The sequence below is a fragment of the Streptomyces sp. NPDC090994 genome, assembly GCF_044768905.1.
Taxonomy (GTDB): Bacteria; Actinomycetota; Actinomycetes; order Streptomycetales; family Streptomycetaceae; genus Streptomyces.
In genome coordinates this window covers 467536-580113 of sequence record NZ_JBIVWS010000001.1, presented here as the reverse complement: position 1 = coordinate 580113, position 112578 = coordinate 467536, and the positions used below count along the sequence as shown (strand labels likewise).

Below are 112578 nucleotides of genomic sequence, written 5' to 3'. Positions count from 1 at the left end.
CGTGTCGTTGGGAGCATGACCGGCGTGATCCCCACGACCGTTCGCCGACCGCTGCTGTTCCTCCTGCTCGCCCGCTGGCACGTCCGCTGGCGTGACCGTTCGCCGGGCCTCGCCGCCGGTCTGCTGGGCGGAGCGGTCGCGGCGGGGCTCGGACTCGCCTCCCTCGCCGTCCTCGTGACGGTGCTGTGGATCAGCTCGCCGTACCCCGACAGCGGGGCCGGCGGCGCCCTGCACGCCGCCGCGACCCTGTGGCTGCTCGCCCACGGCGTCGAACTGGTCCGCACCGACACCCTCTCCGGCGTCCCCGCACCCGTCGGGATCACCCCGCTGCTCCTCACCCTGTTGCCCGTCTGGCTGCTGCACCGCGCCGCCCGGGACGTGACCGACCCCGGGGACGGCGCGGGCGTGACCGTGGGGGCGGGGCCCGGGGTCCATGTCCGGGACCTCTCGGGGCCGCCGCCGGTCTCCGCGCGCAACGCCTGGGCGGGCGTGGTCCTCGGCTACCTGGCCGTCGCCCTGCCGGTGACGCTGCACGCGGACAGCGCGGACGGCGGTGTGCTGCGTCCGTCCTGGGCGGAGGTGGTGATCTGGCTGCCGCTGGTCGTCATGGCCGCGGCGGGCGCGGGAGCGTGGACGGCGTTCGGCCGCCCGGGCGGCCCGGTGGGCAGGGTGCTGCGGCTGCTGCCCCGGACCCCGCGCGAACTGATCGTGGAGCCGGACGCGCGGGTGGGGGCCTCGGCGCGGGCGGCGGGCGCCGGGGCGGCGGTGCTCGTCGGCGGCGGGGCCCTGCTGTTCCTGGTGTCGCTGGTGGGGCACGGCGGGGCGGCCCGAAGGTCGTTCCTGCTGCTGGCGGACGGATGGGTGGGCCTGCTCTCCGTCCTGCTGCTGTGTCTCGCGCTGGTGCCGAACGCGGCCGTCTGGGCGGCGGCGTACTCCCTCGGTCCGGGCTTCGCGCTCAGCACCGGTCATGCCGTCGGCCCGTCCGCCTCCGCCCCCGCCGCCCTGCTGCCGCCGTTGCCGCTGCTGGCGGCGGTGCCGGACACCGGGCCGGGGACGTCGCTGCACTGGGCGGTGGGCGTGGTGCCGCTGGCCGCCGGTGCGACGGTGGGGTGGTGCACCGCCCGGTCGGCCGTCGCGCCCGCCCGCGCCCCGGTCCCCACGATGACCTCGACGCCCTCGGACGACCCGGCGGGCGGTGAGGGCCGGTCCGACCCCTGGCCGAGCGGACGTACGGCCGTCGCCGCGTCCCTCGCGGCCCTGCTCTGCGCGCTGCTGGTCGCGTTGCTCGCCGCGCTGGCCGGAGGGCCGCTGGGCAACGGGGCCCTCGCCCGCTTCGGGCCGGTGTGGTGGCAGGCCGGGGGCGCGGCGCTGGCGTGGATCTGGCCGGTGGCCGTGCCGACGGCCTTGGTCGCGCGGGTCTTGCTGCGGCGGGCCGCCGCAGCGGGCGGGCGCCGGTGGAGGTGGGTGCCGCTGCGGTTGCCGTTGTCGCTGCGGTTGCCGCTGCCGCTGCCGTTCAGGAGGCGGCGCGGGCAGACGAGGGCAGGGGCGGGCGGCCTCGGGGCGGTGTCGCGACGAGGACGCCGTGCCGTTCGGGCCGTACGCCGGGGATGGCGGGGATGGCGGGGATGGCGGGAACGGCGAGGCCGGCAGAGATGACCGGGGCGGCCGACGCCCACCGTCGCCTCAGCCCTCCGTCCCCAGCACCCCCCGCAGCTCCTCCGGCAGATGCCGGCTGCACGACTGCCTGGCCTCGTTGGTGAGGGCGTCGCTCCGGCAGGTGTAGTAGTCGCTGTAGACGAGCTGCGCGGCGAAGGACGCGGCGACCAGCAGGATGCCCAGCGACGCCGTGACCAGGCCACTGACCGCGGCGGTGGTCTGCGGGCGGCCGGGCGGCTGCGCGGGCGCCGGGGTGTCCGGGTCGGTCGCGGCGCGGGGCTTGGCGCGCAGGGCGCTGATGCCCCAGTACAGGGCCAGGGCACCCAGCAGCAGCGCCACGTACCCCCAGCTGAACAGCGCGAAGAACAGGGCCCACATGCCGCTCAGCAGCGCGTACCGGGCGCGGCGCTGGGCGGGGTCGGTGGGGTCCCAGCGCGGGCCGGGGGCGCCGGACGGCTGCTCGGGGCCGTTGCCCGGGCCGCCGGGGCGCTCGCCGAAGCCGCCGGGGGAACGGCCGGGCTGCCGGTCGCTCCACTGACCGCCCCACGGCCGGTTGCCGTCGCCCCGGCCCGAGGAGCCCCGCGAGCCGTCGCCGCCGGACCCGTGCCGCGGCTGCCAGGGCTGGTCCGGGGAGCCCTCGGGCGGCGGGGCGAAGGGGTTGTCGTCCTGCCGGGCGCCCTCCCGGCGACCCTGCTGGTCACCGTCCCGGGAACCCTGGTCACCGTCCCGGGAACCCTGGGCGCCGCTGCGGGAATCCTTCCCGGTCCCGCCCCGCCCCTCGCCGGACCCGTGGCCGCCCGGCGCGTCGGGCGGCGAGGACGGGCGCTCCCGCAGCAGCACGACGGCGCTGTGCTCCCTTCCCTGCGCCGACTGCTGGGGGAGCGTGAGCAGTCGCGGGCTGCGGTCCGGCATCAAGTGAGCGTCTTCCCCTTGGCTGTGCGGATCGGGCGGTTACGAGTGGTGAACGCGCGGTGCGCGGACAGCGTTCCCGGCGCGCCCTCGACCCGACGCTACCTTCCGGCCACGCCCCCGTCCCGAGGGGGCCGCCCGGAGTGCCGGTATCGTTGCTGCCGGTCGGCTGCTTCGTAGGCTTCCCCGTATCCGGGGGCGTGAAGCATTCGTATGACCGCACAAACGCGGTGGTACGAGCCGCCCGTACGCACCCGTTTCCCCGAGAAAGGGCCCCACCGTGGCCGCCAAGCCCGTGGCCGAGGGCGTCGCACGCCTCGTCGTCCTGGTCTCCGGATCCGGCACCAACCTCCAGGCGCTCCTCGACGAGATCGACGCCACCGGCACCGCGGCCTACGGCGCCGAGATCGTGGCCGTGGGCGCCGACCGCGACGGCATCGAGGGGCTCGCCCGCGCCGAGCGCGCCGGGCTGCCGACCTTCGTCACGAAGGTCAGGGACTACGCCACCCGCGAGGAGTGGGACGTCGCGCTCGCCGAGGCCGTCGCCGCGTACGAGCCCGACCTCGTCATCTCGGCCGGGTTCATGAAGATCGTGGGCAAGGAGTTCCTCGCACGGTTCGGCGGACGGCTGATCAACACCCACCCCGCCCTCCTGCCCAGCTTCCCGGGCACCCACGGCGTGCGCGACGCGCTCGCGTACGGCGCGAAGGTCACCGGCTGCACCGTCCACTTCGTCGACGACGGCGTCGACACCGGGCCGATCATCGCGCAGGGCGTGGTGGAGATCCGGGACGAGGACGACGAGAGCGCTCTGCACGAGCGCATCAAGGAAGTCGAACGAAAGCTGCTCGTCGACGTCGTGGGGCGGATCGCCCGCAACGGCTGTTCGATCGAGGGACGAAAGGTAGTTATCCCGTGACCGCCGAGAGCAACAAGCGGGCCATCCGCCGCGCACTGGTCAGCGTCTACGACAAGACCGGTCTTGAGGACCTCGCCCGCGGCCTGCACGAGGCGGGCGTCGAACTCGTCTCCACCGGGTCCACGGCCGGCCGGATCGCCGCCGCCGGGGTCCCGGTCACCAAGGTCGAGGACCTCACCGGCTTCCCCGAGTGCCTGGACGGCCGGGTCAAGACCCTGCACCCCAAGGTGCACGCCGGCATCCTCGCCGACCTGCGCCTGGAGAGCCACCGGCAGCAGCTCGACGAGCTGGGCGTGGCCCCGTTCGACCTGGTCGTGGTCAACCTCTACCCGTTCCGCGAGACCGTCGCCTCGGGCGCCACCCCCGACGAGTGCGTCGAGCAGATCGACATCGGCGGCCCCTCGATGGTCCGCGCCGCCGCCAAGAACCACCCCTCGGTCGCCGTGGTCACCAGCCCCGGGCGCTACGCCGACGTCCTGTCGGCCGTGCGGGACGGCGGCTTCGACCTGGCCACCCGCAAGCGGCTGGCCGCCGAGGCGTTCCGGCACACCGCCGAGTACGACATCGCGGTCTCCTCCTGGTTCGCCTCCTCCTACGCCCCGGCCGACGACTCGCAGTTCCCCGAGTTCCTCGCCACCAGCCTGGAGCGCTCGCACACCCTGCGCTACGGCGAGAACCCGCACCAGCCCGCCGCCCTCTACACCGCGGGCACCGGCGGTCTCGCCGAGGCCGAGCAGCTGCACGGCAAGGAGATGTCGTACAACAACTACACGGACACGGACGCCGCCCGCCGTGCCGCGTACGACCACGCCGAGCCCTGCGTCGCGATCATCAAGCACGCCAACCCGTGCGGCATCGCGACCGGCGCGGACGTCGCCGAGGCGCACCGCAAGGCGCACGCCTGCGACCCGCTGTCGGCCTTCGGCGGGGTCATCGCCGTCAACCGGCCCGTCTCCAAGGAGATGGCCGAGCAGGTCGCGGAGATCTTCACCGAGGTCATCGTCGCGCCGGACTACGAGGACGGTGCCCTCGAAGCCCTCACCAAGAAGAAGAACATCCGCGTCCTGCGCTGCCCCGAGACCCCGGCCCACCCGGTCGAGGTCAAGCCGATCGACGGCGGCGCCCTGCTCCAGGTCACCGACCGGCTCCAGGCCGAGGGCGACGACCCGGCCACCTGGACCCTCGCCACCGGCGAGGCGCTGTCGGAGGCCGAGCTGGCCGAGCTGGCCTTCGCCTGGAAGGCGTGCCGGGCGGTCAAGTCCAACGCCGTCCTGCTCGCCAAGGACGGCGCCTCGGTCGGCGTCGGCATGGGCCAGGTCAACCGGGTCGACTCCGCGAAGCTCGCCGTGGAGCGGGCGGGCGCCGAGCGCGCGCGGGGGGCGTACGCCGCGTCCGACGCGTTCTTCCCCTTCCCCGACGGCCTGGAGATCCTCACCGAGGCCGGCGTGAAGGCGGTCGTCCAGCCGGGCGGCTCGGTCCGCGACGAGCTGGTGGTCGAGGCCGCGAAGAAGGCCGGCGTGACCATGTACTTCACCGGGACGCGGCACTTCTTCCACTGACGTGGCCGCCGGTGCCGGACGGGACCCGGACCTCAGCAGGACGGGTACCCGTGGCCACCCGGCCGTGGCGGCGCGGCCGGGCGGCGGCTCTGCTCCGGGTACGGGAGACGCCCCCGGAAGCCCTGAGAAGTCTCAGGGTCACATCCGGCCCGGAGGCGTGTATTCCTTGAGGTAGTGAGCGACGCGGTCGGCGTAGTCGCGGTACTTCGGGGGAACACCGGCCGCGTCGTTCACCGTGTCGTACGACGTCCGGTAGGCGGCGGCGATCAGGACGCGGCGGTCGCCGGGCAGGTCGTCGGCCAGGCGGGGGGCGATCCAGCACAGGTAGCGGCCCATCGCCGGGATGGACTCGGCCGGGGGGAACGGGGGTTCGGGCACCGTCTCGGCGGGGGTGCCGTCGTCGTTCATCCACCAGCGCAGCACCTTCGGTGTCCACCGGGCGATGCCGTACTCGTTGAGTTCGTAGTCGGCCAGGTCCGGGTCGAAGTCGCTCTCCACCTTCAGCATGGCGGCGATCAGCGCCGGGGTGACGTCCTCGTCCGCGCAGTCGTGGGCCGTCTCCACGATCAGCAGCCGGTAGGCGGACGGGACGCCCCGGTCGGTGCGCAGCTCGGCGGCGCCGTAGGAGGCGGCGGCCACGGCCGGGGCACCGGCCGTTCCCGTGCCGCCCCCGCGCTGCCGGTCCGGCCCGGCGGCGGTCAGGCCGACGACGCCGTACGCCAGTGCCGCGACGGCCGCCGTGGCGGCGGCCGCGGCGGCGAGGACGCGCCGGCGGCGTGGTCCGGGCAGGTCCCGGCGGGCGAACGGGCGAGCCGGCCGGCGGAAGCGCCGGCCGGCCGGTGCCGTGGCCGTGGCGTCCGCGACCCGGCGCAGCAGCGCCTCGGTGCCGACCCGGTCGGCGTGCGTACGGGTCAGACAGGCGCGGACGATCTCCCGCCACGCGTCGGGCAGCGCGGGCGACAGGCGCAGCTCGTCGGTGCCGCGGGCGTAGGCGACGGCCGCGTCGCGGCGGGCCGTCGGGGTGCCGCCGGGCAGCGGGAAGGAACCGGTGAGCACCAGGTGGGCGAGGACCCCGAAGGCCCAGACGTCGGCGGACGGGCGGGTCTGCCGGCCCCGCTCCCCGATCTCGGACCACAGCAGCTCGGGCGGGGTGTAGTCCGGGGTCGAGAAGGCGGGCGTGTAGGCGTGGGTGCCCTCCAGCTCCGCGGCCATGTTGAAGTCGGCCAGGCGCACCGAACCGTCCGCCATCAGCAGCACGTTGCCCGGCTTCAGGTCGCCGTGCACCCAGCCCGCCCGGTGCAGCTGGGCCAGGCCCTCGCAGACCTGGGCGAGCAGGACGGGACCGGACGGCGGGCGCGGGGTGGCGGCCAGCAGGCCGGACAGGGAGCCCTCGGCCCGTTCCAGTACGAGGACGGTGGCGCCGTCGAGGCGGGGCGCGCCGGGGTCGTCCACGGTGAGGGTCTCGTACATCCGCACCAGCCGGGGCTGCCGCAGCCGGCCGAGCAACCGCACCTCACGGTCGATCAGTTCGCGCAGGTGGGCGAGTTGGCGGGGTGTCCCCGTGCCGGTGGGCAGGAACTTCAGGGCGACCGAGTCCGGCGCCTCCGGCCCGCCCACGCCGGCACCGGCCCGGCGGGCCGCGTACACGCTGCCGAAGGCGCCGGTCGCGATCGGCTCGCGCACCTCCCAGCCGCCCACCCGGTACCCCCGGGGCACCGGCACGGCGTACGGCTCGGTCACCGCGGCGCCCGTCGGGACGGCGCCGAGAGGACCACCAGGTCGTCCTCGCGGACCAGGTCGAAGCGGAGCGCCAGGGACACCAGCGACTCCTTCTTGCCGTTCAGCCGTGTGCCCGGCTCGGCCGTCTCCGGGCCGGGCTTGAGGCGGAGCTTGACGGCCAGGTAGTCGATGTTCCACTGCACCGAGGTGCGGGACGCGGCCGGCCAGGTGGGGCGCAGCCGCTCCACGACCTGGTCGACGGTGGGCAGCGGGGCGTGCGGCGCGCCCCGCAGGCGCGGCTCGCACAGCGCGGCCAGGACCGCGAAGTACCGCTTGGTGCGGTCCACGGAGAAGGCGGGCGCGGTCGGGTCGCCGTCGCATCCGCCCTCGGCGCGCAGGCCGTCGGCTCCGTCCTCGGCGCGCAGGTAGTCGTGGCGCGGCGCCCACACCTCCACGGGGAGCAGGTCGCCCGCCGCGGGCAGCACGATCCGCGAGAACTCGAACGGCACCGGCGCGTCCAGCCGGCCGGGCGCCACCTTGATGTGCTCGCCCGCGCCCTCCGGGTTCTCCACCACGTACGTCTGGTGGCCGGAGAGGTTGCTCAGGGTCCAGAAGGCGCCCTGGGCGGTGATCTCACCGGCTCTGCGGGACACCCCGTCGTGCGGGATCAGCAGGCCGTCCGCGCCCACCGCCCGCCCGAAGGCGAGCCGCTCGCCGGGAGCGAGCCGGACCTGGGCGCGGTCGACGGGGCCGGCCGGTCCCCGTCCGTCCTCCGAGGTCGGCGGAGGTACCACGATGATGCTGTACAAGGTGCGTCTCCCCGTGCCTGACGGCTGCCTCGGCCAGCCTAGGGGGACACGTGAGGGCCGTGTCCCCCTCGAAAGGGTGGAACACGGCCCTCACGGTTGAATGGCGAGAACGGGACCCCGGACGGGTACGGGGGTCAGTTCTGGATGACCATCGTGCCGGCGGCCTTGTCGTGCCAGCCCTGCTGGCGGCCGGACTTGTCCCAGAACGGGGACAGGTAGACGAGCAGCTGGCCGATGCCGCAGGCGAAGCCGCCGACCACCGGGATGATGTAGCGGATGAACGACGACCCCAGGCCCGGCTTCTGGCCGGTGTCGACCTTCACCACGCGGATGCCGACGCAGAGCTTGCCGAGGGTGGCGCCCACCAGGCCGGTCATCAGCCACTCGTAGAGCACGCCGATGAGCAGGAACACGCCGAAGATCGCGCCGAACGAGCTGACGAAGTCCGAGCTGGCGTCGTTCATGCAGCTGTCGTAGTTGACGGAGGCCGGGTCGCAGTCCTGCATGTCCCCGATCGAGCCGGCCACCCCGATGAAGCCGAGGACGGCGTAGATGATGACGAAGGCCACGCTGTCGATCAGGCGGGCGCTGAAGCGGCGGCCCATGGAGGCGACGCGCGGTCCGCCCGGGTAACCGCCCTGCTGCGGGTAGCCGTACCCCTGCTGCGGCGGGACGCCCGGCGCCTGCGGGTAGCCGTAGCCGGCCTGAGCCTGCTGGGGGTACTGGGGGTAGCCGTAGCCGGGCTGCCCCGGCTGACCGGGCTGCTCCTGCGGCGCGCCGTAACCCGGCTGGCCCGGCTGCCCCGGCTGACCGGGCTGGCCCTCCTGGGGAGCGCCGTACCCGGGCGGGGGGTTCTGCGGCTGACCGTACGGATTGTTGGGCGAGCCGAAACTCATGGTGGATTTCCTCCGTTGCGCAAGCGGGGACGGTGCGGACGCCGCGGAGGAACGTCAGGACGTGAGCGGTTCGCCCCCCGAGCTTGACCGCGGTACTGCGCCGTTCATCGTCGTCGGCGGGCCGATCCCTTGTCCAGCCGATAGCCGCACTGTTGTGCAAGTGCAACATCCCTGATCAAGGAGGGATACGGCAGGACAAGCCGTCCGCGGCCGCCCGGGGCTGCCCGGATGGTGGCCGGATTGGAACAGGAGGGCGGTCATCCGCGAGGATGGAGGCATGACCGCCCAGATTCTCGATGGCAAGGCCACCGCAGCCGCGATCAAGTCCGAACTGACCGCCCGCGTGGCGGCCCTGAAGGAGAAGGGGGTCACGCCGGGGCTCGGCACGATCCTCGTCGGGGAGGACCCCGGCAGCCAGAAGTACGTCGCCGGCAAGCACCGGGACTGCGCCCAGGTCGGCATCGCCTCCATCCAGCGTGAGCTGCCCGCGACCGCGACGCAGGAGGAGATCGAGGCGGTCGTCCGCGAGCTGAACGAGGACCCGGCCTGCACCGGCTACATCGTCCAGCTGCCGCTGCCCAAGGGCATCGACGAGAACCGCATCCTGGAGCTGATGGACCCGGAGAAGGACGCGGACGGCCTGCACCCGATGAACCTCGGCCGCCTCGTCCTCAACGAGCCGGCGCCGCTGCCCTGCACCCCCAACGGCATCCTCACCCTGCTGCGCCGCCACGGCGTGGAGATCAAGGGCGCCGAGGTCGTGGTCGTCGGCCGCGGGGTCACCATCGGCCGGCCGATGCCGCTGCTGCTCACCCGGCGCAGCGAGAACGCCACCGTGACCCAGTGCCACACGGGTACGCGCGACCTGGCCGCCCACCTCAAGCGCGCGGACATCGTCGTCGCCGCGGCCGGCTCCCCGCACCTGATCCGCGGCGAGGACGTCAAGCCGGGCGCCGCCGTCCTGGACGTCGGTGTCTCGCGCAACGCCGAGGGCAAGATCGTCGGCGATGTCCACCCGGACGTCGCCGAGGTCGCCGCCTGGATCTCCCCCAACCCCGGCGGCGTCGGTCCGATGACCCGGGCCCAGCTGCTGGTCAACGTGGTCGAGGCGGCGGAGCGCAGTGCCGGCCGATGAGAAGGCCGCGGACACGGTCGACGAGGAACGGGGCGCGGACGCGGTGACGGAGGCCGGGGTGGCGCGGGAGGCGACCGAGGACGCGGCCGGGGCGGGGGACGCTCGTCGGGACGGTGACGCCGATGCTCGTCAGGGCGGTGCCGGTGACGCCGACGTTCGTCGGGACGGTGCCGGTGACGCCGACGGCCGTGTGAACGGCTTCGGGGACGGTGCCGACGAGCTCACCGTGCGGGACCCCGTCAGTGCCCCCGACGCCCAGGGCCGGCCGCGTCGCGTCACCCGCCGCTTCCCCCTGTTCACCAGGGACACCGCGCGGCCCGAGGGCGGTGGCCGGGCCGCCCCCGGTGACGCCCCGGCGCCCGCCCGGCAGTGGCCGGTGCTCACCGTGGCGGGACTGGTCGGGCTCGGCCTGCTGCTGACCGCGCTGGACGTGTTCCGGTACGGGACGCTGCTCATCGGCCTCGCGCTGCTGGGCGGCGCCGTGCTGCGCTGGTTCCTGCCCGACGTCGGCATGCTCGCCGTACGGTCCCGGTTCACGGACATCGCCACGTACGGCTTCCTGGGCCTGGTCATCGTGCTGCTGGCGTTGATGGCACAGCCGCGGCCGTTGCTGGAGATCCCGTTCCTGAAGGACACGCTCCACTTCACCGTCAGCAACGAGTGAACGCACGCGCCCGCCCGCGTCACGGAACGGCCGTCACGGAACGGCTGGCACGGAACGGCGGCCCGTCCTCTCGCCCACCGGCGTGAGGGCGGGCCGCCGTGCGCTGTCCGGGTCCGCGCCCCGCGCCGTTCGTCTACCAAGACACCCGCCGAACCCGTGACCGGAGAGAGCCGTGCGCCGGGCGTGACAGGGTGTGCGCGGGCGTGTGCATTCGGTGTGATGATGTGACGACAAGTTCGCGGATGTGTGGTCAACTCGTCCTAGAACCGCTTCACTTGGTCAATCGGGACGGTCCGGGGCGTCCCGACGGAAGAATGGGTCTCCGTGATTGGGACCACGGGGGCCTCGGTGGGAGACTGGTCCGCGATCCAGCGGGCGTGCGACGGTGCTCGCCCGCGGTTGCTGTGCTTCTGTGCGCCCCCACCCCGGGAAACCGAGTTCCACGCCGGGCGCATCCCTGTGGGTAGCCAGAACGGGACTCGGCGGAGAGCACGCGCACGGGGGAACGACCAGCACGACCCAGCAAGACATCCGGGGGGAAGAGGGGGAAGCAATGCCTCGTTGGAAGGCCTTGCCCGACGAACTCGATCCGCAGATCAAGGAGTTCGCCGGCCAGTTGCGCAGGCTCGTCGACCGCAGTGAACTGAGCATCGCGGCGGTGGCTGACGCCACGGGCTACAGCAAGACGTCCTGGGAGAGGTATCTCAACGGCCGGCTGCTCGCGCCCAAGGGGGCCATCGTGGCCCTGGCCGAGGTCACGGGGACCAATCCGGTCCATCTGACCACCATGTGGGAGCTGGCCGAGCGGGCGTGGAGCCGCTCGGAGATGCGGCACGACATGACGATGGAGGCCATCCGGATCTCCCAGGCGCGCGCGGCGCTGGGCGAGTTGACCGCGCCCCAGCAGCAGGCCAGGAGCGGCCGGGGCGCCACGGAAGCCACGGGGGCCAAGGCGGCCAAAGCGGCCAAGGCGGCCGCGGAAACCAAGGGCGCCGCGGGGGCCAAGGGCGGCAGGGCGGTCGGCCGTGGGGTGCTCACGCCCGGGATCGCCGGGCCGGCCGGGGTGGCGCCCACCGTGCCGCCGGTCCCGGCGCAGCCGACGGCCGCCGACAGCCAGGACTGGGCCGGTGACCGGGGTGGTGACCGGGGTGGTGACCGGGGTGGTGTCCGGGGCGGTGCGGCCCGGGGGAGCGTGGCCCGGGACGCCGGGGTCCGGGACGGCGAGGAGGCCGCCGAGGTCTCCGGCGCGTCCTCCGGTGTCTCCTCGGGCGCGTCCTCGGGGGGCAACTCCTGGGGCATGGCCGGTTACCGCGGACCGGCGCCCTCCGGCAACCGGAGAGCCACGCCGCCCGGCGCGTCCGTGCCGGACGCCACCGTGGCGCTGGGCACCTTCGGGAGCCCCCGGCCCGCGGGCACGCAGCCGCAGGGCGGACCGCCGCCCGGCGACCACGGGCCGGGGCAGGGCTCCGGGAGCGGCGGCAAGCGGCTGACGACCTTCGTCGCGGGCGTGGTCGGCGTCCTCGTCGTGGTCGCCGGCGCCTTCTTCCTGCTGAACGACGGCGGCGAGAAGGAGGCGGACGCCCGTCCGTCCCCGTCGCCCACCGTGTCCGCCGACCCGGAGCTGCCGGCCGGCGTGAAGTGCAGCGGCGACCAGTGCACCGGCAAGGACGCCGAGACCATGGGGTGCGGCGGGGACCTGGTGACCACCGAGCGGACGGCGACCGTCGGCACGGCCGTCGTCGAGGTCCGGTACAGCGAGACCTGCGGTACGGCATGGGGCCGGGTCACCCAGGCCGGCCAGGGCGACGAGGTCGAGGTGAGCGCCGGCGGGGCCGAGCAGACCGGGTCGATCACGGTGGCCGGCGACACCATCGCGTACACGCCGATGGTGGCCGTCGACAGCGCGGCGGACGCCAAGGCGTGCGTGACGCTGGCGTCGGGGGAGAAGGGCTGCACGGAGTAACGGGCGGACCCAGCGGCGAGAAGACCGGGCAACCGGAAAACGGAACAGCGGGAAACGGAACACCGGAAACGGAACAGCCGGAAACGGAACAGCCGGAAATCGTTCCGTCCGGCAGGCATGGCCGGCGGGATCTCGGGCACGCGAACAGTACCCCCACGGGATCCGGCAACGGGTGTCCCATACGGCGGCCGCTCACGTCCCCCCTCTCCCGGACGGGCGGCCGCCTCTTCGTCGCAGGTCGGGGGGTTGCGGGCCGGGGCCCTGTGGGACGGGCCACACGCACCCGGAGGTCCGGGATGCCGGATGCGCGATAGCCTGACCGCTGTGTCGATCTCTTGACGCCAAGAGATCGATCAAACGTAGCGGGGCAGGGACGCCGCCCCACCGCCAGCTGTCATACGGAGAACGCCATGACCCGCACTCCCGTGAACGTCACCGTCACCGGCGCGGCCGGCCAGATCGGTTACGCCCTCCTCTTCCGCATCGCCTCCGGCCAGCTGCTCGGCGCGGACGTGCCGGTGAAGCTGCGCCTGCTGGAGATCACCCCGGCGCTGAAGGCCGCCGAGGGCACGGCGATGGAGCTGGACGACTGTGCGTTCCCCCTCCTCCAGGGCATCGACATCACCGACGACCCGAACGTCGCCTTCGACGGCACCAACGTCGCCCTCCTCGTCGGCGCCCGCCCGCGCACCAAGGGCATGGAGCGCGGTGACCTCCTGGAGGCCAACGGCGGCATCTTCAAGCCGCAGGGCAAGGCCATCAACGACCACGCGGCGGACGACATCAAGGTCCTGGTCGTCGGCAACCCGGCCAACACCAACGCGCTGATCGCCCAGGCCGCCGCGCCCGACGTACCGGCCGAGCGGTTCACCGCGATGACCCGCCTGGACCACAACCGCGCGCTGACCCAGCTCGCGAAGAAGACGGGCTCGACCGTCTCCGACATCAAGCGGCTGACCATCTGGGGCAACCACTCCGCCACCCAGTACCCGGACATCTTCCACGCCACCATCGCCGGCAAGAACGCCGCCGAGGTCGTCGACGACGAGAAGTGGCTCGCGGACGAGTTCATCCCGACCGTGGCCAAGCGCGGCGCCGCGATCATCGAGGCCCGGGGCGCGTCCTCCGCAGCCTCCGCCGCCAACGCCGCCATCGACCACGTCCACACCTGGGTCAACGGCACCGCCGACGGCGACTGGGTCTCCATGGGCATCCCGTCGGACGGCTCCTACGGTGTCCCCGAGGGCCTCATCTCCTCCTTCCCGGTGACCTGCGAGAACGGCACGTACGAGATCGTCCAGGGCCTGGAGATCAACGACTTCTCGCGCGCCCGCATCGACGCCTCCGTCAAGGAGCTGGCCGAGGAGCGCGACGCGGTCCGCGGTCTCGGCCTCATCTGAGCCGCCCCGCCCACGACGTCCGACGGGCCCCCTTCCGGTACTGACCGGAAGGGGGCCCGCGGCGTCCGCAGTGACATACCGCACTTTCAGCCATCGATTCGGCATGCGAACGGGCGACCGGGGCAGGGCTCCCGGTCGCCCGGACGGGACGCCCGGGATCGCGACACCCCGCCGTGCCGCCCACGTGGCACACGGGCGCTGAACAGGAACGAAAGGCGGACATCAGGCATGGCGGCAGGTACGGCGGCAGACATGGCGGACAGAGCGGAACCGTCGGCGGAGCGCACGCGGCGCAGCATCCACGCGGGAGGCGAGTGGCGGGAGGCCTCCTCCGGGGCCACCCGGGAGGTCGTCGACCCCGCGGACGCCCTGCCGTTCGCCGTCGTCGCGGAGGGCGACGCGCAGGACGCCGACCTCGCGGTGGCCGCCGCGCGCCGCGCCTTCGACGAGGGCCCGTGGCCGCACACCCCGGTCGCCGAACGCGCCGCCCTGCTGCGCCGCGTCGCGGATCTCCTGGTCCGCGACCGGGAGCGGATCGGCCTGCTGGAGAGCCGGGACGCCGGCAAGACCGTCGAGGAGGGCCGCGTCGACGTCGACTGCGTCGCGGACGCCTTCCGCTACTTCGCGGACCTGGTCGCCGCCGAGGCCCCCGGCCGGGTCGTCGACGCGGGCACCCCGGACGTGCACAGCGTCGTCGTCCACGAACCCGTCGGCGTCTGCGCGCTGATCACGCCCTGGAACTACCCGCTGCTCCAGGCCAGTTGGAAGGTCGCCCCGGCACTCGCGGCCGGCAACACCTTCGTGCTCAAGCCGAGCGAGATCACCCCGCTGACCACCATCGCCCTGATCGAGCTGCTCGTCGAGGCGGGGCTGCCGGCCGGTGTCGCCAACCTCGTCACCGGCCCCGGCGACACCGTCGGCGCCCGGCTCGCCGAGCACCCCGACGTCGACCTGGTCTCCTTCACCGGCGGCCTGGTCAGCGGCGTCAAGGTCGCCCGGGCCGCCGCCGTCACCGTCAAGAAGACCGCCCTCGAACTCGGCGGCAAGAACCCCAACGTGGTCTTCGCCGACGCCTGCGCCACCGCCGAGGGCTTCGACACCGCCGTCGACCAGGCCCTCAACGCCGCCTTCATGCACAGCGGCCAGGTCTGCTCGGCGGGCTCCCGCCTGATCGTCGAGGAGTCCGTCCGCGACCGCTTCGTGGCCGAACTCGCCCGCCGCGCCGAGAAGATCCGCCTCGGCCGCGGCACCGAGGAGGGCGTCGAGTGCGGCCCCCTGGTCTCCGAGCGGCAGCGCGCCCGCACCGAGGAGTACGTCGCCTCCGCGCTCGCCGAGGGCGCGGTCCTGCGCTGCGGCGGCAAGCGCCCCGCCCCCAGCGCCATCCGCCCCGAGGCCGGCTGGTTCTACGAGCCGACCGTCCTCGACCACTGCCACCGCGAGATGCGCGTCGTCCGCGAGGAGGTCTTCGGCCCGGTCCTCACCGTGGAGACCTTCCGCACCGAGGACGAGGCGGTCGCCCTCGCCAACGACACCGAGTACGGGCTCGCGGGCGCCGTGTGGACCGCCGACGCGGGCCGTGCGCGCCGGGTCGCGGGCCGGCTGCGCCACGGCACCGTCTGGATCAACGACTTCCACCCCTACCTGCCGCAGGCGGAGTGGGGCGGCTTCGGCAAGAGCGGCACCGGCCGCGAACTGGGCCCCGCGGGCCTTGCCGAGTACCGCGAAGCGAAGCACGTTTATCAGAACCTCGCGCCCGCGCCCGTCCGCTGGTTCGCCGGCTGACACCGCAGCCCGCCACCCCCTCCACCCGCCCCGCTCCCCGCAAGCCCCCCTTCCCCACCCCAGCCCCACCTGGAGTACCCCCATGCCCGAGACCCCCCATGTCTACGACTACGTCGTCATCGGCGGCGGTACCGCCGGCTCGGTCATCGCCGCCCGCCTGACCGAGAACCCCGACACCACCGTCGCCGTCATCGAGGGCGGACCCAGCGACGTCGGCCGCGACGACGTGCTGACCCTGCGCCGCTGGATGGGCCTGCTCGGCGGCGAACTGGACTACGACTACCCCACCACCGAGCAGCCGCGCGGCAATTCGCACATCCGGCACAGCCGCGCCCGCGTCCTCGGCGGCTGCTCCTCGCACAACACCCTCATCGCCTTCAAGCCGCTGCCGTCCGACTGGGACGAGTGGGAGGCGGCCGGCGCCAAGGGCTGGGGTTCGGTGCCGATGGAGGCGTACTGGGCCCGGCTGCTCAACAATATCGTCCCGGTCGACGAGAAGGACCGGAACGCCATCGCCCGCGACTTCGTCGACGCCGCCCAGAAGGCGCTCGAAGTCCCCCGGATCGAGGGCTTCAACAAGAAGCCGTTCACCGAGGGCGTCGGCTTCTTCGACCTCGCCTACCACCCCGAAAACAACAAGCGCTCGTCGGCGTCGGTGGCGTACCTCCACCCGGTGATGGACGAACGCCCCAACCTCACGATCATGCTGGAGACCTGGGCGTACCGGCTGGAGCTGGACGGCACCCGCGCCCAGGGCGTGCACGTGCGCACCAAGGACGGCGAGGAGATCCTCGTCCGCGCCCGGAGCGAGGTCGTCCTCTGCGCCGGCGCCGTCGACTCCCCCCGGCTGCTGCTGCACTCCGGCATCGGCCCGCGCGCCGACCTCGAAGGGCTCGGCATACCCGTGGCGCACGACCTGCCCGGCGTCGGCGAGAACCTCCTCGACCACCCCGAGTCGGTGATCGTCTGGGAGACCAACGGCCCCATCCCGGAGAACTCCGCGATGGACTCCGACGCCGGCCTGTTCGTGCGCCGCGACCCCGAACGCCAGGGCCCCGACCTGATGTTCCACTTCTACCAGATCCCGTTCACGGACAACCCCGAGCGACTGGGCTACGAGCGCCCGGAGTTCGGCGTCTCCATGACCCCGAACATCCCCAAGCCGCGCAGCCGCGGCCGGCTCTGCCTGACCAGCGCCGACCCGTCCGTCAAGCCCGCCCTGGACTTCCGCTACTTCACCGACGAGGACGACTACGACGGCCGCACCCTCGTCGACGGCATCCGGATCGCCCGCGAGATCGCGCAGACCGAGCCGCTGGCCGGGTGGCTCAAGCGCGAGGTGTGCCCCGGCCCGAACGTGCTGGGCGACGCCGAGCTGAGCGAGTACGCCCGCAAGGTCGCGCACACCGTCTACCACCCGGCGGGCACCTGCCGGATGGGCGCCCCCGACGACCCGCTCGCCGTCGTCGGCCCCGACCTGCGGGTGCGCGGCCTGGAGGGCCTGCGGATCGCCGATGCCTCCGTCTTCCCGACGATGCCCGCCGTCAACCCGATGATCGGCGTGCTGATGGTGGGGGAGAAGGCCGTCGAGCTGATCGGCGGTGACGCCCGATGAGCACCGTCACCCGGACCCCGGCCGAGCGTCCCCCCGTCTTCTCCGTGGACGGCCTGTGGAAGGTCTTCGGCCCGAAGGCCGACCGCGTCCCCGGCGACCCCGCCCTCACCTCCCTCAGCCCGGCCGAGCTGCGCTCCCGCACCGGCTGCACGGCCGCCGTCCGGGACGTCGGCTTCGAGGTGCGCAAGGGCGAGGTCTTCGTCGTCATGGGCCTGTCCGGCTCCGGCAAGTCCACCCTGGTGCGCTGTCTGACCCGGCTGATCGAACCGACGGCCGGCACCATCGCCATCGACGGCGACGACGTACGCGCCATGGACCGCGCCCGGCTGCGCGCCCTGCGCCGGCACCGCACCGCGATGGTCTTCCAGCACTTCGGCCTGCTCCCGCACCGCACCGTGCTCGACAACGTCGCCTACGGCCTGGAGATCCAGGGCATGGGCCGCGCCGAGCGGCGCGAGCGGGCCGCCGCCGTCATCGCCAAGGTCGGCCTGGAAGGCATGGAACGGCGCCGGCCGGCCCAGCTCTCCGGCGGCCAGCGCCAGCGCGTCGGCCTCGCCCGCGCGCTCGCCGTCGACCCCGAGGTGCTCCTGTTCGACGAGCCGTTCAGCGCGCTCGACCCGCTCATCCGGCGGGACATGCAGGAGGAGGTCGTCCGGCTGCACCGCGAGGAGGGCCGCACGATGGTCTTCATCACCCACGACCTCCAGGAAGCCCTGAAGCTGGGTGACCGCATCGCCCTGATGCGGGACGGCCGGGTGGTGCAACTGGGCACGCCGGAGGAGATCGTGGGCGCGCCCGCCGACGACTACGTACGGGAGTTCGTGCGGGACGTGCCGCGCGAGCAGGTCCTGACGGTCCGTACGGCGATGCGGCCCGCCGCCGACGCCGCCGAGGCGGGCCACGGCCCGGCGCTGCGCCCCGACGCCACCGTCTCCGAGGCCATCGAGGCCGTCGCCCGCGCCGGAACGGCGGCCCGGGTGATGGCCGACGGCCGCTGCCTGGGGGTGGTCGACGCGGGCGCGCTGCTCGGCGTCGTCGCCGGGACCGGCGCCGGCTCCGGCGCCGGCCCCGGCCCCGGCCAGCTCATGGACCCCGAGGACCCCGACGATCCCGAGGACCCCGAGGAGACGGAACGGCCGAAGGAGGCGGTCTGATGGCGACCGCCACGGCGTCCACCGCCCCGCGCCCCGCCCTGCCGGCCCTCCTGCGCCGCCGCCCCGTCGGCAAGCTGCTGCTCCTCGCCGTCGCCGCCGCCGTCCTCGGCCCCCTCGCCCACGCCCAGTGGGCCGGCGGAACCTGGCCGGCCGCCCTCACCGTCGACGTCTCCGCCCCGCTCGGCGACGTCAGCGACTGGATCATCGACAACCGCGACAGCCACCCGCTCTTCCTCTACTTCTTCGGCCACGTCAGCAACGCCGTCGTCCTCTCCGTACGCGCCGTCTACCTCGCCCTGCTCGCCGTCGGCTGGGCGGGCGTCACCGCGATCGGCGCCCTGGCCGCCTGGCGGGTGGCGGGCGCCCGGCTCGCGCTCGGCACGGCGGCGGCGTTCCTCGCCTGCGGCCTGCTCGGCATGTGGGTGCCGACGATGCAGACCCTCGCCCTGATGGCCGTAGCCGTCCTGGCCTCGGTGGTCGTGGGCGCCCTGCTGGGGCTGGCCGGCGGGCTGTCCGGCCGGATGGACCGGCTGCTGCGCCCGGTCCTGGACACCATGCAGGTGCTCCCCGCCTTCGCCTACCTCCTCCCGGTCGTCCTGGTCTTCGGCATCGGCGTCCCCGCCGCCGTCCTGGCCACCGTCGTCTACGCCGCCCCGCCCATGGCCCGGCTCACCGCCCTCGGCCTGCGCGGCGCCGACAAGGAGGTCCTCGAAGCCGTCGAGTCCCTCGGCACCACCGCCCGTCAGCGGCTGCTGACCGCCCGCGTCCCGCTGGCCCGCGCGGAACTCCTGCTCGGCCTCAACCAGACGATCATGATGGCGCTGTCCATGGCCGTCATCGCCTCCGTCATCGGCGCCGGCGGCCTCGGCGACCGCGTCTACCAGGCGCTCGCCTCGGTCGACGTCGGCGCGGCCCTCGCCGCCGGCATCCCCATCGTGCTGCTCGCGGTCGTCCTGGACCGGGTGACCGGCGCGGCGGGGGAGCGGACGGGCCAGGAACCGACGTCCCCGGCGGGATGGCCGTACGCGCTCGCCGCCGCCGTGGCCGCCGTGGCCGTCGCGGTCGCCGGACGCCTCGCCGGCCGCCTGGAGTGGCCGGAGTCCTGGGAGCTGGGCATCGCCGAACCGGTCAACCGCGCCGTCGACTGGATGACCGCCCACCTCTACTCCGGCGTCCCCGTCGTCGGCGGCACCGCCGACTGGGCGGGCCGCTTCACCACCTGGGTCCTCGACCCGCTCCGCGACGGCCTGCTCTGGCTGCCCTGGTGGTCCGTGCTCCTCCTCGTCGCCGCCCTGGCCTGGCTGCTCGGCACCTGGCGCACCGCGCTCACCGCCGTCCTGGCCATGGCCGCGATCGGCGTCCTCGGGGTGTGGGAACCGTCCCTGGACACCCTCTCCCAGGTCCTGGCGGCCGTCGCCGTCACCCTGGTCATCGGCGTCGCCACCGGCATCGCGGCGGCCCGCAGCGACCGCTTCGAACGGCTGCTCCGCCCGGTCCTGGACGTCTGCCAGACGATGCCGCAGTTCGTGTACCTGATCCCGGTCGTCGCCCTGTTCGGCGTCGGCCGCGCCCCCGCCGTGGCCGCCGCCGTCGTCTACGCCCTCCCCGCCGTCGTCCGGATCACGGCCCAGGGCCTGCGCGGCGTCGACCCGGGCGCCCTGGAGTCGGCCCGCTCGCTCGGCGCCACCAGCGGGCAGCAACTGCGGCAGGTCCAGCTCCCGCTGGCCCGCCCGGCGCTGCTGCTCGCCGTCAACCAGGGCGTCGTCCTGGTCCTCGCCGTCGTCATCATCGGCGGCCTGGTCGGCGGCGGCGCCCTCGGCTACAGCGTCGTCTTCGGCCTCGCCCAGGGCGACCTGGCGACCGGCCTGGTGGCCGGCGCGGCCATCGTCTGCCTGGGCCTGATGCTCGACCGGGTGACCCAGCCCACCGAACGCCGCGCGCGGAAGGGAGCCTGACATGCGCCGTCGCGTCATCGCCCTGGCGGGTTCGCTGCTGCTGCTGACCGGCTGCGGCGCCGCCGACATGACCAAGCAGGCGTCACCGTTCGCGAACGCGCAGGGCGCGAAGACGGTGACGCTGTCCGTGCAGTCCTGGGTCGGCGCCCAGGCCAACGTGGCCGTCGCCCGGTACCTCCTGGAGCACGAACTGGGCTACCGCGTCGACACCGTCCAGGTCGACGAGGTCCCCGCCTGGGACGCGCTCAGCCAGGGCCGCGTCGACGCCATCCTGGAGGACTGGGGCCACCCCGAGCAGGAACAGCGCTACGTCGAGGACAAGCGCACCATCGTGAACGGCGGCGACCTCGGCGTCACCGGCCACATCGGCTGGTTCGTCCCGACGTACTTCGCGAAGGCGCACCCCGACGTCACGGACTGGAAGAACCTGAACAAGTACGCCGACCGGCTCCGCACCCCGGAGAGCGGCGGCAAGGGCCAGCTCCTGGACGGCTCCCCGTCCTACGTCACCAACGACAAGGCGCTGGTGGCCAACCTGGACCTGGACTACCAGGTGGTGTTCGCCGGCTCCGAGGCCGCGCAGATCACCCAGATCCAACAGTTCGCGAAGGAGAAGAAACCTTTCCTGACGTACTGGTACAGCCCGCAGTGGCTGTTCGAGAAGGTCCCGATGACCGAGGTGAAGCTGCCCGCCCGCGAGGACGGCTGCGACGCCGACCCCGCGAAGGTCGACTGCGCCTACCCGGTCACGCCCCTCCAGAAGTACCTCAACGCCGACTTCGCCCGGGATGGCGGCAAGGCGGCCCAACTGCTGAGGAACTTCAAGTGGACCACCGAGGACCAGAACGAGGTCTCCCTGATGATCGCGGAGCAGAAGCTGTCGCCGGAGGAGGCCGCGGAGAAGTGGGCGGACAGCCACGAGTCGGTGTGGCGGGCGTGGCTGCCCTGACCCGTGGCCCTCAGTCCCGTGGCCCTCAGCCCCGCAGCGGCTTCTGACCCGTGGCTCTCAACCCCGCAGCGGCCCTGACCCGAGGCCCTCAGCCCCGCGGCGGCTTCTGGCCCGTGGCCCTCAGCCCCGCAGCGGCCCTGACCCGAGGCCCTCAGCCCAGTAGCCGCGCGGCCGTCTCCCGCAGCGCCTCGGCCGCCCGCCGCTGGAACCCCGGTCCGAAGGTGACCCGGGTGGCCCCGAGTCCGCCCAGCTCGGCGGGCGAGGGGCCGTCCCCGACCAGGGCGCCGACGTTCAGCGGCCCCTCGATCCCGGCCCGCAGCAGCGGCAGTACGGCCACGGGGGCCATGATCGGGTAGACGCAGTCGGCGCCGGCGGCCACGTACAGCGCCGCCCGTTCCACGGCCCGGCCGGGATCGGTGACCCCGCGGACGAACGTGTCGACCCGCGCGTTGACGAAGAGCCGGTCGCCGGCCGCCTCCCGGACCCCGGCCAGCCACTCCGCGTGCTCCCGGGGGTCCTTGAGGACGCCGTCCACGGAGTCCTCCAGGTTGCAGCCCACGACTCCGGCTTCCAGCAGCCGCTCCACCAGCTCCTTCGGCGCCAGCCCGTACCCGTCCTCGACGTCCGCCGAGACCGGCACGTCCACCGACCGGACGATCCTGGCCACCGCCGCGAACATCTCGTCGGCCGGGGTGTGCCCGTCCTCGTACCCGAGGGACGCCGCGACCCCCGCGCTGGGCGTCGCCAGCGCCGGGAACCCGGCGGCCTCGAACACCCGGGCGCTCGCCGCGTCCCACGGTCCGGGCAGCACGAGGGGGTCCTCCGGGGCGCGGCGGCGGTGCAGGGCGCGGAACCGCTCGGCCCTGGTCACCACGGGCTGCCCCCTGCCGGGACGCGCCGGGCGACCATCAGCCGGTTCCAGCTGTTGATGGCGGTGATCAGGGCGAGGAGGTGGGCGAGCCGGTCCTCGTCGAAGTGCGCGGCGGCCCGCGCGTACACCTCGTCGGGCACGAACCCTCCCCCAGAGCCGAAAGCCCGGGAGGGACCCCCAGTCAGCACGGTCACCGCCTCGGTCAGCTCCAGCGCCGCCCGTTCCCGGCCGTCGAAGACGTCGTCCCCCGCCTCCTCCCAGGCGGCCAGCAGATCCAGCTGCCGCTGCCCGACCCCGTGCTTCCGGGCGATCTCCAGATGCATGTCGAGGCAGAACGCGCAGTGGTTGAGCTGCGAGGCGCGGATCTGCACGAGTTCGGCGAGGGCGGCGTCACCGAACCCCCGCTTGGCGGCGGCGCTCACCGCCTGGAGCGCGGACCGCACCCCGGCGTCCAGACGCGACGTACGAGCCACAGGAGCCGTAGGAGCCGCAGGAGCCGCAGGAGCCGTACGAGCCATATCGGTCATATCAGCTGTATCGGTCGTCGTCACGCGTACTGCCCCGGCGTGTAGTGCCCCGGCGTCATCCGGCAGGTCACGCCGAACCGGTTCCAGGCGTTGATCACCGTGATGGCGGCGATCAGCTGGCTCAGCTCCGCCTCGTCGGGGAAGTGCGCGGCGGCCCGCGCGTACACCTCGTCGGGCACGAACCCGTCCGTCAGCACGGTCACCGCCTCGGTCAGCTCGATCGCCGCCAGCTCCTTCTCCGTGTAGAAGTGCCGCGACTCCTCCCAGGCGCTGAGCTGCACGATCCGCTCCACGCTCTCGCCCGCCGCGAGCGCGTCCTTGGTGTGCATGTCGAGGCAGAGGGCGCAGTGGTTGAGCTGCGAGGCACGGATCTTGACCAGCTCGAACAGCTTCGGGTCCAGGCCCTTCTTGGCGGCGGCGTCGAGCCGGACCATCGCCTTGTAGACCTCGGGGGCGTGCTTGGCCCACTGGAGCCGGGGCCGGTGTTCGTCGGCGTACGCGGTGGTGTTCTCGTTGTCCGTCATGCCTCGACCCTAGGGAGCAAGCAGCCCACGGGTATGGTCCACTTCCGTGACGGAAACGCGGGCCAATCTCGGCATCGACCTGCACCTGGAACCGGCCGGTCCCGGCCTGCGCCGCGGCCTGACCGACGCCCTGCGCGAAGCCGCCCGCACCGGCCGCCTCGCCCCCGGCACCCGGCTGCCGTCCTCCCGCGTCCTCGCCGCCGACCTGGGCATCGCCCGCAACACCGTCGCCGACGCCTACGCCGACCTGGTCGCCGAGGGCTGGCTCACCGCCCGGCAGGGCTCCGGCACCCGTGTCGCCGACCGTCCCGTCACCGCCCCGCCCGCCGACCCCGTACCCCAGGGCCGCGCCCCCGCCCGCCCCGCCTACGACCTGCGTCCCGGCACCCCCGACCTGGCCTCCTTCCCCCGCGCCGAGTGGCTCAAGGCCGCCCGCCGCGCCCTGCACAGGGCCCCGCACGACGCCCTCGGCTACGGCGACCCCCGAGGCCGCCCCGAACTCCGGCTCGCCCTCGCCGGCTACCTCTCCCGCGCCCGCGGCGTGCACGCGGACCCGGCCCGCGTCCTGGTCTGCAACGGCTTCGTGCACGCCCTGTCCCTGCTCGCCTCGGTGCTGCGGGCCCGCGGCGTCCACACCGTCGCCGTCGAGTCGTACGGCCTCCACATCCACCGCGACCTGCTGACCGCCGCCGGCCTGCGCACCGTCCCGCTGCCCTTCGACGACCAGGGCACCGACCCGAGCGCCCCCGCCGACGGTGCCGGGGCCGTCCTCCTCACCCCCGCCCACCAGTTCCCGATGGGCATGCCGCTGCGCCCCGACCGCCGGGCCGCCGTCGTCGACTGGGCCCGGCGCACCGGCGCCCTGGTCCTGGAGGACGACTACGACGGCGAGTTCCGCTACGACCGCCAGCCCGTCGGCGCCCTCCAGGGCCTCGACCCCGACCGCGTCGTCCACCTCGGCACCACCAGCAAGGCCCTCGCCCCCGGCCTCCGCCTGGCCTGGGCCGTCCTCCCGCCGCCGCTCGCCGACGAGGTCCTGGAGGCCAAGAACAACCTCCCCACCTGCTCCGCCCTGGACCAGCTCACCCTCGCCGAGTTCCTCACCTCCGGCGCCTACGACCGCCACGTCCGCGCCTCCCGCCTGCGCTACCGGCGCCGCCGCGACGCCCTGGTCGCGGCCCTCGCCGCCCGCGCCCCCGGCGTCCACGCCACCGGCATCGCCGCCGGCCTGCACGCCGTACTCCTGCTCCCACCCGGCACCGAACAGTCCGTCGTCCAGGCCGCGACCTGGCAGAACCTGGCCCTCTACGGCCTCTCCCTCTTCCGCCACCCCACCGCCACGACACCCCCCACCGACGCCCTCGTCGTCGGCTACGGCACCCCACCGGACCACGCCTGGGCGGGGGCACTGGACGCGTTGTGCCGGGTGCTGCCGTAGGGGAGCAGGAGAGGGACGAGAGGGAACGGGCGTTCCCCAGGGGTGCAGCCGTATGGGCATGTGGGCGTGCGCCCACTAAGGTGACCGCATGCCCACTCCTACGCGAGAGCAACCGGAGCCGGTGCGCCCGCATCAGGCTCGCCTGACCGCCGAGTCGTTCGGCGCCGACGCGCGACGCTACGACCGGGCCCGCCCCCGCTACCCCGATGACCTGGTGGCGCGCGTCATCGCCGGAAGCCCGGGGTCCGGCGCGTCCGGCGCCCCCGACGTGCTGGACGTCGGCTGCGGCACCGGCACGGCCGCCCGCCAGTTCCAGGCCGCCGGCTGCGCCGTGCTCGGTGTGGAGCCGGACGTGCGGATGGCCGACGTCGCGCGCGCCCGCGGCCTGCGGGTCGAGGTGGCGACCTTCGAGGCCTGGGAGCCGGCCGGCCGGACGTTCGACGCGGTGACCGCCGCCCAGTCGTGGCACTGGGTCGACCCGGCCGTCGGCGCCGCGAAGGCGGCCCGCGTGCTGCGCCCGCACGGGCGTCTGGCGGTCTTCGGGCATGTCTTCGAGCCCCCGGCCGAGGTGGCCGAGGCGTTCGCCGCCGCCTGCCGTCGGGTGGCGCCCGACTCCCCGTTCAGCGGTCAGCCGGCGCGACGTCCGCTGGAGACGTACCGGGCGGGGTACGCGCAGATCGCCGGCACGATCCGCGAGACCGGGCGGTTCGACGAGCCGGAACAGTGGCAGTTCGACTGGGAGCGGCCCTACACCCGCGACCAGTGGCTGGACCTGCTCCCCACGACCGGCGCCGTCACCCGGCTCCCCGCCGACCGGCTCGCCGAGGTCCTGGGCGCGGTGGGCGACGCCATCGACGCGCTGGGCGGCGGCTTCACCATGCGGTACACCACCCTGGCGACCACCGCCGTGCGCGCCCCGACTCCCTGATCCGCCACCACCGTGCGCGCCCCGGCCCACTGATTCGCCACCGCACGCCCGTGCGCGTTGCCACCCGCACGGGCTCCTGCCGTAGCATCCACCTCCGACGGAGGCCGTACATCTGAGCGACCAAACGGCCGTTCGTCCGGACGGACATCGGCAACAGCAGCGGGGGATGGGGACATGGCAGAGACTCGGCGACGGCTGCGGTCGAGCACCGTCGTGCTCGGCGGCATGGGGGTCCTCGCGGCGGCCCTGACCTCCTGCGGCTCGGAGCCCGACCGGCGCTGTGTGGACCGCGACAACCACACCCTCGCCGACGGCTACAAGGTCGTCGCCGACAAGAACTGCACGTCCTCCACCGGCCTGTCGAGTTCGGACTGGTACTACGACTCCGAGGTCACCCGCGGCCGGGCCGACTACGGCACCTTCGACCGCGACGAGGCCGTCGACCGGGGCGGCTTCGGCTGCTCCTCCGGCAGCGGCGGCGGCTGAGCCGGCGTGGAGCGCCGCACCACCGAGCCCCGCCCCGGCTGGCAGCAGACCGTCGAGGAGCAGGGGCTCGTCTACCCCCTCACCCGCTACCCCGACGGCTCCCTGCGCCCCTACTGGGACGAGAGCGCCTACTACGTGTTCTCCCTCCCCGAGGTCGAGGCACTGGAGGAAGTCGTCGAGGAACTGCACCGCATGTGCCTGGCCGCCGCCGAGCACATCGTCACCGCCGGCCGCTTCGCCGACCTCGGCATCACCGACCCCCGCGTGGCCGGAGCCGTCGCCGAAGCCTGGCGGCGCCGCGCCGAACTCCCCTCCGTCTACGCCCGCTTCGACCTCCGCTACGACGGCACGGGACCGGCGAAGCTCCTGGAGTACAACGCCGACACCCCGACCTCCCTCGTCGAGGCGGCCTCCCCGCAGTGGTTCTGGATGGAGGAACGCTTCCCCGGCGCCGACCAGTGGAACTCCCTCCACGAGCGCCTGATCGACGCCTGGAGGAAACAGGCCGCCCTGCTGCCGCCCGGCAGCCCCCTGTACTTCGCGCACTCCACCGCCGACGAACTCGGCGAGGACCTGATGACGGTCGCCTACCTCCAGGAGACCGCCGAACAGGCCGGCCTGAAGACCGAGTCGATCTCCATGGAGGAGATCGGCTGGGACCGCCTCTCCGGCCGCTTCGTCGACACCAGGCTCCGCTTCATCCGCAGCTGCTTCAAGCTGTACCCCTGGGAGTGGCTCACCACCGACCGCTTCGCCGGCCACGTCCTCGACACCCTCGACAACGGCGGCGGCACCGGCTCCACCCTGTGGATCGAGCCCGCCTGGAAGATGCTGCTCAGCAACAAGGCGCTGCTCGCCGTCCTCTGGGAGCTGTACCCCGGCCACCCCAACCTCCTCCCGGCCTACCTCGACGGCCCCCGCGAGCTGGCCCAGGGCCCCGGCTGGGTCGCCAAGCCCCTCCTCGGCCGCGAGGGCGCCGGCGTCACGGTCCACGAGCCCGGCAGCCCGGCCGCCGTCCGCGACGAGCCCTGCTGTTACCAGGCCCTCGCCCCGCTCCCCGACTTCGACGGCAACCACGTCGTGCTCGGCGCCTGGGTGGTCGAGGACGAGTCGGCAGGGCTCGGCATCCGGGAGTCGTCGGGCCTGGTGACGGACGAGTACGCCCGCTTCCTGCCCCACGTGATCCTCTGAGCCTTCGGACAAATCCGCCAGGGCCGTCCGCCAGGGCCGTCCGTCAGGGCCGTCCTCAGGGCCGTCCTCAGGGCCGTCCGTCAGGTCTGCGGGGCCGGGAAGGCGACGCCCGTCAGCCGTTCGCTCTCACGCCACAGCCAGGCCCCCAGGCCGGGGTCGTCGGCCCCGGCGGGCAGCCGCACCGGCCTCGGCGTGCCGGAGGTCTGGTCGCGTCCGGCGGGGCCGAGGTAGGCCCCGTTGGCGGCCTCGGGGTGGGTCGCGGCGTACAGGGACGGCCAGGCCGCGCCGTCGGGTGAGCCCATCAGGGTGCGCGAGGCGAGGGCCACGAGCAGGCGCCCCGTCCGGCTGGCGGAGGTGTGGCGCTGCAGGTTGGTGACGGCCGAGCCCGGATGGACGGCCACGGCGCGGTGCGCACCGCCGGCGAGGCGGCGGGCGAGTTCCCGGGTGAAGACGACGTTGGCGCGCTTGGACTTCGCGTACGCGCTCATCGGCCGGTAGCCGCGCTCGCTCATCAGATCCGCGAGATCACCGGAGCGCCAGGCGGCGGCGACGGCGCTGACGGTGACGACCCGGGCCGCCGCGGAGCGCCGCAGGGCGGGCATCAGGTACGCGGTCAGCGCGAAATGGCCGAGGTGGTTGGTGCCCACCGTGAGTTCCAGTCCGTCGCGGGTCAGCCGGCGCTCCGGTACGTCCATCACACCGGCGTTGTTGACGAGCAGGTCGAGGGTCTCGGCCGCGGCGAGCGGGGCGGCGGCCTCGCGGATCGCAGCGAGGCTGCCGAGGTCGAGTTCCACCGTCTGCGGGCGGGCACCGGGCACCTCGGCGCGCAGGCGGCGGGCGGCATCCGCCAGGGAGTCGGGGCGCCGGCCCGCGAGCAGGACACGGGCCCCGCGCTCCGCCAGCACCCGGGCGGTGCGGAAGCCGATGCCGCTGTTGGCGCCGGTGATCAGTGCGGTACGGCCGCTGAGGTCGGGGATGTCGGCCGGGGTCCAGTGGGAATCCACCATGTCACTTCCTAAATGAATGTTCATTTACTTCCGCTCAGTATGCGGAAGCCGGTCCGAGTTGTAAAATGAACGTTCAGTAAGCAAGGTTGACGGCATGGCAACACGTGACCCCGACCGCAAGCGCCGGCAGCTCATGGAGGCCGCCCTCGCCGAGTTCGCCGAGTTCGGCGCGGCCGGCGCCCGCGTGGACCGGCTCGCCAAGCGCGCGGGGATCAGCCCCGGCCTGGTGTACTCCTTCGCCGCCGGCAAGGAGGGCCTGTTCGAGGCCGTCTACGAGGCGATCGCCGAGCAGACCGTGAACGCGGTCCCCCTCGACGCCGACGACCTGCCCGAATACGCCGGCCGCCTGCACGACGCGGGACAGCGCCACCCCCAGGTCATGCGCTTCCTGACCTGGTACGCGCTGGAGCGCGCCGAACGGCCGGCGTCCGACCTCGTGGCCCGCTCGATGCGGGACAAGATCGCCGCGGTCGAGGCCGCCCAGCGGCGCGGCACCGTCCGGCGGGACAAGCCGGCCGCGGAGATCCTGGCGCTCGTCCTGACGCTCGCCAACATGTGGCAGCACCACACCGAGGACGTCAACTCCCTGGTCCCGCCCGCACAGCGGCGCACCGTGATCACCGACGCCGTACGCCGCCTCGTCGCCCCGCCCGCATGATGGACGCCTTACCTCCGCGCTTCCGTCCCCCGGGTACCCTTGCCCCGGGCCGTGACTGGCGCGCTGGGATGGGACCGACCATCGGGAAGCGGCCCGTACGGGAACGAGTGCCGTGCGCCTGGGCCGTACCGTGAACGCTGGAAGTCGACGTCCGGAGGTCCCCATGTCAGCCGAGCAGCCGCCCCTGTCCACCGAGTCCACCGCCTACCGCGCCGCCCTCGACGTGATCCGCGCCGTCGAGCCGCGCGTCGCCGACGCCATCGGCCAGGAGGTGGCCGACCAGCGCGAGATGCTCAAGCTGATCGCCTCGGAGAACTACGCCTCCCCGGCCACGCTCCTCGCGATGGGCAACTGGTTCAGCGACAAGTACGCCGAGGGCACCGTCGGCCGCCGCTTCTACGCCGGCTGCCGCAACGTCGACACCGTCGAGTCGCTCGCCGCCGAGCACGCCCGCGAGCTGTTCGGCGCCCGGCACGCCTACGTCCAGCCGCACTCCGGCATCGACGCCAACCTGGTCGCCTTCTGGGCCGTCCTCGGCGCCCGCGTCGAGGTGCCCTTCCTGGAGCAGACCGGCGTCCGCCAGATCAACGACCTCACCGACGAGGACTGGGCCGAGCTGCGCCGCGCCTTCGGCAACCAGCGGATGCTCGGCATGTCCCTGGACGCCGGCGGCCACCTCACCCACGGCTTCCGCCCGAACATCTCCGGCAAGATGTTCGACCAGCGCTCGTACGGCACCGACCCCGCCACCGGCCTCATCGACTACGAGGCCCTGCGCGCCTCCGCCCGCGAGTTCAAGCCGCTGATCATCGTCGCCGGCTACTCGGCGTACCCGCGCCTGGTGAACTTCCGGATCATGCGCGAGATCGCCGACGAGGTCGGCGCGACCCTGATGGTCGACATGGCGCACTTCGCCGGTCTGGTCGCGGGCAAGGTCCTCACCGGCGACTTCGACCCGGTCCCGCACGCCCAGATCGTGACGACGACCACCCACAAGTCGCTGCGCGGCCCGCGCGGCGGCATGGTGCTGTGCGACGACTCCCTCAAGGACCAGGTCGACCGGGGCTGCCCGATGGTCCTCGGCGGCCCGCTCCCGCACGTCATGGCCGCCAAGGCCGTCGCCCTCGCCGAGGCCCGGCAGCCCGCCTTCCAGGACTACGCCCAGCGCATCGTCGACAACTCCCGCGCGCTCGCCGAGGGCCTGATGAAGCGCGGCGCCACCCTGGTCACCGGCGGCACCGACAACCACCTCAACCTGATCGACGTCGCCTCCTCCTACGGCCTCACCGGCCGCCAGGCCGAGGCCGCCCTGCTCGACTCCGGCATCGTCACCAACCGCAACGCCATCCCCGCCGACCCCAACGGCGCCTGGTACACCTCCGGCATCCGCATCGGCACCCCGGCGCTGACCACCCGTGGCCTGGGCACCGCCGAGATGGACGAGGTGGCCGGTCTCATCGACCGCGTCCTGACCGCCGCCGAGCCCGGCACCACCAAGTCGGGCGCCCCCTCCAAGGCCTCCCACGTCCTGGACGGCAAGATCTCCGACGAGATCTCCCGCCGCGCCACCGACCTGGTCGCCGGGTTCCCCCTGTACCCGGAGATCGACCTCGGCTGAGGCGCCCCGAAGGGGCGTGGGGACCCGCGCGACCGGCCACGACGGCCGCGCGGTTCCCCACCCGCCGAAACCATCCATGACCCTCTGAGACAATGGTGGGCATGGCGAATGACCGACCTCGTGTGCTCTCCGGAATCCAGCCCACCGCAGGCTCGTTCCACCTCGGCAACTACCTCGGCGCCGTGCGCCAGTGGGTGGCCCTCCAGGAGACCCACGACGCGTTCTACATGGTCGTCGACCTGCACGCGATCACGGTCCCGCAGGACCCGAGGGAGCTGCGGGCCAACACCCGCCTGGCCGCCGCCCAGCTCCTCGCGGCCGGCCTCGACCCGGACCGCTGCACGCTCTTCGTGCAGAGCCACGTCCCCGAGCACGCCCAGCTCGCCTGGGTGATGAACTGCCTCACCGGCTTCGGCGAGGCGTCCCGGATGACCCAGTTCAAGGACAAGTCCGCCAAGCAGGGCGCCGACCGCGCCTCCGTCGGCCTGTTCACCTACCCGGTCCTCCAGGTCGCCGACATCCTCCTCTACCAGGCGCACGAGGTCCCGGTCGGCGAGGACCAGCGCCAGCACATCGAGCTGACCCGCGACCTCGCCGAGCGCTTCAACGGCCGCTTCGGCGAGACCTTCACCGTCCCCAAGCCGTACATCCTCAAGGAGACGGCGAAGATCTACGACCTCCAGGACCCGACGGTCAAGATGAGCAAGTCCGCGTCCACGCCCAAGGGCCTGGTCAACCTGCTGGACGAGCCGAAGACCACCGCCAAGAAGGTCAAGAGCGCCGTCACCGACACCGACACCGTCATCGTTTACGACGCCGAGAACAAGCCCGGCGTCAGCAACCTCCTCACCATCTACTCCACCCTCACCGGCGCGGGCATCGGCGAGCTGGAGGAGAAGTACGCGGGCAAGGGCTACGGCGCGCTCAAGACCGACCTCGCCGAGATCATGGTCGACTTCGTGACGCCGTTCCGGGAGCGCACCCAGCAGTACCTGGACGACCCGGAGACGCTGGACTCGGTGCTGGCCAAGGGCGCGGAGAAGGCGCGGGCGGTCGCGGCGGAGACCCTCTCCCAGGCGTACGACCGCGTGGGCTTCCTGCCCGCCAAGCACTGAGCGCCACCCCGAGCGCCGCACATCACTCCGGTTTCGCCTGCCCGCTGCCGGGCCGTGGCCGTACAGTCGATGAACAGGTGGCCGCACCGGCGGCCGCTTCCGCCGGAACGACGACAGCTCAGAACAGGAGACGACGTGGGGACCGTAACGATCGGCGTGTCGATCGCGGTCCCGGAGCCTCACGGCAGCCGGCTGCAACAGCTGCGCGCGGGCTTCGGCGACGCCGCTGCTCACGGCATCCCCACGCACGTCACCCTGCTGCCGCCGACGGAGGTCGACGCCGCTGCGCTGCCCGCGATCGAGGCGCACCTCGCGGAGGTCGCCGCCGCCGGGCGGCCCTTCCCGATGCGGCTGTCCGGCACCGGCACCTTCCGCCCCCTCTCCCCGGTCGTCTACGTCCAGGTGGTCGAGGGCGCCGAGGCCTGCTCCTGGCTCCAGAAGCAGGTCCGTGACGCGTCCGGGCCGGTCGCCCGCGAGCTGCAGTTCCCGTACCACCCGCACGTCACCGTGGCGCACGGCATCGAGGAGGCGGCCATGGACCGCGCCTTCGAGGAGCTGGCCGACTACGCGGCCGAGTGGCCCTGCACCGGGTTCGCCCTCTACGAGCAGGGCGCCGACGGCGTCTGGCGCAAGCTGCACGAGTACGCGTTCGGCGGTACCGTCGTACCCCCACAGCCCGGTGCCCCGCGCGCCCGGGGCGGCCTGCCCGCCCGCTGACCGACGCGGCCCGGGCGCACAGGCACGCACGGGGGAGGGCGCGAGGGTGGGGGTCACGGGGCTCAGATCCGAGGACCCGGCCACGGTGGGGGACTTCCGGCTGCTGGGCCGGCTCGGCGCGGGCGGCTTCGGCACGGTCTACCTGGGGCTCACCGCGGGCGGCCGCAGGGTCGCGGTGAAGACGGTGCACCGGCACATCGCCGACCACGACGGCTTCCGGGCCCGGTTCCGCCGCGAGGTGGAGGCGCTGCGCCGGGCCGGGGGGTTCTTCACCGCCTCGCTCGTGGACGCGGACCCCGCCGCGCCGCTGCCCTGGCTCGCCACCGAGTACGTGGCCGGGCCCGACCTCGGCACGGTCGTCGCCCGCGGCGGCCCGCTCGCCCCCGACGCCGTCTGGCGGCTCGGGGCCGGGCTCTGCGAGGCACTGGCCACCCTGCACGGCGCCGGGCTCGTGCACCGCGACCTCAAGCCGTCCAACGTGCTCCTGGCCGAGGACGGCCCCCGGGTCATCGACTTCGGCATCGCCTCCCTCGCCGACGCCACCCGCCTCACCGTCACCCACGAGGCGGCGGGCACCCCGGGCTACGCCGCCCCCGAGCAGTTGCGGGGCATGCGCGACGTCGGCCCGGCGGCGGACGTGTTCGCGCTGACCTGCCTCCTGGTGTACGCGGCCGGCGGCCGCAGCCCGTTCCGCGGCGGCACGCTGGTCGAGTACATCGCCCACGTCCTGCACGAACCGCCCGACCTCCCGGACGGCCTCGACGCGGCCTTCGCGGCCCTGGCCGAGGCCGGGCTCGCCCTCGACCCCGCCGCCCGCCCCGCCCTGTCCGACCTGGCGGCGCTGTGCGCCGAGCGGGTCGGCCGGGCCGGGCCGCCGCGCTCCTTCGCCGACCTGCTGGCACCCGCCGTCCGGGACCTGCTCACGGGCGCCGAGTCGCAGGCGGCGACGGCGGTGGCGGTGGCTTCGGCGGCGGTGGCGTCCGCCGGGCGGACAGGGAAGGCAGCGGCCGTACGGCCCCGGCCGTGGGAGTGGACGGCGCCCGAGCGCGCGGGCACGGAGTGGGTCCCGCTGCGCGGCCCGGCCCTCGCGCACACCGGGGACGGGACCGGCGTGGTGTGCGTCGCGGCCGGCGGCCGGCTGTACGGGCTGGACGCGGTCGCCGGCACCGTGCGCTGGAGCGTCCCGACGGGCCGGCCGCGCCTGGCCGCGGGCCCCGTGGCGGCCGGGGACGTCTTCGTGGTCGCCGACGACGAAGGCCGGATCAGCGGCTACCGGGCGGCGGACGGGGCGTGCCGGTGGACCCGCCAGGAGAAAGAGGCGTCCGGTGTGTTCGAGAGCGCCCGGCTGTTCGTCACCGACACACCGCGGCACTGGGTCGCGCTGCGCCACACCGTGCGCGACCCGGCCCCCGACACGCCCGACCACGCGGTGGCGACCTGGGAGCACGTCTGCCTGCTGGACCCGGCCACCGGTGAGCCGGTCATGACGCCCCTGACGAGCAACGACCCGGGCGTCACACTCTGGGGGACGACCCTCTGGGCGGCCCACCACCGGCTCTTCGTCCAGGGCTACCGGTTCCTGGAGGCCGTGGGGCTGGACACCGACGCGGGCGCCCGCTGGCGGGAGCGGGCGGAGGCCTCCGCCTCCCTCGGCGAGCGCGTCTTCACCTGGCGGCGCCGCTGGGGGCTGGCCTGCCGGGACGGCGCCACCGGCACCGTCCTGTGGCGCAGCCGAAGACCCCGGGGGGCCAACGGCGCGGTGAGCGTCGATCCCGAGCGGGACGTGGCCGCCGTGGTGACGACCAAGGGCACGTGGGCCTTCGCCGCGCGCACCGGCCGGCTGCTGTGGTCGGCGCCGGCGTACGGCGACCGCGACACGCTGTCGGGCACGTACACCGGAGCCGTGGACGGCGTGCTGTGGGCCGTGGCCGGCGGGGTGGCGTTCGCCCGCGACACGGCCCGCGGCGAGCTGCTGTGGCGGGCGGAGGCCGGGCAGGACGTGGGCACCCCGCGGTTCGCACCGGAGCGGCACGGCGGTCTGCTGTTCCTGTACGACGGGCTGCGGCTGCGCGCGGTGCGGCCGGCGGACGGTCACGAGGTGTGGTCCGCCGAGTCGGTCCACGAGCCCGCGGCCTGTGACACCCAGCCGCACTGGACCTACGGCGACCTGCTCTACCTGCGCGGCCCCGGCGGCGTACGGGCCTGCCACGTCCCCGGCCTGTCACCGGACGGCCCGTAACGGCACAGCGGGGTCCTAGAGCGGCAGCCGCCGGAACACCGTGCGGGGCAGGTGGCGCAGGGCCGACATCACGACCCGGAGCGCGCCGGGCACCCACACCGTCTCCGAGCGCCGCCTCAGGCCCAGCTCGATGGCGGTGGCGACGGCCTCCGGCGTCGTCGCCAGCGGCGCCTCCTCCAGACCGGCGGTCATCTTCGACCGCACGAACCCGGGGCGTACGACCATGACGTGCACGCCGGTGCCGTGCAGCGCGTCGCCCAGGCCCTGCGCGAAGGCGTCCAGGCCGGCCTTGCTGGAGCCGTAGATGAAGTTGGCGCGGCGGGCCCGCTCCCCGGCGACGGAGGAGAGGACGACCAGGGAGCCGTGGCCCTGGTCCTGGAGCGCGGCGGCGCACACCAGGCCGGCACAGACGGCGCCCGTGTAGTTGGTCTGCGCGACCCGCACGGCGCTCACCGGCTCCCGCTCGTCGTGCGCCTGGTCGCCCAGGACGCCGAAGGCGAGCAGCACCAGGTCGATGTCGCCCTCCGCGAAGACCTTCCCGAGCACCTCCTCGTGCGACGCGGGGTCGAGGGCGTCGAAGGCGACCGTGCGCACCTCGGCGCCGAGCCCGCGCAGCCCCTCGGCGGCCTCGTCCAGGGCGGGGGAGGGGCGCCCCGCCAGCCAGACCGTACGGGTGCGGCGGGCCACCAGGCGGCGGGCGGCGGCCAGCGCGATCTCGGACGTACCGCCGAGGACGAGCAGGGACTGGGGCAGGCCGAAGGCGTCCTTCATGGCGGTCTCCTAGAGGTCGAGGCGGCGGGAGAGGTCGGAGACGAACACCCCGCGCGGGTCCAGCTCCGCGCGCAGCGCCCGGAAGTCGTCGAGGCGCGGGTACATCGCGGCGAGCAGCTCGGGCCGCAGCCGGGAGTCCTTGGCGAGGTAGACCCGGCCGCCCGCCCCCGCCACCTCCTCGTCCAGCGCGTCGAGGAGGGCGCCGAGGCCGGGCAGATGGGCCGGGATGTCCAGGGCCAGCGTCCAGCCGGGCACCGGGAAGGACAGCCAGCCCGGGTCGGCCTCCCCGAACCGCTTGAGGACGGCCAGGAACGACGGGCAGCGGTGCGCGCGGATGCGGTGCACGATGCGGCGCAGGGCCTCCTCCTGGCCGTGGCCGACGGCGAACTGGTACTGGACGAAGCCGCCGCGGCCGTAGATCCGGTTCCAGTGCGGGACGCCGTCCAGGGGGTGGAAGAAGGACGGGATGCGCTGGAGCCGGCCGGTGCGGGCGCGGGGAGCCTTGCGGAACCAGGCTTCGTTGAAGAGGCCGACCGTGGACCGGGTCAGCAGGCCCTCCGGGACGTACGCCGGGGCGGCCGGGAGGCGGGCGGTGCGGAACGCGAGCGGGTCCCGGCGGGCGCGGCGCGGCAGGGCGTGGGGCGGGGCGTGGTCGCCGCGGGTGAGGACCGCGCGGCCGGTCGCGGCACCGCGGGCGAGCAGGTCGATCCAGGCGACGGAGTACCGGTAGCGGTGGTCGGTCGCGGTCAGCCGGGCCAGCAGGTCGTCCAGGTCGGCGGCGCGCTCGGTGTCGACCGACATCCACGAGGAGCCGACGCGGTGCAGGCGGACCGTCGCGGTGAGGATGACGCCGGTCAGGCCCATGCCGCCGGCGGTCGCGTCGAACAGCGGCGTGCCCGGCGTGACGGTCCGCACCCGCCCGTCGGCGGTGAGCAGCTCCAGCGACCGTACGTGCCGGGAGAAGGAGCCGCTGACGTGGTGGTTCTTGCCGTGGATGTCGGCGCCGATCGCCCCGCCGACGGTGACGTAGCGGGTCCCCGGCGTCACCGGCACGAACCAGCCGAGCGGCAGCAGCACCTCCATCAGCCGGTGCAGGGAGACGCCCGCGTCGCACAGTACGGTGCCGCCCTCGACGTCGATGGCGTGGATCTTGTCCAGGCCGGTCATGTCCAGCACGGCCCCGCCCGCGTTCTGCGCCGCGTCGCCGTACGCCCGGCCCAGGCCCCGGGCGACGGCACCGCGCCGGCCGCAGGCGCGGACGGCGAGCGCCGCCTCCTCGTACGTCCGGGGGCGGACCAGGAGGGCGACGGTGGGGGCGGTGCGGCCCCAGCCGGTGACGGGGCCCCAGTCGGTGTCGGCAGACATGCCGGTGACCGTATCGCCCCTTTATCCAACATCAATTCTGAAACCTCCGGTTTATCCCCGAAATGGGTGATTAATGGGATGTCGCTCAATAGTTCCGGAGTTTTGCCGGAGTTCCGCCGCCACCGGCATGAACAGTGAGTCCGTATGGACCACCACCTCGACCACCGCGACGGCATGGACCACCGGATCGTCTCCGCCCTCAGAGCGTGCGGCGGCGACCCGCGCGTGGCGGGCGCCGCCCGCGCCCTGTCCTTCGTGGGGGAGCACGGGGCGCTGTGGCTGGCGGCGGGCCTCGCCGGGGCCGCCGTGGACGGCGCCCGGCGCGGCGCCTGGCTGCGCGGCACCGCGCTCACCGCGGGCGCGCACCTGGCCAGCATGGGCGTGAAACGGGTCGTGCGCCGCCCGCGCCCCGCGCATGTGCGGCCCCTGGTGCCCACCGCGGGCCGGCACTCCTTCCCCAGTTCGCACGCCACCTCCGCGGTGGCCGCCGCCGTCGCCTTCGGCACCCTCGGGGCCCGCGCCGCCTGGCCGGTGGCCGTCGCGGTGTGCCTTTCCCGGCTGGTCACCGGCGTCCACTACCCCTCGGACGTGGCGGCCGGTGCCGCCCTGGGCGCCCTCACGGCCCGGCTCGGCGCCGACTGGATGCGAGGGGGCGCCGCCCGTGGCTGACACCACCGCCGTCCTGCGCCGGCGCACCCCCGAGCGTCCCCCGGCGCCACCGCCCGGCGCGGGTGGCCTGCTGACCGGCCTGCTGCGCACCGCACGCCCCAAGCAGTGGGTCAAGAACGTCCTGGTCGTCGCCGCCCCGGCCGCCGCCGGCGAACTGTTCACCACGCCCGCCCTGACCCGGCTCCCCCTGACCTTCCTCCTGTTCACGGCCTGCGCCGCCGCCGTCTACCTGGTCAACGACGCCCGCGACGCCGACGCCGACCGCGCCCACCCGGTCAAACGGCACCGCCCGGTCGCCGCCGGGCAGGTCCCCGTCCCCGTCGCCTACGCCGCCGGCGGCGCCCTCGCCCTCCTCGCGCCCGCCACCGCGCTCTGGCTCTGCCCGCCCGCCGTCGCCGCCCTGCTGACCGCCTACCTCGCCATGCAACTGGCGTACTGCGTCACCCTCAAGCACGTCCTCGTCGTCGACCTCGTCGTCGTCACCACGGGCTTCCTGATGCGGGCGGTGACCGGTGGACTGGCGCTCGGCCTCCCGCTCTCCCGCTGGTTCCTGATCACCACCGGCTTCGGAGCGCTGTTCATGGTCTCCGCCAAGCGCTACTCCGAGGCCGTGCAGATGGCCGGGGCGGCGGGCGCCACCCGCGCGCTGCTCACCGAGTACACCGTCGGCTACCTGCGGTTCGTCTGGCAGCTCGCGGCCGGTGTCGCCGTCCTCGGCTACTGCCTGTGGGCCCTGGAGGAGGGCGGCGTCCCGCACGCCGGCCTGCTGCCCTGGCGCCAGCTCTCCGTGGTCGCCTTCGTCCTCGCCGTGCTGCGCTACGCCGTCTTCGCCGACCGGGGCACGGCCGGCGAACCCGAGGACGTGGTGCTGCGCGACCGCGCGCTCGCCGTCATCGGGGTGGTCTGGGCCGCGATGTACGGGGCCGCGGTGGCCAACTGGTGAGCACGGCGGGCGGCACCGGCGGGACGGCGGGCACGGCGGGCGGCGCGGCGGGCGGACCGGGCGGTACGGCGAGCGCGCCCGGTCCCCGCCGGGAACTCGTCGGCTTCGCCTCCGTCGGCCTGCTCGCCTACGCCGTCGACCTCGCCCTCTTCACCTGCCTGCGCGGACCGGCCGGACTCGGCCCGCTCACCGCCAAGGCGCTGGCGTTCGTCGCCGGCTGCTCGGTGGCCTACGCCGGCAACGCGCTCTTCACCTACCGGCACACCCGCCCCCGGGGCCCGCACCCCTACGCCGTCTTCTTCGCGGTCAACCTCGCCGGGGCCGCCGTACAACTCCTCTGCCTCGCCGTCAGCCACTACGGCCTCGGCCTCACCTCGCAGCGCGCCGACACCGTCTCCGGCGCGGGAATCGGCATGGCGCTGGCCACGCTGCTGCGTTTCTGGGGCACAAGGACACTGGTTTTCCCGACCGGGGGCAGAGACGGACCATGGACTGGCTGAAAAAGCTTCCCGTAGTGGGCCCGTGGGCGGCGCGGCTGATGGCCACGCACGCGTGGCGGTCGTACGAGCGCCTGGACCGGGTGAAGTGGACGCGGCTGGCCGCCGCCATGACCTTCAGCAGCTTCGTCGCGCTGTTCCCGCTGCTCTCGCTGGGCGCCGCGATCACCGCCGCCACGCTCAGCGAGCGGCAGCAGAAGGAGGTCCAGGACGCGATCGCCGATCAGTTCCCCGGACTCGGCGACCAGCTGGACATCGAGGGGCTGGTGGCGAACGCCGGCACCGTCGGGCTGATCGCCGCCGCCCTGCTGCTGTTCACCGGCATGAACTGGGTCGACTCGACCCGGGGCTGTCTGCGGGCGGTGTGGGAACTGCCCGACGAGGACGACAACCCCCTCCTGCGCCGGGCCAAGGACGGCGGCATCCTGATCGGCTTCGGCGGCGCGCTGCTGGTCACCCTCGCCTTCTCCACCGTCGCCTCCGCGCTGGCCGGCCGGCTCGTCCGGCACCTGGGCATGGACGACGGCGGCGTCGGCGGGGTGCTGCTGTACGTCGCCGCGTTCGCCGTCGCCGTACTCGCCGACTTCCTGGTCCTGCTCTACGTCCTGACCCTGCTGCCCGGCGCCGAGCCCGAGCGCCGCCGGCTGCTGGTGGCGGCGCTGATCGGCGCGGTCGGCTTCGAACTGCTCAAGCTGCTGCTGAGCAGCTACGTGCGGGGCGTGGCCGCGAAGAGCATGTACGGCGCGTTCGGCGTCCCCGTCGCCCTGCTGCTGTGGATCAACTTCACCTCGAAGCTGGTCCTGTTCTGCGCCGCCTGGACGGCGACCGGCGGCAAGGAGACCGAACCCGCCGACGTCACGGACGGGTCCGGCGACGCACCAGGTCCGGCAGCGGCCACCGGCGGTTGACCAGGAACGCGGCGCCCGCGAGCAGCACCAGCACCCCGCCGGTGATCGCCAGCGCCGTCCCGGCGCCGCCGGAGCCGCCCGCCGCGGCGGCGCCGACGGTCTTCGTGCCGGTGGCCGCGTCACCGCTGCCGCCGGCCTCACCCCCGGCCTGGCCCTCGCCCGTCGCCGGGGAGGCGCTCGCCCCGGCGCCCTTCGGGGCCACCAGCTCGCCCACCGGCTCGACCTTGCCGGCCGCCTTGAACCCCCAGTCGAAGAGCTCGGCGGTCTCCTTGTAGACCTCGTTGTGGTCGTTCTTCTCCGGGTTCATGACCGTGACCAGGAGCACCTTGCCGTCGCGCTCGGCGACCCCGGTGAAGGTGGCGCCCGCGTTGGTGGTGTTGCCGTTCTTGACGCCGGCGATGCCCTCGTACTGCTCTATGTCGTAGTCGCCGGTCAGCAGCCGGTTGGTGTTCTGTATCTCGAAGGACCCGCGGACCTTCTTGCCCTTCTTGTTCTTCGTCGTCTCGCCCGGGAACTTCGCGCTGACCGTCGAGCAGTACTCGCGGAAGTCCGCCTTCTGCAGCCCGGAGCGGGCGAACAGGGTCAGGTCGTACGCGGACGAGACCTGGCCGGGGGCGTCGTACCCGTCGGGGCTGACCACGTGGGTGTCGAGGGCCTGGAGCTCCTCGGCGTGCTCGTTCATGTCGGCGACCGTCTTGTCCACGCCGCCGTTCATCGCGGACAGCACGTGCACGGCGTCGTTGCCGGAGCGCAGGAAGACACCGAGCCACAGGTCGTGGACGGTGTACGTCTCGTTCTCCTTGATCCCGACCATGCTGGACCCGGAACCGATGCCCTCCAGGTCGGAGGGGGCGACCTTGTGCTCGGTCGTCTTCGGGAACCGCGGCAGCAGCGTGTCGGCGAACAGCATCTTCAGGGTGGACGCCGGGGCCAGCTGCCAGTGGGCGTTGTGCGAGGCCAGGACCTCGCCGGACTCGGCGTCGGAGACGATCCAGGAGCGGGCGGTGATGTCCTTGGGCAGCACGGGCACACCGTCGGCGAGATTGGCCTGCGTCCCCGGCTGCCCGAGGCGGGCGCCGCCCACGGACGACATGTTCGCCGGGGGCGTGGCGGAGGGGCTCGCCGAGGAATCCGGGCTCGGCGCGGCGTACGCGGCCGGTGAGGCCAGCGCGAGGGCCGAGACGGTGGTCAGGACGGCGGGAGTGACCAGCAACGATCGCCGGACGGTCTTCTTGGGTGCGGGCACGGTCGAGAACGTACCGCCCGTTCCCCGCGCCGTCCCACCCGCCTCCCCACCCCGGACACGGAACCGGACACGCGGCGGCGATACTGGCTGCATGAAGCTCAGCCGTCCCGTCTCCTGGTTCCTGCTCGCCTTCGGGGTGTGGTCCTGGATCATCTGGATCACTTTCGTCAAGAATCTCGCCAAGGACAGCAGCGGGCTCGCGTTCGAGAACGGCGACCCCACGGCGTACTTCTGGGTCCACCTGCTGCTGGCGGTGGTCTCCTTCCTACTGGGGACGGTCGTCGGGGTCATCGGGTTGCGCGGCCTGCGCGCACTGCGCCGCACGTCATAGTCGCGGCTTCACAAGGGGTGGGGTAGGAACACGATGGTGATCGTCATGGCGCTGGTCGCGCTGCTGGTGGTGGGCGTCCTGGTGGCGGCCAACTGGTATGTGTGGCGGCGCCTGTTCCGCGACACGACCCGGCGCGCGGGCGGCGTGCGCCGGGCGGGCGCGGTCCTGGTCGCCGGCGGCTGGCTGCTGGCCGTCGGCGCGCTGGTCGCCGAGCGCTCGGGCGCGCCCTTCTGGCTCCAGCGGGTCCTGGGGTGGCCGGGCTTCCTGTGGATGGCCCTCTCGGTCTACCTGCTGCTGGCGCTGCTGGTGGGGGAGGCGGTACGGCCGCTGCTGCGGCTCCTGCTGGAACGGCGGGCCGCGGGGCGGGCGCCCGCCCCGGCGCCGGCCCCGGAGTCCGGCGCCGACGTGCCGACGGAGCGCGTGGCGGCGGGGGCCGCGGCCCCGTCTCCGGGCGGTGACGGCACGGCCGCCACGGCCGCCACGTCTGGTGCGTCCGGTCCGTCCGGTGCGGCGGCCGGGGAGGCCGCGCCCGCCGCGTCTCCCGGGGCCGGAACCACTGCCACCACCGCCCCCACGCCCACCTCCGCCACCCCCCTCGCCGTCCCCTCCCGCCGCCTCTTCGTCTCCCGGGTCGTCGGCGGGGCCGCCGCCGCGGTGGCCGTGGGGACGGTCGGCTACGGCACGTACGGCGTGCTGAACGGGCCGACCGTGAAGCGCGTCACCGTGCCCCTGGCCAAGCTGCCGCGCGCCGCGCACGGGTTCCGGATCACCGTGGTCAGCGACATCCACCTCGGCCCGGTCCTGGGCCGGGGCTTCGCGCAGAAGGTCGTCGACACGGTCAACGGCACCCAGCCCGACCTGATAGCGGTCGTCGGCGACCTGGTCGACGGCAGCGTCAAGGACCTCGGTCCGGCCGCCGCGCCGCTCGCGCAGCTCAGCGCCCGGCACGGCGCGTACTTCGTCACCGGCAACCACGAGTACTTCTCCGGCGCCGAGCAGTGGGTGGAGGAGGTGCGGCGCCTGGGGCTGCTGCCCCTGGAGAACGCCCGTACCGAACTGCCCCACTTCGACCTGGCCGGCGTCAACGACATCAGCGGCGAGGACGAGGGCCAGGGCCCCGACTACGAGCGCGCCCTCGGCGACCGCGACCGCAGCCGCGCCTGTGTGCTCCTCGCCCACCAGCCGGTGATGATCCACGACGCCGTCGACCACGGCGTCGACCTCCAGCTCTCCGGCCACACCCACGGCGGCCAGCTCTGGCCCGGCCCGCTCCTGGCCGCCGCCGCCAACCCGACCGTGGCCGGCCTGGAGCGCTACGGCGACACCCAGCTCTACGTCAGCCGCGGCGCGGGTGCCTGGGGCCCGCCCACGCGCGTGGGCGCCGAGTCCGACATCACCGTCATCGAACTGGCCTCCCGCCAGGCCTGACGGCCCCCTCCGGGCGGACGGGCCTCCTCACCCCGTCTCCGCCCCCGCCCCCTCCGCCCGGTCGGGCAGCACCACCGTCACCGCGAGCCCCTCGCCCGGCGCGGTCCGCACGTCGACCTCACCGCCGTGCGCGTGCACCGCGCCCTGCACGATGGCCAGCCCCAGGCCGCTGCCCGCGCCGCCGCCCGCCCGGAAGAACCGGTCGAAGACCCGGGCCGCGTCCTCCGCCGTCAGCCCCGGCCCCCTGTCCTCGACCGACAGCCGCACGACCCCTTCGACGCGCTCCGCGCAGAGCCGCACCGGCACGTCCGCCGGGGTGTGCACCCGTACGTTCGCCACCAGGTTGCCGACCACCTGCCGCAGCCCCGACTCGTCGGCGCACACCGTCAGCTCCCCCTCGGCGTCCACGGTGACCGGCCGCTCGGGCTGCTGGACACGCAGGTCCTCGGCCGCGTCCCGCAGCAGGCGGCCGACGTCGACGGGGCGCAGCCGCAGCTCGGGGCGCTGGTCGAGGCGGGCGAGGGTGAGCAGCTCGTCCACCAGCCGGCCCATCCGGTCGGCCTCCGCGAGGACCCGTTCCCAGGCCCGCTTCCGCTCGGCCGGCTCGCGCAGCATGCCCTTGTCGTAGAGCTGGAGGTACCCGCGTATCGCGGCCAGCGGGGTGCGCAGTTCGTGCGAGGCGTCGGCGACGAAGCGGCGCAGCTGGGCCGTGCTGCGCTCGCGCGTGCGGTACGCCGACTCCACCTGGTGGAGCATGGAGTTCAGCGCGAGCCGCAGTTGCTCCACCTCCGCGGTGGCCTCCCGGCTGGAGGGCACCCGCCGGGTCAGGTCGCCCTCGGCGATCGCCGACGAGGTCTCCACCATGTCCTCCAGGGGCCGCATCCGGCGCCGCACGCTCATCATCGTCAGCCAGGCCAGCGTCGCCAACAGCAGCGTGCCGACGCCCAGGTCGAGCCGGAGGGCCTTGGCGACGCCGGTGTGCAGGGCGTCGGTGGAGGCGGCGACCAGGACGAACCTGCCGTCGGAGAGCCGGGTGGCGGTGACCCGGTAGGCGGTGTCGCGCACGCTGACGTCGTGCGGCTCGGGGTCGGCGGCCAGCGGCGCCGGGTCGGCCACCGCGGCGGCCAGGGCCCGCTGGCCGTCGGTCGGCTCGTACCCGGCGAGGGCGAGCGCCCGGCCCCGCCGGTCGGTGGCGGCGATGAGGCTGTCCGGCGCCCGGTCGTCCGCGTCGCCGTTCAGGAACCGGTCCCGGACCAGCGTCACCGCGCCCAGCGCGTCGAGCTGCTCCATGGTGAGCGGCGCGGTGCCCAGCGACTGGCGGGTGCGCAGCAGCTCGGCGTCGATCTGGTCGATCAGATAGTGCCGCATGCCCACCAGGCTGACCGCGGTCGCCACGACGACGCCGACGGCCAGCAGCGCCATGTTCGCCACCGCCAGCTTGGCGCGCAGCGAGGGGATGCCCCGCCCGCGCCGGAACAGGACACGCCGCAGGGCCCTCACGCGAGCCCGTACCCGACGCCCCGCCGCGTGGTGATCAGCGGCGGTCCCAGCGCGTCCAGCTTGCGCCGCAGATAGCTGACGTAGGTCTCCACGACGGTCGACTCGGACGGCGCGTGCTCGTACTGCCAGACGTGGCGCAGCAGTTGGTCCTTGGGCACGATCCGCCCGCCGTTGCGCACCAGGAAGCGCAGGAGCGCGTACTCGGTCGGGGTCAGCTCGACCGAGCGGTCGCCGCGCCGGGCCGTGTACGTCGTCTCGTCCAGCTCCAGGTCGCCGTAGGTGAGCGGGGGCCGTTCGGGCAGCACGTCGGCGGGGCGGACCCGGCGCAGCACCGCCTGGACGCGGGCGACCACCTCGTCGATGTTGAACGGCTTGGTGATGTAGTCGTCGCCGAAGCCGAGCGCGCCGACGATCTCGGCGGGCGCGTCCCGCGCCGTGACGAAGACCAGCGCCAACTCCGGGCACCGGGCCCGCAGTTCCTTGCCGAGCGCGCGGCCGTCGCCGTCGGGCAGCATCACGTCGAGCAGCGCCGCGTCCGGCCGGGTGGTCCCGGCGAGCGCGAGGGCGTCGCGGACGGTGGCCGCGCACATCACCTCGAAGCCGTGGAAGCGCAGGGCGATGGCGAGGACGTCCGCGATGCTCGGTTCGTCCTCCACCACCAGCACGGTGCCGGGACCCGTCGTCATGCCCCCAGTATCGGCGCGGGCCGTGGCCGCGGGGGCGGTTCCCGCTTTGGAGTTCCTTGAGAGTCGGGCCCGGCCGGTGTCCACGCCCGTGCCGCGCCCCCGATTCTGAGGCGCAGGACCTGGGGGGACCGACCGACTTTTCCTGGAATGAAGGAGTTTGGGCGTGACGGCATTGGCGCGATGGTGCTACCGGCACCGGCTGGTGGTCCTGGTGTTGTGGGCGGGGGCGGTGTTCGGGCTCGTGGCGGGGGGTTCGGCCGCGGGGACGAGCTACTCGAACGTCTTCTCGCTGCCGGACACGGACTCCAGCGAGGCCTTCGACCTGATGGAGAAGGCGTTCCCGGAGAGTTCCGGCGACACCGACACGGTGGTGTGGAAGGTCGACGAGGGCTCCGTGCGGGACGCCTCCGTACGGTCCCGGATCGAACCCGCGCTGGAGGAGATCGGCCGGATGGCGGGCGTCGGCGCGGTCAGCAGCCCCTACGGCGCCGACGGCGCGGCCCAGGTGAGCCGGGACGGGACGATCGCGTACGCCCAGGTCACCTTCACCGAGCAGGCCAACTCCGTGGAACTGGCGGTGATCGAGGACGTCATGGACACGGCGCGGGGCGCCGAACGCGCCGGTCTGACGGTGGAGCTGGGCGGGCAGGCCATCGCCCGTACCCAGGAGCTGCCGATGGGCACCGCCGAACTGGTCGGCATCGGGGCGGCGGCCATCGTCCTGTTCCTGACCTTCGGGTCGCTGTTCGCGATGCTGCTGCCGCTGGTCACCGCGATCGCCGGCGTGGCCAGCGGCCTGATGTCCACGACCCTGCTCAGCCACGTCACCGACGTGCCCGAGGTGGCCCCGCTGCTGGCCACGCTCATCGGCCTCGGCGTCGGCATCGACTACGCCCTGTTCATCGTCACCCGGCACCGGCGCGGCATCCTGCGCGGCATGGAACCGGAGGAGGCGGCCGTGACCGCCCTCAACACCTCCGGACGGGCGGTGCTGTTCGCGGGCGGCACGGTGTGCATCGCGCTCGCCGGGATGCTGGTGATGAACATGGACTTCCTGAACGGCGTGGTCGTCGCCACCTCGCTGACCGTCGTCCTCAGCGTGCTCGCCGCCGTCACCCTGCTGCCCGCGCTGCTCGGCGTGCTCGGCATGCGGGTGCTCAGCCGGCGGCAGCGGCGGCGGCTGGCCGCGACGGGACCGGAGCCGAAGGAGTCGGCCGGTCTCGCGGCGCGCTGGGCGGCGTTCGTGCAGCGGCGCCCGCGCGGTACCGCCGCGGTGGCCGTCGTGGTGATGGCGGTGCTCGCCATCCCCGTCTTCTCGCTGCGGCTCGGCGCCAGCGACCAGGGCAACCTGCCGGAGTCCACCACCACCCGGCAGGCGTACGACCTGCTCGCCGAGGGCTTCGGCCCGGGCTTCAACGGCCCGCTCCAGGTGGTCGTGGAAGGCGCTGCCCCCACCGGCCTGGTCCGGGCGATCGAGTCCACCGAGGGCGTCGCCCAGGTGGCCGCCGTACCGCCCGCGAACGGGATCTCCGTCATCCAGGTGGTGCCGACGACCTCACCGCAGTCCGTGGAGACGGACCGGCTGATCGACCGGCTGCGCGACGACGTGATCCCCCAGGCGGGCGTGGACGCGCACGTGGGCGGGGTGACGGCCGTCTTCAAGGACTTCGCGACCGTCACCGGGGACCGGCTGCCGTACTTCGTCGCCACCATCATCGCGCTGGGCTTCCTGCTGCTCCTGGTCGCGTTCCGGTCCCTGGTGGTGCCGCTGACGGCCGCGGTGATGAACCTGGTGGCCGCCGCCGCGTCGTTCGGCGTGCTGGTGGCGGTCTTCCAGTGGGGCTGGGGCTCGGAGGCCCTCGGCTTCGGCGCGGAGGGGCCGATCACCTCCTTCCTGCCGGTCATCATGCTGTCGCTGCTGTTCGGCCTGTCGATGGACTACCAGGTCTTCCTGGTGAGCCGGATGCACGAGGAGTGGGTGCACACCAAGGACAACGCCCGCGCGGTGCGGGTCGGCCTCGCCGAGACCAGCCGGGTCATCAACTCCGCCGCCCTGATCATGGTCAGCGTGTTCGCCGCGTTCGTGCTCAGCGGCGACACGGAGGGCGCGATGGCGGGCATCGGCCTGGCGGCGGCGGTCGCGCTGGACGCGTTCATCCTGCGTACGGCGCTGGTCCCGGCGGCGATGTACCTGCTGGGCCGGTCCAACTGGTGGCTGCCCAAGAGCCTGGACAAGCGGCTGCCGCACCTGGCGGTGGAGCCGGCCGAGGAGCCGGCGGCTCCGGAGGGACCCGCCTCGGTCGTGCACGGCTTCGTCCGCACCGCCGACGGCGGCCCCGTCGAGGGCGCGTCCGTCACCCTGCTGTCGTCCGGCGGCCGGCAACTCGACCACGTCACGGCCCTCGCCGACGGCTCGTACATCCTCGCCGTCCCCGCGCCGGGCACCTACCTGCTGGCGACGACCGCCCCCGGGTACGGCTCCCGGGCCGCGCACGTCACCGTGGCCGACGGCCCGCTCACGCACGACGTGGAACTGGCCGGGCACGAGGTCGACGCGGTCAACTGACCCCGTCCGGCGGGCGCTGCCTCTTCCTGCCGGGATCGGGCAGCGCCGCCGTCATGCCCGGCAGGAAGTCCCTGAACAGCTCGTGCACCTCGCGCACCAGCGGGCGCAGCACCCGGAACCGGGCCAGCACGACGCCCCGCGCGGTCAGCCGGGCGCCGCGCTCGGCCAGCCGGTAGCTGCGCTCGCGCCCCTCGGTCCGGTCGAAGATCCAGTACAGGACGAGCCCCATCTGCGACAGCCACATCAGCTCCGGCAGGATGTCCCGCAGCTCCTCCGGCACCTTCGTCTTCGTCCCGGCCAGCACCGCCCGGTGGACGCTGATGGCCTCCACGCGCGCGTGCTCCGACTCCGGGGAGAACGGGCTGAGCGGGCTGTCCGGGTCGGCGGCGTTCTTGAAGAACTGCACCGCGAACTCGTGGTACGGCGTCGCGATGTCCAGCCACACCTTCAGCACGCCCGCCAGCCGGGCCTCCAGGTCGGTCTCCCGCGCCAGCACGTCCCGGACCGCCACCTGGTGCTCGGCGGCGATCCGGTCGTAGAAGCCCTGGATGAGGTGTTCCTTGCCGGCGAAGTAGTAGTAGGCGTTGCCGACGGAGACCCCGGCCTCCTGGGCGATGGCCCGCATGGTCGTCTTGTCGTACCCCCGCTCCTGGAACAGCCGCATCGCCGTCTCCAGGATCAGGGCGCGGGTCTGCTCGGACTTGCTGAGGTGGGCTCCGTCACCGGGGCCGTCGTTCTTCGCGGGCACGTCCAGAGCCTAGCCAGTGCGGCAGGAGCCGTCGGCACAGCCCGGCGCGGTGTACGTCCAGCCGGCGCTCGGATGGTACGTCCAGCCGTCGGCCCGGCGGTACGCCTGGCCGCCCCACCGGGTGCCCCGCCACTTGGCGGCGGCCAGCACCGCGCCCTTGGCCAGCTTCGCCCCCGAGGGGGTGCTGAGCCGGTGGGCGAGCGGCCGGTGCTCGCGCAGTGCCCACAGCACGACGATCCAGGCGGCGGCACCCCGGTAGACCTGCCCGCCGTCCCCGACGACGGTGATCTCGTCGAGGGTGGCGGCGTGGTCGAGGCCGGGGAACCGGCGGCGGGCCTCGGCGGACCCGGCGGGGACCGGCTCCAGCTCCACCAGGTGCGGCTGGCGCGTCAGCCAGTCCCGTACGAAGGCGCACAGCGCGCACTCGGCGTCGTAGAGGACGGTGAGCCGCCGTACGGGTACGGCGGCCGTCTCGGCCGGCACCGGCTCAGCGCCCGACCGTCGGAGCCACCCAGCCCTGCGGCGGCACGGGCGGCGTCTGCTCCCGCTCCATCACCCCGCGCCGCCGGATGCGGTTGAGCACGTACACGTTGCCCAGGTGCATCACGCCGAGGACCAGCAGCACCACCCCGAGCTTGGTCGACAGGGCCTCGAAGATGCCACGGGTGTCGGTGATGGTCTCGTCGCCGCTGAGGTAGAGGGCGACGAAGCCGAGGTTGACGAGGTAGAAGCCGACCACCAGGAGGTGGTTGACCGCGTCGGCGAGCTTCTCGTTGCCGTGCAGTACGTCGGCGAGGAAGACCCGCCCGTTGCGGCTGAGCGTACGGGCCACCCAGATGGTCAGCCCGATGCTGACGGCCAGGTAGATGACGTAGGCGATGACGGTGCGGTCCATGCCCCACCCCTTCTTGAACGCGTTCAAAACGCTGACAGGAGAGACTCTAGACCTGCTTTTGAACGTGTTCAACTCAAGGGGCGGGTGGCCCGCGTCACGCGCGGCGGGCGAGCTGGGGCCGCTTGCGGTAGTCGGTCAGGCCGATCACGTTGCCCCAGGGATCGGCGAACTCCACCGTCCACCCGGTGGCACTGGAGAACGGCCCGTCGTACGGCTCGACCCCGGCGTCCGTCAGTGCCCGCGCGGCGGCCTTGGCGTCCGGCACCTCCAGCCAGACCCGGGGGGACGGCCAGGGCGGCGGCCGGTGCCCGAACCCCTCCTCGTACCGCAGCGCGATCCCCGGCGTCTCCTTGCCGGCCTTCAGCAGCGCGATCCCGCCCTCGTCGAACCGGAATCCGACCTCGAACCCGGCCCGCTCGTAGAACTCCACCGCCTCGCCGAGATCCCCGACCGGCAGCAGCACGTTGTCGAACCCGAGCAGCTCGTACGACTCGTCATCTGACATGGCGTCAGGGTAGGTCGATGATCACCCGGGGAGGCTGATTGTCAGCCCTGCCCGGGCGCGCTCTTCGCCCGTCCGGCGGCAAGGATCTCGCCGACGTCGAGGGTCACCTCGGCGCCGAGCGAGCCGGGGAGGGTGACCGTATCGCCGGAGGTGTGGACGCGGTGGGTGGTGTAGTCGGCGCCGTCGGGGTCGGTGAGGACGTGGAGGCGGTTGTGCTTGCGGTCGACGATGACGTACAGAGGGATCTTGGCGGAGGCGTAGGCGGTGACTTTGGCGCGCAGGTCGGTTCGGTAGTTGCTGGAGGTGACCTCCAGGACCAGGCGGAAGCAGACGGGGTCGTAGCAGTTGTTTTCGATGAGGTGGTCACGGTAATCCGCGTCCACGAGGGCGAGGTCCGGGATCGCGTAGTCCTCGGCGCCGGTCGGCAGCCACAGACCGATGCCCTGGATCAATCGTGAGTCCCCCCTGTGGAGGTTGGCTGCCAGGAAGGGCAGAGTCAGGTCGGTCAGGACTTCGCCATGCGGGCCGTCCGGCGGCGGGGACACGAGGAGCTGGTCTCCGATGATCTCGACGCGGTAGCCCGGAAGGCGGTCCATGAGAAGGTTCGCCTGCGTGATCAGTGGACGCTCGTAGGCGGGCCGCTCGACGGATGCTGCGGACATCACATGCCTCCCGTGGGCTGGTGTCGAGAGCATCATCGTAGGCCGGGGGACACCCTGGAGGCAGGGCGAGCGCCGTTCACCCGAACGCGTGGCGCACGCCGAAGGGCCCCGTCTCCACCGGAAACGGGGCCCTCACCGGCAGGAAACCGACGGACGTCAGAAGCGGCGCGTGATCAGCGCCCGCTTCACCTCCGCGATCGCCTTGGTGACCTCGATGCCGCGCGGGCAGGCGTCCGTGCAGTTGAAGGTCGTGCGGCAGCGCCAGACGCCGTCGCGGTCGTTGAGGATCTCCAGCCGCTGCTCGCCGGCCTCGTCACGCGAGTCGAAGATGAAGCGGTGGGCGTTGACGATGGCGGCCGGGCCGAAGTACTGGCCGTCGTTCCAGAACACCGGGCAGGACGACGTGCACGCGGCGCACAGGATGCACTTGGTCGTGTCGTCGAACCGCTCGCGGTCCTCGGCCGACTGGAGCCGCTCGCGCGTCGGCTCGTTGGTGTCCTTCGTGATCAGGAAGGGCATCACGTCGCGGTACGCCTGGAAGAACGGCTCCATGTCGACGACCAGGTCCTTGAGGACCGTCAGGCCCTTGATGGGCTCGACCGTGATCGGCTTCTCGGGGCTGATGTCCTTGATCAGCGTCTTGCAGGCGAGGCGGTTCTTGCCGTTGATCCGCATCGCGTCGGACCCGCAGATGCCGTGGGCGCAGGAGCGGCGGAAGGTGAGCGTGCCGTCCAGTTCCCACTTGATCTTGTGGAGGGCGTCCAGGACGCGCTCCTTGGGGTCCATCTCCAGCTGGAAGTCTTCCCAGGTCGCCTCGGCCGAGACCTCCGGGTTGAACCGGCGCACGCGGACCGTGACCGTGATGTAGGGGGAGTCGGCGAAACCGGGCTCGGGGGCTCCGGCCGCGTCCGCCTTGTCCAGAACAGGGGTAGCCATCAGTACTTACGCTCCATCGGCTGGTAGCGGGTCTGGACGACCGGCTTGTAGTCGAGACGGATGGACTCGGTGCCGTCGTCGCCGACCTCGCGGTACGCCATGGTGTGGCGCATGAAGTTCACGTCGTCGCGGTTGGGGTAGTCCTCGCGGTAGTGACCGCCGCGCGACTCCTTGCGGGCCAGCGCGGAGACGGCCATGACCTCGGCCAGGTCGAGCAGGTTGCCCAGCTCGACGGCCTCCAGGAGGTCGGTGTTGAACCGCTTGCCCTTGTCCTGGATCGAGACGTTCTTGTAGCGGGCGCGCAGCTCGCCGATCTTCTCGACCGCCGTCTTGATCGTCTGCTCGGTGCGGAACACCATGACGTTGGCGTCCATGGTCTCCTGCAGCTCGCGGCGCAGCTCCGAGACCCGCTCGTTGCCGGTGGAGGTGCGCAGCCGCTCGATCTGCTCGACGACCAGGGACTCGGGGGAGTCCGGCAGCTCGACGAAGTCGGCCGAGTGCGCGTACCGGGCCGCCGCGATGCCCGCCCGCTTGCCGAAGACGTTGATGTCCAGCAGCGAGTTGGTGCCCAGGCGGTTGGCGCCGTGCACCGACACGCAGGCGACCTCGCCGGCCGCGTACAGCCCCGGCACGACGGTGGTGTTGTCCGCCAGGACCTCACCCTCGACGTTGGTCGGGATGCCGCCCATCGCGTAGTGCGCGGTGGGCTGGATCGGGATCGGGTCCGTGTACGGCTCGATGCCGAGGTACGTACGGGCGAACTCGGTGATGTCGGGCAGCTTGGCGTCCAGCTGCTCCGGCGGGAGGTGGGTGAGGTCCAGGTAGACGTGGTCGCCCTCGGGACCGCAGCCGCGGCCCTCCCGGATCTCCGTGTAGATGGACCGGGACACGACGTCGCGGGAGGCCAGGTCCTTCATGACGGGCGCGTACTTCTCCATGAAGCGCTCGCCGTCCTTGTTGCGCAGGATGCCGCCCTCACCGCGGGCGCCCTCGGTGAGCAGGATGCCCATGCGCCAGATGCCGGTCGGGTGGAACTGGAAGAACTCCATGTCCTCCAGCGGCAGCCCGCGCCGGTAGCAGGCCGCCTGGCCGTCACCGGTGAGGGTGTGCGCGTTGGACGTCACCTTGAAGAACTTGCCGGTGCCGCCGGACGCGTAGATCACGGACTTGGCGTGGAAGACGTGGATCTCGCCGGTGGCCAGCTCGTAGGCGACCACACCGGCGGACTTCTTGACGCCGTCCACCTCGGTCATGATCTGGTCCAGGACGTAGAACTCGTTGAAGAACTCCACGCCCTCCTTGACGCAGTTCTGGTACAGCGTCTGGAGGATCATGTGACCGGTGCGGTCCGCGGCGTAGCAGGACCGGCGGACCGGGGCCTCGCCGTGGTTGCGGGAGTGACCGCCGAAGCGGCGCTGGTCGATGGTGCCGTTCGGGGTCCGGTTGAACGGCAGGCCCATCTTCTCCAGGTCGAGGACGGAGTCGATGGCCTCCTTCGCCAGGATCTCGGCGGCGTCCTGGTCGACCAGGTAGTCACCGCCCTTGACCGTGTCGAAGGTGTGCCACTCCCAGTTGTCCTCCTCCACGTTGGCCAGCGCGGCGGCCATGCCGCCCTGCGCGGCGCCCGTGTGGGAGCGGGTGGGGTAGAGCTTCGTCAGGACGGCCGTGCGGCTGCGCTTGGTCGCCTCGATGGCGGCCCGCATACCGGCGCCACCGGCGCCGACGATGACGGTGTCGTACTTGTGTACCTTCATGATTCGCAGCCCCGTGCCTAGCGGATGTTCGGGTCGAAGGTGAAGATCACCAGCGTGCCCAGCAGAATGGTGAACACCGTGGCGGTGTAGAGCAGGCCCTTCAGCCACAGGCGCGTGTTCGGGCGCTCGGCGTAGTCGTTGATGACCGTGCGCAGGCCGTTGGCGCCGTGCAGCATCGCCAGCCACAGCATCAGCAGATCCCAGACCTGCCAGAACGGGGACGCCCAGCGGCCCGCCACGAAGGCGAAGCCGATCTTGGAGACGCCGCCGTCGAGGACCAGCTGGATCAGCAGGTGGCCGAGGACCAGGACGACCAGCACCACGCCGGACAGCCGCATGAACAGCCAGCCGTACATCTCGAAGTTGCCCCGGGTGGACTTCGGGGACTTCTTGGTGCGCTTGCGCGGGGGCTCGATGAGCGGCGCGGGGTTGTCGACCGTGTAGACGGAGGAACCCTCGACGGGGCCGACCCCGGAGGCGGTTTCAGTCGTGGACATCTGCGTCAGCTCCCGAACAGTTCACGAGCGGCGTGGCCGAGGACCGGGTACAGGGCCCCGATCATCAGCACCAGCCACACGGCGACGACGGACCAGAGCATCTGCTTCTGGTAGCGAGCGCCCTTGACCCAGAAGTCGACGGCGATGACGCGCAGACCGTTGAGCGCGTGGAAGAGGATGGCGGCGACGAGGCCGTACTCCAGCAGCGCGACGATCGGCGACTTGTACGTGGCCACGACCTTGTCGTAGGCCTCGGGGGAGACACGCACGAGAGCGGTGTCCAGCACGTGTACGAACAGGAAGAAGAAGATGAGGACGCCGGTGACTCGGTGAGCCACCCAGGACCACATTCCTTCCCGGCCGCGGTACAGCGTTCCAGCCGGCACGGAAGTTTCCTCCGGGAGCGGGGGTTGGGGCCGCGCCGGCTTCTCTGTCGGTGGGCCCGGCCGGGTACGGTCCACCGGCCCCCAGCATCGTAGCCAGCGCTCGCTGTCGTTCTTACAGCGGGCCTACCGGTGTGATCAAAGTTGCACGCAACGGAGTACCGGCGGCGCTACCGGGGTGGGGGGCTTGTCCGGTTTGCGGGGTGCGGGGCGTCGGTGGCTGGCCGCGCCCCGCGGCGGAGCCGCCCTGTCACAGCCTCGCGCCCCTGGCGACGCTCCTCAGCCGTTGCCTCGCCAGGCGCCGGAGTTCGTCCGCCGCGACCACTCGTTCGTCCTCGGGATCGTTCGCCAATCGTGATCGGATGGCGGTCAGGACGTGGTTCAGGGACTCGTCTTCGGGGATCCCGTCGAGACAGATGACGAACGCGTGTCCGAATCGGGACTCATAGGCGGCGTGGGCCGCCCGCAAGGCCGTGCCGGCCGCCGCGTAGGTGCTCTCGGGCAGGGCCGGCAGGGATTCCGCCGCCAGGGCCTCCGTCAGCTCCTCGGCGCTCAGGTCGTACGCCGCCTCGTCGGCCGCCGCCAGCAGGGCGGGGAGGTCGGGGTAGGGGCGGTGGGCGGCGAGGCGGTGGGCCCAGGGGGTGCTGTTCAGGCAGGTGAGGAGGGTGCTGACGGTGTGCTCGGGGCTCGCGGTGTTGAAGAAATGCAGGGGGGTCGGAGTGGTACGGGTTTGGGCCGGTACGGGTATGGCCACCCGGCCGGGGAGATCTGGAAGACGGTGCGCAGGCAGCGTGGGTCCTTGTGCGTCACGTGTGTGTCGGCAGGGGCTCGTGTGAGTTGTGTGGCGTCACGTTAGCGAGTGAGGGCATGACATGTCCGAGCGATACCTGAATTTCACCCGAACGGGAGAGTTTCAGAACGGGTGCTGGACGTTTCCTGTCGGTACCGGCCGTAGGTTGACGCCGTGAGTCAGCACGGACGCCGTGGACCGGCGAGGCAGAGGGCGGGGCGGCGGGCGGTGGCCGCCGGTACGGCGGTCGTCGCGCTCGGCGCGGGGCTGTGGGCCTGCGACGGGGGGTCATCGGGGTCGGCGGGCCGCTCCGCCGAGGGGCTCTCCGCGGCCTCGCCCTCGGACAGCCCGTCGCCGACCCGGTCCTACGCCCTGTCCGGCGAACCCCGCACCATACCCGCCGTACGCGACCACACCCCGGCGCGCGGACCGGGCTGGAAGCCTGCCGACGACCACCGGGTCGTCGTCTCCGACGCCGCCCTCGCCGACGAGGGCAGGCTCATAGCGAGCGAGCTGGGGCTGACGTACGCGGGCGAGAAGGACGACGAGAAGTCCGGGGACCTGCGGCTGGAGACCGCGGACGCGGGCGGCGCCGGCAGCGAGTCGTACACCATGACCGTGCGCGACGGGCGGGTCACCGTCAGCGCGCCCGGGGAGAGCGGCGTCTTCTACGGCACCCGGACCCTGAAGCAGGCGGTCCGGGCGGACGGCGCGGCGCCCGAGGGGGTCGTGAAGGACGAGCCCGCCAAGGAGCGGCGCGGGTTCATGCTGGACATCGCCCGCAAGCACTACTCGGCCGACTGGATCAAGGACCGGATACGGGAGCTGGGCGACCTGAAGTACAACGAGCTGGGGCTGCACTTCTCCGACGACCAGGGCTTCCGCATCGAGTCCTCCTCGCACCCGGAGATCGTCTCGGCCGACCACCTCACCAAGGCACAGGTCGAGGAGATCGTCGCGCTGGCCGAGGAGCGGCACATCACCGTCGTCCCCGAGATCGACTCGCCCGGCCACCTCGGCGCCGTCATCGCCGCCCACCCCGACCTCCAGCTGCGCAACGCGCAGGGCACGGCGACCAAGGGCGCGATCGACATCTCCGAGCCCGGGGCCGCCGAGATCGTCGACGACCTGATCGACGAGTACTCCGACGTCTTCCCCGGCGGCCAGTGGCACCTGGGCGGCGACGAGTACCAGGCGCTGACCGTCTCCGACCCGGAGGCGTCCTACCCGCAGCTCGCCGCCGCGGCCCGCGAGAAGTACGGCTCCGGCGCCACCGTCGAGGACCTCACCGCGGGCTGGCTCAACGACCGCGCCGCCACCGTCCAGAAGAACGACCGCACCCCGCGCGCCTGGAACGACGGCTTCTTCAAGGACAGCGACCCGGCGGCGGCCGACGACATCCTGGTCGCCTACTGGACAGGCAAGGAGATCGGCGCCCGGCAGCCCGCCGAGTACCTCGCCGAGGGCCGTGAGGTCATCAACTACAACGACGAGTTCCTCTACTACGTGCTCGGCCAGCCGCAGACCTTCGTCTACCCGACCGGCGAGCGGATCTACGAGCAGTGGACCCCGCGCGTGATCCGCGGCACCGAGCCGGTCGACGCCAAGTACGACGATCAGATCCTCGGCGGCAGCTTCGCCGTCTGGGGCGACTACCCGAGCGCCCAGACCGAGGACCAGGTCGCGGCCGGCATCCGGCTGCCGCTGGCGGCAACGGTCCAGAAACTCTGGGACCCGGACGACCCGGAACTGTCCTGGACAGAGTTCCGCGAGCTGTCCGGCCGACTGGACTGACCCGCGTACGCCCGCGCGTCTGTGGCGATTCCCGCGCCGTTCCGGACCGGAACGACGCGGGAATTGCCCGGGAGTTGCTGCGAACTCCCCTGGACTGTGGTGGTCTGTGGACGAGCCAACGGAACACGGGGGAGCCGGACATGGGCTACTGGGGGTATCTCGTCGTGGGCCGCGCCGAGCGGCCGCTCGCCGCGCTGGACGCGCTGCCCGGTGCCGAGGACGGCATGAGCCTGCGCGCGTCCGCGCCGGGCGGCTGGCAGGTGTGGGAGTACCCGGGCGAGTCGGGCGTCGGCAACATGAACGACCTGGCCGCGCAGACCGGCGCGCCCGCGCTGTTCGGGTACGTCATGGACGGCGCCTGCGTGGTGGTGGAGGCGGCGGCACCCGAGAGCGGGGCGTGGACGACCTGCCTGGGGCGGGCGGCGATGGCCGGGTACCTGGGCGCCGAGCAGAACGGCCTGACCCTGGAGGACTACTTCCTCGAGCCGCCGGACGCCGCGGCACGGGCCGTCACCTGGGCCGCCGAGGCCGGGCACCCGGTCCGGCCCGGCGACCTGCTCGGCGTACTGACGGCCGAGCCGCCGGCCGGGAACGCCGAGGACCTCTTCTTCCGTCTCCTGGACCGGCTGGGCGTCGTGGCGCGTTCGTGACCGTCGGGGCCGAGATGTGGCGGTTCTGCGTCGATTGCGGGCAGCCGCCCCGATCCGCGTGACGAAAGGTCACCGGGCGACGCTGCTGCCGGTGTGACGACTTGGATCAGCACGACAGCGACAGCGACGGCGGCACCGGGGGCCCGGCCCTCCGCCGCCGCCCGGCCGGTGCGGTGGGCGGCGGACGCGGTGACGGCCCTGCGCGAGGGCGCCCGGCTGCGCCTCGACTACTCGGCGCGGAGCCTGTGGCGCGTCGACCGGACGATCGAGGGCATCCGCCGCGAGGAGGCGCCGTACGCGGCGGTGGAGACCGTGCTGCGCGGCTTCGGCGCCTACGCCGGTGAGGTGATCGTCCGCGAGACCGGCGGCGAGTGGTGGGCGGGCGGCGGCGACCACTGGGTGCGCACCCCGGACGGCCGCCTGTGGGACCCGATCGACGAGGCCCGCCGCTGCTACGCCGGCGACGGCTCGCTGCGGCTGCTGTGCCGGGAGGCGACGACCTCCCCGTGACCCGCACGGCACCCCCACGCCTGTGACGTCGGGGAAGCCGGACGCTGACGACCGTGGAGGCGGGGGCACGGCCGGGACCGGCCGCGCCGCACCGGGCGGGCCCAGTGGGGCACGCCCGCCACTCGGCACGGACGAGGACGGTTCTTGGGCCAGGGCCAGGGAGGGGAACGGCGCCGGACGCCCGCGTACGACGAGGAACTGGGCGCGGCCGTGGCGCGGACCCAGGCGGGCGACGAGGCCGCCTTCGCGGTCGCGTACCGGATCGTGCAGCACCGTCTCTTCGGTTATGTGCGCGCGCTGCCTCGTGACCAGGCGGAGGCGGTGCTGCTGCTGGTTGTCGTCGGCCTGGACGGCCCGGCCGCCGGCCGCGTCCTCGGCGAACGCCCCGGCGCGGTGCGCATCGCCGCCTACCGGGGGCTGGGGCGACTGGCCCGGCAGCTCGGTGCCGAGGGTGTGTGCGGCGTGGGCGGGCCGACATGACCGGGGCGGGGACGGAGGGCGGGAGCGGGAAAGCACATGAGCGGACCGCACGGCGGTCGCGGAGAGCGGCGACGAGCTACGGGCCGTGGCCGCCTTCCGCGCCGCCCGCGACACCGGACCCCTCCGTACCGTCCGCACCCGGCACCGGAACGACTGGCGGGGCGGGGAGCGGTGGGGTGATCCGGCCTCTGGATGTGGGCGTCCGCCGCTCGTGGCGCGGATGGCAAGCGGCGGTCGGCGGGGAAGCCGTATTCTGTCGGGTTTGTCGAGAGCTGTACGGCTGCCTGCTGTGGCCCGCTACGAGTGGTTTGCGGCTGCCATGACGCGGGAGCGCAGCGGCTCGGCGGTCAGCATGTCGGCGAACTGCCAGGAGTAGTTCGTGACCTCTTCCTCCTGCAGCTCGACGGCGTCGGCGGTGGTCCGGAACAGGAACCGGAAGTCGAAGTGCAGGTGTTCCGGCTCGCCCTTGCGGTCGTTCGCCGGGATCGAGTGAACGTCGATGTGAAGGGGTGCGTCGCCGGCCGGTTCGACCTGGTCACCGCTGATGCCGGTTTCTTCGGCCAGTTCCCGCAGAGCGGCCTCCCGAAGCGTCGTGTCGCTGTCCTCGACGTGCCCGCCGGGCAGCAGCCACTTGCGCAGGGCCCGGTGCTCGATGGTGAGGACGCGGCCGTCAGGGCGGACAAGAGCGGCACCGGCGGTGACGTGTCCGCGGAACTCTTCGCGGGAGGCGACCGAATCGCCGGCCTGCTCCACTGCCTCGACCACGGCGTAGAGAGCGTCCTTCTCCTCCGGGTGGTCGGCGAGGTAGGCAGCGACGGTGTCGCGTACGTGCTGTGCGGTGATCGGCATAGGGTTTGCGTCTCCTAGCGGTTGAAGTAGTTCAGCCACGTTCCGGCGATGGCCGCTCGGTCGGCGGCGTCGACCTCGTGCATACCGGGCCGGAGGTCGCCGCGGGCCAGATTCCGGACGCCCGCGAGGATCTCCGCCTGAACGAGGTAGATGAACGGGCCCACGCTGGCGCCGTGCAGGAAGTTGACGGCGTTGCCGCCGTTGAGGAGGTAGAAGTAGTGCCCGGTGGTCTGGTAACGGGTGATGTGCTCCCCGTTCGGGGTGCGCTGGTACACGTCGGGGAGACCGGCCAGGTCGAGTTCGTCTTCGCTGCTGGTGACCGTGGCGACGTACGCGCCGTTCCGCAGGGCCGAGAAGTCCTCGCCCTGCAGGGAGACGGCACCCGTCGCGCACAGGACCAGCCCGGCGCCGTGCAGAGCGGTGTCGCGGTCCCTGGTGACGGTGAAGCCCTGCGAGAGCGCTTGTGTGCGACGGATGGGGTCGAGGTCGTACACCGTGACCTGTACGCCCTTGGCGTGCAGCAGCCGAGCGATGCTGGAACCGAGCTTGCCGAAACCGATCACGAGGGCCGTGCGGCCGTGCAGGATGTCTCCCCGGCTGCGCATCAGGGCCTCGGCCGAGAAGACGACCGACTGACCCACGAGGAAGTCTTCGGGGTCCTTCAGCGGGGAACGGGCGACCGAGACGACCGGACAGGGCAGCTTCTCGGCGTTCGCGTACCGCTTGTGCCCGTTCTCTGTGTCCTCGACGACGCCCAGGACGCGGCCCGAGAACCGCTCGCACAGGGCGATGAGCGTGGACGCGAAGTACCCGCCGACGTCGAGCAGTACGACAGGTTCACCGCTGGCCCGCGACTCGACATAGTCGACTGCGCCGGCCGGGTCTTCGAACAGCTCCCGCGAGAGGGTGTCGCACTGTGTCGTCTTCTCGATCTCGCGGCGGGCGGTGAGGTCGATGGACTTGGGCTTGGGCAGCACGGCCCGCAGGTTGGTGTTGATGCCCACGGCTCGCACGAACGCGGGTCGCTCGGACAGCAGGTGTGTGATCAGGAGGGCTGACGGCTTCTCCTCCGGGGCGAAGGTCCCCGCGATACGAGCGAAGTACGAATCGAGACGCGCACGCTCGAACTGTTCCATTGCTCACTTCCCTTGGTTGGGCGGTAAGGCTCAGGACAGGTGCTGGACCCGTCCGAGCACCGGGTGATGGGAGACGCGGAGGCGGGGATCATCGGGTGGCGCGCCGCCCGCGAGGGCTGCGGTGGCGGGGGAGCGAGGTGACCATCCGAGGCGGGGGCCGGGGCTTGCGGGGGCGCCTGGCGCCTGGCGGACAGCGGATGCACCCGGAGGGAGTACCGGGCGTCGTAGTCCGTCACGGTGAACACGAAGCCTCGGCCGGCGGCAAGGGTGAGCAGGGCGTGCTCGTACGCGTGATCGTTGCTCACCCAGGCGCGCAACTCGGCGTCAGGGCGGGCGACGTCCGTGCCTGTGGTAGTGAGGGGAGCGCCCCGTAGGGATGTGGCGCAGGGGTCCGGAGCCAACAGCCGAGCGAGGTGGTGTGCCTCAGTGCGTAACCAGCGGGCGGCGAGGCGGGCGGAACGGCCGCAGTAGGCGGCGAGCGGAATCTCGCGGGTGCCGCTGAGGTCGTATGCGGTGGCTTCACAGTGGAAGGCGGTGGGAGGCCGCGCAGCGCCGCCCAAAGAGGCCGGCGGCGGAAACGTCAGCACGGCCGAGCTCACCGCGACGGCTCCCGTGCCGTGTCTCCCACCTCGATGATGCGCCCGAACTGGATGGAGTACAGCTCGACTTGTGCCGACGTGAGAACCAGCACGGTCTCGCAGACACCGCCGTCCTCGTAGTGGACGGTCACCGGCAGCGCCGCTTGCCGAGCGCGGTGGTCATAGACGGCATCTCGCCGGATGGGTGTCACGTGCGTGACCGGTACCGGTACGGGGCGCAGTGTGGCTCCGTCCGACCGGGCGCGCCAGTCCTCACCACCACCGGGCGGGCGAAGTTGGTATGACGCCGAGGTGCCACCAGGGAGAGCGACGACCACCCCGATTCGTCCCGCCTTGGCGAGGTCAAGGGCAAGTTCACCAAGGCGGGGATGAAAAGGGGCACCGGCGCCTAACTCTGCGCTTGGTTCTGGTGATTGTTTCACGCTTCGATCGGCCATACCCCGAAGCTAGGAATATCTCCGGGGCCCAATATGAACCGCAGGAATACGACCCTCAGCCGTCGAGGTGGAAGCGGTCTGACATGCGACGAAGCTTCTCGCGTGTGCTCGCTCGCTCGGCGTACACGATGCTGCGCAGGGTTGACCGGGCGATGGGGTGGTTGCGGATGAGTTGGGGCGCGATGCGCTCGGCCTTCTCCAGTTCCTTCAGTGCCTTGTCCCGGTTTCCGTCCCACAACCAAGCGCGTGCCACGTCCATGCTGTAGTGGCCACGACGAGAGTTGGGAAGCGACTCGATCACCTCCGGACGCATGCGCCGGTTTATCGACAATGCCCGACCTTGCTCGCGCATCTCCAACGCGACGCTGATCGCGTGAATCTGCACGTTGCCGGGCGAGAACGTCAGGCTGTGGCGGTCGTACACGGGAGGGCCCCCGTACTCTGCCATCCGGCCCGACGCGGCCCAGGCGTGCTTGATGCGGTCCCGAGCTTCGGCACGACGGCCGGCCCGTGCAGCGGAGACAGCCGCACGCAGTTGCAGCGAGCCCCAAGCCCGCACGGCAAGCGGTTCGCCCTGGTCGTACTCGTGCTGCACGCTTCGAAGAGCCTTGTCCGACAGAGCGATGGCGTCGTCCCAATCGGCCGTGGCCCACATGTCCCAGACACGCATCCAGTCGGCGACGGCCGGCATGACCGGATCGGCGGATCGCCGCGCGGACCAGGCAGCCCGCTCACAGGCCATAGCGACCAGTTCGGGATGTCCGAGAGCGTGCGCCGCAGTGTGAGCGAACTTGCAGCACACCGCGTAGATGGCGTACGCCTCCTCCTGTTCGTGGCCGGTGGAGACCTCGACCAGAGCGCGTGTCTCGCGGAACAGGTCCGGAAGTACCTCCATGATCGCCACGTTGGCGGCGGCATCGCGGAGGCGGTGCAGGCGGGTGGTCTCCTGCCAGAGCTGTTGGGCCGGCCGGGGGGTGCCGTCGAAGACGGGGGCGAGATCGTGGCGGCGGAGTTCGCGCATGATCGAGGCGGCGGCGACCTGCCACTGATTCTCGGCCGGGGAGCTGTTGTACGGACGCCCGATGAGGTCGTTGGGGTGGACGTGCAGTTCCGAGGCGAGCAGGTTCAGCAGACCGACGCGGTCGAGTTCGATGTGCCCGCGCTCCATCTTGGACACCCACCCCTGGGTCTTGCCCAGGGCAGCGGCGAGGTCGGCCTGAGGCATGCCGAGGCGGAGCCGTGCGCGGCGTACACGACGGCCGATCTCTTCGGCTTCTTCCAGCATCAGTACGCCCCCCTGGAGGTGAGGCGCCGGCTTTCCAACGGGCGGCGAGGCATCGATGCTCCATCCGTAGCGGCTTCTACGACGAAGGTACCGAGGGCGCGTGCCGGGTGTGGAGGGCTGCAAGTCAAGATGCGCCCAGAACGGCAGCCGACGGTCTCGAAGCACTTCCAACTTTCCTGAGGTCGGCGCCCGCGGCACCGGCTTCAGGGCTTCCAGGTGTACCTGACCGTCCTTGATCGCTACTGATCACGTGTGGTCGAGGTCGCCGACCAGGCGGCCCGCGCGAAGCACCAGGTCGACGTCATCCCCCTGGTCGCGGCGAGCGTCCCCAGCCCCCGCGTGAGGATCGCGCTGCTGGGCGAGGCCAAGGCGACCGCCACGCCGGGGGAGCGGTGACCTGGAGCATCTGGAATGGATCCGGGCCTTGCCCTCGGATCAGGGATACGGCACTGCTGCCGCCGCCCTGGCCCTGTACTCCCTGCACGACTTCTGCCCCGACTTGGTCGACCCGCCCACCCTCTACGGTGGCTGAACCTCTCCGCTGCTGGGATCGGGGCGGCGTGCGTCAGTCGGTGGACTCGTCACTCCGAGCTGCGCCGAGGTGGGCGCCGGGTGTGCTGGCGCCCGGTTCCGGCAGGCGTCGGGCCGGTACGGGCAACGCCGGTACGCCGCCGGAGCCGGGTGAGTCCCGCAAAACTCGGCTTCCGGATCCACCACCAGGTGGATCCGTTCGTTTGCCAGCTGCCCGTGCCCAGGTCCCCTCTTCAGCGGACGACTTGGAGGGCCTGGCGGGCGTGCGGGTAGTCGAGGTGGGCGAACGCGGCCGTCTTGAGATGACGGATCTCGTCGCGGTGGTGGCCGCGTCCGCGTTCGTAGTGGTCCAGGCGGATGTTTCGCCAGGGCAGGCGCCGGGCCTTCTCGTGGAGCCCGGGGTGGTTCCGCTTCACCACGGCAAGGTAGTGGGCTCCGCGTTCGATCAGGTAGGCGGCGTGGTCGTGCTGGGTACGGAGGGCATCGGCGGTAACGACGGCGCCGGTCAGGTCGATGTTGTCCAGGAGCGGGGCGAAGGCGGGGATCTCGTTGCTTTTGCCGTCGACCTGCCGTTGGGCAAGGACCTGGCCGCTGTGAGTCATCGCGGAGATCAGGGCGGTGGCCGGCCGCCCGGCGGTGCAGGAGCCGCGGAGTGTCTTGCCGTCGACGGCGATGACTCGTCGTCCCGGGACCGAGGTCTGGCGTTGTTGGAGAAAGCCGCCGAGGGCGCGGTCGAGGGCGTCGCCGTCCGCGGCGGTCAGGACGAGACGGATGGGGCGCGCTGCGGGGCGTCGGCGACGCACTCTCCGATCGCCGTGACCGAGGCGGCGCTGGTCGCAACGGCGGCGGCCGCGGCGCTGAGCAGGGCCGTCCACGTGGCGGATGCCGCGACGGGACCGTGGGTCAGGCACTGCGGCCAGATGAATCCTCAGGTCAGCGACTATTTCGTGCGGGACAGGGCCCGCTTCCCGCGTCCCCGACTGGAGGCACAGCAAAGTCACTGACGATCTGGATGCGAGCGTGAACCCGGTGGGGGTTTCCGCGAACGTGAGGCACCACTCGCCGGGATACACGATGGCCCAGTACGGGAAGCGCCGAGTCGAAGGCGCCCGCAAGCTAGCGGCGGGGACAGCTCGGCGCATCGGTGTGGAGGGCATCGCGTGGAGTGCCGGACGCGCTGGTCACGCTACTGGTCACGGCGATGGGCAACGCCTTGCATCACCGCAGGTCAGAGGGGTAGAAGTCACGCAGACGGCCGGGGCCGCCACCCCCCACAGGAGAGGCCCCGGCCGTCGCGCGGCACGGGCCGCGCGGCGGCCCGTACTTCCTACTGCGCCGGGCTCGCGATTTGTGTCACACCCCGTGTGTCACGGCTTAGTTGCGTCTTGTACGGCCTGTCCTCCGGGCATGGACGGGGACCGGTTTCACGACGTAACGTGCCTTTCGCGCCGGAGTGCGGAGGGCGGTGCCCCCGTCCCGAGCTGCGGTGGACCACCGCAACCACCCACGGAGAGTCAGGCGCAAAGAGAGGCGCGCGCGGTGCTGGGGGACGACGCGGAGCTGACCGCCGCCGTACACGCGGCACAGGACGGGGACGAGACCGCGTTCCGGACCGTGTACCGCGCGGTGCACCCACGGCTGCTCGGCTACGTCCGCACGCTCGTCGGCGAATCCGACGCCGAGGACGTGGCCTCCGAGGCGTGGCTGCAGATAGCCCGCGACCTGCACCGGTTCGCCGGCGACGCGGACCGGTTCCGCGGCTGGGCCGCCACGATCGCCCGCAACCGCGCGCTGGACCACGTCCGGATGCGCGGGCGCCGCCCCCTGATCGGCGGCGACGAGACGGAGCTGACCGGCCGGGCCGCCCCGTCGGACACCGCCGGCGAGGCCATCGAGGCGCTCACCACCGGCACCACCCTCTCCCTGATCGCCGCGCTGCCCCAGGACCAGGCCGAGGCCGTCGTCCTGCGGGTCGTGGTGGGCCTGGACGCCAAGACGGCCGCGAAGACGCTGGGCAAACGCCCGGGGGCCGTCCGTACCGCCGCGCACCGCGGCCTGAAGCGGCTGGCCGAACTGCTCGGCGACGATCCGGAATCGGCCGCCGGGCTCCGCGTGCTGCCGACGCGGCGAGAACCGCGCGGCCGTGCGGTGACGTCCGCGACTGTGACGCCAAGCGGCGCGCGGACGCAGAAGGACATGTGATGGCCGACAAGCAGGGCGGGTGGCTGGACCGCGAAACGGCGGAGCGGGTGCTGCGCGGAGATCCGCCGACCGGCGACCCGGTGGCCCGGGCGCGCGCCGAACGGCTCGCCGCCTCCCTCGCCGCGCTGGCCGCCTCGGCCCCGCCGGCCGGTGCGGAACTCCCCGGCGAGGCCGCCGCGCTGGCCGCCTTCCGCGCCGCGCACGCCGAACGGGCGGGTGCGGCGGGAGCGCCGGCCCCGACCGGCGGCCGGGACACGTCCGGCGCCCCGCTGGTACGCATCGGCGGCCGTGACGGCGACGCCCGGCGCGCTCGCAGGCCCCGCCCGCTGCGGCTGGGCCTGGCCGCGATGCTGGCCGCCGGCGCGGTCGGCGGGGTCGCGGTGGCGGCCGGGACCGGAGCGCTGGTCCCGTTCGGCGGTGACCCCGAGCCCGCCTCCTCCGCCTCCGCCGCGGTCACCCCCGACCGCCCGCTGATGTCGCCCTCCCCGCCCGGCGTCCCGCAGCGCGAGGACACCGACGGCTCCGCCACCGCCCCGGCCGGGGAGGGCCCCTCGGCGCGGCAGGACGGCGGGGCGACGGGGCAGGACCCCGGCACGGGTGCGGACGGGGACACGGGTACGGACACGGACCTCGGGTCGTCCGGCGCCGACGACCCGGCGGACGACGGCACCGCGGCACGCGAGGGCCTCGCCGGGTCCTGCCGCGACCTGCGCACGGGCCAGCAACTCGACCGCGCCCGCCGACGGGCCCTGACGGAGGCGGCCGGGGGGTCCGCCCGGGTCCGCGCGTACTGCGCGAGGCTCCTCGCCGGCTCCGGGGAGAAGGCCGGGGAGAACGCCGGGGGAGCCGGGGACGGCATCGGGGAGGGCGTCGAGGACGGCGACGGGGAGAAGACCGGGAAGGGCGACGACGGGTACACCAAGGGCGCCGACGGCGACGACGGCGACGACCGCGACGATGAGGACAGGGACGACCGCGCGCACGGCGGGGACCCCCGGCCGACGCGGAACGCCAACGTCCTGATCGGCGACGACACCGACAGCGGCAACGCCACCGGTACTCGCCCCGGCACCGGCCCCGGCAAGGACTGCCGCAAGGACTGCGGCACGGACGGGGCCGACCGGAGGAAGAACCGGGGCGACCGGGCGGGCGACGGCCGCGCCGGCCACCGCGCGGACGCCCGGCGGTCCGTGTCCCGTCCGGACCCCGTCGCGCGCCCGGCGACGGGCTCGGCGACGGGCTCGGGCCGGGAGTCCGCCCAGGTCGCGGACGCCGTCACGGCGCCGGTGTGACACTTTCGGACGCCCCGACGCAGTAGGAAGTGAGCCGACTGGTCATCGGCTTCCGCACAGAGCCGGGGTTCCCCCCGTACCCGTGGCTCGTGCACCCGCGCGGACGGGACTCGTTCCCCCGGTCCCGTCCGCGCCCCCTCACTTGCTCCCCTCACTTGCTCCCCTCACTCACTCCCGTCAGCGGTACACGACGACCTTGTCGCCGTCGCGGACCTCCGCGTACAGCTGCTCGATCGCCGCCTCGTCCCGGACGTTGACGCACCCGTGCGAGGCGCCGGCGTAGCCGCGGGCCGCGAAGTCGGAGGAGTAGTGCACGGCCTGGCCGCCGCTGAAGAACATCGCGTACGGCATGGACGAGTCGTACAGCGTCGACCAGTGGTTGCGGGACTTCCAGTAGACGGAGAACACGCCCTCCCGGGTCGGGGTGCCCCGGGAACCGAAGCGGACCGCCATCGTCGACACGGTCCGGCCGTCGATCATCCAGCGCAGCGTCCGGCTCTCCTTGCTGACGCACAGCACCCGGCCGGTCAGGCAGCGCGGGTCGGGCGCGGCGGCGGGCTGGCCGCCCATCAGGTACAGGTCCCAGTGGCCCGGCTCGCGGGTCATGCCGCGCAGCCGTTCCCAGGTGACCGTGTCCGTCCGGCCCGTCACCGGCAGGCCGCGCTTGCGCTGGAAGCCGCGGACCGCCTTCTCCGTCAACTCGTCGTAGGTGCCGGTCGGTCCGTCGTACAGCCAGCCGATCTGGCGCAGCCGGGCCTGGACCTCGCGGACGTCCCGGCCGGTGGCGCCGGGTCCCCAGAGCACGGGGGCGGGCACCACCGGGGGCGGCGGGTCGCTGCTCCGCCGCGTGGGAGCCGTGGGGGCCTTGGGAGCTGTGCCGGCCCCGGGGGCCGTGGGGGTCACGGGAGCGGCGGGTGCCGTGGCCGCCGGGCCGCCGCTGCCCGGCAGCTCGATGTGCACCGGCGAGCGGCCCTTCCCGTCGCCGTCGACCGGCTGCACCGTGCAGCCGCCGACACCCCCGACGGCCAGCGCCAGCAGCGCGGCCAACCCCGTCCCCGTACGCGCCCCACGCATCGACGTCACCCCGGATGTCTCCCCGCCCGGAGCGGCTCCGATACCTGGACGGGAGGAGGACACCATGGCCGTACCGGAGCGGGAGACGGCCCTGGGCGAGGCCGCCGGCCGGCCCCGCGCGGGCATCACCGTTCTCGACGGCTGAAACGGCGCCGCGCGTTGTCGTACCCCCGTGCGACACTCCTCCCATGTTCGGCGTCATCGATCTGCCCACCTACCTGGCGGGCCTCGTCCTCATCATCCTGCTGCCCGGGCCCAACTCCCTCTACGTGCTCTCCGTAGCCGCCCGCCGCGGCGTACGCGCCGGGTACCGGGCCGCCGCCGGGGTCTGGTGCGGGGACGCCGTGCTGATGACCCTCTCGGCCGCCGGGGTCGCCTCCCTGCTCCAGGGCAACGCCGTACTGTTCGCGATAGTGAAGTACGCCGGTGCCGGGTATCTGACCTGGCTCGCCGTCGGGATGCTGCGGGCGGCCTGGGCGATGTGGCGGACGCGGCGCGAGCGGACCGCGGCGCAGGCGCCGGACGCGCCCGCCGGTGACGAGCGGCCGTTCCGCCGGGCCCTGGTCGTCAGCCTGGTCAACCCGAAGGCGATCCTGTTCTTCATCGCTTTCTTCGTGCAGTTCGTCGACCCGGGGTACGCCTACCCCGCCCTCTCGTTCGTCGTCCTCGGCGCCTTCGCCCAGCTGTTCAGCTTCCTGTACCTGAGCGCCCTGATATTCAGCGGCACCCGGCTCGCCGCCGCCTTCCGCCGCCGCAGGCGCCTGTCGGCGACGGCCACGTCGGCGGCCGGGGCGCTGTTCCTGGGCTTCGCGGTGAAGCTGTCGCTGGCCAGTGCCTGACCGGCACGGCGCGTCAACTCGGTACTAGGCTCCCGTCCGTGGCGGAAGCGACTGTGGCGGCATGGGTCAGAAGCGGGCGGGACGCCGTGGCCCGCTGGAACGCGCTCGGCGTCGTGACCCGGGACGCGGTGGGCACCGTACTGCTCGCGCCCGTGGTGTTCGCGCCGGTGACGGCGTCGATCGGTGCCCAGTTCGGGGACCTGCCGCAGCGGCCGTACGACCTGCCCGGCGTGCTGCTCACCGCGGCGCTGTGGCTGCCGCTGGCGGTGCGGCGGCGGTGGCCCGGGGCCTGCCTGGCGCTGGTGGCGCTCGCCTTCGGGGCGCGCGAACTGAGCGGGTACCCGCCGGTGTTCGCGAGCGTCGGGCTGTACGCCGCCCTCTACGGCGCGGGCGCCCACGGCGGCCGCACGGCGGACCGGGTGCTGCCGGGCCTGGGCACCGCGCTGTACGTGGCGTTCGCGCTCGGGCTGCACGCCCGGGGCGCCCCGCACGACGGCGCCGCGTACGCCCTGATGTACCTGGTGCTGGCCGCGTTCTGGGGCGCGGGCCGCACCGTCCGGGCCCGCCGGGCCGCCGAGGCGGACCGGCGGCGGCTCGCGGCCGAGGCCGCCGTCGTCCGCGAACGGGCCGGGATCGCCCGGGAGTTGCACGACGTCGTCACCCACCACGTCACCGCGATGGTGGTGCAGGCCGACGCCGCGCAGTACATGCTCGACGCCGCCCCGGACAAGGTCGCCACCGGGCTCGGCGCGATCAGCGACGCGGGCCGGCACGCGCTGACCGACCTCCAGTACCTGCTGGGCGTGCTCAAGGCGGCCGACGGGCCACCGGACCACGGGACGCCCGCCGCTCCCGTACCGGGCAGCCTGGCGGACCTGGTGGCGCAGACCCGGGCGGCGGGCCAGCCCGTGGAACTGACCGAGCGCGGCGAGCGGCGGCCGATGGCGTCGGCGGTGGAACTGGCCGCCTACCGGGTGGTCCAGGAGGCGCTGACCAACGCCCTCAAGCACGCCCCGGGGCGGCCCACGCGGGTCCGGGTGGAGTACGGGGCCGAGCGGCTGGAGGTCGAGGTGGTCACCGAGGCGACGGAGGCCGCGGGTCCGGTGGGCTCCGCGGGACCCCGGCCGCTCGGCCGGGGCGGCGGCCACGGACTGATCGGGCTGCGCGAACGGGTGAGCGTGTGCGGCGGCGAACTGGAGGCCGGCCCGCGGCCGGACGGCGGGTTCGGCGTCCACGCCCGGATACCACTGACGGAGGCGGCATGACCCTGCGGGTGATGATCTGTGAGGACCAGGAGCTGGTGCGGGCCGGCTACGCGATGATCTTCTCCGCCCAGCCGGACCTGGAGGTCGTGGGCGAGGCCGCCGACGGCCGGTCGGGCGTCGCGGAAGCGCGGCGGCTGCGGCCGGACGTGGTGGTGATGGACATCCGGCTGCCCGTCCTCGACGGCATCGAGGCGACCCGGCTGCTGGCCGGGCCCGAGGTCACCGACCCGGTGAAGGTCCTGGTCGTGACCACCTTCAACCTCGACGAGTACGTGTACGAGGCACTGCGGGCCGGCGCCAGCGGGTTCCTGCTGAAGAACGCGCCGCCGCGCGAACTGATCGACGGCATCCGGACCGTCGCCGCCGGCGAGTCGCTGCTGGCGCCCGCCGTCACCCGGCACCTCGTCGGCCGCTTCGCCGACCGCATCCGCCCGGCCGGCGGACGCCGCCAGGCAGCCCTGCCGGAGGAGGTGGCGGCGCTCGCCCCGCGCGAGACCGAGGTACTGCGGCTGATCGCCGAGGGGCTGTCGAACACGGAGATCGCCGACCGGATGGTGCTCAGCCGCGAGACGGTGAAGACGTACGTCTCCCGCATCCTGACCAAGCTCGATCTGCGGGACCGGGTCCAGGCGGTGGTGCTCGCGCACCGGGTGGGGCTGGTCTCCGCCGACGACTGAACGGGGCCGGGGGCAGCGGTGCCGGTGTCACCCGAGGGAGCTACACGCGCTGTCCACCGCGGGGGGACGTCCCGCACCGCCCCGCGCTCGTAGCGTTCCGGACATGGACCTCACGAAGGCTGCAGCGCCGTTCTCGCTGCTCAAGCCCCTGTTCGCGCAGACGCCGGTCGTCTCCTCCGGCCGGACGCGTCATGCCGGCGTCCGGCTGGTGGTGCTGGTGGCGGCGTTCCTGGCCGTGACGGCGCTCGCCGCCGGGGTGCGCGCCGTGGCCGGCGACAACCCGGTGCTCTCCCTCGTCGGCGGCGCGCTCGTCGCCGTGGGCGCGCTGTGCGTCTACGCGGGCGTCGTCCGGGCCCTGGAACAGCGCCCGGTCACCGAACTCGACCCCGCGCGGGCCCGCCCGGAGCTGTGGACCACGACCCTGACCGGCGTCGGCCTGTTCGCCGCGACGTTCGTCCTGATCCTCCTGTGCGGCGGCGGGTACGACACCGAGGGCGGGGTGTCCGTCGGCGGCGCGATCACCGTGTTCGGGCTGATGGCGGGGGTCGCCGTCACGGAGGAACTCCTCTTCCGCGGGGTGGTCTTCCGGCTCGTCGAGGAGATGGCCGGCACCACGGGCGCGCTGGTGGTCTCCGCCGTGCTGTTCGGCGGGCTGCACCTGGTCAACCCCGAGGCCACCGTGTGGGGCGCGCTGGCGATCGCCGTCGAGGCCGGCCTGATGCTCGGCGCCGCCTACGCCGCCACCCGCTCCCTGTGGGTGCCGATCGGCCTGCACCTCGGCTGGAACTTCACCCTCAGCGGGATCGTCGGCGTGACCGTCTCCGGCGACGACGGCGCCCCGGCCGGTCTGCTGCACGGCACCCTCTCCGGCCCCGAGGCGCTCACCGGGGGCGTCTTCGGACCGGAGGCGAGCATCTTCGCCATCCTGGTCTGCGCGGTGCCGACGGTCCTCTTCCTGCGGACGGCGCGGCGCCGGGGCCGGCTGACCGGCCGCGGGCACCGCACCACCTGAGCCGCCGCGGCAACGCCCCCCGAGCCCCCGAGCCCCCCGGCAGCCCCGAGCAGCCCCCCTGCGACGGAGGCGTCCACCGGGGCCGGGCCGCTCCTGCCGCAGGGCGCCGTCAGCCCAGCCCCACGCGCCCCAGGTACGCGCCCGGCAGGGCCGCCCCCGAAGCCCCGGCCCAGCCGACGTACCCGTCCGGCCGGACCAGGAACAGGCCGCTCCCGTACGTCCGGTGGGCGGGCCCGCGCACCACCCGTACCGCCCCCGGCAGCGCCCCGGGCAGCTCGGCGCCCAGCGCGAGCAGCGTCCAGTGCGGCCCCCGGAACGCGTCGAAGAGCCGTACGCCCGCCACCGTCCCGTCGGGCGCGCGGTCACCGGCCAGGACCGGGCCGTCGGGGGACGTACGGGTCTCCTGGGCGAGCGACGACTCCCGGTAGTTCAGCCCCAGTTGCGAGGTCGCCTCCCCGCGCCGCACCTCGCCCCGGTGCACCCCGCTGGTCAGGCCGAGCATGTCGGCGGCGACCGGGCGGCGCTCCTCCTCGTAGGTGTCCAGGAGGGACGCGTCCGCACCCTCGCGCAGCACCGCGCCCAGCTTCCAGCCCAGGTTGTAGGCGTCCTGGACGCTGGTGTTCAGGCCCTGTCCGCCGGCCGGCGAGTGGATGTGGGCGGCGTCCCCGGCGAGGAAGACCCGGCCGTCCCGGAAGCGGTCGGCGAGGGCCTCACGGGGCCGGAAGTCCGAGGCCCAGCGGACCTCGGTGACGTCCTCGGCGGCGAGGTGGGAGCGGTCGGCGACGGCCTTGCGGACCCCGTCGGGGGAGAGGTCCACCTCGGTGCCCGCCGGGAAGTCGGCGTAGACCTGGAAGTCCTCGGTCCCGGCGAGCGGGCAGGCGGCCAGCACGACGCTGTCCTTGGTGACCGGCCCCTGGCCCGCCGCGAAGAAGTGCCAGTTGTCCCGGTCCAGGCCGGTGATCCGGACGTCCGCCACCAGCATCGGCTTGGGGTCGACGGTCCGGCCGGTCATCGCCACGCCGAGCGCGCGGCGCACGGCCGAGCGGCCGCCGTCGGCGGCGACCGCGTACCGGGCGGCCGGCTCGGTCCCGTCGGCGCACCGGACGCGGACCCCGTCCGCGTCCTGGGCGATGCCGGTGACCTCCCGGCCGAACTCGACCCGGCCGCCCAGCTCCGTCAGCCGCGCGTACAGGATCTCCTGGGTGCGCCACTGCGGCACCATCCACGACGAGGCGTACGGCGCGGACTCGTCCGCCTCGACGGGGTCGGCCAGGTGGTACTCACCGAGCCGCTCGCCGTCCCGCCAGATCATCCCGACCGGGTACGCGCCGCCCGCCGCCTGGATCGCGTCGATGACGCCGAGGTCGTGGAAGACCTCCCGGGTGCGGGGCTGCAGGCCCTTGCCGCGGGAGCCGGGGAACAGTCCGTCCGCCTTCTCCACGACCAGCGCGTCGACGCCGCGCCGGGCCAGGTCGACGGCGAGGGCGAGTCCGGTGGGGCCGGCGCCCACGATCAGCACGTCCATAACATCGGTTTCCACGCATCTCTCCTTAACGTCGTTAAGCGGTGTCGATGACGAGCATCCCCTTAACGGCGTTAAGGTGTCAAGCTGTCAGGCGTGGAAAGTGGAACGACCGGACGACAGCGCACGCCCCTCGACCGCCGCCGGGTCGCGGACACGGCGCTGCGCCTGCTCAACGAGGTCGGCCTGGACGGCCTGACCCTGCGCACCATCGCCCGCGAGCTGGACGTGAAGGCGCCCGCGCTGTACTGGCACTTCAAGGACAAGCAGGCGCTGCTCGACGAGATGGCGACGGAGATGTACCGCCGGATGGTCGCCGGGACCCCCCTGGACCCGGCCGACACCTGGCGCGAGCGCCTGCTGAAGGCCAACCGGGGGCTGCGCGCGGCACTGCGCGGCTACCGCGACGGCGCGAAGGTCTTCAGCGGCTCCCGCTTCACCGGTCTGGTGCACGCCGAGCAGATGGAGGAGACCCTGAGGCTGCTCACCGCCGCCGGCTTCACCCTCCCGCAGGCCGTGCGGGCGACCACCACGACGTACGTCTTCACCCTCGGCTTCGTCACCGAGGAGCAGGGCGTCGAACCCCTGCCCGGCGAGCGCCGCGAGGGCTACGACGTGGCCGAACGCACCCGCAGGATGGCCGACTACCCGCTCAGCGCGGCGGCCGGCCCGGAGATCTTCGCCGACTACGACCGCCACTTCGAGGAGGGGCTGGCACTCCTGCTCGACGGCATCGCGGCCCGCTACGGCAAGGGCTGAACGCCCCGGGCCCGGTCCCGGTCCCGGGGCGCTCAGCGGGTCCGGGACAGCGCCTTGCGCAGCCGCGGCGTCAGCGGCTTCTCGACGAACCGGTTCAGCAGCCAGGCCAGGACGAGCATGGAGACGACGGTCAGCACGAACGTCACCGCCGACGGCACGCCCAGCGTGCGGTGCAGGGCGTGGATCACCACCCAGCCCAGGTGCTCGTGGACCAGGTAGAACGGGTACGTCAGCGCCCCGGCCACCGTCAGCCAGCGCCAGTTCGCCCAGCGCAGCCAGCCCAGCGCGATCGCCGCCACCGCCACGAAGCCGAAGGCGACGACCGCGATGATGCCGAAGGTGGTACGGGAGGAGAAGGCGTCCGGATTGCCGGCGGTCCACAGGTTGTCCACCATGTAGTGCTGCCCGATCAGGAAGCAGACGGCGGTGAGGAACCAGGCGTGGGCGTCCCGGCGGTCGCGGTGGATCAGGTACAGGCCGATCCCGCCGATGAAGAACGGGGCGTACTCCGGCAGCAGCACGAGGTCGAGCAGCGGCTCCTCGGAGGCCCGCGCCAGCACCGACGCCAGCAGCCAGCCGCCGCAGAACATCAGCACCCGCCGGCGGCTGGCGCCGGGCAGGACGACGCACAGCGCGAACAGCGCGTAGAAGCGGATCTCCACCCACAGCGTCCAGCACACGCCCAGCACCCGGTCGGCGCCCAGCGGCTGCTGCATCAGCGTCAGGTTGACCAGCGCGTCGCTGGGCGAGACGGCCTGGTAGACGACCTGGGGCAGCGCGAAGACCGCCGTCACCAGGATCACCGCCACCCAGTAGGCGGGCATCAGCCGGGACACCCGGGAGGCGAAGTACGCCGTCAGGGTCCGCCCCCAGCCGCTCATGCAGATCACGAACCCGCTGATCACGAAGAACACCTCGACACCGAGGCAGCCGTAGGCGAACAGCGTGTGCAGGGTCGGGAACTGGTGCGCGGCGGAGCCGCCCCAGGCGGTGGTGACGTCACCGCCGCGGCCGCCGTAGTGGTACGCGGCCACCATCAGCGCGGCCACCAGCCGCAGTCCGTCCAGGGCGCGCAGCCGGTGCTCCCGGCGCGGTGCCGCGGCGGTCTGCGGCACGGGGGCCGGTCCGGTCGCCTCGGCCCCTTCGGCCACCGGTCGGACGGTCGCGCTGGTCACGGAATGCTCCTCGCCGGATGTCTGTCGGCCATCGGCCAGCCATGGATCGGCTGTGCACCACCGGTCACGTTAGTCAGCACGTCAGTCCGAATCACGGTATGACAGTTCGAAGGCGCAACGATTCGCCCCGTAGACCCAGCCCGTTCACCTGTGCGTCGTTTTGGCTTTCTAAATTCGCCCAGCATCCCCCCCACGTCGCAGTCAGTCGCCTCTCCTTTGCGGCACGCGTGGCTGCGGGTGCAAGAAACGCTTGGCAAAAGAAGACCGGGAGTGGCATGACGAGGGTCCAGAACAAACGTGCGCGCGGGGGTGAGCTGGACGCCTGCCTGCGCGCCTGCGCGGTGCACAGCGGCAAGCTCGTGGGCAGCCTCGACCGGCGCCGCGTGGAACTCGCCGAGGAGCTGCGCAAGCTGCTCGTCGTGTGGGGGACGCACCGCATCGACAGCCCCGCCGCGGCTCCGTCCGGTGCCACCGCCCTGCTCAAGCGCGCCGTCAAGGGCTCGGCGGCCCCGGCCGCCGGCACCATCTCGGGCGACCTGCTCGACGCCCTGCTGGCCGTCGCCAACAAGGCCCTGCAGTGCGGCTACGACGACGAGCTGAACCTCGCCCTCGTCATCAGCGACACGGTCCTGGCCCAGCGGAAGAACTCCCGCGCCGGCTGGCGCCTGCGCGCCCGGCTCCTGGAGGCGCTGGGCGACGAGGCCGACGCCATCGAGGCGTACGAGAAGTACACGTCCCTCACCGACGCCGACGGCTTCGGCGTCCGCCCCCGCATCGCCGGCCTGCGCGCCGCGGGGGAGAAGGAGCGTGAACTGCTCGCCCTGCTGGCCCGGCAGTGCCCGGCCGCCCGGGACCACGCCCGCGGCTCCGCCACCGACGTATGGGCCGAGGGACTGGCCCTGCACGCCGCCGGCGACTGGGCGGCGGCCGAGCCGCGGCTGGTGGGAGCGCTCCTGGTCCAGGCCGAACAGGAGGCCCCGGTCGCCGACCGGCAGGACCTGCTCAGCCAGTACCTGGACCTGCGCACCGCCGTCGACCGGGACCTGCCGGCCCTCACCGAGGTCCTCGCGCTCTACGCCGAACAGCGCCGCCACCGGATGCGCGGCCCCGTCGCCGACCCGACCGTCGGCGGCGTCCAGTGGATCACCCTCGGCGAGTTCCGCAACCTGGTCGCCGGCAAGTCGATCTGCCTGATCGCCAACTCCGGCCGCGTCGGGGCGAGTTCGATGGGCTCCCAGATCGACGACTACGACCTGGTGGTGCGCTTCAACTCGTACAAGATCGACCCGAAGCACACCGGCAGCCGTACCGACATCCACGCCACCATCCACAAGCACGGCTTCAACTGGGACCAGAAGGTCACCACCCGGCTGGTCTTCGGCGGCGTCTCCGGCGACTGGAAGTGGTCCCTGCGCAACCGCCTCGTCCCCGGCGCCCAGACCTACCTGGGCGACGAGTCGCTGCGCTGGCCCGTGCGCAACATCGGCAAGCTCGGCACCGACGTCTGGTCGGGCATCCCGACCACCGGCTTCAACATGCTGTTCCTGCTGGACTTCCTGGACGTCAGCCCGAAGCTCGACCTGATCGGCTTCGACTTCTACGAGTCCGGCGCCTATCGCGTGCCGGAGGCGATGAAGCTGGCCATCACGTCCGTGCACGAATACACCAGCGAGAAGGAATGGGTCATGCAGCGGGCCCAGAGCGTGACCGACATGAGGATATCCCTGCGATGACGACGACCTCCCCGACACCGGCCGCGGCGGCCCAGGCCCCGGTGACCGCGGCCCACGACCTCACCGGCAAGCGCCGCATCGCCTTCGCGTCCTACGTGGACGAGAACTACCTCCCCGGCTTCCTCGTCCTGCTGCGCAGCCTCGCCCTGTCCAACCCGAGCGTGTGCGAGGACTTCGTCGTCCTCTACGACGACCTGCGCCCCGGCTCCATCGCCAAGATCCGCGCCCTGCACCCGCGCATCGTGCTGCGCCGGGTCGACGCCGAGCACTACGACTCGTACAAGAAGGGCGACCAGGACAACTACCTGGTCCGCAAGGCGTACTTCATCCTGGACGTGTTCCGCATCCGCGAGTACGACACCGTCATCACCCTGGACACCGACATGGTCGTCCTCGGCGACCTCGGTGAACTGCTCGCGCTCCGCGAGGGCCTGGCGGCCGTCCCGCAGTTCTTCTACGGGCAGCACAAGCTCAACTCGGGCCTCCTCGTCATCCAGCGCGAGTACCTCTCCGACGAGTTCTGCGCCAAGCTCGACGCCACCGGACGCAGCGGCGACTACGAGCTGGACAAGCACGACCAGGGCATCCTCAACGCCGTCCTGGACGGCGACTTCGTCCGCCTCGACGCCCGCTACAACTTCGTCAAGCGGCGCCTCTCCGGCGACCTGCCGGTCCCCGAGGACACCGCGATCCTGCACTTCACCGGGCGGCACAAGCCCTGGCAGGGCGGCGAGGCCGGATACTCCCAGGCGGAGGACCGCTGGCGCGAGTTCGAGATGTCCGACGCCGAGTTCCACGCCGCCTACCTCAACTCCTCCGGCGGCCTCCACCACGACCTGCTGGTGCACTTCGGCACCCCGCACGTCAAGCGCACCGGCAACGTCGAGTACGCCCGCAAGGTGGCCGCCGCGCACATCGCGGCCGGCGACTACCAGGACGCCGTCGACATCCTCTCCGGCGTGCGCATCCCGCTCGACGAGGCCTGGCCGCACGAGGTGCTCGGCCACGCCCTGATGAGCGTCTCCCGTTACGACGAGGCCAGGGCCGAGCTGCTGCTGGCCACCGCCGCGCCCAACCGGGCCGCCACCGCCTACGCCCGGCTCGCCCAGATGTCCTGGGTGCACGGCGACAACGCGGCGGCCCTGAAGTACGCCACGGCCGGCCTCTCCGTCGACATCACCCACCGCTCCAGCCGCCTGTGGGCGCAGCGCGCGGCCGGCGTGCCCGCGCAGGAGCTGGGCGCCCCCGAGGACCAGCTCGCGCACGTCGCGTTCTACATGGACCGGCAGGGCAACGCCGGCGACAAGCTGCTCCCGGAGACGGTCCGGCTCGGCTTCGGCGCGGACACCTCCACCCGCCGCTGGCACTCCGTCCACGCCCACCGCTACTTCGACAAGGAGGCGCTGGACCGGGTCAACGCCCGGCGCGGCCTGGTCATCGGCGGCGGCGGCCTGTTCATCCCGGACACCATGCCCAACGGCAACAGCGCCTGGCAGTGGAACGTCCCCGACGAGCACCTGCGCGCCATCGACGTGCCGATCATGGTGTACGCGGTCGGGTTCAACGCGTTCGACGGGCAGTCCTACCGGGCCGGCCGGTTCCGGGAGAGCCTCAGGCTGCTGGTGGAGAAGTCCTCCTTCTTCGGCCTGCGCAACCACGGCTCCATCGCCAAGGTACGGGCCATGCTCCCGGCGGAGCTGCACGACAAGGTCCGCTTCCAGCCCTGCCCCACCACGGTCAGCCGCCAGCTGGTCCCGGGCTGGACCGACCCGTCGTACCGCGAGGACACCGTCCTGCTCAACGCGGCCTACGACCGGGCGGGCCTGCGCTTCGGCCACGACTACGCGCACTTCCTCGGCGAGATCGCCAAGGCCGTGCGGGGCATCGGGGCGCACACCGAGGTCAAGTGCGTGGCGCACTCGCTCGACGACGAGAAGATCGCCTTCGACCTGCGCCGCGAGCACGGCATCTCGCTGCCGGTGATCCCGATGTACGACTTCGACAACGACGAGATCCGGGACCTGTACGCCAAGACCCGCCTGGTCATCGGCATGCGCGGACACGCCGGCATGATCCCGTTCGGGGTCGGCACGCCGATCATCAGCCTGATCTCGCACCCGAAGATGGCGTACTTCCTGGCCGACATCGAGCGCCCCGAGTGGGGCGTCTCGGTGCACGACAAGAACCTGGGCGCGATCCTCACCGAGCGGGCGATCGGCATCCTGGACAACCACGCCAGGACCGTCGCCGACGTCCACGGCCGCCAGCAGGAACTGTGGAAGGTCACGGAGGCCAACGCGGCCGACATCAGGGCCATCCTGAGCGCCTGACGACGCGGAGAGCCCCCGCGGCCGGCGGACCGGCCGCGGGGGCTCCTGGCTGCCGGAGGTCAGCGTCCGACGGCCTTCTTCACCAGCCGGCCGAGCCGTGACCCGCCGCCGTGCCGCTCGCGGTCCTGCTCGTACGCCTTGCGCAGCTGCTCGAAGTGGTCGGCGCGGGTCCGGCTCAGATACTCGTCGGACGTCAGCGGCTTCGCGATCGACCAGGCCCGCCTGTGGTCGCCGGCGTAGTGGGCCACGTACGCCTTGGCGAACTCCAGGACGGATTTGAAGGGGATGCCCCCGGTGTGGTCCCGGTCGATCCGTTCCTGCACGGCCGTGATCAGCTCCAGCTTGTCGTCGACCGTGTAGGCGTCCTCGGCGATGCGCTTCAGTACGTCCTCGGGTATCGGCCGGACCACCTCGAAGGCGAGCGTGGAGCGGATCGGCGGACCCGCGATCTCGATGTACGGCAGCAGGGCCCCGGTGCTGTGGTGCAGCCACGGCAGCCGGGGCCCGGCGAAGTCCTGGTGCAGCACGACCGAACCCGGCCGCAGCCGGGTCAGGAACCGCTCGGTGACACAGCGGAACACCCGGGCCGTCTTGGCGATGTCGATGTGCAGGAACTCCACCGGGCTGGTGTCGTCCGGGTCGGAGGTCTGCCAGAGGTCCCCGGCGTGGATCTCCAGGAACGGCAGGAACGGTTCGAGGCGGGTGCGGAAGTCGTTCAGGAAGGAGTTGTCGTCCTCCGGTTTGGTCCCTGAGGTGAAGAACTTCTCCGAGGCGAAGGTGCCCTTTCCGACCCGGAAGAAGTCGTACGCGTGCAGCCGGCCCGTCCGCTCGTCGAAGACGGGGCTCTCCCGGAGACCGAGCGCCAGGGCGTACGTCGAACCGCCGCCGCCCGAGCCGAGTTCGACCAGCCGGCCCTCGCCCGTCAGGTGATGGCGTCCCAGCAGATAGAGGAACCGCAATTCCCAGGAACTCACCTGGGAGTAGGGCAGTCCGTCCGGCAGGTGGACGTCGTCGAGAAGCGGGTAGAGCCGGCCGAGGTTCGTCATGGGTGCCTCACGGTTTCGGTGGCGCAAGAGGAGGGGCGGCGCGGGTGATTCTAGGGGGGTAAAGGGTGGCCCACCATGGATTCTTTGGATTTACCGTGCGGCTTTCCGCTGTTTCCATGGTTTTCGTCTGCCATTCATTCAGGAGTCGCCCTTGCCGTCCCGCTCAGCGGCGCACCATCCGCCGCTGCAGGCTGCGGGCCGTGCGGGCCACCCGGCGCACCGTCGCGTTGCGCGGCAGGAAGCCGAGCTGGGCGGGGACGCCGCCGGGCAGCCCCAGGGAGGTCAGGCGCTTCTTCTTGAAGTAGCGCCAGGTGCGCTCGTCCAGCCGGGCCGACAGGTACTTCTCCGTCTCCGGGCGCAGCTGCGGCAGTATCCGCGGCTGCATGGTGAAGCCGACCGCCCGCACCAGTTCGGCCAGGGCGCCGGTGTCCGTGCCGGGGCGGCGCTCCGTGACCGCCGCGCGGTCGGCGAGGTCCGGCAGCAGCGCGTCGACGATGGTGACGGGCATCCGGTTGCTGTTCTCGAACGGCGTCAGCCGGTCCAGGAGCGTGTCGGTGCCGACCCGGGCGACGGGCAGGCCGTACAGCGCGGAGGCGGTCAGCAGGGCGGTGGAGAAGCAGCCGACGACCAGCGCCGGGCGCATCCGCTGGTACAGCACCTCGGCCAGGACCGGCGTGTCCAGGACGGTGAGGTCGACGCCGAGCTTCTCGGCCTCCTCCTCCAGGGTGCGGGTGAAGCGGGCCGGTGCGGTGGGGTGCGGCTTGAACACCACCCGGGTGTGGCCGAGTCCGACGGCGCCCTTCAGCATCCGTACGTGCAGGTCCTCCTCCTGCTCGGCGCTGAGGATCTTCAGCGCGGAGAGGTACTGGCCCAGCAGCAGCGCGGGCTCCTCGATCCGGGGCAGGCCGGCGCCGGTGTCGACCAGCTCCGCCAGCACCTTGGTGAACGCCTCGGTCGGCACCACCTCGGGCTCGACGCCGAACTCGGTGAGCAGCAGCGGGCGCAGCCCCGGCACCAGGTCCAGGTGGAGCAGCCGCTCCACGCGCGTGCCGACCAGCGGGTCGATCTTGTTGCGGGTGGGGCCGTAGCTCATCAGGCCGTCCGCGTAGACGGTCACGGGCGCGTCGGTGAGGATCTGCGCCACCCCGAGCGCCGGGTTGACCTGGATCGACTCCACGGCCAGGGCCACGTCGTCGTCGCCCAGCTTCCACGCCAGCCGCAGGTACCTCTCCCACAGCGGGAGGTCGTCCGGGCGGGGCGCCCAGGCGCCGGGGTGGAACGGGAAGATCGCCTCGTTCCAGGAGACGACCTCGTCGAACCGGGTCCGCAGCCGCTCGAAGCCGGGCATCTCGTCGACGGCCGGCGTGGTCTCGGGCGTCATCGCGTTGTTGGAGACCAGCAGGATCCGCCGGTCGGACGGCTCGAAGCAGCCCGCGTCCAGGGCGGCGGCCAGCGTGGCGGTGCCGTACAGCGTCGACGCCATGAAGATCTGCGTGGTCACGCCGCCACCTCCGCGGCCGACCCGGAACGGCGGCGCAGCCGGCGCAGCCGGCCGGCCCGCTCGGCGTCCATCGACGCCAGCGCGTCGTCGAGCACCGTCTGCGGCATCCTGCGCAGCGCGGCGGCGCTCATCTCCTTCAGTTTGCGGGCCACGGGTGCCTCGAACCTCTCGATGGAGCCCAGATGATGGGAAATGATCGCGCAGTACGTGCGCACGGCCTTCGGCAGCAGGGCCGCCGCCTCGGCGTCCCCGGCGGTCTCCTCGATCACCTGGTCGAAGGCGCGGATGAAGTCGAGCTGCCGGGCGTCACCGATCTGGGTGAGCGAGGAGGCGACCCCGCGCCGGTAGAAGACCCCGAGCAGACTGGTCACCGCGAAGGACTCCGCCTCCCGGTGCAGCTTCCAGATCCAGGGCCGGTCCTCGGCGGTGCGCAGCCCGTGGGTGAAGTGCAGCAGGCCGCGGTCGACCAGCCGGCGGTGGTAGATCCCGGCCCAGGCGTAGGCGTAGTCCACGGAGGTGGTGCGGTGGGCGGGCAGGATCGCGTCGCGCGGGCGCATCACCACGCCCCGGCGGCCGTGCGGCACCCGGTGCACCGAGCGGGCCCGCGCCGTGCACTGCACGTGGTCCGTGCGGACGAAGTCGCAGCCCAGCTCCTCGATGACGGCGACCAGCCGCTCGTAGTAGCCGGGGGCCAGCCAGTCGTCGCCGTCCAGGAAGGTCAGGTACTCCCCGCGGGCGGCGTCGATGCCGGTGTTGCGGGCGGTCGCCAGGCCGCCGTTCTGTTCGTGTCTGACCAGCACCGCCCCCGGCAGGTCGGGCTCCGCGCGCGCGAGCAGGTCGGCGGTCCCGTCGGTGGAGCGGTCGTCGACGAGAATGAACTCGAAGTCGTCGCGTGCGTTGGCGCGAAGACTCCGCAGGGCATCGGGGACGTATTGGCGCACGTTGTAGAACGGCACGATGACGGAGAGCTTTGGCACACCCGGGACGTTAAAGGGCGGCCCGGCCCGTCGATTTACCCGAACCTTGATACCGGGTGAACGCCATGTGGCGAAGCCGTGACGCGAACCTTTTTTCGAGCTGTGGACGTGCCGATTCGCCATTCGGCGGTGTGCTGTTAACCGTTTGTTGTGTTCTGGTTGGGCGGTTCCTCGGAATTGCTTCCTAGCGTCTTCGATGTGCCAGCAAGTGCAACGAAGGCCCTGCGGGTCGCCGTCCTCGCGGATTCCGACACCCGGTGGAAATGGGGCGCGCTCACCGCGAGCCGCATCGCCCCCACGACCACCCACGATACGGACATCCGCCTCGACGGCTACCTGCTGCGCGGCCGTGCGACCCCGACCGCCCGCCAGCTCGGCGAGGTGGGCGTCCGGGCGGACGCCCTCACCGAGGTGACCTCGGTCGAGTTCCTGCGGGCGATGGGCGAGAAGGAGTACGACCTCGTCGTCCTCGCCCTCGTCGGCGGCGGCGTCCAGGCGATGCTGCACGGCCTCGGCCGGGTCTGGTCCGGCCGCACCGACCGCCCCGTGGTCGTCACCGGCTACGTCGGCGTCGTCTACGAGAAGCTCGCCGACGGCCTGCTGCTGCGGCACGGCGCGGACCTGGTCCTCGCCAACTCCCGCCAGGATGCGGACCGCTTCCGGGCCGTGTACGAGGGGGTCGGCGCCGACGCCTCCTCGGTCACCGAGGTCGCGCTGCCCTTCCTCGGCGGCGCCCCCTACACCGGCGAGCACGACCCGTACACGGTCGTCTTCGCCGCGCAGCCCTCCGTGCCGGAGAGCCGCAAGGACCGTACGTACCTGCTGAACCGGCTCATCCGGCACGCCCGCAAGCACCCCGGGCGGGAGGTCGTGCTCAAGCTGCGCTCCAAGCCCGGCGAGCACACCACCCACATCGAGGAACTGCCGTACCAGAAGCTGGTCCAGAAGGCCGACCCGCCGCCCAACTTCCACCTGAAGTACGGGAACATGGGCGAGGTCCTGGACCGCACCGACCTGCTGGTCACCGTCAGCTCCACGGCCGCGCTGGAGTCCCTGCACCGCCGCATCCCGACCGTGGTCCTCACCGACCTCGGGGTGCGCGAGGCGCTCGGCAACCACCACTTCGTCGGCTCCGGCTGCCTCGCCTCCTGGGACCAGCTCGACGAGGGCCACCGGCCCACGCCCGACGAGGACTGGGTCGCCCGGCAGGGCGTCGCCGCCGACGGCGGGTACGACACCGCCTTCGACGCCGCCCGCGAGCGCATCGCCAAGCTGCTCGCCCGCCCCGGCGGCCTCTCCCCGCTCACCCCGTACTACACACCCGTCACCGCCCCCGGCTACCTGCCCGGCATCCTCGCCCGGCACCACCTCGCGCCCGACGGCCACCCGCTGCCCGGCGCGCCCGCCGCCGACAAGGAGCCCGGCCCGGTCCGGCAGGTCGTGCGCCGCGCGGCCCGCGGCGCCTACCGGCACGGCGTGCAGCGCGTCGCCCCGGTGATCCGGCGGATGGGCGAGCTGTGACCGCCGCACGAGCACGAGCGGACGAGCGTGCCGCGACCGCCGTCCCGACTTCCGACCACCGAGAGGTACACCTCATGTCCGATCCGCAACCGGTACGCCGCGTGCTCGCGGTCATCCCCGCCCGCGGCGGCTCCAAGGGCGTACCCGCCAAGAACCTCGCCCCCGTGGGCGGCGTACCGCTGGTCGTCCGGGCCGTGCGCGAGTGCCTGGCCACCCGGCTGGTGACCGACGTCGCCGTCTCCACCGACGACCAGGCCATCGCCGCCGCCGCCCGCCAGGCCGGCGCCGAGGTGGTGCTGCGCCCCGCCGCCATCGCCGGCGACACGGCGACCTCCGAGGCCGCGGTGCTGCACGCCATGGACGCCCACGAGGCGGCGCACGGCGCCCCCGTCGACGTGGTGCTGCTCGTGCAGTGCACCAGCCCGTTCCTCGTCCGCGAGGACATCGACGGGGTGGCCGGCGCGGTCGCCGAGGGCGGCGCGGACACCGCGGTGACCGTCGCCCCCTTCCACGGCTTCGTCTGGCGCGAGGGCGCCGACTCCGGCGAGGAGCCCGGCGGCCACGGCGTCAACCACGACAAGTCCTACCGCCCCCGCCGCCAGGACCGCCCCCAGGACTTCCTGGAGACCGGTGCCGCCTACGCGATGGACGCGGCCGGCTTCCGCACCCACGGCCACCGCTTCTTCGGCCGCACCGAACTGGTCCGCACCGACCCGGCGCGCGTCCTGGAGATCGACGACCCGCACGACCTGGCCCGCGCCCGCGCGCTGGCCCCCCTCTTCGACGGCGCCCGCCCCGGCGCCCTGCCCACGGCCGCCGACATCGACGCGGTCGTCCTCGACTTCGACGGCACCCAGACCGACGACCGGGTGCTGATCGACTCCGACGGACGCGAGTTCGTCTCCGTCCACCGCGGCGACGGCCTCGGCATCGGCGCCCTGCGCAAGGCCGGGATGCCGCTGCTGATCCTCTCCACCGAGGTCAACCCCGTCGTCGCCGCCCGCGCCCGCAAGCTCCGGATCCCGGTGCTGCACGGCATCGACCGCAAGGACCTCGCCCTGAAGCAGTGGTGCGAGGAACAGGGCATCGCCCCCGAGCGGGTGCTCTACGTCGGCAACGACGTCAACGACCTGCCCTGCTTCGACCTCGTCGGCTGGCCCGTCGCGGTCGCCGGCGCCCATGACGTCGTACGCGGTGCCGCCCGCGCGGTCACCACCGTGCAGGGCGGTTCCGGCGCGATCCGGGAGATCGCCGGCTGGCTGCTCGGCCCCTCTCTCGACACCCTCACCAAGTAAGCCAAGTTAGGACACCCCTGATGAGCAACTCCCGTATCCGCACGTTCGGCAACCGCGAGGCCGGCCCGGGCCGCCCCGTCTACATCTGCGGCGAGATCGGCATCAACCACAACGGTGAGCTGGAGAACGCCTTCAAGCTGATCGACGTGGCCGCCGAGGCCGGCTGCGACGCCGTCAAGTTCCAGAAGCGGACGCCCGAGATCTGCACCCCGCGCGACCAGTGGGACATCGAGCGGGACACCCCCTGGGGCCGGATGACGTACATCGACTACCGCCACCGCGTGGAGTTCGGCGAGGACGAGTACCGGCAGATCGACGCGTACTGCAAGGAGAAGGGGATCGACTGGTTCGCCTCCCCGTGGGACACCGAGGCCGTCGCCTTCCTGGAGAAGTTCGACGTCCCCGCCCACAAGGTGGCCTCCGCCTCCCTCACCGACGACGAGCTGCTGCGCGCCCTGCGCGCCACCGGCCGCACGATCATCCTCTCCACCGGCATGTCGACCCCGAAGCAGATCCGCCACGCGGTCGAGGTCCTCGGCTCGGACAACATCCTCATGTGCCACGCCACGTCGACGTACCCGTCCGTCGCCGAGGAGCTGAACCTGCGCGTCATCAACACCCTCCAGCAGGAGTACCCGAACGTCCCGATCGGCTACTCCGGCCACGAGACCGGCCTCCAGACCACGCTGGCCGCCGTCGCCCTCGGCGCCACCTTCGTCGAGCGCCACATCACCCTCGACCGCGCCATGTGGGGCTCCGACCAGGCCGCCTCCGTCGAGCCGCAGGGCCTGGTCCGCCTGGTCCGCGACATCCGCACCATCGAGGCGTCCCTCGGTGACGGCGTCAAGAAGGTCTACGAGTCGGAGCTCGGCCCGATGAAGAAGCTGCGCCGCGTCACCGGCGTGGTCGCCGAGGCGGAGATCGCCGCCGCGGCCGGCGAGCCGGTCAACGTCTGACCCGCGCCGCCACCCCCCACCCCACGCCCAAGACGGGACGGTCACACGCCGATGAGCCCCCGCGCCGGGAACGCCGGCCCTCGCACTCTCGCCTTCGTCGAGAGTCCGGTACAGCTCCTGAACGTGCTGGAGTGGGCGCACACCCGCGCCCCCCGGTCGGGGCTCACCCTCGTCGTCCTGTCACCCGTGGACCCCATGACCCGGGGCCAGCTCCGCCGCATGTCGGAGCTGGCCCGCGCGGACGGTCACGAGGTCCGCTGGGAAGAGGCGCGGGGCGGGGCCTCGGCCCCCTTCCGCACGGTCGGGGGCCTGGCGGGCCTGCTCCGCCGCGCCGAACGCATCGTCATGGGCGACCCGTTCTCCCGCTACGTGCAGCTGCTCCTCACCATCACCCGCGCCCGCGACCTGGTCGTCGTCGACGACGGCACGGCCACCATGGAGTTCGTGGGCCAGCTCGCCCGCGGCGAACGCCTGGTGCGCTGGCACCGCAAGGGCAGCCGGCCGGGCCCCCGCGACCTGCTCTTCGCCCCGGTGTCGGCCTCGGCCCGCCGCCGGCTCACCCCGGCCGGGGGACGGCGGGTGGAGGTCTTCTCCTCCATGCCGCTCGAAGAGGTCCCCGACGGCGTCACCGTCACCGCCCACGACTTCGCCTGGACCCGGGACCGCTTCGGCCCGCCCCGCATCACCAAGGGCGCCGACATGGTCGGCACCTCCCTGGTGGAGACCGGCGTCGTGGACGCCGGGGCCTACCTCGACGCGGTGCGCCGCCTGGCCAAGACCCACGGCGCCACCCGCTACTTCGCCCACCGCCGCGAGGCGACCGAGAAACTCCACCGGCTGGCCGTGGAGACCGGCCTGGAGGTGGTCCGCCCCGACCTCCCCCTGGAACTGATCGCCCGCCGCGGCCCGGTCGGCCGTACGATCCTCAGCTTCCCCTCCACGGTCGTCCACACCCTCCCGCTGGCCCTCGCCGGTACGGAGGTCAAGGTCGCCGTCTGCGACATCGACCCGGCCTGGCTGACCCGGGGCGCCTCCCCCCGGGCCCAGGGCTTCCTGGACGGGGTGACGGGGACGGCCCGGGGGGTGGAGCGGCTGCTGGCGGTGCCGGGGGTCTGACGGTCCCCGGTCCGCGGGGCCGTGCGCGCGGCTACCGGCGGGGCCGGTCGTGCAGGGCGGCCAGCAGCATCGGCAGCGCGTGCCGCAGTTCGCGGTACCCGTAGGTGCCGGTGTGGGTGCCGCGGTACAGGTGCGTGGTGACCGGTGCCCCCAGCGACTCGAGCCGGTCGCCCAGCATCCGGGTCTCCTCCGCGCAGACGGCTTCGGTGACGGAGACGACGCCGGGGTCCGCCAGCGCGACCCACTTCTCGGTGCCCGGGATGTGCGGCTCGGGGTCCTCGCCGTCGAGAGGACCCGGCGTTCCGTCACCGCAGGCGAGGTAGACGGGCGTGTCGCGCAGACCGGCGGCGTGGCGGAACGGGTCCCAGTCCAGCCACACCTTCCACTGCTCCCACGGATCCCCGAAGACCGCACGGCCGTCCACTCCCACGAACTCCGCGCCGGACAGCCACATCTCGGGGTGCCGGACCGGGTGCACCGGCGCCCCGAACGCGGCGACCGCGCGGAACAGACCGGGAACCCGGGCGGCCATCCCCAGGGCACCGAAGCCCCCCTGGGACTCGCCGGCCGCCGCCCGGCGCGTCCCGGCCCCGTAGTCCCGCTCGACCAGGGGCACGACCTCGCGCAGGAAGTACGTCCGCACCCGGGGCGGGCCGTCCTTCCCGTGGTTCCACCAGTCGGTCCAGAACCCGAACAGCGGCATGCCGGGCATGACGACCAGCACGTCGCGCAGCTCGGCCAGCTCCTGCACGCGGAACAGCGTGGTCCACGCGGTGTGGTCCCCGTCGCCGCCCGCCAGCAGGTACAGGGTGGGCCAGCGGTCACCGGGCCGGCGCCGGTCCCATCCCCGGGGGGTGAGCAGGGCGACGCGGCCGGGACCGCCCAGGGCCGGGGAGTCCACGGTCAGCTCGACGAGCCGCTCGTCGACCCGTCGCTCCGCGAGGACCCGGCCCGCGGCCCCGGCGGAGGCCGCCCCCCACAGTGACGTCCCGCCGGCGGTCAGCAGAGCGGCGCCGGTGAGCACCGTACGGCGGTGTGCGAATGAATCCGGCATGCCCGTTCTCATCGGCCGGGGGACAGCGTGCCTTGAGGGTGAACCCGTGGCCGTCAGGGGGCCGGCGGCCGCCAGCCGTCGGTCAGGATGCCGAAGATCTCCTCGATCGCGGCCCGGTGGTCGGGCCGGCCCTGGGCGAGGGCGGGGGCGTCCAGGACGAACCGGGCGAGCGCGCTGCAGGCCAGGTTGTCGTGCGCCACGCCGAACTCGTCGGCGATGGCCGCGGCCAGGGCGGCGGTGTGCCGGACCCACATCCGTTCCGCGTACGCGCGCAGCGCCGGGGTGGAGTCCACCAGCCGGTTGAACTCCACCCGCTGCGGATGCTCCGCGATCGGCAGCCAGGTGGCCAGCACGTGCTCCCGCAGGGCGTCGGGGACGGTGGTGCCCGCGGCGCGGTCGCGCACGGCCGAGACGAGGGCGGCCTCGGTGCTCTCCTCCTGGTCGAAGACGAGCGCCTCCTTGCCGCTGAAGTGCTTGAACACGGTGGTGACGGAGACGTCGGCCGCCTCGGCGACATCGCGGACGCTCACGTCGTCGTACCCGCGCTCCAGGAAGAGACGGAGCGCGGCGTCGGCGATCGCCTGCCGGGTCGCCGCCTTCTTGCGCTCGCGGCGTCCGGGGGCGGCGGTGGCGGCGGTGGGGGCGGTGGGGGCGGCGGGGGCGGCGGGGGCGGTGGGCTCGGGCATGGGGCCATCCTAGCCGGTCATGGCATCCGTAGCTTTATTGAGTCTGTCACTAAGTTGTCAGATTACACTTTTGCTCGTACGGTGATCCCGCCCGCTTCCACCGGAAGGACACTCATGGCTTCTCCGCACCCCTCCCGCGCCCGGATCAGCGTCGTCGGCGCCGGTCCCGGCGGCCTGACCTGCGCCCGCATCCTGCAGCGGCACGGCCTCCAGGTCACCGTCCACGACCGTGAGCCCGGCCCCGGCTCCCGCGACCAGGGCGGCTCCCTGGACCTGCACGCCGACAACGGCCAACTCGCCCTGCGCGCCGCCGGTCTGCTGGACGCCTTCTTCGAACTGGCCCGCCCCGAAGGGCAGGAGATGCGGCAGCTGGACCTCACCGGTGCGATCACGGACCACCGGGTCCCGGCGCCCGACGAGATGTTCAAACCGGAGATCGACCGCGGACAGCTGCGCCGGCTGCTGCTCGACTCCCTCGCCCCCGGCACCGTGCGGTGGGGGCAGGCGCTGGAGGAGGTCGGCGGCCCCGCCGACGGGCCCCGGCGCCTGCGCTTCGCCGACGGCTCGACCGTCGAGACGGACCTGGTCATCGGCGCCGACGGCGCCTTCTCCCGGGTCCGCCCCGCCGTCTCCGACGCCGTCCCCGCGTACACCGGCGTGAGCTTCCTGGAGGCGTGGTTCGACGACGTCGACCGCCGGCACCCCGAGATCGCTGACCTGGTCGGCCGGGGCGGCGCCCACGCCCGGGACGGCGAACGCGCCCTGTTCGCCCAGCGCAACGGCGGCGGCCACGTCCGCGTCTACCTGATCCAGCGCGTCCCGGCCGACTGGATCCGCGCGAGCGGCCTGACGCCCGGGGACACCGACGGCATCCGCGCCCTGCTCCTGGAGCGCTACGCCCACTGGTCGCCCCGCCTGCTGAAGACGATCACCGACAACGACGGCCCGTACGTCGACCGCCCGATCCTCGCCCTGCCCGTGCCGCACACCTGGGAGCCCAGCCCCACGGTGACACTGCTCGGCGACGCGGCCCACCTCATGCCGCCGCTGGGCGTCGGCGTCAACCTCGCGATGCTCGACGCCGCCGAACTCGCCGCGGCCCTCGCGGAGTCCGGCACGGTCGAGGACGCCGTCCGCCGCTACGAGAAGACGATGCTGCCCCGGTCGACGGAGACGGCACGTCGACTGGAGGGGGCCGCCGAGCACTTGATCGACGTCGACGACGACGGCGACGGCGACGGGCGCGAGGGCCCTGGAGCCCCCGGGGGCGTGTGACCGGCCGCGTCAACCGGCCCCAGGGGCGCGGAGGGTGCGGCGGACGGCGTCCCGGAGCCACCGGTGGGCTCCGTCGGCCGCGTGACGGGGGTGCCAGGCCATACCGATGGTCAGCGGCGGCAGCGGCAGGGGGATGTCGAGGAGGCACAGGCCGAGGGCGGTGGCGGTACGGGTCAGCGGCGATGCGGGGGCGCCGGGGAGGGCGGCGGGGACGAGACAGACCACGTCGCTGCCGGCCGCGAGAGCCATCGCCGCCAGGTGACCGGGGAGCACGGTGGTGACGCGCCGGTGGAGGTTCCGCTCGGCCAGGGCGGTGTCGAGCGGGCCGGTGAACCTGCCTCGCCGGCTGACCACGACGTGTTCGGCGGCGGCGAGTCGCGCCGGGGTCAGGGCCTGCTCGGTGAGCGGGTGGCCCGGGCGGACGGCCGCCACCATCCGGAGCGTGGCCAGTTCCTCGACCTGGGTCTCCGGGTCCACGTGGTCGATGGACCCGACCTCCAGATCGATCCGGCCGTCGCGCAGGGCCGGACCGGCCTCCAGTTCCTCGGCCCGGAGCCGGAACGAGACGCCCGGCGCCTCCTGCCGGGCCAGCCCCAGCAGTCCGGGCGCCAGCGCCGCACCGACCAGGTCGGCGGCCTGGAGGGTGAAGGTGCTGCGCAGGGTGGCGGGGTCGGCGCCCTCGACGGGGCTGAGCAGCGAACCGAGGCGCCGCACCACCTCCGCTGCTTCGTCGCGCAGCGCCAGGGCGCGGGGGGTGGGGACCATGGTCTGCCCGGCCCGTACGAGGAGCGGGTCCTGAAGGGTACGGCGGAGCCGGCCGAGTGTGCGGCTCATGGCGGCGGGGGACGTGCGCAGACGGGCGGCGGCGCGGGTGACGCTCTGCTCGGTCAGCAGGGCGTCCAGCGCCACGGCGAGGTTGGCGTCGAGAGCCGAATACGGGCTGTTCACCAGTGTCATTCCAGTTCAGGCAACACCTGCTTGCTGAAGTTCCCATTGTGGCATCACCGCGGTGTTCCCAGGATGGGTTCTGGACGAGGGCTTCGGCGCCGCACACGGCGCCGTGACGCCGTGGCGTCCTGTCACCCACCGACTGGGAGCACCCACCATGACTGCTGAGAAGACCGACCCGCCGATCACCGCGTTCATACTCGTCAAGACCACGCCCGAGTGGCTCGCGCTGACCGTTCCCGAGCGGATCCACGCCTTCGCCACCGAGGTCGTCCCCACGATCGAAGCCAGGACCACCGGGGTCCGGTCGCGCTTCTACGACACCGAGTTCTACTCCGCGCGCGTCACCGACGTCTGGGTCTGGGAAGCGGACGATCACCAGGCCTACCAGCTCCTCATCGATGCCCTGCGCGAAACCCCGTTCTGGGACCGCTACTTCGAGATCGTGGACCTCCTCGTCGGCACCGAGAACGGCTACGCCCGCAACTACCAGGTCGACCCCGTCGCCACCGTCAGCACCTGAGGGCGAGTGCCCGACTCCGCCGCCGGGCAGCCCTGTCTGCCTCGCGGCCGGGGTCGGGGCCTCGGCTCACCGTCCAAGATCACGGGATGGAGAATGAGCCGTATGCCGACCACGCACATACCGAAGACGGCGACGGCCGACGACGCCCCGCTGATCAGCCGCACGCTGGCCCGCGCCTTCGACGACGACCCGATGATGCGCCGGTTCTTCCCCGACGACGCCTCGCGCGTGGAGCGGCTGGGCCGTTACTTCACGACCATTTTCACCCGGCAGTACGTCCGCCACGGCGTGTGCGAGTACACGGAGGCGGCGGCCGCCTTCTGGGTACCGCCGCAGGCGCAGGACAAGGCCGTCCCCGACGCGGAGGCCGTCCGGCAGCTCCAGGAGGTCCTCGGCGACCGGGCCCCGTACTTCCGGGACACCATCGAGACGGCCGCCCGGCACACTCCCCGGGAACCGCACTGGTACCTGGCGGTGATCGGAGCCGACCCGGCCGCCCAGGGGCAGGGGCACGGCGCCGCCCTGCTGCGCTCGGGGCTGGCCGAGGCCGACGCGGCCGGGCTGCCCGCCTACCTGGAGTCCTCCAAGCCGTCCAACCTCCCCTTCTACGAGCACTTCGGCTTCACCGTGCGGGAGGAGCTGTGGCTGCCGGGGGACGGGCCGGTGCTGTGGGGGATGTGGCGCGAGCCGCGCGGCCCGCACGCCGACGCGTAGGAGGCGTGAGGCGTGGTAGCCGTGAGGGACGGGGTGGGAACGGACCGGACCGGTGCGCCGCGGCCCGGTCGGTAATCGACGGATTTTACCCACCCCCGCCGGTGCATATGCGTCCGGCGGCCGGATTTTCTTCCCCTGAGGGGCTGAAGTTTTGTTGATCGTGGGTCGGTCGGCCGTCCGGGCGTCCTACCCTTCAAAGGGTGAAGCAACTGATGTCACTGGAGTCCGAAGCCGACGTTCCCGGGGAAGCCACGCTGCCCGGCACCCTGCCGGAGGCGCTGCGGGCGGAACTCATCGCCTTCCGCCGCGACCTGCACATGCACCCCGAGCTGGGCAACCAGGAGTTCCGCACCACCGCCGCGATCAAGGAACGGCTGGAGCGGGCCGGACTGACGCCGAGAGTCCTCCCCGGAGGCACCGGAGTCATCTGTGACATCGGCACGACCCCCGGGCGCCCGTCCGCCGCCCCCGCCGGAGCCGCAGGCCCCGGCGTGCTCGCCCTGCGCGCCGACATCGACGCCCTGCCCATCCCGGACGTCAAGAGCGGATGCCCGTACCGCTCGACCGTGCCGGACCGCGCCCACGCCTGCGGCCACGACGTGCACACCACCGTCGTCCTCGGCACCGGCCTGGTCCTGGCCGCCCTGCGCGAGCGCGCCCCGCTGCCCCGCCCGGTGCGCCTGATCTTCCAGCCCGCCGAGGAGGTGCTGCCCGGCGGCGCCGAGGACGTGATCGGGGCCGGGGCGCTCGACGGCGTGCACCGCATCCTCGCCGTGCACTGCGACCCCCGGGTGGACGCCGGCCGGATCGGACTGCGCGAGGGCCCCATCACCTCCGCCTGCGACCGGCTGGAGATCGCCCTGGACGGCCCCGGCGGCCACACCGCCCGCCCCCACCTCACCACCGACCTGGTCACCGCCGCCGCCCGGGTCGCCGTCGACGCCCCCGCCCTCCTGGCCCGGCGGGTCGACAGCCGCGGCGGCCTCTCCCTGACCTGGGGCCGCATCGAGTCCGGCCACGCCGCCAACGTCATCCCGCAGCACGCGGAGCTGTCCGGGACCGTGCGCTGCCTCGACCTCGACGCCTGGCGGCAGGCCCCCGACCTGGTGGTCGCGGCCATCGACGAGATCGCCAACCTGCACCGCGCCAAGTCCGAGATCACCTACGTACGGGGCGTCCCGCCCGTCGTCAACGAGGTGACCAGCGTCGAACTCCTCCAGACCGCGATGGTCGCCCGGCGCGGCACGGACTCCGTGGAGTCCACCGAGCAGAGCCTGGGCGGCGAGGACTTCTCCTGGTACCTGGAGCGGGTCCCCGGCGCCATGGCCCGCCTCGGCGTCCGCCCGCCCGGCGAGCGCGCGGTGCGCGACCTGCACCAGGGCGACTTCGACGTGGACGAGCACGCCATCACGGTGGGGGTGGAGCTGTTCACGGCGGCGGCCCTCATCGACACGGGTGTCTGAACACGGGGTGCCAGGCCGCCTGGCACCCCGCCCACGCCGGGCGGCCTGTGCCGCACGCCAGGCCGGATCCTCGACGGACACGTCGGGTGGGGAGGTGTTCATGGAGTGCCTCCGGGCACGAGTGGTCATCGTTCCTCGGGCAGCCTTCTGTGCCCGGCCCACGCCCGGCACGCCTCGGCCATGGCCTTGAGCCAGTCCTCATCGGGCTTGCGTTCGGCAGCGGCCCGGTACATCCGCAGGTTGGCGGCGACGAAGGCGTTGATCGCCTCCGGGGCCGCCTCGCGCCACGCGGACAACTCGGATGCCCACGCTTCCGCGCCGTCCGGGGTGTGCCCGGCCGCGATGAGCTGGAGAACCAGGAGCGCGGGGTCGATGAACCCCGCCCCCCTGGTCGGCCACGCCCAGTCCACGGCCCACACCCGCCGCTTCACCACGAGGCAGTTGCTCGGGTTGATATCGGTGTGAAGGAGCGAGTGGCCCTTGAACAGTTCGGCCTCCGAGCTGTTCAAGGCGAACCGGTCCCAGCGTGTCTCGGTCCAGGTTCGCGCGATCTCCGGAAGGGACAACCGGCCGATCTCCCCGAGGACCCCGACCACCAGAGGAAGATCCGGCGAGCCGGGCGCGAAGTCGGACGACCGGCCGTCGATCACTTCGAAGCCCAGTACCAACCAGTCTGCGGATTCCACGTCCCACAACAGAGGTGGCGAGATGTGCCCGAGATGCCCGTTGATCTGCTTTTCCCTGATGAGGGACTTCCGTCGGCCGCCCGGCCGGTTACGCATTGCCTTGACGAAGAACCGTCCCTCGCCGCAGTCGACCAAGGCCGTCAGATCCGAGCTGAAGCCGCGCGCGGTGCGCCTGACCTGCACCACCGGACCCGTGTGCTTCTTGATCAAGGGGAGGACCGCGTCTTCGGGAAGGTCGTCGTCCATAGCGCGTTCAGTTCCTCGGGGTGCACTCGCTTCCGGGTGTCCCCGGGGAGCACTCGTCATCGGTGTCGGGGGTGCAGGGGCGGCTGTCGTCACTGTCGGGGCCGCAAGGACTGCCGGGGCCGCAACTGAAAGTGCCGTCGAGACCGCGCCCCGCTCGAATGGCCGCATTGGCTTGTGCGATCTCAGGGCCGTCGAGGATAGCGCTCAGCGAGGCTTCCTGGACGTTGCCCACGCTCAACCACGTGGAGAACACGCATGGGGACACGGCGCCGTCCGGTCCGATGGACGCTCGCCCGTCCCCACACCGTCCGCAGAGGCCGTCCGTACACGGTTCCCGTCCGTTCGCCGCACGGCCGAAGGGCCGGACATGGTCGACGCGAACGGCGCGGACGCCCAGGGCCTGGAGCTCCCGCCTCGCTTCGTCGCCGGTGCTGGAGGGATCGGAGGGGGCGGAGACGATCACGGACACGCGGATCGGGATCTTGTCCGCCACCGCTTTTACGATGTTCGCTCGGGTGCGAGCATGGCTGCCGCGTCCGGTGACGGCGTTGTGCGCGCCCTCCGAGCCGTAGTACGAGGTGGCGAGGCTGACGTGCTTCCGCCGAAGCAGGCTCCACCACGCGTCGTTCAGATGGACCAGGTTGCTGTACACCTCGACCGCCAAGCCGAGCGTCAACGCGTACTCGACGAGGGCCGGCGCGTCGGGGTGCAGGGTGACTTCTCCCCCGGTGAACTGCACTCGGGAGACGCCTGCCGCGGTGGCCTCGTCGAGGACACGTGTCCAGTCCTGGGCGGTCATCGAGCCGTGTGAGCCGGCCGCGCCGGAGCCGTTGTGACAGTGGCCGCAGGCGAGCTGGCACTTCCGGGTGAGGTCCAGCCACACGAAGCCGGACGCGCCCGGCTTCTTGATGGCAGGTGCCGCTGTGCTCGTGGTCATGTGCTTCCCTCTCGTCCGTTGTCGTTCGTACGGTGGTGTGGTGCAGGCCCGGAAAGGGGCGCGTGCGCGGGCACGGTGAGAGCTGCGGACCCCCACACCCTCCGGTCCCGGTCGTGGGACTGGACACGCACCATGTGGTCGAGCTCCGCGACGCACGGAGCGCACGCGTACACGTCACCCGTAGCGCCCGGTGTGGACACGGAGCCGACCCACAGCACGCGCACCCCCTCGCGTCGGCAGTACAGCCAACAGGTGCCGGTCACCCAGGGGTTGCCGTCGTCCGGCTGTGCGGCGAGCGGCCACGCGTCGCGCCACGGGCGCGTGACGGCGGGGGCGAAGATCACGCCGAGTGCCCGTCCGCCCGCGTGAGCCGGCCGCGTGCCGAGTCCTTGACGTGCAGGAAGCCGCCGGCCTTCTCGATCTCGCGCGCCACCTCGTCGTACTCCTGCGGAACGGAGGAGATCATCGAGCGGCACGCCGTGAGCACCGCCCCGGCCGCTCCGGCCCTGACGCGTTCGACGGCTCGCCACAGCCCGTCACGCCCGCGCGGCGGCAGCAGGCCCGCGCGTTCCTCGATGACGTCCGTGATCTCCCACCCGAACGTTTCGGCGTACTCCGTACACTCCTGGCCAGGTCCCGCGATGTCCGTACGGGGAGCACCGCACAGGTAGATCACGCAACGGAACCGCTCGACCTTCGCCGCCTCGGCCAGTACGTCGGCCTCACCCGGCGAGATCCCCGCCGCCGCGTCCGCCAGTGCCTGGCGTCGTCTCAGGTCGCCCTCGGTGCGGCGGCGTGCCGGTTCCTGCGTCTGTGCGCTCTTGTAGCTGACCATGCGTCAACTGTGCTCGACCGATCACGCATGGTGAAGTGACGAGGCGTGCGACAGGAAAAGTTGCCCGGCGCCGACTCGTACGCTCCGTAGGACTCACGCGATCAAGGGCACGCCGATCACTTCGCCGATCCTGCGCACGCGAGCCGTCGACACCTTCGCGAGCCGCTTGCCGATGACACCGGGCAGCGCCTGGTGCCTGACCCACTCGGGGGCGTCGAGTCCCACCTCGATCAGGGTGTCTCCCGCCTGGTCGTAGAGGCCGGCCGCGCACTGGGCCAGGGCGACGTCGAGCTTGTAGCGGTTGCGGGCGAGCTTGGGCATGGACTGCGGCAGCTCGGTGTGCGCAGCCAGTCGCAAGGCCCTCCCGTGGTTCCCGAGCGCAACGGCGATTCCCACGGCTTCCGTGTTCGCGGCGGTGGGACCGAAGTGCGTGCCGTACAGGCGCTCGTCGCTGCCGAGACGAGCTGCCGCCGCATGCGCCTGCGACAGGTAGTCGTCCGCGGAGGCGGCGTTTCCCCCGCGCGATGCGGCCACGGCGGCGGAGATCATCAGTCGCCCGTACGCGAGCAACTGAGGCCGGGAAGCCCGGCTGAACGTCGGCTCGATCCGCAGGGCCGCCTGCTCGGCGACGGCAATCGCCCTGGGAAGTCTCGCGCTTCGCAAGTAGATCCACGACAGCGTGGACTCCAGGAGTGCGGCGAGTACGTCGTCTCCGGAGTTCTCCGCTAGGTGGCGTGCCGATGTGAGTGCGCTCAGAGCGAGGTCCCGCTGGCCCAGCAAGATCGCGGCCGAGGAGGCGAACTGGTACGTGCTCGCGAGGACGGAGCCCAGCCGCTCGCGCTCGTACCCACTGGCCTGCCCGTACCGGATACGTCCTTCGATCAGGACCTTGGCGACGAGTTCGCCGAACTCCTCGTAGTCGCCTCGCCAATAACTGGCGCACACGCGGGCATGAGCGACCGACAACTCACGCAAACTGCTCGGCTCTTCGATACCTTCCCAGACGCCGAGGGCGCTGTCGTGGACGGCGTCGGAAAGCCTGCGCACAGCAGCCCGAGTACCGCTGCCCATCCCCCGCCGCGGCGCCTGCTGCCCAAGGATCACCGCCACGTCGGTGTTCAGCGCGTGGGCGAGCTTGAGCAGGGAGCCGACGGACAGCTCCCCCCGGTCCTGCTCGGCCTTCTGCACCAGGGCCAAGGACAGCCCCGACGCCTCCGCCAGCCCCTGCTGGGTCAGGTCGGAGCCCCGTAGGTGCTTGATGCGCTTACCGGTCGTCAGGTCTGCCCAGTTGCTCACGGTCACCCCAGTGGGTCGGTATCGCTCCGGCTTGCCGTACCTCGATGGTAGGGCCGGCGCCCACCCCTTTCCGCCCCCTTCGAACCCCTGGTTCACAGCCCCGTAACCCCCTCCGGCACGAATGGATAACGGCCCCGAGGAACCCCGTTCCCAGGAGTTTCTACGCGCGTTAATGTGCGCCGAACCGGGCGCCCGCCGCGGGGACTTGAGGGATGGGGAACTTCAGATGCGTCGGACAACGAGTCTGCGTCGGATACCGCGACTGACCAGCGCCGTGGTCGGGGTCGCGTCGCTCGCGCTCGCCGCCACCGCCTGTGGAGGCACCAGCACCGAGGACGGCGGTGACGGCGGCGGCTCCAAGGAAGACATGGGCATGGCCATCGCCTACGACATCGGCGGTAAGGGCGACCAGTCCTTCAACGACGCCGCCTACGCGGGCCTGGAGCAGGCGAAGAAGGAGTACGGCTACAAGACCGCCGACATCGAGCCCACCGACGGCGAGACCGACGCCGACAAGGAGCAGCGGCTCGCCTCGCTGGCCAAGCAGGGCTACAACCCGGTCGTCGGCGTCGGCTTCGCCTACGGCCCGGCGATGGAGAAGGTTGCCGCCGACTACCCGGACACCACCTTCGGCATCGTCGACTCCGTGGTCGAGGGCGACAACGTCGCCTCCCTGGTCTTCGCCGAGAACGAGGCGTCCTACCTCGCCGGTGTCGCCGCCGCCAAGGCGACCAAGACCAAGACGGTCGGGTTCGTGGGCGGGGTCGACGTACCGCTGATCCACAAGTTCCAGGCCGGGTACGAGCAGGGCGTCGCCGACACCGACCCTAAGGTGAAGGTGGTCTCGCAGTACCTGACGCAGACCGCGGAGGAGGGCGGCTTCTCCAGCCCCGACAAGGGCAAGGCCGCCGCCGAAGGGCAGATCGAGAAGAAGGCGGACGTCGTCTACCAGGCGGCGGGGCTGTCCGGGCAGGGGGTCATCGAGGCCGCCGCCGCCAACAAGGTGTGGGCGATCGGGGTCGACTCCGACCAGTACGAGCAGGAGGCCCTCGCCCAGTACAAGGACTCCATCCTGACCTCCGCGCTCAAGGACATCGACGGGGCCGTGTTCGCGCTGGCCCGGTCGGTGGAGGACGGCAAGCCGCTCACCGGCACCAAGACCTTCGACCTGAAGTCCGACGGTGTGGGCCTGTCCGAGAGCAACCCGGAGTACGCCGAGGTCGCCGGGTTGAAGGACGCCGTCGCCAAGGCGAAGGACGGCATCGTCAGCGGCTCGATCAAGGTGCGGACCGAGCCGTAGGACGCCCCGCCCGGCCGTCCCCGCGAGGCGGCCGGGCGTCACGGAACGCCACCTCGCGTTTGCGCCCGGCGAGAGTTGGGCACGGGCCGATAACAAGGTGGACAGAAGGGGTTTTCAGGCTGGTCTACGCGCGTTAATCTGCGGCGAACCCAGCGCCGCAGCCGAACCCCGTCCGGCGCTTGTACGACAGGAGCACCACACATGCGCCGGATTTCCCGGATCACGGTCGCAGGCGCAGCGACCGCCTCCCTGGCCCTCGCGCTCGCCGCCTGCGGTGGTACCTCGACCTCTTCCTCCTCCTCGGAGTCGAAGGGCGACAAGGGTCTCGCGATCGCGTACGACGTGGGCGGCAAGGGCGACCAGTCGTTCAACGACGCCGCCTACGCGGGCCTGGAGCAGGCGAAGAAGGAGTACAAGTACGAGACGGCGGACATCGAGCCGACCGACGGTGAGACCGACGCCGACAAGCAGCAGCGCCTGGAGTCCCTCGCCAAGCAGGGCTACAACCCGATCGTGGGCGTCGGCTACGCGTACGCCGCCGCCGTCAAGGGCGCGGCCGAGAAGTTCCCGGACGTCACCTTCGGCATCGTCGACGACTCCACCATCGAGGCCGAGAACGTCGCCGACCTCGTCTTCTCCGAGGAGCAGGGCTCCTACCTGGCCGGTGTCGCCGCCGCCAAGTCCACGAAGAGCAACGTGGTCGGGTTCATCGGCGGTGTGGACAACCCGCTGATCCACAAGTTCCAGGCCGGCTTCGAGCAGGGCGTCAAGGACACCAACCCCAAGGCCAAGGTCCTCTCCCAGTACCTGACGCAGACCGCGGAGGAGGGCGGCTTCTCCAGCCCCGACAAGGGCAAGACCGCCGCCGAGGGCCAGATCGAGAACAAGGCCGACGTGGTGTACGCCGCGGCCGGTCTGTCCGGGCAGGGCGTGATCGAGGCCGCCGCCGCCAACAAGGTGTGGGCGATCGGCGTCGACTCCGACCAGTACCAGCAGGAAGCCCTCGCCAAGTACAAGGACTCGATCCTCACCTCGGCGATGAAGGACGTCGCCAAGGCGGTCTACAACCTGGCGAAGTCGGTCGAGGACGGAAAGCCGGAGACCGGTATCGTTCGGGGCGATCTGAAGACCGGTGAAGTGAGCCTGTCGGACTCCAACCCGAAGTTCGCGGACGACACCGAGCTCCAGGAAGCCATCAGCACGGCCAAGGACAAGATCATCAGCGGCGACATCAAGGTCAAGAGCAGCTGACACCGGCAGCACCCGCACCGTGCCGCCACCGCGGTCGCGCGGCCGCTCGGCGGGGTGCGGGGAGGCGTTCTCGGACGTCCGCCCCGTACCCCGCCGAGGCAGGTGTGCCACCGCTTTCGACGCCGTAGGGGCGCTACACGCGTAGACGGCCCCCGTCCCCAGGAGAGTGCGCCATCAACGCGTCCAGCAGCCCTCCGGCCTCGGCAGCGGCGGGCAGCGGTCAGGCGACCGCCGTCCAGCTCGCCGGGATCACCAAGCGTTTCCCCGGAGTCGTGGCCAACCACGACATCCACCTCACCGTCCGCAAGGGCACCGTCCACGCCCTCGTCGGCGAGAACGGCGCCGGCAAGTCGACGCTGATGAAGATCCTCTACGGCATGCAGAAGCCGGACGAGGGGACGATCACGGTCGACGGCGAGCAGGTCTCCTTCTCGTCCCCGGCCGACGCGATCGTGCGCGGCATCGGCATGGTCCACCAGCACTTCATGCTCGCCGACAACCTCACGGTCCTGGAGAACGTGGTCCTCGGCAGCGAGAAGCTCTACGGCATCGGCGCCAAGGCCCGCCGCAAGATCCAGGAGATCTCCGAGCGCTACGGCCTCGACGTCCGCCCCGACCTCCTGGTCGAGGAACTGGGCGTCGCCGCCCGCCAGCGCGTGGAGATCCTCAAGGTCCTCTACCGGGGCGCCCGCACCCTCATCCTCGACGAGCCGACCGCCGTGCTCGTGCCGCAGGAGGTCGACGCGCTCTTCGACAACCTGCGCGAGCTGAAGTCCGAGGGCCTGTCGGTCATCTTCATCTCCCACAAGCTGGGCGAGGTGCTCTCCGTCGCCGACGAGATCACCGTCATCCGGCGCGGCACGACGGTCGGCACGGCCGTCCCGTCCGAGACGACCCCGCGCCAGCTCGCCGAGATGATGGTCGGCAGCGAACTGCCCACCCCGGAGACGGCCGAGTCCACGGTCACCGACCGCCCCGTGCTCACCGTCGACAAGCTGCGCCTCGCGGCCCCCGGCGGCAAGGCCCTCCTCGACGACGTCACCTTCACCATCCACGCCGGTGAGGTGCTCGGCATCGCCGGCGTCGAGGGCAACGGCCAGACGGAGCTGGTCGACGCGCTGATCGGCCTGCGCGCCCCCGACTCCGGGTCGATACGCCTCGCCGACGACGAGATCACCGCCTGGACCACCCGCAAGCGCCGCGAGCAGGGCGTCGGCTACATCCCCGAGGACCGGCACCGCCACGGCCTGCTCCTGGAGGCCCCCCTCTGGGAGAACCGCATCCTCGGCCACGTCACCGAGAAGCCCAACGCCAAGGGCGTCTGGCTGGACATCAAGGCCGCCCAGGACGACACCCGCCGCATCGTCGAGACGTACGACGTCCGCACCCCCGGCATCGACGTCACCGCGGCCTCCCTCTCCGGCGGCAACCAGCAGAAGCTGATCGTCGGCCGCGAGATGAGCCACGCGCCGCGCTTCCTGATCGCCGCCCACCCCACCCGGGGCGTGGACGTCGGCGCCCAGGCCGCGATCTGGGACCACATCCGCGAGGCCCGCCGCGAGGGCCTGGCCGTGCTGCTGATCTCCGCCGACCTGGACGAGCTGATCGGCCTGTCCGACACCCTCCGGGTCATCTACGACGGCAAGCTCGTCGCCGACGCCGACCCGGCGACCATCACGCCCGAGGAACTCGGCTCGGCGATGACCGGCGCGGTCACCGGCCACCTGGAGCACGAGGAACGCGACGAGCCCGGGACTTCCGAAGCCTCCGGGAAGGACGAGGCCCGCTGATGAAGAAGTTCGACAAGGAGCGCGTGCTCCTCGCGGTGGCCGGACCGGTCATCGCGCTCGCCGTGGCCTTCGTGCTGAGCGCGATCGTGCTGATCGCCTCCGGCAAGAACCCGGTGGAACCCTTCGCCCTGATGTTCGAGCAGGCCGGGTTCTCCGACATCCAGGTCCTGATCATCAACCAGGCGTCGATGTACTACATCGCCGCCCTGGCGGTCGCCATCGGCTTCCGGATGAACCTGTTCAACATCGGCGTCGACGGCCAGTACCAGCTGGCCGCGATGATGGCGGCGGTGGTCGGCGCGCACGTCGCCCTGCCCGGCGTCCTCCAGATCCCGCTGCTCCTGCTCACCGCCGTCCTCACCGGCGCCTTCTGGTCCGGCATCGCCGGCGTCCTGAAGGTCACCCGGGGCGTCAGCGAGGTCGTCGCGACGATCATGCTGAACTCCATCGCCACCGCCGTCATCGGCTATCTGTGGCTGCCCGACGTCTTCGGCGTCAAGGTCGGCAACAACAACACCACCGGTGAGATGCACGACTCCGGCTGGGTCCCCGGCATCGACCTGGGCGCGGCGGGCGAGATCTACGGCCTGGTCGTCCTCGCCGTCCTCCTCGGCATCGGCTACTGGGTCGTCCTCAACCGCACCCGCTTCGGCTTCGACCTGCGCGCCTCGGGCGCCTCGGAGACGGCCGCGTCGGCCAGCGGCGTGGACCCCAAGCGCATGGTCCTGACCGCCATGCTCATCTCGGGCGGACTGGCCGGGCTCGCGGGCCTGCCCATCCTCCTCGGCGACACCCACACCTACAGCCTCAACTTCCCCACCGGCATCGGCTTCCTCGGCATCGGCATCGCCCTGCTCGGCCGCAACAGCCCCGTCGGCATCGCCTTCGCCGCCCTGCTGTGGGCCTGGCTCGACAAGGCCAGCCCCGAGCTGGACTTCCACGGCTACGACAAGGAGATCGCGGTCATCATGCAGGGCCTGATCGTCCTCTCCGTGGTCGTCTCCTACGAGGCCGTACGCGAGTGGGGCCTGCGCCGCCAGCAGCGCCGGGTCGGCGCGGAACTGGCCGCCGGGCACGTCCTGGGCGCCGACAACACCGAGAAGGAGGTGGCGGCGCGATGACCACCGTGACCGACCTCAACCAGCCGACGCCGAAGTCCACGGCCCCCACCGGCCGCCGCATGTCCCTGCCCGTCCTGCTCCTGGTCATCGCGGGCGCCCTGGCCCTGACCTCCCTCGTCCGGATCGTCACCGGCGCGGACGGCATCACCAACGTCAGCCAGATGTCCACCGCCCTCCAGCTCGCCGTGCCGATCGGCCTCGCGGGACTCGGCGGTCTGTGGGCGGAGCGCGCGGGCGTCGTCAACATCGGCCTCGAAGGCATGATGATCCTGGGCACCTGGTTCGGCGCCTGGGCCGGGTTCCAGTGGGGCCCGTGGACCGGCGTCCTCGTCGGCATCGTCGGCGGCGCGCTCGGCGGTCTGCTGCACGCCATCGTGACGATCACCTTCAACGTCAACCACATCGTCTCCGGTGTGGCCCTGAACATCCTCGCCCTCGGCGCCACCCGCTACCTGGCCCCCCTCGCCTTCGAGGGCCACCAGGGCGGCTCCGCCAAGCAGTCCCCGCCGGTCGACTCGCTGGGCCACTTCACCATCCCCGGCCTGTCCGACGGACTGAAGTCGCTCAACGACCAGGGCTGGTTCTTCGTCTCGGACATCGCGGGCCTGCTCGGCGGCCTGGTCACGGACGTCTCCTGGCTGACGCTCGTCGCGGTCGCGCTGATCCCCGCCACCTGGTGGATCCTGTGGCGCACGCCGTTCGGTCTGCGCCTGCGCTCCTGCGGCGAGAACCCGGTCGCCGCCGAGTCCCTCGGCGTCAACGTCTACAAGTACAAGTACCTCGCCGTGATCATCTCCGGCGGTCTGGCCGGTCTCGGCGGCGTTTTCCTCTCCATCGTCGCCAACCCCTTCTACCTGGAGGGCCAGACCAGCGGCCGCGGCTACATCGGCCTCGCCGCGATGATCTTCGGCAACTGGATGCCGGGCGGCCTCGCCATCGGCGCCGGCCTCTTCGGCTACACCGACAGCCTCAACCTGCGCGGCGGCTCGGCCAACGTGCACGCCCTGCTGCTGCTGGGCGCCCTGTTGCTCCTGGTCGGCGCCATCTGGCTGGCGGTCCGCAAGAAGTACGTCAAGGCCGCGATCACCGTGGTCGTCGGCGCGCTGGTCTTCGCCTGGTACGCGGGCACCGACGAGGTCCCCAACCAGGTCGTCTCCGCCACGCCGTACGTCATCACCCTCGTCGTCCTCGCCCTGTCCGCGCAGCGCCTGCGGATGCCGAAGGCGGACGGCATGCCGTACCGGAAGGGGCAGGGCAAGTGACCGGCGTCGACTGGGAGTCGCTGCGCCAGGCGGCCCGGGACGCCATGTCCCGGGCGTACGCCCCCTACTCCGGGTATCCCGTCGGCGCGGCGGCCCTGGTCGACGACGGCCGCACCGTCACCGGCTGCAACGTGGAGAACGCCAGCTACGGGCTGGGCCTGTGCGCCGAGTGCGGGCTAGTTTCCCAGCTCCAGGTGACCGGCGGCGGCCGGCTGACCCACTTCACCTGCGTCGACGGCCACGGCGAGGTCCTCGTCCCGTGCGGCCGCTGCCGCCAGCTGCTGTACGAGTTCGGCGGCCCCGGCCTGCTCCTGGAGACCCCGGCGGGCATCCTCCCGCTCGCGGAGATGCTCCCGCAGGCCTTCGGCCCCGACCACCTCACCAAGTAAGTAAGGAAGTCCCGCCATGGCCATGGACGTCATCTCCGTCATCCGCACCAAGCGCGACCGCGGGGAACTCAGCGACGAGCAGATCGACTGGGTCATCGACGCGTACACCCGCGGCGAGGTCGCCGACGAGCAGATGTCGGCGCTCGCCATGGCCATCCTCCTCAACGGCATGAACCGGGGCGAGATCGCCCGCTGGACGGCGGCGATGATCGCGTCGGGCGAGCGCATGGACTTCTCCTCCCTGTCCCGCCCCACCGCGGACAAGCACTCCACGGGCGGCGTCGGCGACAAGATCACCCTTCCGCTGGCCCCGCTGGTCGCGGCCTGCGGCGCGGCCGTCCCGCAGCTCAGCGGCCGGGGCCTCGGCCACACCGGCGGCACGCTGGACAAGCTGGAGTCGATCCCGGGCTGGCGGGCACTGCTCTCGAACGAGGAGATGCTGTCGGTCCTCGACGGCGTGGGCGCGGTGATCTGCGCGGCCGGCGACGGTCTGGCCCCGGCCGACAAGAAGCTGTACGCCCTGCGCGACGTGACCGGCACGGTGGAGGCGATCCCGCTGATCGCCTCCTCGATCATGTCGAAGAAGATCGCCGAGGGCACCGGCTCGCTCGTCCTCGACGTGAAGGCGGGCAGCGGTGCCTTCATGAAGACGGTCGAGGACGCCCGGGAACTGGCCCGGACGATGGTGGGCCTCGGCACCGACCACGGCGTGAAGACGGTCGCCCTGCTCACCGACATGTCCACCCCGCTCGGCCTGACCGCGGGCAACGCCCTGGAGGTCCGCGAGTCGGTCGAGGTCCTGGCGGGCGGCGGCCCGGCGGACGTCGTCGAACTGACCCTCGCCCTGGCCCGCGAGATGCTCGACGCGGCGGGCATCCGCGACGCCGACCCGGCGAAGGCGCTGGCCGACGGCTCCGCGATGGACGTCTGGCGCCGCATGATCAGCGCCCAGGGCGGCGACCCGGACGCGGCCCTGCCCACCTCGAAGGAACAGCACGTGGTGACGGCCGGTGCCTCCGGTGTCCTGACCCGCCTGGATGCCTACGACATCGGCGTCGCCGCCTGGCGCCTGGGTGCCGGACGCGCCCGCAAGGAGGACCCGGTGCAGGCGGCGGCGGGCGTGGAACTGCACGCCAAGCCGGGCGACGAGGTCCGCGCGGGCCAGCCCCTGCTGACCCTGCACACGGACACGCCGGAGCGGTTCGCGTACGCGCTGGAGGCGGTGGCGGGCTCCTACGACATCGCGGCCCCGGGAACCGCGTTCACCACCTCGCCGGTCGTCCTGGAGCGCATCGCCTGACCTGGTGACGTCCCGATCGGGTGACCGGGACCGGTGGAGCCGCGCCGGTCCCGTTCGGCATGCTGGCATGGCCCTGTGCGGGAAATCGAGGGTGACCGCATCACCGGTGACTTCCCCGTCGACTGACAGGCGTCACCCCAGCACCGTCGCGATCAGCACCAGCACCGGCACCGCCACCACCGTCGACACCAGCACCACGTCGCGGGCCAGCCGTTCGCCCACCCGGTAGGCCGAGGCGTACGTGTACATGTTCTGCGCGGTCGGCAGGGCGGAGGTCACCACGACGTCCAGCAGTTGGGCGCCCCGCAGTCCGAAGACGCCCGCCGCCAGGGCCCAGGCGACCGTCGGCTGGCCGGCCGCCTTCAGGGCCACCGCCAGCAGCACCGGGGCCCGGTCCGGGCCCCGGAAGGGCATCGCGCTGCCGCGCAGGGATATGCCGAACGCCATCAGGACCGCCGGGACGGACATGTTGCCGATCAGGGTCAGGGGGTCCATGACGGGCGCGGGGACGTGGAGGCCGAGCGCCGCCACCGCCACCCCGGTCAGCGACCCGACCGCGATGGGGTTGCGCAGGGGGGTGAGCAGCCGGGACCACGGTGAGCCGGACCGCTCCGTACCGGCCAGGTCCAGGATCGTCAGGCCGATCGGCGCGACCACGATCAGCTGGAACAGCAGCACCGGCGCGACGAGGGAGGCGTCGCCCAGGACGTACACGGCGATCGGGATGCCGAGGTTGCCCGAGTTGACGTATCCCGAGCACAGGGCGCCGATCGTGATCCGGCCGGTGCCCCAGCGGCGTACCGCGCCGACCGCGATGAAGACGCCGGCCACCGCGACCGTGCTGAGCGCCGTCACCAGCAGCCGGCTGGAGAAGACCACCGAGAGGTCGGCCTGCGCGCAGGTCGTGAACAGCAGCGCCGGTGAGGCCACGTGGAAGGCGAGCTTGGTCAGCACCTCGCGGCCCTGGTCGCCCAGGTACCCGCCCCGGCCCAGCAGATACCCGACCCCGATCACGACCGCGATCACCGCGAACCCGGTCAGCACCCCTTGCATGGCACCCCCTGAGCGGCGCGAACGGCAGCGGGCGACCTGCGGGGAGGGGATGCGTGCGGCATACAGCAAACCTTCCGCTGTAGAGCATGCGCAGGTCAATGTGACCCTGGCGGCACCCCTGCGGCCCATCCGGATTCCCCGCTTCCGGAACCCGTGCCGACGCCCCGGCGTCTGACTCCGCGACGGACGGCTGCCGATCACCCGGGAGAGCACATGGCGAAGAAGGACAAGGCGACGGCGGAGGAGAAGGACCGCGAGCGGTGGCTGGCGCGGTTCCAGGTGCGGCTGGCCATGCAGCCGGGCGTCGACCGGGCCGTCGTGCTCCAGGGGGTCAAGGAGGTCACGGCGCGCTGCGAGGAAACGGGGGAGCACCCGCGGACCGCTTTCGGCGACCCGGACGCCTGTGCCGTGCGGACCGCCGAGCGACTGGTTCCGGCGGACCGGGCGGAGCGGGCGCGGCAGCAAGAGAAGTGGCTGGACGTGCTCGACTCCGTGGGCAGGAAGGCCGAACACATCGCCGAGATGTGACCGGGGGCGACGCGGCCCCGCCGCCACCGATGAGTTCCGCGCCGCCTCCCGGTCTACCGGGACGTGGATGCCGTGACACCTGCCGTACTCGTGCTGCCGGGGCCCCTGTCCAGGGAGACCCTGCCCCGGCTCTGTGCCGAGGTGCGCGCGCTGCTGGACGCCACCGGGGCCGGGGTGGTCGTCTGTGACGCCGCCGGGGTGGGGCCGCCGGGGCTCGCCGCGGTCGACGTGCTGGCCCGGATGCAGCTGACCGCGCTGCGGTGCGGGGGCCGGATCCGGCTGCGGAATCCCGATCCGGCCCTGCGTGCCCTAATCGGCCTGGTCGGCCTCCGCTTCGAGGTGGAGGGGGAGACCGAACAGCGGGAACCACCGCTTGGTGTCGAGGAAGCAGTGGAACCCGGTGATGCGGCCGTCTGAGATCTCCAGCACCTGGACCGCCCAGGGCGAGAAGCCGCCTGCCTCCGGGTCCGGCTTGTAGTGCGCGAAGGCCGGCAGGCCGTTGGCCTGGACCGGCACCAGACGGGAGCCGGCGCAGGACGCGCCGATGGTGGTCATGAAGCCCGTGATGTCGGCCGGGCCGGCCAGCCACAGGTCGAACGGCGGCATCGTCATCACCGCGTCCTCGTGCAGCAGCGCGGTGAGCGCCGTCATGTCGTAGCCCTCGAAGGCGGCCACGTACCGCTCCAGGAGCTTCTGCTGCTCCTCGTCCAGCGGGTCCGAGACCGCGCCCGCCGCCTCCAGGTCCGACCGCTCCGCCAGCGTCGCGCGGGCCCGCTGGAGGGCGCTGTTCACCGACGCCACCGTGGTGCCGAGCAGCTCGGCCACCTCGCTCGCCCGCCAGGCCAGCACCTCGCGCAGGATGAGCACCGCCCGCTGCTTGGGCGGAAGCTGTTGCAAGGCGGCCATGAAGGCCAGCCGCACCGACTCCTTGGCCACCGCGGCCTCCGCCGGGTCGTCGGTCGTGGGCAGCATCCGGGCGTCCGGCATCGGCTCCAGCCAGGTGTTGTCCGGGCGGGGCGTCAGGGCCGCCTGGGCCAGCGGGGTCGCCTCGGTCAGGTCGACCGGGCGGGCCCGCTTGTTGCCCGCGGTCAGCATGTCCAGGCAGACGTTGGTCGCGATGCGGTAGAGCCAGGAGCGCAGACTGGACCGGCCCTCGAACTTGTCGTAGCTCCGCCAGGCGCGGACCAGGGTGTCCTGGACCGCGTCCTCCGCCTCGAAGGAGGAGCCGAGCATCCGGTAGCAGTACCCGGTCAGCTCGACCCGGTGTTTCTCCAGCGCGGATTCCAGCTCCGGCGTCACCGTGCCGTTGGTCATCGTCCACCCACCCCTGTGGCCGTCCTGCCGGGCGCGTCTTCGCGCCTCGCACTTCGGAAGCTACAGGAGTGGACCGACATTGGCCCGTGCAGCCAGGGAATCAGCAGGTCACAGCGGTCCTGATCAGGCCGCGGCGGGGAGCTTCGCGGTCTGTCCGCGGGCCGCCCGGGTGCCGAGCAGGGTGACCGTCACGACCCCCAGCACCGCCAGCAGCCCGACCCCGACCGTGCCGGCCCAGCCCCCGGAGTGGAAGGCCACCGCGCCCACCGTGGAGCCGGCGCTGGAGCCGATGTAGTACGCCGACTGGTACAGGGCCGACGCCTGCGCCCGGCCGTGCGTCGCCGTACGGCTGACCGCCGAGGACGCCACCGAGTGGCCCGCGAAGAAGCCCGCCGTGATCAGGACCAGGCCCAGCAGCACCAGGGGCAGGGAGTCCGCCAGCGACAGCAGCAGACCGGCCGCCGTCGTGCCGCCCGCCAGGTACAGGGCGCCGCGCCGGCCCAGCCGGCCCACCAGCCGGCCCGACGTGGACGCCGAGACGGTGCCGACCAGGTACACCAGGAAGATCGAGCCGACGATGCCCTGGGGGAGGGAGAACGGCGCCTCCGTCAGGCGGTAGCCGATCACCGTGTAGACGCCGCCGAAGACCGTCATGAACAGCGCGCCGATCGCGTACAGGCGGCGCAGCAGGGGGTCGGCGAGGTGATCGCGGAGGGTCCCGGCGAGGACCCTGGGGCGCAGGGAACCCGGGCGGAAGTGCTTCGGCCTCGGCAGCAGCATCCGGAACGCCACCGCGCAGACCACGGCGACGACGCCGACCACGCCGACGGCCACCCGCCAGCCCCACTCCTGCGCGACCCAGCCGGTGATCACCCGGCCGCTCATGCCGCCGACGCTGTTGCCCGCCACGAACAGGCCGATCGCCGTGACCAGCGCCTTCGGCGTGACCTCCTCGGCGAGATACGCCGTCGCGGAGGCCGGCAGTCCGGCCAGCGCCGCGCCCTGCACCGCGCGCAGCGCGACCAGCGCCGGCAGCGAGGGGGCGAAGGGGACCAGCAGCGCGACGGTCACCGCGACCGCGAGCGACGCCGTCATGACCGTACGCCGTCCGAACCGTTCCGACAGGGCGCTCATCGGGATGACGAACAGCGCCAGGCCGCCGGTCGCGGCGGCCACCGTCCAGCTCGCGTCGCCCGCCGTCACCCCCAGGTCACCGGAGATCAGCGGCAGCAGGGCCTGGGTGGAGTAGAGGAGCGCGAAGGTGGCCACGCCCGCGAGGAACAGGGCGAAACTCATCCGGCGGTAGCCGGGGCCGCCCGGGGCCACACGCGTGTCGGGGAGATCGGGGACGGAGGCAGCGGCGCCCACGGTGGTGGACGCCCCGGTATCGGCGGGAGTCATGTGATGACCGTACGAAGCCCCTTACTCATCCGTCCAATGCATGGAACGTCCATAATCGTTCCCATGGCGCATCAGCGAAGCTCACAGGGGCGGCTGTCACGGGACAGTGACACAGAAGACATCGTCGCGCTGCTCGCGCCGCGTCTCGCGCACTTCGCCGGCGTGGCCCGCACCGAGCACGTCACCCGCGCCGCCCAGGAGATGAACGTCCCGCAGTCGACGCTCTCCCGGGCGGTCGTCCGCCTCGAACAGGACCTCGGCGTCGACCTGTTCGCCCGCCATGGCCGTGCCCTCTCCCTCACCCCGGCCGGGCACACCTTCCTCGCCTCCGTCGAACGCGCCCTCGCCGAGATCGAGCGGGCCGCCGACGAGGTCCGCGCCGACGCCGACCGCACCACCGGCAAGGTCGCCTTCGGGTTCCTGCACACGATGGGCGCCGAGACCGTGCCCGGCCTGATCCACGCCTTCCGCGCCGACCACCCCAGGGTCCGCTTCAGCCTGGTCCAGAACTACGGCGAGGCCATGCTGGAGCGGCTGCGCGCCGGGGAACTGGACCTGTGCCTGACCTCCCCGGTGCCCGACGCCCCCGACCTCGTCGCGCGCCGCCTGGACGAGCAGCGACTGCGCCTGGTCGTCCCCGCCGACCACCGGCTCGCCGCCCGCCGCCGGGTGCGGCTCGCGGAGGCCGCCGACGAGCCCTTCGTGACCCTGGAGCCCGGCTACGGGCTGCGGCGCATCACGGACGCGGTCTGCGCGGAGGCCGGTTTCCGGCCCAAGGTGGCCTTCGAGGGGGAGGAGGCGGAGACCCTGCGGGGGCTGGTCGCGGCGGGCCTGGGCGTCGCCCTGCTGCCGCCGCCGGCCGTGCCCCGCCCGGGGGTGGTCGAGCTGACGGTCACCGCGCCCCGCGCGGCCCGGGAGATCGGCGTGGCGTGGCTGGCGGGGCGGGCGGACACACCGCCGGTGGCCGCGTTCAAGGAGTTCCTGCTGTCGAAGCGGGGCCGGCTGCTGCCCTGAAGGCCCTGCCCTGGATGCCTGCCCTGAAGGCCCCGCCCTGGAGGCCCTGCCCTGGAGGCCCTGCCCTGAAGGCCCTGCCCTTAAGGCCCTGCCCTGGATGCCTGCCCTGAAGGCCCCGCCCTGAAGACCCTGCCTGAAGGCGCTACCGCAGCGTCTTCCCGAACCCCACGGCCAGCGGCATCCGCAGCCCGAGCGGCGGCGGGGCCGCCAGCGCGTCCGCCACCGGCCGGGAGAACGGCCGGCCGAACAGCGCACCCAGGGTGAAGTCCTCGGTCAGCGCCGCCACTTCGTCGCGGTAGTGCCGCAACCCGTGTCCCTCGCTGTGCACTTCGAACCGGCACACGTCCCGGTTGGCCTTCTTCGCCCGCGCCGCCAGCCGGAACGACAGCTCCGGATCGCACCGCCCGTCGTCCGTGCCGTGCACGATCAGCACCCGCCGCCCGGTGAGCTGTTTCACCGGTTCGGGCGGCGCCGCGACATCCTCGTCCGGCAGCCAGGGGGCGATCGCCAGCACCGAGTTGACGGCCTCGTGGCCGCCCGCGCGCAGCGCCGCCCGCCCGCCCATGCCGACCCCGACCAGGCAGACGGGGACGTCGCCGTAGAGCCGTACCGCCTCGTCGGCGGCCCAGGCGGCGTCCCGGGCGAGGTGCGCCTCGCTGCCGTTCCAGCCCCGGTAGCGGTAGTGCACGACGTGGGCCGCCAGCCCCTCGTCGCGGCCGGCCCGGGTCAGCCGGCGCCCCAGCGCGCGGACGGAGGCGTTCGCCAGCAGGGGGGACGGTCTGCGGCTGGAGACCTCGTCGCCCGCCGGGAGCAGGACGACCACTCCGCTCACCGCCGCCGTCTGCGGACCCAGCGCCCGCCCCAGCCGGGCCTCGCGCACCGGCGTCGCTTGTTGTGCCATGACAAAACAGTGTCAGAAGAGCGGGTGTCCGCCATCCGTACGCGCGGTCACTGTTACGTATCGGCCGGTGCGTCGGTCACCTGGTTCTTTCCCGCGATGTCGCCGTCCGCCCCGCGATCTACGCGCGTAGGAGCTACAGTGCTGAGATGACGAGCCAGACCACCGCGAAGTCCCCGACGCCGGAGCAGATCCGCCGGGCGCCGAAGGTTCTGCTGCACGACCACCTCGACGGCGGGCTGCGCCCC

General features: G+C 72.7%; 105 protein-coding genes, 1 pseudogene and 1 riboswitch (1 of these 107 only partly in view). Of the genes and pseudogenes, 61 read left to right on the top strand and 45 right to left on the bottom strand.

Going from position 1 to position 112578, the window contains the following annotated elements:
- The first annotated feature begins 15 nt into the window (after window positions 1–15).
- A complete protein-coding gene (locus ACIQR3_RS02710; protein WP_403533139.1) occupies window positions 16–1656 on the top strand; it encodes a DUF6350 family protein in 1641 nt (546 codons plus the stop codon).
- 27 nt (window positions 1657–1683) lie between these two features.
- Here ACIQR3_RS02710 and ACIQR3_RS02705 read toward each other — a convergent pair whose 3' ends face one another.
- Window positions 1684–2568 (bottom strand): hypothetical protein, encoded by an 885-nt coding sequence (locus tag ACIQR3_RS02705; RefSeq protein WP_403533137.1) that lies wholly within the window; start codon window positions 2566–2568, stop codon window positions 1684–1686.
- A 277-nt stretch (window positions 2569–2845) separates the two neighbouring features.
- Between ACIQR3_RS02705 and purN the strand changes: the two genes are divergently transcribed.
- Window positions 2846–3484, top strand: coding sequence for a phosphoribosylglycinamide formyltransferase (gene purN, locus ACIQR3_RS02700; RefSeq protein ID WP_215172829.1), 639 nt, complete (start codon window positions 2846–2848; stop codon window positions 3482–3484).
- Window positions 3481–5043 (top strand): bifunctional phosphoribosylaminoimidazolecarboxamide formyltransferase/IMP cyclohydrolase, encoded by a 1563-nt coding sequence (purH, locus tag ACIQR3_RS02695; RefSeq protein ID WP_403533136.1) that lies wholly within the window; start codon window positions 3481–3483, stop codon window positions 5041–5043. The genes purN and purH overlap by 4 nt, the downstream gene beginning before the upstream one ends.
- A gap of 138 nt (window positions 5044–5181) precedes the next feature.
- On the opposite strand, the gene ACIQR3_RS02690 is transcribed toward purH, so the two are convergent.
- From ACIQR3_RS02690 to ACIQR3_RS02680, 3 genes are all read right to left on the bottom strand, one after another.
- Window positions 5182–6783 (bottom strand): serine/threonine protein kinase, encoded by a 1602-nt coding sequence (locus tag ACIQR3_RS02690; protein ID WP_403533133.1) that lies wholly within the window; start codon window positions 6781–6783, stop codon window positions 5182–5184.
- A complete protein-coding gene (locus ACIQR3_RS02685) occupies window positions 6780–7571 on the bottom strand; it encodes an FHA domain-containing protein (RefSeq protein ID WP_403533130.1) in 792 nt (263 codons plus the stop codon). The genes ACIQR3_RS02690 and ACIQR3_RS02685 overlap by 4 nt, the downstream gene beginning before the upstream one ends.
- 134 nt (window positions 7572–7705) lie before the next feature.
- The gene (locus tag ACIQR3_RS02680) at window positions 7706–8467 is read right to left on the bottom strand and encodes an RDD family protein (protein ID WP_403533127.1); all 762 of its coding nucleotides are present in this window, start codon (window positions 8465–8467) and stop codon (window positions 7706–7708) included.
- Between the two features lie 277 nt (window positions 8468–8744).
- Between ACIQR3_RS02680 and ACIQR3_RS02675 the strand changes: the two genes are divergently transcribed.
- The 9 genes from ACIQR3_RS02675 to ACIQR3_RS02635 all read left to right on the top strand — a co-directional run bounded on the left by ACIQR3_RS02675 (window position 8745) and on the right by ACIQR3_RS02635 (window position 21084).
- Window positions 8745–9602 (top strand): bifunctional methylenetetrahydrofolate dehydrogenase/methenyltetrahydrofolate cyclohydrolase, encoded by an 858-nt coding sequence (locus tag ACIQR3_RS02675; protein WP_403533124.1) that lies wholly within the window; start codon window positions 8745–8747, stop codon window positions 9600–9602.
- A 58-nt stretch (window positions 9603–9660) separates the two neighbouring features.
- Window positions 9661–10266 carry a DUF3017 domain-containing protein gene (locus ACIQR3_RS02670; RefSeq protein ID WP_403533975.1) on the top strand — a complete coding sequence of 202 codons (606 nt, stop codon included), beginning with the start codon at window positions 9661–9663 and terminating at the stop codon, window positions 10264–10266.
- 553 nt (window positions 10267–10819) lie between these two features.
- A complete protein-coding gene (locus ACIQR3_RS02665) occupies window positions 10820–12229 on the top strand; it encodes a DUF2690 domain-containing protein (RefSeq protein ID WP_403533122.1) in 1410 nt (469 codons plus the stop codon).
- Between the two features lie 410 nt (window positions 12230–12639).
- A complete protein-coding gene (locus ACIQR3_RS02660; protein ID WP_403533120.1) occupies window positions 12640–13629 on the top strand; it encodes a malate dehydrogenase in 990 nt (329 codons plus the stop codon).
- A gap of 252 nt (window positions 13630–13881) precedes the next feature.
- On the top strand, window positions 13882–15411 hold the full coding sequence (locus ACIQR3_RS02655; RefSeq protein WP_403533117.1) for an aldehyde dehydrogenase family protein: 1530 nt from the start codon (window positions 13882–13884) through the stop codon (window positions 15409–15411).
- An 82-nt stretch (window positions 15412–15493) separates the two neighbouring features.
- Window positions 15494–17026: a GMC family oxidoreductase gene (locus ACIQR3_RS02650; RefSeq protein WP_403533114.1), complete on the top strand. Its 1533-nt coding sequence runs from the start codon at window positions 15494–15496 to the stop codon at window positions 17024–17026.
- The gene (locus ACIQR3_RS02645; protein ID WP_403533112.1) at window positions 17023–18180 is read left to right on the top strand and encodes a glycine betaine/L-proline ABC transporter ATP-binding protein; all 1158 of its coding nucleotides are present in this window, start codon (window positions 17023–17025) and stop codon (window positions 18178–18180) included. The genes ACIQR3_RS02650 and ACIQR3_RS02645 overlap by 4 nt, the downstream gene beginning before the upstream one ends.
- Complete coding sequence (locus tag ACIQR3_RS02640; RefSeq protein ID WP_403533111.1) at window positions 18180–20135, top strand: ABC transporter permease; 1956 nt, start codon at window positions 18180–18182, stop codon at window positions 20133–20135. The genes ACIQR3_RS02645 and ACIQR3_RS02640 overlap by 1 nt, the downstream gene beginning before the upstream one ends.
- 1 nt (window position 20136) lies before the next feature.
- Window positions 20137–21084: an ABC transporter substrate-binding protein gene (locus ACIQR3_RS02635; protein WP_403533108.1), complete on the top strand. Its 948-nt coding sequence runs from the start codon at window positions 20137–20139 to the stop codon at window positions 21082–21084.
- 151 nt (window positions 21085–21235) lie between these two features.
- Here the strand turns inward: ACIQR3_RS02635 and ACIQR3_RS02630 are convergent, their stop codons facing one another.
- From ACIQR3_RS02630 to ACIQR3_RS02620, 3 genes are read right to left on the bottom strand one after another with little or no spacing between them, the layout of a single operon-like run.
- Complete coding sequence (locus ACIQR3_RS02630; protein WP_403533972.1) at window positions 21236–21955, bottom strand: isocitrate lyase/phosphoenolpyruvate mutase family protein; 720 nt, start codon at window positions 21953–21955, stop codon at window positions 21236–21238.
- Window positions 21952–22473 carry a carboxymuconolactone decarboxylase family protein gene (locus ACIQR3_RS02625; RefSeq protein ID WP_403533970.1) on the bottom strand — a complete coding sequence of 174 codons (522 nt, stop codon included), beginning with the start codon at window positions 22471–22473 and terminating at the stop codon, window positions 21952–21954. The genes ACIQR3_RS02630 and ACIQR3_RS02625 overlap by 4 nt, the downstream gene beginning before the upstream one ends.
- A gap of 29 nt (window positions 22474–22502) precedes the next feature.
- Complete coding sequence (locus tag ACIQR3_RS02620; RefSeq protein WP_403533105.1) at window positions 22503–23006, bottom strand: carboxymuconolactone decarboxylase family protein; 504 nt, start codon at window positions 23004–23006, stop codon at window positions 22503–22505.
- Between the two features lie 46 nt (window positions 23007–23052).
- On the opposite strand from ACIQR3_RS02620, the gene ACIQR3_RS02615 reads away from it, so the two are divergent.
- The 4 genes from ACIQR3_RS02615 (at window position 23053) to ACIQR3_RS02600 (ending at window position 27049) form a co-directional block, all read left to right on the top strand.
- On the top strand, window positions 23053–24444 hold the full coding sequence (locus tag ACIQR3_RS02615; RefSeq protein ID WP_403533102.1) for a PLP-dependent aminotransferase family protein: 1392 nt from the start codon (window positions 23053–23055) through the stop codon (window positions 24442–24444).
- Window positions 24445–24532: 88 nt separating this feature from the next.
- Entirely contained in the window at window positions 24533–25372 is an 840-nt protein-coding gene (locus tag ACIQR3_RS02610; protein WP_403533100.1) for a class I SAM-dependent methyltransferase, read from the top strand.
- A 174-nt stretch (window positions 25373–25546) separates the two neighbouring features.
- Window positions 25547–25858, top strand: a complete 312-nt coding sequence (locus tag ACIQR3_RS02605; protein WP_403533097.1) for a hypothetical protein — start codon at window positions 25547–25549, stop codon at window positions 25856–25858.
- A gap of 6 nt (window positions 25859–25864) precedes the next feature.
- Window positions 25865–27049, top strand: coding sequence for a glutathionylspermidine synthase family protein (locus ACIQR3_RS02600; RefSeq protein ID WP_403533095.1), 1185 nt, complete (start codon window positions 25865–25867; stop codon window positions 27047–27049).
- An 80-nt stretch (window positions 27050–27129) separates the two neighbouring features.
- Here the strand turns inward: ACIQR3_RS02600 and ACIQR3_RS02595 are convergent, their stop codons facing one another.
- Window positions 27130–28056, bottom strand: coding sequence for an oxidoreductase (locus tag ACIQR3_RS02595; protein ID WP_403533093.1), 927 nt, complete (start codon window positions 28054–28056; stop codon window positions 27130–27132).
- A 94-nt stretch (window positions 28057–28150) separates the two neighbouring features.
- Between ACIQR3_RS02595 and ACIQR3_RS02590 the strand changes: the two genes are divergently transcribed.
- From ACIQR3_RS02590 to ACIQR3_RS02570, 5 genes are all read left to right on the top strand, one after another.
- Window positions 28151–28714, top strand: a complete 564-nt coding sequence (locus tag ACIQR3_RS02590) for a TetR family transcriptional regulator (protein ID WP_403533091.1) — start codon at window positions 28151–28153, stop codon at window positions 28712–28714.
- Between the two features lie 41 nt (window positions 28715–28755).
- Window positions 28756–28845: riboswitch (ZMP/ZTP riboswitch) on the top strand.
- Between the two features lie 32 nt (window positions 28846–28877).
- Entirely contained in the window at window positions 28878–30332 is a 1455-nt protein-coding gene (locus ACIQR3_RS02585) for a glycine hydroxymethyltransferase (protein ID WP_403533089.1), read from the top strand.
- Between the two features lie 101 nt (window positions 30333–30433).
- Window positions 30434–31447: a tryptophan--tRNA ligase gene (trpS, locus tag ACIQR3_RS02580; protein WP_403533086.1), complete on the top strand. Its 1014-nt coding sequence runs from the start codon at window positions 30434–30436 to the stop codon at window positions 31445–31447.
- A 135-nt stretch (window positions 31448–31582) separates the two neighbouring features.
- Window positions 31583–32164: a 2'-5' RNA ligase family protein gene (locus ACIQR3_RS02575; protein ID WP_403533084.1), complete on the top strand. Its 582-nt coding sequence runs from the start codon at window positions 31583–31585 to the stop codon at window positions 32162–32164.
- A gap of 46 nt (window positions 32165–32210) precedes the next feature.
- Window positions 32211–34403 (top strand): PQQ-binding-like beta-propeller repeat protein, encoded by a 2193-nt coding sequence (locus ACIQR3_RS02570; protein WP_403533082.1) that lies wholly within the window; start codon window positions 32211–32213, stop codon window positions 34401–34403.
- A 15-nt stretch (window positions 34404–34418) separates the two neighbouring features.
- Here ACIQR3_RS02570 and ACIQR3_RS02565 read toward each other — a convergent pair whose 3' ends face one another.
- Both ACIQR3_RS02565 and ACIQR3_RS02560 read right to left on the bottom strand, forming a co-directional pair.
- Complete coding sequence (locus ACIQR3_RS02565; protein ID WP_403533080.1) at window positions 34419–35174, bottom strand: decaprenylphospho-beta-D-erythro-pentofuranosid-2-ulose 2-reductase; 756 nt, start codon at window positions 35172–35174, stop codon at window positions 34419–34421.
- A 9-nt stretch (window positions 35175–35183) separates the two neighbouring features.
- Window positions 35184–36539, bottom strand: a complete 1356-nt coding sequence (locus ACIQR3_RS02560) for an FAD-binding protein (protein WP_403533077.1) — start codon at window positions 36537–36539, stop codon at window positions 35184–35186.
- Between the two features lie 144 nt (window positions 36540–36683).
- On the opposite strand from ACIQR3_RS02560, the gene ACIQR3_RS02555 reads away from it, so the two are divergent.
- Genes ACIQR3_RS02555 through ACIQR3_RS02540 form a run of 4 tightly spaced genes read left to right on the top strand, consistent with a single transcriptional unit; the run spans window position 36684 to window position 39556 of the window.
- Window positions 36684–37208: a phosphatase PAP2 family protein gene (locus ACIQR3_RS02555; RefSeq protein WP_403533074.1), complete on the top strand. Its 525-nt coding sequence runs from the start codon at window positions 36684–36686 to the stop codon at window positions 37206–37208.
- Window positions 37201–38151, top strand: a complete 951-nt coding sequence (locus ACIQR3_RS02550) for a decaprenyl-phosphate phosphoribosyltransferase (protein ID WP_403533071.1) — start codon at window positions 37201–37203, stop codon at window positions 38149–38151. The genes ACIQR3_RS02555 and ACIQR3_RS02550 overlap by 8 nt, the downstream gene beginning before the upstream one ends.
- Window positions 38148–38651 carry a GtrA family protein gene (locus ACIQR3_RS02545; protein WP_403533068.1) on the top strand — a complete coding sequence of 168 codons (504 nt, stop codon included), beginning with the start codon at window positions 38148–38150 and terminating at the stop codon, window positions 38649–38651. Before ACIQR3_RS02550 ends, ACIQR3_RS02545 begins: the two co-directional genes overlap by 4 nt.
- On the top strand, window positions 38639–39556 hold the full coding sequence (locus tag ACIQR3_RS02540; RefSeq protein ID WP_403533066.1) for a YihY/virulence factor BrkB family protein: 918 nt from the start codon (window positions 38639–38641) through the stop codon (window positions 39554–39556). The genes ACIQR3_RS02545 and ACIQR3_RS02540 overlap by 13 nt, the downstream gene beginning before the upstream one ends.
- On the opposite strand, the gene ACIQR3_RS02535 is transcribed toward ACIQR3_RS02540, so the two are convergent.
- Window positions 39504–40802, bottom strand: a complete 1299-nt coding sequence (locus tag ACIQR3_RS02535) for a D-alanyl-D-alanine carboxypeptidase family protein (protein WP_403533063.1) — start codon at window positions 40800–40802, stop codon at window positions 39504–39506. The genes ACIQR3_RS02540 and ACIQR3_RS02535 overlap by 53 nt on opposite strands.
- A 91-nt stretch (window positions 40803–40893) precedes the next feature.
- Here ACIQR3_RS02535 and ACIQR3_RS02530 point away from each other — a divergent pair, with 91 nt between their 5' ends.
- Entirely contained in the window at window positions 40894–41133 is a 240-nt protein-coding gene (locus ACIQR3_RS02530; RefSeq protein ID WP_403533060.1) for an SCO4848 family membrane protein, read from the top strand.
- 33 nt (window positions 41134–41166) lie between these two features.
- Complete coding sequence (locus ACIQR3_RS02525; protein WP_403533058.1) at window positions 41167–42561, top strand: metallophosphoesterase; 1395 nt, start codon at window positions 41167–41169, stop codon at window positions 42559–42561.
- A gap of 27 nt (window positions 42562–42588) precedes the next feature.
- Here ACIQR3_RS02525 and ACIQR3_RS02520 read toward each other — a convergent pair whose 3' ends face one another.
- A complete protein-coding gene (locus ACIQR3_RS02520) occupies window positions 42589–43983 on the bottom strand; it encodes a sensor histidine kinase (protein ID WP_403533967.1) in 1395 nt (464 codons plus the stop codon).
- 74 nt (window positions 43984–44057) lie between these two features.
- Window positions 44058–44747 (bottom strand): response regulator transcription factor, encoded by a 690-nt coding sequence (locus ACIQR3_RS02515; RefSeq protein WP_403533055.1) that lies wholly within the window; start codon window positions 44745–44747, stop codon window positions 44058–44060.
- A 172-nt stretch (window positions 44748–44919) separates the two neighbouring features.
- Between ACIQR3_RS02515 and ACIQR3_RS02510 the strand changes: the two genes are divergently transcribed.
- Window positions 44920–47313, top strand: a complete 2394-nt coding sequence (locus ACIQR3_RS02510) for an MMPL family transporter (protein ID WP_403533964.1) — start codon at window positions 44920–44922, stop codon at window positions 47311–47313.
- Here the strand turns inward: ACIQR3_RS02510 and ACIQR3_RS02505 are convergent.
- The 10 genes from ACIQR3_RS02505 to ACIQR3_RS02460 all read right to left on the bottom strand — a co-directional run bounded on the left by ACIQR3_RS02505 (window position 47306) and on the right by ACIQR3_RS02460 (window position 54447).
- Window positions 47306–48061, bottom strand: coding sequence for a TetR/AcrR family transcriptional regulator (locus ACIQR3_RS02505; RefSeq protein WP_403533053.1), 756 nt, complete (start codon window positions 48059–48061; stop codon window positions 47306–47308). The two genes, ACIQR3_RS02510 and ACIQR3_RS02505, sit on opposite strands and share 8 nt — an antisense overlap.
- 9 nt (window positions 48062–48070) lie before the next feature.
- Window positions 48071–48544: a thiol-disulfide oxidoreductase DCC family protein gene (locus ACIQR3_RS02500; RefSeq protein WP_403533050.1), complete on the bottom strand. Its 474-nt coding sequence runs from the start codon at window positions 48542–48544 to the stop codon at window positions 48071–48073.
- 4 nt (window positions 48545–48548) lie between these two features.
- On the bottom strand, window positions 48549–48956 hold the full coding sequence (locus ACIQR3_RS02495; protein ID WP_403533048.1) for a hypothetical protein: 408 nt from the start codon (window positions 48954–48956) through the stop codon (window positions 48549–48551).
- Window positions 48957–49050: 94 nt separating this feature from the next.
- Window positions 49051–49461 carry a VOC family protein gene (locus tag ACIQR3_RS02490; protein WP_403533045.1) on the bottom strand — a complete coding sequence of 137 codons (411 nt, stop codon included), beginning with the start codon at window positions 49459–49461 and terminating at the stop codon, window positions 49051–49053.
- Between the two features lie 41 nt (window positions 49462–49502).
- On the bottom strand, window positions 49503–50123 hold the full coding sequence (locus ACIQR3_RS02485) for a Uma2 family endonuclease (protein WP_403533042.1): 621 nt from the start codon (window positions 50121–50123) through the stop codon (window positions 49503–49505).
- Between the two features lie 156 nt (window positions 50124–50279).
- A complete protein-coding gene (locus ACIQR3_RS02480) occupies window positions 50280–51059 on the bottom strand; it encodes a succinate dehydrogenase iron-sulfur subunit (protein ID WP_215168579.1) in 780 nt (259 codons plus the stop codon).
- Window positions 51059–52813: a succinate dehydrogenase flavoprotein subunit gene (gene sdhA / locus ACIQR3_RS02475; protein WP_403533039.1), complete on the bottom strand. Its 1755-nt coding sequence runs from the start codon at window positions 52811–52813 to the stop codon at window positions 51059–51061. Before sdhA ends, ACIQR3_RS02480 begins: the two co-directional genes overlap by 1 nt.
- Window positions 52814–52830: 17 nt before the next feature.
- Window positions 52831–53310 (bottom strand): succinate dehydrogenase hydrophobic membrane anchor subunit, encoded by a 480-nt coding sequence (locus ACIQR3_RS02470; protein WP_215168577.1) that lies wholly within the window; start codon window positions 53308–53310, stop codon window positions 52831–52833.
- A gap of 5 nt (window positions 53311–53315) precedes the next feature.
- Entirely contained in the window at window positions 53316–53696 is a 381-nt protein-coding gene (gene sdhC, locus ACIQR3_RS02465) for a succinate dehydrogenase, cytochrome b556 subunit (RefSeq protein ID WP_215168575.1), read from the bottom strand.
- Window positions 53697–53943: 247 nt separating this feature from the next.
- Entirely contained in the window at window positions 53944–54447 is a 504-nt protein-coding gene (locus ACIQR3_RS02460; RefSeq protein ID WP_403533036.1) for a 2-oxo-4-hydroxy-4-carboxy-5-ureidoimidazoline decarboxylase, read from the bottom strand.
- A gap of 210 nt (window positions 54448–54657) precedes the next feature.
- Here ACIQR3_RS02460 and ACIQR3_RS02455 point away from each other — a divergent pair, with 210 nt between their 5' ends.
- The 4 genes from ACIQR3_RS02455 (at window position 54658) to ACIQR3_RS02440 (ending at window position 57917) form a co-directional block, all read left to right on the top strand.
- Window positions 54658–56277 carry a glycoside hydrolase family 20 protein gene (locus tag ACIQR3_RS02455; RefSeq protein ID WP_403533034.1) on the top strand — a complete coding sequence of 540 codons (1620 nt, stop codon included), beginning with the start codon at window positions 54658–54660 and terminating at the stop codon, window positions 56275–56277.
- Window positions 56278–56417: 140 nt separating this feature from the next.
- A complete protein-coding gene (locus ACIQR3_RS02450) occupies window positions 56418–56927 on the top strand; it encodes a hypothetical protein (RefSeq protein ID WP_403533032.1) in 510 nt (169 codons plus the stop codon).
- 93 nt (window positions 56928–57020) lie between these two features.
- On the top strand, window positions 57021–57437 hold the full coding sequence (locus tag ACIQR3_RS02445) for a hypothetical protein (RefSeq protein WP_403533030.1): 417 nt from the start codon (window positions 57021–57023) through the stop codon (window positions 57435–57437).
- Window positions 57438–57581: 144 nt separating this feature from the next.
- Entirely contained in the window at window positions 57582–57917 is a 336-nt protein-coding gene (locus ACIQR3_RS02440) for a hypothetical protein (protein WP_403533027.1), read from the top strand.
- A gap of 297 nt (window positions 57918–58214) precedes the next feature.
- Here the strand turns inward: ACIQR3_RS02440 and ACIQR3_RS02435 are convergent, their stop codons facing one another.
- From ACIQR3_RS02435 to ACIQR3_RS02420, 4 genes are all read right to left on the bottom strand, one after another.
- Window positions 58215–58766 carry an NUDIX hydrolase gene (locus ACIQR3_RS02435; protein WP_403533025.1) on the bottom strand — a complete coding sequence of 184 codons (552 nt, stop codon included), beginning with the start codon at window positions 58764–58766 and terminating at the stop codon, window positions 58215–58217.
- Window positions 58767–58780: 14 nt separating this feature from the next.
- Entirely contained in the window at window positions 58781–59902 is a 1122-nt protein-coding gene (locus tag ACIQR3_RS02430; RefSeq protein WP_403533023.1) for an adenosylhomocysteinase, read from the bottom strand.
- A 595-nt stretch (window positions 59903–60497) separates the two neighbouring features.
- Window positions 60498–60632, bottom strand: a complete 135-nt coding sequence (locus tag ACIQR3_RS02425; RefSeq protein ID WP_403533020.1) for a hypothetical protein — start codon at window positions 60630–60632, stop codon at window positions 60498–60500.
- A 361-nt stretch (window positions 60633–60993) separates the two neighbouring features.
- The gene (locus ACIQR3_RS02420) at window positions 60994–62223 is read right to left on the bottom strand and encodes a helix-turn-helix domain-containing protein (RefSeq protein ID WP_403533018.1); all 1230 of its coding nucleotides are present in this window, start codon (window positions 62221–62223) and stop codon (window positions 60994–60996) included.
- Window positions 62224–62481: 258 nt separating this feature from the next.
- On the opposite strand from ACIQR3_RS02420, the pseudogene ACIQR3_RS02415 reads away from it, so the two are divergent.
- Window positions 62482–62755: pseudogene (locus ACIQR3_RS02415) on the top strand (ATP-binding protein); the annotation flags it as partial.
- Window positions 62756–62987: 232 nt separating this feature from the next.
- On the opposite strand, the gene ACIQR3_RS02410 reads toward ACIQR3_RS02415, so the two are convergent.
- A complete protein-coding gene (locus ACIQR3_RS02410) occupies window positions 62988–63557 on the bottom strand; it encodes an ISAs1 family transposase (protein WP_403533016.1) in 570 nt (189 codons plus the stop codon).
- 736 nt (window positions 63558–64293) lie between these two features.
- Between ACIQR3_RS02410 and ACIQR3_RS02405 the strand changes: the two genes are divergently transcribed.
- Window positions 64294–64956 carry an RNA polymerase sigma factor gene (locus ACIQR3_RS02405; RefSeq protein ID WP_403533013.1) on the top strand — a complete coding sequence of 221 codons (663 nt, stop codon included), beginning with the start codon at window positions 64294–64296 and terminating at the stop codon, window positions 64954–64956.
- On the top strand, window positions 64956–66248 hold the full coding sequence (locus ACIQR3_RS02400; RefSeq protein WP_403533010.1) for a hypothetical protein: 1293 nt from the start codon (window positions 64956–64958) through the stop codon (window positions 66246–66248). Before ACIQR3_RS02405 ends, ACIQR3_RS02400 begins: the two co-directional genes overlap by 1 nt.
- Window positions 66249–66425: 177 nt before the next feature.
- Here ACIQR3_RS02400 and ACIQR3_RS02395 read toward each other — a convergent pair whose 3' ends face one another.
- Window positions 66426–67322 carry a L,D-transpeptidase family protein gene (locus ACIQR3_RS02395; RefSeq protein WP_403533962.1) on the bottom strand — a complete coding sequence of 299 codons (897 nt, stop codon included), beginning with the start codon at window positions 67320–67322 and terminating at the stop codon, window positions 66426–66428.
- Window positions 67323–67510: 188 nt separating this feature from the next.
- Here ACIQR3_RS02395 and leuE point away from each other — a divergent pair, with 188 nt between their 5' ends.
- The 4 genes from leuE (at window position 67511) to ACIQR3_RS02375 (ending at window position 71115) form a co-directional block, all read left to right on the top strand.
- Window positions 67511–68161 carry a leucine efflux protein LeuE gene (leuE, locus tag ACIQR3_RS02390; protein WP_403533007.1) on the top strand — a complete coding sequence of 217 codons (651 nt, stop codon included), beginning with the start codon at window positions 67511–67513 and terminating at the stop codon, window positions 68159–68161.
- A 38-nt stretch (window positions 68162–68199) separates the two neighbouring features.
- Window positions 68200–69426 (top strand): sensor histidine kinase, encoded by a 1227-nt coding sequence (locus tag ACIQR3_RS02385; RefSeq protein ID WP_403533004.1) that lies wholly within the window; start codon window positions 68200–68202, stop codon window positions 69424–69426.
- Window positions 69423–70103: a response regulator gene (locus ACIQR3_RS02380; protein ID WP_403533001.1), complete on the top strand. Its 681-nt coding sequence runs from the start codon at window positions 69423–69425 to the stop codon at window positions 70101–70103. Before ACIQR3_RS02385 ends, ACIQR3_RS02380 begins: the two co-directional genes overlap by 4 nt.
- 103 nt (window positions 70104–70206) lie before the next feature.
- On the top strand, window positions 70207–71115 hold the full coding sequence (locus tag ACIQR3_RS02375; RefSeq protein WP_403533000.1) for a lysostaphin resistance A-like protein: 909 nt from the start codon (window positions 70207–70209) through the stop codon (window positions 71113–71115).
- A 109-nt stretch (window positions 71116–71224) separates the two neighbouring features.
- On the opposite strand, the gene ACIQR3_RS02370 is transcribed toward ACIQR3_RS02375, so the two are convergent.
- The gene (locus ACIQR3_RS02370) at window positions 71225–72640 is read right to left on the bottom strand and encodes an FAD-dependent oxidoreductase (RefSeq protein WP_403533959.1); all 1416 of its coding nucleotides are present in this window, start codon (window positions 72638–72640) and stop codon (window positions 71225–71227) included.
- Between the two features lie 93 nt (window positions 72641–72733).
- On the opposite strand from ACIQR3_RS02370, the gene ACIQR3_RS02365 reads away from it, so the two are divergent.
- Entirely contained in the window at window positions 72734–73396 is a 663-nt protein-coding gene (locus tag ACIQR3_RS02365) for a TetR/AcrR family transcriptional regulator (protein WP_403532998.1), read from the top strand.
- A gap of 32 nt (window positions 73397–73428) precedes the next feature.
- Here ACIQR3_RS02365 and ACIQR3_RS02360 read toward each other — a convergent pair whose 3' ends face one another.
- On the bottom strand, window positions 73429–74571 hold the full coding sequence (locus tag ACIQR3_RS02360) for an acyltransferase family protein (RefSeq protein ID WP_403532996.1): 1143 nt from the start codon (window positions 74569–74571) through the stop codon (window positions 73429–73431).
- Between the two features lie 275 nt (window positions 74572–74846).
- Between ACIQR3_RS02360 and ACIQR3_RS02355 the strand changes: the two genes are divergently transcribed.
- Both ACIQR3_RS02355 and ACIQR3_RS02350 read left to right on the top strand, forming a co-directional pair.
- Entirely contained in the window at window positions 74847–76304 is a 1458-nt protein-coding gene (locus tag ACIQR3_RS02355) for a glycosyltransferase family 29 protein (RefSeq protein WP_403532994.1), read from the top strand.
- The gene (locus tag ACIQR3_RS02350) at window positions 76301–78634 is read left to right on the top strand and encodes a glycosyltransferase (RefSeq protein WP_403532991.1); all 2334 of its coding nucleotides are present in this window, start codon (window positions 76301–76303) and stop codon (window positions 78632–78634) included. Before ACIQR3_RS02355 ends, ACIQR3_RS02350 begins: the two co-directional genes overlap by 4 nt.
- Window positions 78635–78693: 59 nt before the next feature.
- Here ACIQR3_RS02350 and ACIQR3_RS02345 read toward each other — a convergent pair whose 3' ends face one another.
- The 3 genes from ACIQR3_RS02345 to ACIQR3_RS02335 form a co-directional block, all read right to left on the bottom strand.
- A complete protein-coding gene (locus tag ACIQR3_RS02345) occupies window positions 78694–79680 on the bottom strand; it encodes a class I SAM-dependent methyltransferase (RefSeq protein ID WP_215168552.1) in 987 nt (328 codons plus the stop codon).
- 163 nt (window positions 79681–79843) lie between these two features.
- On the bottom strand, window positions 79844–81181 hold the full coding sequence (locus ACIQR3_RS02340; RefSeq protein WP_403532988.1) for a polysialyltransferase family glycosyltransferase: 1338 nt from the start codon (window positions 81179–81181) through the stop codon (window positions 79844–79846).
- Complete coding sequence (locus ACIQR3_RS02335) at window positions 81178–82158, bottom strand: glycosyltransferase family 2 protein (protein ID WP_403532985.1); 981 nt, start codon at window positions 82156–82158, stop codon at window positions 81178–81180. The genes ACIQR3_RS02340 and ACIQR3_RS02335 overlap by 4 nt, the downstream gene beginning before the upstream one ends.
- Window positions 82159–82356: 198 nt before the next feature.
- Between ACIQR3_RS02335 and ACIQR3_RS02330 the strand changes: the two genes are divergently transcribed.
- From ACIQR3_RS02330 to ACIQR3_RS02315, 4 genes are all read left to right on the top strand, one after another.
- Window positions 82357–83679 (top strand): DUF6716 putative glycosyltransferase, encoded by a 1323-nt coding sequence (locus ACIQR3_RS02330; RefSeq protein WP_403532983.1) that lies wholly within the window; start codon window positions 82357–82359, stop codon window positions 83677–83679.
- 74 nt (window positions 83680–83753) lie between these two features.
- Complete coding sequence (locus ACIQR3_RS02325) at window positions 83754–84974, top strand: cytidylyltransferase domain-containing protein (protein ID WP_403532980.1); 1221 nt, start codon at window positions 83754–83756, stop codon at window positions 84972–84974.
- Between the two features lie 17 nt (window positions 84975–84991).
- Window positions 84992–85930, top strand: a complete 939-nt coding sequence (locus ACIQR3_RS02320) for an N-acetylneuraminate synthase family protein (protein ID WP_215168597.1) — start codon at window positions 84992–84994, stop codon at window positions 85928–85930.
- A gap of 51 nt (window positions 85931–85981) precedes the next feature.
- Window positions 85982–87046, top strand: a complete 1065-nt coding sequence (locus ACIQR3_RS02315) for a hypothetical protein (RefSeq protein WP_403532977.1) — start codon at window positions 85982–85984, stop codon at window positions 87044–87046.
- A 31-nt stretch (window positions 87047–87077) separates the two neighbouring features.
- Here ACIQR3_RS02315 and ACIQR3_RS02310 read toward each other — a convergent pair whose 3' ends face one another.
- Both ACIQR3_RS02310 and ACIQR3_RS02305 read right to left on the bottom strand, forming a co-directional pair.
- Window positions 87078–88100: an alpha/beta hydrolase gene (locus ACIQR3_RS02310; RefSeq protein ID WP_403532974.1), complete on the bottom strand. Its 1023-nt coding sequence runs from the start codon at window positions 88098–88100 to the stop codon at window positions 87078–87080.
- Between the two features lie 53 nt (window positions 88101–88153).
- Window positions 88154–88786: a TetR/AcrR family transcriptional regulator gene (locus ACIQR3_RS02305; protein ID WP_403532971.1), complete on the bottom strand. Its 633-nt coding sequence runs from the start codon at window positions 88784–88786 to the stop codon at window positions 88154–88156.
- Between the two features lie 114 nt (window positions 88787–88900).
- Here ACIQR3_RS02305 and ACIQR3_RS02300 point away from each other — a divergent pair, with 114 nt between their 5' ends.
- The gene (locus ACIQR3_RS02300) at window positions 88901–90061 is read left to right on the top strand and encodes an FAD-dependent oxidoreductase (protein ID WP_403532967.1); all 1161 of its coding nucleotides are present in this window, start codon (window positions 88901–88903) and stop codon (window positions 90059–90061) included.
- 9 nt (window positions 90062–90070) lie between these two features.
- On the opposite strand, the gene ACIQR3_RS02295 is transcribed toward ACIQR3_RS02300, so the two are convergent.
- On the bottom strand, window positions 90071–91018 hold the full coding sequence (locus ACIQR3_RS02295; protein ID WP_403532965.1) for a LysR family transcriptional regulator: 948 nt from the start codon (window positions 91016–91018) through the stop codon (window positions 90071–90073).
- Between the two features lie 148 nt (window positions 91019–91166).
- Here ACIQR3_RS02295 and ACIQR3_RS02290 point away from each other — a divergent pair, with 148 nt between their 5' ends.
- The 3 genes from ACIQR3_RS02290 (at window position 91167) to ACIQR3_RS02280 (ending at window position 93709) form a co-directional block, all read left to right on the top strand.
- Window positions 91167–91532, top strand: coding sequence for a darcynin family protein (locus ACIQR3_RS02290; protein WP_403532962.1), 366 nt, complete (start codon window positions 91167–91169; stop codon window positions 91530–91532).
- Between the two features lie 93 nt (window positions 91533–91625).
- A complete protein-coding gene (locus ACIQR3_RS02285) occupies window positions 91626–92246 on the top strand; it encodes a GNAT family N-acetyltransferase (protein ID WP_403532960.1) in 621 nt (206 codons plus the stop codon).
- A 212-nt stretch (window positions 92247–92458) separates the two neighbouring features.
- Window positions 92459–93709, top strand: a complete 1251-nt coding sequence (locus ACIQR3_RS02280; RefSeq protein WP_403533957.1) for a M20 family metallopeptidase — start codon at window positions 92459–92461, stop codon at window positions 93707–93709.
- Window positions 93710–93834: 125 nt separating this feature from the next.
- Here ACIQR3_RS02280 and ACIQR3_RS02275 read toward each other — a convergent pair whose 3' ends face one another.
- From ACIQR3_RS02275 to ACIQR3_RS02260, 4 genes are all read right to left on the bottom strand, one after another.
- The gene (locus ACIQR3_RS02275; RefSeq protein WP_403532957.1) at window positions 93835–94641 is read right to left on the bottom strand and encodes a hypothetical protein; all 807 of its coding nucleotides are present in this window, start codon (window positions 94639–94641) and stop codon (window positions 93835–93837) included.
- A gap of 7 nt (window positions 94642–94648) precedes the next feature.
- Window positions 94649–95578 (bottom strand): radical SAM protein, encoded by a 930-nt coding sequence (locus tag ACIQR3_RS02270; RefSeq protein WP_403532954.1) that lies wholly within the window; start codon window positions 95576–95578, stop codon window positions 94649–94651.
- Window positions 95579–95918: 340 nt separating this feature from the next.
- Entirely contained in the window at window positions 95919–96413 is a 495-nt protein-coding gene (locus ACIQR3_RS02265) for a hypothetical protein (protein ID WP_403532951.1), read from the bottom strand.
- 93 nt (window positions 96414–96506) lie between these two features.
- Window positions 96507–97709, bottom strand: coding sequence for a helix-turn-helix domain-containing protein (locus tag ACIQR3_RS02260; protein ID WP_403532948.1), 1203 nt, complete (start codon window positions 97707–97709; stop codon window positions 96507–96509).
- Between the two features lie 244 nt (window positions 97710–97953).
- Here ACIQR3_RS02260 and ACIQR3_RS02255 point away from each other — a divergent pair, with 244 nt between their 5' ends.
- From ACIQR3_RS02255 to ACIQR3_RS02225, 7 genes are all read left to right on the top strand, one after another.
- Window positions 97954–99009 (top strand): BMP family protein, encoded by a 1056-nt coding sequence (locus ACIQR3_RS02255; RefSeq protein WP_403533955.1) that lies wholly within the window; start codon window positions 97954–97956, stop codon window positions 99007–99009.
- A gap of 201 nt (window positions 99010–99210) precedes the next feature.
- The gene (locus ACIQR3_RS02250) at window positions 99211–100260 is read left to right on the top strand and encodes a BMP family protein (RefSeq protein ID WP_403532946.1); all 1050 of its coding nucleotides are present in this window, start codon (window positions 99211–99213) and stop codon (window positions 100258–100260) included.
- A gap of 173 nt (window positions 100261–100433) precedes the next feature.
- Complete coding sequence (locus ACIQR3_RS02245) at window positions 100434–102050, top strand: ABC transporter ATP-binding protein (protein ID WP_403533952.1); 1617 nt, start codon at window positions 100434–100436, stop codon at window positions 102048–102050.
- Window positions 102050–103171 carry an ABC transporter permease gene (locus tag ACIQR3_RS02240; protein ID WP_403532943.1) on the top strand — a complete coding sequence of 374 codons (1122 nt, stop codon included), beginning with the start codon at window positions 102050–102052 and terminating at the stop codon, window positions 103169–103171. The genes ACIQR3_RS02245 and ACIQR3_RS02240 overlap by 1 nt, the downstream gene beginning before the upstream one ends.
- Window positions 103168–104433, top strand: coding sequence for an ABC transporter permease (locus ACIQR3_RS02235; RefSeq protein ID WP_403532941.1), 1266 nt, complete (start codon window positions 103168–103170; stop codon window positions 104431–104433). The genes ACIQR3_RS02240 and ACIQR3_RS02235 overlap by 4 nt, the downstream gene beginning before the upstream one ends.
- Window positions 104430–104822 carry a cytidine deaminase gene (locus ACIQR3_RS02230; protein WP_403532938.1) on the top strand — a complete coding sequence of 131 codons (393 nt, stop codon included), beginning with the start codon at window positions 104430–104432 and terminating at the stop codon, window positions 104820–104822. Before ACIQR3_RS02235 ends, ACIQR3_RS02230 begins: the two co-directional genes overlap by 4 nt.
- A 16-nt stretch (window positions 104823–104838) precedes the next feature.
- Entirely contained in the window at window positions 104839–106122 is a 1284-nt protein-coding gene (locus ACIQR3_RS02225) for a thymidine phosphorylase (RefSeq protein WP_403532936.1), read from the top strand.
- Between the two features lie 132 nt (window positions 106123–106254).
- Here the strand turns inward: ACIQR3_RS02225 and ACIQR3_RS02220 are convergent, their stop codons facing one another.
- On the bottom strand, window positions 106255–107175 hold the full coding sequence (locus ACIQR3_RS02220; RefSeq protein ID WP_403532934.1) for an AEC family transporter: 921 nt from the start codon (window positions 107173–107175) through the stop codon (window positions 106255–106257).
- Between the two features lie 213 nt (window positions 107176–107388).
- Here ACIQR3_RS02220 and ACIQR3_RS02215 point away from each other — a divergent pair, with 213 nt between their 5' ends.
- Window positions 107389–107703: a hypothetical protein gene (locus ACIQR3_RS02215; protein ID WP_403532931.1), complete on the top strand. Its 315-nt coding sequence runs from the start codon at window positions 107389–107391 to the stop codon at window positions 107701–107703.
- Between the two features lie 63 nt (window positions 107704–107766).
- Window positions 107767–108120 carry an STAS domain-containing protein gene (locus ACIQR3_RS02210; RefSeq protein WP_403532929.1) on the top strand — a complete coding sequence of 118 codons (354 nt, stop codon included), beginning with the start codon at window positions 107767–107769 and terminating at the stop codon, window positions 108118–108120.
- Here the strand turns inward: ACIQR3_RS02210 and ACIQR3_RS02205 are convergent.
- Complete coding sequence (locus ACIQR3_RS02205; RefSeq protein ID WP_403532926.1) at window positions 108013–109017, bottom strand: sigma-70 family RNA polymerase sigma factor; 1005 nt, start codon at window positions 109015–109017, stop codon at window positions 108013–108015. The genes ACIQR3_RS02210 and ACIQR3_RS02205 overlap by 108 nt on opposite strands.
- A gap of 123 nt (window positions 109018–109140) precedes the next feature.
- Complete coding sequence (locus ACIQR3_RS02200) at window positions 109141–110418, bottom strand: MFS transporter (RefSeq protein ID WP_403532923.1); 1278 nt, start codon at window positions 110416–110418, stop codon at window positions 109141–109143.
- A 63-nt stretch (window positions 110419–110481) separates the two neighbouring features.
- Here ACIQR3_RS02200 and ACIQR3_RS02195 point away from each other — a divergent pair, with 63 nt between their 5' ends.
- Window positions 110482–111432, top strand: a complete 951-nt coding sequence (locus ACIQR3_RS02195; protein ID WP_403532920.1) for a LysR substrate-binding domain-containing protein — start codon at window positions 110482–110484, stop codon at window positions 111430–111432.
- 142 nt (window positions 111433–111574) lie between these two features.
- On the opposite strand, the gene ACIQR3_RS02190 is transcribed toward ACIQR3_RS02195, so the two are convergent.
- Window positions 111575–112333 (bottom strand): alpha/beta hydrolase family protein, encoded by a 759-nt coding sequence (locus tag ACIQR3_RS02190; protein ID WP_403532917.1) that lies wholly within the window; start codon window positions 112331–112333, stop codon window positions 111575–111577.
- 146 nt (window positions 112334–112479) lie between these two features.
- On the opposite strand from ACIQR3_RS02190, the gene ACIQR3_RS02185 reads away from it, so the two are divergent.
- Window positions 112480–112578: the start of an adenosine deaminase gene (locus ACIQR3_RS02185; protein WP_403532915.1), read on the top strand. 1020 nt of this gene lie beyond the right edge of the window; 99 of the gene's 1119 nt are visible here — the first part of the coding sequence; it begins with the start codon at window positions 112480–112482; its stop codon lies beyond the right edge, outside the window.

Excerpts from the sequence above, each read along its gene's own strand:
- ACIQR3_RS02215 (WP_403532931.1), top strand. The coding sequence starts at position 107,389 with ATGGCGAAGAAGGACAAGGCGACGGCGGAGGAGAAGGACCGCGAGCGG.
- ACIQR3_RS02290 (WP_403532962.1), top strand. The coding sequence starts at position 91,167 with ATGACTGCTGAGAAGACCGACCCGCCGATCACCGCGTTCATACTCGTC.
- ACIQR3_RS02530 (WP_403533060.1), top strand. The coding sequence starts at position 40,894 with ATGAAGCTCAGCCGTCCCGTCTCCTGGTTCCTGCTCGCCTTCGGGGTG.
- ACIQR3_RS02370 (WP_403533959.1), bottom strand. The coding sequence starts at position 72,640 with ATGGACGTGCTGATCGTGGGCGCCGGCCCCACCGGACTCGCCCTCGCC.
- ACIQR3_RS02300 (WP_403532967.1), top strand. The coding sequence starts at position 88,901 with ATGGCTTCTCCGCACCCCTCCCGCGCCCGGATCAGCGTCGTCGGCGCC.
- ACIQR3_RS02640 (WP_403533111.1), top strand. The coding sequence starts at position 18,180 with ATGGCGACCGCCACGGCGTCCACCGCCCCGCGCCCCGCCCTGCCGGCC.
- ACIQR3_RS02665 (WP_403533122.1), top strand. The coding sequence starts at position 10,820 with ATGCCTCGTTGGAAGGCCTTGCCCGACGAACTCGATCCGCAGATCAAG.
- ACIQR3_RS02200 (WP_403532923.1), bottom strand. The coding sequence starts at position 110,418 with ATGACTCCCGCCGATACCGGGGCGTCCACCACCGTGGGCGCCGCTGCC.
- ACIQR3_RS02345 (WP_215168552.1), bottom strand. The coding sequence starts at position 79,680 with ATGACGAACCTCGGCCGGCTCTACCCGCTTCTCGACGACGTCCACCTG.
- ACIQR3_RS02555 (WP_403533074.1), top strand. The coding sequence starts at position 36,684 with ATGGACCACCACCTCGACCACCGCGACGGCATGGACCACCGGATCGTC.
- leuE (WP_403533007.1), top strand. The coding sequence starts at position 67,511 with ATGTTCGGCGTCATCGATCTGCCCACCTACCTGGCGGGCCTCGTCCTC.
- ACIQR3_RS02265 (WP_403532951.1), bottom strand. The coding sequence starts at position 96,413 with ATGGTCAGCTACAAGAGCGCACAGACGCAGGAACCGGCACGCCGCCGC.
- ACIQR3_RS02395 (WP_403533962.1), bottom strand. The coding sequence starts at position 67,322 with ATGCGTGGGGCGCGTACGGGGACGGGGTTGGCCGCGCTGCTGGCGCTG.
- ACIQR3_RS02490 (WP_403533045.1), bottom strand. The coding sequence starts at position 49,461 with ATGTCAGATGACGAGTCGTACGAGCTGCTCGGGTTCGACAACGTGCTG.
- ACIQR3_RS02275 (WP_403532957.1), bottom strand. The coding sequence starts at position 94,641 with ATGGACGACGACCTTCCCGAAGACGCGGTCCTCCCCTTGATCAAGAAG.
- ACIQR3_RS02305 (WP_403532971.1), bottom strand. The coding sequence starts at position 88,786 with ATGCCCGAGCCCACCGCCCCCGCCGCCCCCGCCGCCCCCACCGCCCCC.
- ACIQR3_RS02205 (WP_403532926.1), bottom strand. The coding sequence starts at position 109,017 with ATGACCAACGGCACGGTGACGCCGGAGCTGGAATCCGCGCTGGAGAAA.
- ACIQR3_RS02430 (WP_403533023.1), bottom strand. The coding sequence starts at position 59,902 with ATGGAACAGTTCGAGCGTGCGCGTCTCGATTCGTACTTCGCTCGTATC.
- ACIQR3_RS02235 (WP_403532941.1), top strand. The coding sequence starts at position 103,168 with ATGACCACCGTGACCGACCTCAACCAGCCGACGCCGAAGTCCACGGCC.
- ACIQR3_RS02380 (WP_403533001.1), top strand. The coding sequence starts at position 69,423 with ATGACCCTGCGGGTGATGATCTGTGAGGACCAGGAGCTGGTGCGGGCC.
- ACIQR3_RS02625 (WP_403533970.1), bottom strand. The coding sequence starts at position 22,473 with ATGGCTCGTACGGCTCCTGCGGCTCCTGCGGCTCCTACGGCTCCTGTG.
- ACIQR3_RS02495 (WP_403533048.1), bottom strand. The coding sequence starts at position 48,956 with ATGGACCGCACCGTCATCGCCTACGTCATCTACCTGGCCGTCAGCATC.
- ACIQR3_RS02225 (WP_403532936.1), top strand. The coding sequence starts at position 104,839 with ATGGCCATGGACGTCATCTCCGTCATCCGCACCAAGCGCGACCGCGGG.
- ACIQR3_RS02565 (WP_403533080.1), bottom strand. The coding sequence starts at position 35,174 with ATGAAGGACGCCTTCGGCCTGCCCCAGTCCCTGCTCGTCCTCGGCGGT.
- ACIQR3_RS02280 (WP_403533957.1), top strand. The coding sequence starts at position 92,459 with ATGTCACTGGAGTCCGAAGCCGACGTTCCCGGGGAAGCCACGCTGCCC.
- ACIQR3_RS02655 (WP_403533117.1), top strand. The coding sequence starts at position 13,882 with ATGGCGGACAGAGCGGAACCGTCGGCGGAGCGCACGCGGCGCAGCATC.
- ACIQR3_RS02710 (WP_403533139.1), top strand. The coding sequence starts at position 16 with ATGACCGGCGTGATCCCCACGACCGTTCGCCGACCGCTGCTGTTCCTC.
- ACIQR3_RS02310 (WP_403532974.1), bottom strand. The coding sequence starts at position 88,100 with ATGCCGGATTCATTCGCACACCGCCGTACGGTGCTCACCGGCGCCGCT.
- ACIQR3_RS02515 (WP_403533055.1), bottom strand. The coding sequence starts at position 44,747 with ATGACGACGGGTCCCGGCACCGTGCTGGTGGTGGAGGACGAACCGAGC.
- ACIQR3_RS02450 (WP_403533032.1), top strand. The coding sequence starts at position 56,418 with ATGGGCTACTGGGGGTATCTCGTCGTGGGCCGCGCCGAGCGGCCGCTC.
- ACIQR3_RS02485 (WP_403533042.1), bottom strand. The coding sequence starts at position 50,123 with ATGTCCGCAGCATCCGTCGAGCGGCCCGCCTACGAGCGTCCACTGATC.
- ACIQR3_RS02400 (WP_403533010.1), top strand. The coding sequence starts at position 64,956 with ATGGCCGACAAGCAGGGCGGGTGGCTGGACCGCGAAACGGCGGAGCGG.
- ACIQR3_RS02680 (WP_403533127.1), bottom strand. The coding sequence starts at position 8,467 with ATGAGTTTCGGCTCGCCCAACAATCCGTACGGTCAGCCGCAGAACCCC.
- ACIQR3_RS02645 (WP_403533112.1), top strand. The coding sequence starts at position 17,023 with ATGAGCACCGTCACCCGGACCCCGGCCGAGCGTCCCCCCGTCTTCTCC.
- ACIQR3_RS02590 (WP_403533091.1), top strand. The coding sequence starts at position 28,151 with ATGGCAACACGTGACCCCGACCGCAAGCGCCGGCAGCTCATGGAGGCC.
- trpS (WP_403533086.1), top strand. The coding sequence starts at position 30,434 with ATGGCGAATGACCGACCTCGTGTGCTCTCCGGAATCCAGCCCACCGCA.
- ACIQR3_RS02470 (WP_215168577.1), bottom strand. The coding sequence starts at position 53,310 with ATGTCCACGACTGAAACCGCCTCCGGGGTCGGCCCCGTCGAGGGTTCC.
- ACIQR3_RS02350 (WP_403532991.1), top strand. The coding sequence starts at position 76,301 with ATGACGACGACCTCCCCGACACCGGCCGCGGCGGCCCAGGCCCCGGTG.
- ACIQR3_RS02620 (WP_403533105.1), bottom strand. The coding sequence starts at position 23,006 with ATGACGGACAACGAGAACACCACCGCGTACGCCGACGAACACCGGCCC.
- ACIQR3_RS02540 (WP_403533066.1), top strand. The coding sequence starts at position 38,639 with ATGGACTGGCTGAAAAAGCTTCCCGTAGTGGGCCCGTGGGCGGCGCGG.
- ACIQR3_RS02220 (WP_403532934.1), bottom strand. The coding sequence starts at position 107,175 with ATGCAAGGGGTGCTGACCGGGTTCGCGGTGATCGCGGTCGTGATCGGG.
- ACIQR3_RS02195 (WP_403532920.1), top strand. The coding sequence starts at position 110,482 with ATGGCGCATCAGCGAAGCTCACAGGGGCGGCTGTCACGGGACAGTGAC.
- ACIQR3_RS02560 (WP_403533077.1), bottom strand. The coding sequence starts at position 36,539 with ATGTCTGCCGACACCGACTGGGGCCCCGTCACCGGCTGGGGCCGCACC.
- ACIQR3_RS02585 (WP_403533089.1), top strand. The coding sequence starts at position 28,878 with ATGTCAGCCGAGCAGCCGCCCCTGTCCACCGAGTCCACCGCCTACCGC.
- ACIQR3_RS02675 (WP_403533124.1), top strand. The coding sequence starts at position 8,745 with ATGACCGCCCAGATTCTCGATGGCAAGGCCACCGCAGCCGCGATCAAG.
- ACIQR3_RS02240 (WP_403532943.1), top strand. The coding sequence starts at position 102,050 with ATGAAGAAGTTCGACAAGGAGCGCGTGCTCCTCGCGGTGGCCGGACCG.
- ACIQR3_RS02325 (WP_403532980.1), top strand. The coding sequence starts at position 83,754 with ATGTCCGATCCGCAACCGGTACGCCGCGTGCTCGCGGTCATCCCCGCC.
- ACIQR3_RS02295 (WP_403532965.1), bottom strand. The coding sequence starts at position 91,018 with ATGACACTGGTGAACAGCCCGTATTCGGCTCTCGACGCCAACCTCGCC.
- ACIQR3_RS02480 (WP_215168579.1), bottom strand. The coding sequence starts at position 51,059 with ATGGCTACCCCTGTTCTGGACAAGGCGGACGCGGCCGGAGCCCCCGAG.
- ACIQR3_RS02435 (WP_403533025.1), bottom strand. The coding sequence starts at position 58,766 with ATGCCGATCACCGCACAGCACGTACGCGACACCGTCGCTGCCTACCTC.
- ACIQR3_RS02660 (WP_403533120.1), top strand. The coding sequence starts at position 12,640 with ATGACCCGCACTCCCGTGAACGTCACCGTCACCGGCGCGGCCGGCCAG.
- ACIQR3_RS02355 (WP_403532994.1), top strand. The coding sequence starts at position 74,847 with ATGACGAGGGTCCAGAACAAACGTGCGCGCGGGGGTGAGCTGGACGCC.
- ACIQR3_RS02520 (WP_403533967.1), bottom strand. The coding sequence starts at position 43,983 with ATGGCGCTGCTGGCCGTCGGCGTCGTCGTGGCGACCGCGGTCAGCCTG.
- ACIQR3_RS02420 (WP_403533018.1), bottom strand. The coding sequence starts at position 62,223 with ATGCTGGAAGAAGCCGAAGAGATCGGCCGTCGTGTACGCCGCGCACGG.
- ACIQR3_RS02635 (WP_403533108.1), top strand. The coding sequence starts at position 20,137 with ATGCGCCGTCGCGTCATCGCCCTGGCGGGTTCGCTGCTGCTGCTGACC.
- sdhA (WP_403533039.1), bottom strand. The coding sequence starts at position 52,813 with ATGAAGGTACACAAGTACGACACCGTCATCGTCGGCGCCGGTGGCGCC.
- ACIQR3_RS02595 (WP_403533093.1), bottom strand. The coding sequence starts at position 28,056 with ATGGTGGATTCCCACTGGACCCCGGCCGACATCCCCGACCTCAGCGGC.
- ACIQR3_RS02285 (WP_403532960.1), top strand. The coding sequence starts at position 91,626 with ATGAGCCGTATGCCGACCACGCACATACCGAAGACGGCGACGGCCGAC.
- ACIQR3_RS02705 (WP_403533137.1), bottom strand. The coding sequence starts at position 2,568 with ATGCCGGACCGCAGCCCGCGACTGCTCACGCTCCCCCAGCAGTCGGCG.
- ACIQR3_RS02605 (WP_403533097.1), top strand. The coding sequence starts at position 25,547 with ATGGCAGAGACTCGGCGACGGCTGCGGTCGAGCACCGTCGTGCTCGGC.
- ACIQR3_RS02375 (WP_403533000.1), top strand. The coding sequence starts at position 70,207 with ATGGACCTCACGAAGGCTGCAGCGCCGTTCTCGCTGCTCAAGCCCCTG.
- ACIQR3_RS02525 (WP_403533058.1), top strand. The coding sequence starts at position 41,167 with ATGGTGATCGTCATGGCGCTGGTCGCGCTGCTGGTGGTGGGCGTCCTG.
- ACIQR3_RS02315 (WP_403532977.1), top strand. The coding sequence starts at position 85,982 with ATGAGCCCCCGCGCCGGGAACGCCGGCCCTCGCACTCTCGCCTTCGTC.
- ACIQR3_RS02270 (WP_403532954.1), bottom strand. The coding sequence starts at position 95,578 with ATGACCACGAGCACAGCGGCACCTGCCATCAAGAAGCCGGGCGCGTCC.
- ACIQR3_RS02650 (WP_403533114.1), top strand. The coding sequence starts at position 15,494 with ATGCCCGAGACCCCCCATGTCTACGACTACGTCGTCATCGGCGGCGGT.
- ACIQR3_RS02190 (WP_403532917.1), bottom strand. The coding sequence starts at position 112,333 with ATGGCACAACAAGCGACGCCGGTGCGCGAGGCCCGGCTGGGGCGGGCG.
- ACIQR3_RS02250 (WP_403532946.1), top strand. The coding sequence starts at position 99,211 with ATGCGCCGGATTTCCCGGATCACGGTCGCAGGCGCAGCGACCGCCTCC.
- ACIQR3_RS02610 (WP_403533100.1), top strand. The coding sequence starts at position 24,533 with ATGCCCACTCCTACGCGAGAGCAACCGGAGCCGGTGCGCCCGCATCAG.